Raw genomic sequence first — 113677 nt, 5'->3', positions numbered from 1 at the left:
ACGGCGTCGATGGCGGGCCTGCTCAACGCGCCGGCCATGGGCGTCTACAACGTGTCCAAGCACGCGGTGGTGTCGCTGTCCGAAACCCTGTACCAGGACTTGCAACTGGTGCAGGCGCCGATCGGCGCATCCGTGCTGTGCCCGTACTTCGTGCCGACCGGCATCAGCCAGTCGCACCGCAACCGCCCGGCCGACGTGCGCATGACGCAGGGGCCGACGGCCAGCCAGCTGGTGTCGCAGGCCATGACGGACAAGGCCGTCACGTCCGGCAAGGTGTCGGCGGTCGAGGTGGCCGAGGTGACGTTCAAGGCCATCGCGGCCGGCCAGTTCTACATCTATTCGCATCCGGCCGCGCTGGCGGGCGTGCGCGAGCGTATGGAGGATGTGCTGGAGACGCGCAATCCTGGCGATCCGTACAAGGCCACGCCGCAGGTGCGTGACCTGCTGCGCGCGAAAATGGCTGCAGGTGCTGGCTCGCACTAAAGCAGCATGCGACAATCGTGGCTGGTTCAACTATGATATGCAACATGAATAACGACACTGGCCACGTTATCCGCCTCGGCGACTGGGACGCGCTGGGCACCGACGCCAAGACGATCCGCTTTGAAGTCTTCGTGGCGGAACAGAACGTGCCCGCCGAGATCGAGCTCGACGACATGGACGCCGTCTGCCTGCACGCGGTCGCTTACGATGGGGCCGGCACGCCGATCGGCACCGGCCGTCTGCTGCCGGACGGTCATATCGGCCGCATGGCGGTGCGCAAGAGTGCACGCGGCAGCGGCGTCGGCGGCGCCTTGCTGCAGGCGCTGATGGCGCAGTCCCGCGCGCGCGGCGACCGGCGCGTCGTCCTGAGCGCCCAGACCCACGCGGCGCCGTTTTATCAACGCCACGGCTTCACCATCGCCGGCGACGAGTTTTACGAAGCGGGCATCGCCCACATCGACATGCAGTTGACCTTTGCCTGACCTTTCCGAAGGGAGCGCATCATGACGCACATTGCGGACGACTACGATTCGGACATCGACCTCGTGTTCGAACGGACGGTGGAGCTTACCCCCGCGCAGATCTGGGCGGCCTGGACCCAGCCAACCCACGTGGTGCACTGGTTCACGCCGGCGCCATGGAAGACGCTGTCGTGCGACATCGACCTGCGGCCCGGCGGTGTCTTCCGCACGGTGATGTGCTCACCCGAAGGGCACGAGCACCCCCATGTGGGCTGCTTCCTGGAGATTGTGGAAAACCGGCGCCTGGTGTGGACCGACGCGCTCGGGCCCGGTTACGGGCCGTCGGCCAACCCGTTCATCACCGCCTACATCACGCTGGAACCGGACGGTGGCGGCACCCGCTACCATGCCCGCGCCCGCCACAAGAACAGCGAAGAGATGCTGCGCCACGTCGACATGGGCTTCGAGCGCGGCTGGGGGCTGGCGCTGGACCAGATGGTGGCCTACATGAAGTCGCTGTGACGGCGTCTACTGGATCAGCATCTCGTGCAGCACGGCCGGCGCGTCGGCATACAGCTTGACGACGGTGGACGTGCGCGTGCCATAGCTCGGCGATTCGATGCGCACGGCCGACAGCACCCGTTCCAGATCGAGCGGCACGCCCGTCTCGGGCAGGCGCATGTCCGGGGCCGGCGTCGTATCGGCCAGCATTTCAAAGAACGCTTCGTCGGGCGCGCCCAGGCACAGCAGGCTGGCGAACTGCGCTTTCGTTTTCAGCACCTTGGGCCACGGCGCGTCCAGCAGCGCGTTCGACAGGCCGTAGATGCCCGGCGCCAGCGGCTGGCCGTTGCGCGGGTCGTCCTGGCCCTTGTTCGAGAACCAGATCAGGGTGTCGCGGTCGCCCAGCACCAGATTGAAACCGTTGTAGGCGTGGCAATCGCCGCGGATGGCGTCCACATACGCTTGCGGCGACATGCTGCCGGCCAGGTAATCGGACACCAGATGGCCGCGCGACGGCGCATCGTCGCGGTGCTCGGCCGGGCAGCGGATGTTGGTGATGGCGGCGAAACGCGGCGCCTGACCCGGCTCGCAGGACTGGGCGATGCCCATCCAACTGCCGCCGGCCTTCAGGTCGCGGCCGGCGTAGACTTGCGGATGTTCGGGCCACGCGCCGGCCGGCGCCGAGGCCCGCGCATAGAATTCATCGCGGTTGGCGGCCGCGATCAGCGGCACGGCCGGCACCACCTTCCAGGCGAAGACGATCAGGCACATGGAACCATCTCCATAAATACTTCGACGTGGCGGGCGCCGGCGATCAGCGCCGACATGCCCGCCTGTTCCACGGCCGCTTCCAGGGCGGCGCCAAACCCTTCGCCCGTGGACGGATAGACCTCCATCCACGTCTGCATGCCTTGCTGTGTTTCCGGCCGGCGCTTGATCTGGCCGGTCACGCCGTGCTGCCGGCCCAGCGCCGCCTGCATGGCGGCGACCCGGGGCAGCAGGGCCGGCGCGTCCGCTTCCCGCACCTGGTAGTAAATGTACAAATCGCGCATAGGGGAATCTTAGAGGTCGAGCGCGTCCAGAGCGTAGGGCATGGGCAGGAATTGCAGCGCGATCCCTTCGGCCGAGCCGACCCGCACCGAGGCCCGCTCGATGGCGTCCAGCTTCATCTCCACCAGCGCGTCCACGCCGCCCAGGCCGTTGGGGGCGGCGTTGACGATCATGCCGCACGGTTGCTCGGGATCGGCCGTGGCGAACACCTCCATACCGGCGGCGGCCTGCATGTCGGGGATGGCGACCAGCGTGGTGCGGCGTTTGAGTTTGCCCAGGTACTGGCTGCGGGCCACGATTTCCTGGCCCGGATAGCAACCCTTCTTGAAGTTGACGCCACCGAGCAATTCAAAATTGATCATCTGCGGCACGAATTGCTCCTGGGTGGCGGCCGTCACCAGCGGCACGCCGGCGTGGATGGACGACAGCTGCCAGGCGTCGTTGCCGCCCACGGCCAGCCTGGCCGACAGCACGGGCCACACGGCGGCGGCCGTCTCGGCGCTGGTCAGCCATTGATAGCGCGGCTCGCCGAACGCGTCGCCCACGCGGATCAGGGTGCCCATGGCGTTGTCAAGCTTGCCATACGGTTGCGCCGGCAGGGCGTCGAACCAGGTGGACAGCACGGCGTCGGCCTGCTTGCCGCCCACGCCCAGCACCACGGCGTTGGCCGGCAGTTCGGTCGCGTCGCTCAGCTTGGTCTTGGCCCGCAGCACGAACATCTGCAGCCGCTTTTGCAGGGCCGGTTGCATGGCGCGCGGCAATTGCAGGAAGATGGTGTCGGCATTGCGCCAGACCAGGAAGCTGGCCAGCAGGCGGCCCTTGGGCGTGCAATAGCCGGCCAGACGGGCCGTGTCCGCACCCAGGTGTTCCACGTCGTTGGTCAACTGGTTATGCAGGAAAGAGGCGGAATCTTCGCCGTTCAGGGCGATCAAACCGAGGTCCGTCAGCGGCGCGGCGAAGCCGTCCGCCAGCTCGCCGGCCGTGAGGGTGCGGCCGAAATCTCGGAATTGTTGCGGGGCCTGTTCCGTGGCGCGCGCTCCTTGCTGGGTTAAGAGTTGATTCCAGGTATTCATAATTTCCAGAAGTTTGACGATGAAAGCATTATCATTACGGGCTCATTATAGTGATCCCGCGAATTTCGCGCCGGAGGTGGCGCAATTTCGGCCTGCCATGAGGCTGGCAAGCCGGGCGATTCTGGTCCACTATGCAGATATAACCTAAGACTTGTACATGATGTCCCTCATTAAAAAAATCATTAGCCTCGGTTTTATTGCCGCGCTCGCGGGCGGCGGCTATTTCGCGTGGTGGGCCCAGAACCCCATCACGCCCGATGACGCGGCGCCGGTCGAATTCACCATCGCGCCCGGCAGCGGCGCCCACGCGGCCGGCCTGCAGATGGTCGACGCCGGCGTGCCGATGGAACCATTGCTGTTCAATTTGCTGGCGCGCGCCACCTCGTCGAGCGCGCGGCTGAAGGCGGGCCCGTATGAACTGAAACCGGGCACCACGCCGCTGCGTCTGATGGAACAGCTGGTCAAGGGCGAATTCGCGCAGGAGGCGCTGACCATCATCGAAGGCTGGACCTTCCGCCAGATGCGTCAGGCCATGGCCGCCAGCAAAGGCTTGAAGCACGACACGGCCGACCTGTCCGACCAGGCGCTGATGGCCCAGATCGACGCCGACTTCAAGCGGCCCGAAGGCTTGTTCTTCCCCGACACCTATCTGTTCCCCAGGGGCTCCAGCGATATGCTGGTGTTCAAGCAGGCCCACACGGCCATGCTGGCGCGTCTGGGCGACGCGTGGAGCAAGCGCGATCCCGCCTTGCCGTACAAGACGCCGTATGAGGCGCTGACCATGGCGTCCATCGTGGAGAAGGAGACGGGGCAGAAATCCGAGCGCAACATGATCGCAGCCGTGTTCGTCAACCGCCTCAAGCTGGGCATGCTGCTGCAGACCGACCCCACCGTGATCTATGGCATGGGCGACAAGTACGACGGCAAGATCCGCAAGAAGGACCTGGAGACCGACACCCCCTACAACACCTATCTGCGCGCCGGCCTGCCGCCCACGCCGATCGCCCTGCCCGGTGTGCAGTCGCTGACGGCGGCGCTGGCGCCGGCCAAGAGCCCGGCCCTGTATTTCGTTTCGCGCGGCAACGGCACCAGCCAGTTTTCGGACAACCTGACCGACCACAACCGTGCGGTCAACCAATATCAACGATAGGCAGTAGCGCTACATGACTCAACAACGCGGCAAATTCATCAGTTTCGAAGGCATCGACGGCGCCGGCAAATCCACCCACATCGGTTTCACGGGCGACTACCTGCGCGGGCGGGGCCTGGAGCTGGTCAGCACGCGCGAACCGGGCGGCACGCCGCTGGGCGAGCAGCTGCGCGAACTGGTGCTGCATGAGAAGATGCATCTGGAAACCGAAGCCCTGCTGATGTTCGCCAGCCGCCGCGAACACATCGCGCAGGTGATCGCGCCGGCCCTGGCGCGCGGCGCCTGGGTCATCTCCGACCGCTTCACGGACGCCAGCTTCGCCTACCAGGGCGGCGGCCGCGGCCTCGCGCGCGACAAGCTCGACGCGCTCGAACAATGGGTGCACCCGCATCTGCAGCCGGACCTGACGCTGCTGTTCGACGTGCCGCTGGAGGTGGCGCGCGCCCGGCTCGACGCCACCCGCGCGCTCGACAAGTTCGAACAGGAGAAGGCCGACTTCTTCAGCGCCGCGCGCAATGAATACCTGCGCCGGGCCGCCCAGTTCCCCGAACGCTTCCGCGTGATCGACTCGACCCAGACCATCGCCGACATCCAGGTGCAACTGGCGACCCTGCTCGATGCACTGTTGTAACTTTAAAAGCATTGCATAAGCAGTTGTTTTAAAACAAAATACCACCAATGAGTTCATCCATCTATCCATGGCAGGAAGACGCCTGGCGCCAGCTTCAGCTGCTGCGCGCGCGCCTGCCGCACGCGATCCTGTTCCACGGCGCGGCCGGCATCGGCAAGTCCGACTTCATCGAGCGCTTCGCCCAGGGCTTGCTGTGCGAGGCCGTGCTGCCGGACGGCCACGCCTGCGGCCAGTGCGTGTCCTGCGGCTGGTTCTCGCAGCAAAACCACCCCGACTACCGCCGCGTGCGTCCCGAGGCGCTGGAGGATGAACCGGCGGCCGAAGGCGAGGAGGGCGGCGACGCCGAGGCCAAGAAGGGCAGCAAGTCGTCCAAGGCGCCGTCCAGGGAAATCAAGATCGAGCAGATCCGCAATCTGGCCGACTTCATGAACATCTCCACCCACCGCCAGGGCCTGCGGGTGGTGGTGCTGTACCCGGCCGAGGCGCTCAACATGCCGGCCTCGAACGCATTGCTGAAAACGTTGGAGGAACCGCCGCCGGGCACCGTGTTCCTGCTGGCTTCGAACAGCCTGGACCGGCTGCTGCCGACCATCCTGTCGCGCTGCCGCAAGTTCGCGCTGCCGATGCCGTCCCACGCGCAGGCGCTGGCCTGGCTGCAGGCGCAGGGCGTGGACGACGCCGACAGCTGGCTGCGCGAGCAGGGCGGCTCGCCGCTGGCCGCGCTGGCCCAGGCCGAGACGGGCAACCGCGACGACATGGACACCCTGTTGCAGTTGCTGGCACGCCCCAGCGTGGAAGGTGCGCTGAAAACGGCCGAGAAATTGCAGAAAGTTGCGCTGTCGGCCCAGGTTTCTTGGATGCAGCGCTGGCTTTATGACATGTTTTCCTACAAACTGGCGGGGAATATCCGTTACTATCCGCGCTACCGCAAGGAGCTGGCGGGCCTGGCCGACAAGATCCACGTCAGCCGACTGCTGGCCGCGTTGAAGGCGGCCAACGAGCGCAAGGCGACGGCCGACCACCCGCTGTCGCCCAAGCTGTTCATCGAAGATATGCTGCTCGATTACGCAGCATGCTGTGCCTGAAAGGAAACGCATGAGCGCTAACCCTGTCGACCCGAGCGCCGCGCAAGTCGCACGGCCCACGGTATTGTCGCTCGCGATCAAGGAAAAGGCGGCCTTGTACGCCGCCTACATGCCGTTCCTGAAAAATGGCGGCATGTTCGTGCCGACCCAGAAGCCGTACAAGCTCGGCGACGAGATCTACCTGATCCTGGCCCTGATGGACGACCCCAACAAGTACCCGATCGCCGGCAAGGTGGCCTGGATCACGCCGCCTGGCGCCCACAACAACAAGGCGCAGGGCATCGGCGTGCATTTCCCCGATGACGAGAGCGGCCACCGGGCCCGCCTGCGCATCGAGGAAATCCTCGGCGCCGCCCTGCGTTCGTCGCGCGCCACCCACACGCTTTAACCGATACGCTTTCATTCTCCGCCGTCTTCATGTCCGCTTTCCGTCACCGCCTGGCCACGCTGGCCGACCTGCCCACCATCGTGGCCATCTACAACAGCACCGTCGCCTCGCGCGAAGTGACGGCCGACACCGAGCCCGTCTCGGTCGAATCGCGCCTGCACTGGTTCAATGAGCATGCGCCGGAGCGGCGGCCGTTGTGGGTGATCGAAGCGGCCGGCGACGACAGCGCCAGTCCGGCCGTGCTCGGCTGGATCTCGTATTCGAACTTCTACGGCCGTCCCGCGTATGCCGGCACGGCGGAAGTGTCGATCTACATCGACGCGGCGTGGCGCGGCAAGGGCGTGGGTCGCTACTGCCTGGAACAGGCGATCGCCTACGCGCCGCGGATCAAGGTGCATACGCTGCTCGGTTTCATCTTCGGTCACAACGCGCCCAGCCTGGGCTTGTTCCGCAAATACGGCTTCGACACCTGGGCCAACCTGCCGCGCGTGGCCAATCTGGACGGCGTCGAGCGCGATCTGATCATCCTCGGCAAGCGGGTGGACTGAGCGCGCTGGTCGGCTGAGCGGCGTGTGCTGACCCGCGCGGGCGTGACAGGTTACAATCACGCCATGTATATCGATTCTCATTGCCACATCAATTTCCCCGAGCTGGCCGCTCGCATGCCCGAGATCCTCGCCCGGATGGAGGAAAACAAAGTCAGCCACGCGCTGTGCGTGTCGGTCGACTTGCCGGACTTTCCGCAAGTGCTGGCCCTGGCCGAACAATATCCGCATATTTACGCGTCGGTCGGCGTGCATCCCGATTACGAGGACACGCCGGAACCGACCGTGGACGACCTGGTCCGGCTGGCCGACCATCCGAAGATCATCGCTATCGGTGAGACCGGCCTCGATTATTTCCGCCTGACGGGTGATCTGGAATGGCAGCGCGAGCGCTTCCGCACCCACATCAAAGCGTCAAGAATCACGCGTAAGCCCTTGATTATCCACACGCGCTCGGCCAGCGAGGACACCATCCGCCTGATGCGCGAGGAGGGCGCGGGGACGGACGCGGGCGGCGTCGCCGGTGTCATGCACTGTTTCACGGAGTCGCTGGAGGTCGCGCGGGCCGCCATCGCGATGGGTTTCTACATCTCCTTCTCCGGCATCGTGACCTTCAAGAGCGCCAAGGAGTTGCAGGCGGTGGCGCTGGAAGTGCCGCTGGAGCGTATTCTGATCGAGACCGATTCGCCCTATCTGGCGCCGGTGCCGCACCGTGGCAAGATGAACGAGCCCGGTTTCGTGGCCCACGTGGGCGAGTTCATCGCCAAGCTCAAAGGCGTGCCCGTCGAGCAGGTGGCGCAGCAGACAACGGACAATTTCTTCAATCTTTTCAACATCGTACGCTGAGTTCTTTATGGGAATTCGTTACTCCAAACGGCGCCTGCTGATGGCCGCCGCCGTGTCGCTGGTCATACCGGCCGCCTTCGCCGCAACGGATGAACGCGCGGTCGATTTCTTCCGCGCCATTCAACTCGACAACGTTGGTCCCATCAAACGCGCGCTGTCGCAGGGGCTGGACCCCAACGTGCGCGAGCCGGAACGCGGCGAAACCGGGCTGATCGTCGCCATGCGCTACGATGCGATGAATACGCTGGACCTGCTATTGGCCCAGCCCGGCATCCAGCTCGAGGCGCGCGCACCGAACGGCAATACGGCGCTGATGATGGCCGCCTTCCGCCAGAACAAGCCGGCCGTGCTGGCCTTGCTGGGCAAGGGCGCGGCCGTCAATCAGCCGGGCTGGACGGCGCTGCATTACGCCGCCGCGTCCAACAGCACCGACATCATCAACCTGCTGCTCGACCGCCATGCGGTGGTCGACGCGCCATCGCCGAGCGGCCTGACGCCGTTGATGCTGGCCGCCCGCGAAGGCCAGGAGGCGGCCGTCAAACTATTGCTGGAGCGGGGCGCCGACGCCACGCTGAAGGATGGCGCCTATCACCAGACGGCGGCCGAGTTCGCCACCAAGGCCGACAAGCCCTGGATCGCCGCCGCCATCAAGACCTTCCAGGCCGGCAAGCGCTGAGTCAGGCGGCCCGACGCTTGGCGTAGGCGACCATCCCTGCCAGGCCCAGTACCAGCATGCTCCACGTGGAAGGTTCCGGCACCGGCGCGGTTTGGCTGACGTTCAGGTTGTCGAGGGCAATGCCGGACCAACCGTTGCCGCCTTGCTGATCGATTTCGAAGCCGGTGATGTTGTTGAACGCCGAAAAATCAAAGTGGTTGTATGCCGCGCTGGTGCCATACGTGTCATGGTTGGGCAGGTTGTCGAGCGTGACTGTCTGGATGAGCGAGCCGCCGCTGGCCAGCGTTGCCTTGATGCGGAACGAGGTCTGGGCGGGCGACGTGATGCCGTCATCGTGGGCGTTATCGAGATCGAGTCCGTTCAAATTGAAGGCCTGGCCGTCGGTACGCTGGATGGACAGATGGGAGCCGGTAATCAGGCCATCCGTGCCGTTGTAGGCGCAGTTGTTGGCGTAACCGCCACAAAACATGACGGTATTCCAATAGCCCGAGTACCAGTGGCCGTAACGCTCGTCGGCGATGCGGTAGTTGCTAACGGTGGAAGGGCTGGAAAAATACGTGTACAGGCTCGGCACGACGAAATCCGCGCCGGGCATGTTGGTGCCGGCCAGGCCGTTGAAGTCGATGATTTCAGCGTGCGCGCTCAGGGCCGACAGGGCGGCTGCACAGGCAAACAGCATTTTTGGAAGTTGTTTGAACATTACTGTTATTCCTAAATAATATTGGCAAAGAAACACAATTCTAATTTGTATTAGCTAAATTTACTAGCCAATTTGGCAACTTTATGAATTGGCAGGTGTTTACGCATCAGTTCCAGCCATGGCCGCGTTCCGATCTTGACCATAATTGCGCCAGTGCATTGCCTCCAGACACAATGCGCAACAACCAAGGACAAACATGCTGAACGAACGCGAGATCGAAAGCTGCTATCTGGGGCAATTCATCCCAGTCCATTACCATCACAATATGCTGATGGATCAAAACCGCATGCATGGGTTCAAATCGGCCATCGACTATGCGGTCAAGCCCGGCGCCAAGGTGCTGGAACTGGGCGGCGGCACCGGCGTGCTGTCCTGGTTCGCGGCAGCCAAGGCCGACAAGGTGTATTGCGTCGAATTCAATCCGGACATGGTCAAGGAAGCGCGCAAGATGCTGGCGCTGAACGCCAACGGCCACAAGGTCGAGGTGATTCACGCCGATGCGTTCGAATACCTGCCGCCGGAGCCGGTCGATGTGGTGATCTGCGAGATGATCCACGTCGGCATGCTGCGTGAGAAACAGGTGGAAGTGATCGAGTCGTTCAAGCGCCGCTACGCAGAGCGCTTCGGCGGCCCGCTGCCCGTGTTCCTGCCCGAAGCGGTGATCATGGCCGTGCAGCCCCTGCAGCAAGAGTATGATTTTGAAGGGTTTTACGCACCCATCGTCCAGTTCCAGGAAACCACGGCCATCTATTCCGGCACGGTGGAAATGGCGCAGCCGGCCGTCTACAGCATCATCGACTTCAGCCAGCCCAATGAGCTGATCTATCAGTGGCAGGGCAAATTCGTCGTCGAACGCGCCGGGCAGATCAATGCCATGCGCTTCGTCACCAAGAACATCCTGGCCGTCGTCCCCGAGCGTTCCACGACCATCGACTGGCTCAATCACTACATGACGCTGCCGCTGGCCGTCCCCGTGCGCGCGGGCGAGGGCGATGTGCTGCAAGTCAGTTTCCAGTACCGCGCCGGCGGTTCCATTCCCTCGCTGCAGGCCTCGCTGCAAGCGGAAGTCATGTACGAGGCGGCGCTCCAGCCCGCTCAGTTCATTCCAGCCTACGCCTGATCCGTACCAAGGCGGGCCGCGCGCCGACGCCGGCGCCGGGCCCGCCACCGTCCTGTTCATCCTCCCGTTCCAACCGCTCGTCGCCGCCGGCCGCAGCCGGTCGCATGGCCGTTGCGTGCGCGCCGCCGTGCGCCTACAGTGGCGCCATCAATTCGTTTGGTCCGGGGAGTCTCATCATGCTGGGTTTCATGCTGTGGTTGCTGTTGCTGATCCTGTGCTGGCCGCTGGCGTTGCTGGCGCTGTTCCTGTATCCCATCGTGTGGCTGCTGTTGCTGCCGTTCCGGCTGGTGGGCATCGGGGTGGAGGCCGTGTTCGAATTGTTGCGGGCCATCGTCATGCTGCCGGCCCGCATGCTGCGCGGGGCGGCGGGGCGGTGAGCGGCCGCCTGCGCGACGGGGCTTGAAATAGCGCCGCCGCACCATACTTCAGTTCTCCATTGCTGTTAGAATTTAAGCACGACCTCGCCGTCGTCGGCAGTCGTCGTTCAAGGAGAATGTGATGACCCGCAAGACACCCATCGAGCGTTACCGCAATATCGGCATCAGCGCCCACATCGACGCGGGCAAAACCACGACCACCGAGCGCATCCTGTTCTACACCGGCGTCAACCACAAGATCGGCGAGGTGCACAACGGCGCCGCGACCATGGACTGGATGGAGCAGGAGCAGGAGCGCGGCATCACCATCACCTCGGCCGCCACCACCGCCTTCTGGAAGGGCATGGCCGGCAATTTCGCCGAGCACCGCATCAACATCATCGACACCCCCGGCCACGTCGATTTCACCATCGAGGTCGAGCGCTCCATGCGCGTGCTCGACGGCGCGGTGATGGTGTACGACGCCGTGGGCGGCGTGCAGCCGCAGTCGGAAACCGTGTGGCGACAGGCGAACAAATATGCCGTGCCGCGCATCGCCTTCATCAACAAGATGGACCGTGTGGGGGCCGACTTCTTCCGCGTGCGCCAGCAGATCGCCGACCGGCTGAAGGGCGTGGCCGTGCCGATCCAGATCCCGCTGGGCGCCGAGGACAATTTCCACGGCGTGGTGGACCTGGTCAAGATGCGCGCGATTAACTGGGACGATGCCAGCCTGGGCGTCAAATTCACCTACGAGGACATTCCGGCCCATCTGCAAGCCCTGGCCGCCGAATGGCACGACAAGATGGTGGAGGCGGCCGCCGAGGCCACGCCCGAGCTGATCGAGAAATACCTGAACGGCGAGACGCTGACCGAGGACGAGATCAAACTCGGCCTGCGCCAGCGCACCATCCGCAACGAGATCGTGCCCATGCTGGCCGGCAGCGCGTTCAAGAACCGGGGCGTGCAAGCGATGCTGGACGCGGTGGTCGAGTACCTGCCGTCGCCGCTTGACGTGCCCGCCATTTCCGGCCACGACGAGCATGACAACGTGATCGAGCGCCACCCCGACGACGCCGATCCGTTCTCGGCGCTCGCGTTCAAGATCATGACCGACCCGTTCGTCGGCCAGTTGACGTTCTTCCGCGTCTATTCCGGCGTGGTCAATTCGGGCGACACCGTGTACAACCCCACCAAGGGCCAGCGCGAGCGGCTGGGGCGCATCCTGCAGATGCACGCCAACGAGCGCAAGGAGATCAAGGAGGTCTACGCGGGCGACATCGCGGCCGCCGTCGGCCTCAAGGCCGTGACCACCGGCGACACGCTGTGCTCGCCCGAGCACGTCATCGTGCTGGAGAAGATGTCCTTCCCCGAGCCCGTGATTTCGCAGGCGGTGGAGCCGAAGACCAAGGCCGACCAGGAGAAGATGGGCATCGCCCTGAGCCGGCTGGCGCAGGAGGATCCATCGTTCCGCGTGCGCACGGACGAGGAATCGGGCCAGACCATCATGTCCGGCATGGGCGAGCTGCACCTGGAAATCCTGGTCGACCGCATGCGCCGCGAGTTCGGCGTGGAGGCGACCGTGGGCAAACCCCAGGTGGCCTACCGCGAGACGATACGCAAGGCGGTGAAGGAGATCGAGGGCAAATTCATCAAGCAATCGGGCGGCCGCGGCCAGTACGGCCACGTGGTGCTGTCGCTGGAGCCGCTCGCGCCGGGCAAGGGTTATGAGTTCGTGGACGCGATCAAGGGCGGCGTGGTGCCGCGCGAGTTCATCCCGGCCGTCGACAAGGGCGTGCAGGAGACGCTGCAGAACGGCGTGCTGGCCGGCTACCCGGTGGTGGACGTGAAGGTGACGCTGACCTTCGGTTCCTACCACGACGTGGACTCGAACGAGAACGCGTTCCGCATGGCCGGTTCGATCGCCTTCAAGGACGGTATGAAGCGGGCCGACCCCGTCTTGCTGGAGCCGATGATGCACGTGGAGGTGGAAACGCCGGAGGAGTTCATGGGCAACGCCATGGGCGACCTGACGGCGCGGCGCGGCATGGTGCAGGGCATGGACGAGATCCCCGGCGGGGGCGGCAAGATCATCCGCGCGCTGGTGCCGCTGGCCGAGATGTTCGGCTACTCGACCACGCTGCGCTCGCTCACGCAGGGCCGGGCCACGTACACGATGGAGTTCCAGCACTACGCGGCCGTGCCGCCGCACATCCTGGACCAGGTGGCGGTGTCGTCGCGCACCCGGCACTGAGCGCCGGGCATGGCCGGCACGGGGCGTTGCGCGCCGTGCCGGCGGCCCGTCGTTACTCGAACACCTTCAATTTGAGCTGGACCGAGATCGCGCCGTACAGCCGGTCCTTGTAGGTCGGCACGATCGCCACGTTCACGCCCACGCTTTTGTATTCGGCGCTCAGGGTGGGGATGGCGGCCAGGAACCAGCCGCCGTCACGCATCTTGGGGTAGCCATTGAAGCCGCCGGCCACCACGCCCAGCCGCACCGGGCCGAGCGCGAACGGTTGGTAGTACACGCCCGCGTAATTCGAGTAGAAGCGGTCGCTGTTGTAGAAGCGGCCCGCCGTCACCGAGGCGACGGTGGAGAAACGGTACTCCGCGCCCAGGCCGGGATTGCTGTCGTTCAGGTGCTTGTCGCGCTGGAAGTGGTAGGAGTAGAAACCGGGATTGAGCCATACTTCCTTGAGCGGCTTGTTTTCGATGGTCGTGAACAGGTCGTCCGCGTGGACGGGCAGGGCGCCTGCCAGCAGCAGGGCGGCACAGGCAAGGCGGCTGGCGCGAAGGCCGGGGGTAGGCATCATAGTCAAACTTTCGTGCTAGTGGCGGGATGCGGCTGATTATAGCCAATTGGGGAAAGATCAGACATTGGCGCGGTTGTGCCGCGCCGGCGTTGAAATCGCCGTCATCATGGGCCACGAGATCGCCCGCGCGCGGCCGCCATCCCGGGCGCGCGCCATCCGTCGCACGGGGCCCGCTAGACCGTGATCCGCCAGCCGCGCCGCTCGAATCCGTGCATGGCCAGCCAGAACAAGCCCGTGAATACGACCGCGAACAGCAGCGACGGCAGGAATGGCCCCATCAAAGGGACGAGCGGCGCGCGGAACAGGCCGTCGTACAGCGGGGCCATGGCGCCACTGCCCTCCAGAATACAGGTCGCCAGCCACGCGCCCGCGTAGGCGGCGATGGCATTGATGCCCAGGCAGCGGCCCAGATCCGGCCAGCCCTGGCGGTCGATCAGCCAGTGCCCGAGTCCCACCACCAGCATACCGAACCCGCCCGTCCACAACACGAACGAGGATGTCCACAACTGCTTGTTGAATGGCAGCGCGAGCGACCACAGGCCACCCACCGCCACCGCCGCCACGCCCGCCCACAGCAGGGCGCGCAGATTCCGCGCCCGCAGCCATGCGCCGGCGCGCATGCCGAGGATGACCGTGGCCAGCGAAGGCAGGGTGCTCAGCACACCTTCGGGATCGTGCGCCAGGCCAGTCGCCGGATTGAACTGGTAGGCCAGCCGGCCCAACAAGGCCGTGTCGATGCGGTCGGCCAGGTTCAGATCCGGCGCCAGCGAACCCCCGGCCGTCAGCAATGCCCAATAGCCAAGCAGGATAGCGGCCAGCACGGTCCACTGGGCGCGCGCTTTGGGCACGTAGATGGCGAGCAGGCCCGCCAGCGCGAAGCAGATACCTATCCTTTGCAGCACGCCGAGCAGGCGGAAGTCGCGGCCATGCAGCAGCAAGGCCGCTGCGCCGTGCAGGGCGAGTCCGAGCAGGAAGATGCGCGCCCCCCGCACCAGCACCGCGCGCGCCATCGGTGCGGCGGGGGCCTGGGCCTCGATCTTCGCGCCCAGCGCCAGCTGGAGCGAGACGCCGACGATCAGCAGGAAGAACGGAAAGATGAAATCGGCCGGCGTGGCGCCATGCCATTCGGCGTGCTCCAGCCAGGGATAGACGTGGGACCAGTCGCCGGCGTCGTTCACCAGCAGCATGGCGGCGACGGTCAGGCCGCGCAGGGCGTCGACGGAGGAGATGCGGGAAGCAGGGAGCATGGAAGCGGTGAAAGTATTCGCCCGATGTGGCGTGGTTGATCCGACCAGTTATTATCCCTGCTGTTTCTTAACGCCTGCGCAACGCAACCTTAAGTTCTCCTATAGATTTGGCGCGCCTCCCCGTTGACAGGCAACGATGAAGATGCGTACATAGCCGCCTTCACGCCGCACTGGAACGCACTGGAAAATAGACATGAAAATATGCCTGGTCGAGGACGACCTGGAACTTGGCAAGGCCCTGCAATCGTCGCTGCAAGACGAGGGCCTGGACGTACTGTGGCTGCGGCGCGCGGCCGACGCCCGGCAGCGGATCGCGACCGAGCCATTCGAGGCGGTCCTGCTCGACCTCGGCCTGCCCGACGGGAACGGGATCGAGCTGCTGCGCCAGTTGCGGGCCGACGGCAAGACCCTGCCCATCCTCATCATCACGGCGCGCGACAGCCTGGAGGATAGATTGCAGGGCCTGGACCGGGGCGCCGACGACTATCTGGTCAAGCCGTTCGCCGTCTCCGAGCTGCTGGCCCGCCTGCGCGCGGTGGTGCGGCGCGCCACCGGCTGGAACGAGGCTGGCGAACTGATATGGAAGATCAAGGATCTCGCGCTGGACGAACGGCGCCGCGTGCTCACCCGGGGCGGCAACGCGGTGGACCTGTCGAAGACGGAGTTCGCATTGCTGCTGGCACTGATGCGCTATCCGGAGCGCGTGCTGACCCGGCGCGAGCTGGAGTCGCGCGCCCTGCCGCAGGGCGAGGGGCAGACGCTGGACGTGCACATCTCGCACCTGCGCCAGAAGATCGGCGATGGCTACATCCGCACCGTGCGTGGCGTCGGCTACGTGATCGACAAATGACCGGCCTGCCCGAACGCTCGCTGTTCCGGCGCCTGCTGCTCGGTTTCTGCGGCGTGGTGATGGCCATCTGGCTGGCCAACCTGGCGTGGGACATCCACGAAACGCGCACCACCAAGCAGCGCGACATGCAGCGCGAACTGCGCGCCAGTGCCTTGCGCATCCTGGTGCTGATGCAAACGGTGGACGGCCGCCCGGCCGACGAAATCCGCCCGCTGGTGCGCCGGATGGAAGCGCTGCACTACGCGCTGTACCGTGAAATGAACTGGTACGTGCCCGCGCTGCAGACACAAGTATGGCGGCGCGGCCAGTTGTTGTACGCGTCCGACGGCGCCAGCCCGCCAACGGCGGCGCCGGCGCGCCTGCCGCTGCCCGATGGCTGGGTGGCGGCCGTGGAATCGGACCCCGCCACCGGCGTCACCGTGCGCATGGCCACGCAGGTGATCGGCGAATGGCTGCTGCAGACGTCCAGCATCGGCTACTATCTCGCGCCCTTGCTATTCAGCCTGCCGTTCCTGTTGCTGCCGGCGTGGTACATCATCCGCGTCGGCCTGCGCCCGCTGCGCAGCATCGTGGCCGGGATCGAGGAACGCTCCGCCAGCGATCTGACGCCGCTGGCGCCGTCGCCGTACCGGGAATTGTCGCCGCTGGTGGCAGCCGTCAATCGCCTCATGGCGCGGCTGGTGGAGCGGCTGGAACGGGAACAGGAGTTCCTGGCCGACGCGGCCCACGAGCTGAAAACACCGCTGTCCATCATCCAGATCAACGCCGAATCGCTGGCCCATGCCCACACGCCGCAACGCGTGCAGGAGGCGGGCGAAGGCTTGCGGCAGGGCGTGCGGCGGGCCACCCACACCGTGCACCAGCTTCTGGCACTGGCCAGGTCCGGGCCGGACAGCGACGCGGCGCCCTTGCAAGCGCTCGATCTGGTGCAACTGGTATGCGACCGCCTGGCGCTGGCCGGCCCGCTCGCGGCCGCGCGCCAGATCGACCTGGAACTGGAGGCGCCCGACCTGTGCGCCATGTGCCTGCACCGCGAAAGCATGGCGGCGCTGATCGACAACGTGGTCGGCAACGCCATCAAATATTCGCCCGCCGGCAGCCGCGTGGCCGTGAGCATCACTGCCGACGCGGGCCTGATCACGCTGGCCGTGCGCGATGAAGGCCCCGGTATCGCGCCTGTCCTGCAGCGCAAGGTATTCGAGCGCTTCTACCGCCTGCCGGACCAGGACCAGCCGGGCAGCGGCCTCGGACTGGCCATCGCGGAGCGCGCCGCCATCCGCAACCGGGGCTGCATCACGCTGGACAACCGCGACGAGGGACCGGGCCTGTGCGTTCAGGTCACATTCGACGTGACCATGGCCGCCCGGTGATGTTTTGTACAACTGAATTCCACTATAATCAGCCGGCCATCAACCACACGCCGACACCATGAATCGTCTACCCCGCTGGAGCACGCCGCTGATCCTCGCCTTGCCGCTGCTGCTGGGCGGCTGCCAGGCCACGATGGAGCGCATCGCCGACTGCAAGACCGGCGATTGGAACGCCATCGGCCACAAGGATGGCGCGGCTGGCGAGGTGCAGAACTTCGCCGAGCGTAAGGATTTCTGCGACAGCCATGACGGCGGCAAAGGGCAGGGCGACGCGGCTGCCGGCTACCTGGCCGGTTGGGCGCAAGGCAATTGGGACTTCTGGTCCGCACGCGGCGTGAGCGATGGCCGCCAGGCGCTGCCCCAGTCCTCGTATGAACGGCACGTGGCCGGCGAGGACGTGCAAGAACACCATACGCCGCTCAACCGCCCGGCCTACGACGCGGGCTGGATGATCGGCAATGCCGACTACTGGAACGGCCAGGGCAAGCGTGACGGCACCGATGGCAAGCCCGCATCGGCCAAAGAGGCGGCCCGCAACCGCGCCGCGCAGCAAGGCTTGCGTTTCGACGATGCGGGCTATGCCAGCGGCTGGCAGACGGGCAACCGCACCTTCTGGCAAGACGCCGGCTTCACCGACGCGCGCAACGGCGTGCCGGACACGCAGATCAAATCGCGCGCCGCCGCCGCCCGCGCGGCCGGCGTGCAAGTGCAGGAGGACGCCTACCGCGCCGCATGGAACGCTGAAATCGTCAACTACTGGAAGAATCTGGGCACGCAGGATGCCGTCTCCGGCAAGGACTTCAATATGCGCCGCGCCGAGGCGCGCGCCAAGGGACTGAAGATCCACGAGGCCGAGTACCGCCAGAGCTGGGAGAGCCGGCTCGCGGACTACTGGCGCAAGGCGGGCCAGGACGATGGCTATGGCCGCCCGTTCCAGTTAGAGGACCGCATGGCCAACGCCGCGCGCGACGGCGTGTTCGTTATCCCGCGCACGCGCGAGCTGTACACGGCAGCCTGGGACGAGCAGAACGCCCGCTACTGCAACCCCGACAACGCCTTCGATCTGGGGAGACGCGGCGCCGGCATGGCGGTCGAGGTGTGCCGCGACCCCGTGCGCAACCAGATGAAGCGCGCCTATCTGAGCGGCCAGGATTACGAAGTGGCGGCCGCCAAATACAACCGCGCCGTGAGCGACGTGGACGCGTTGTACGGTCGCGTGCGCGAGGCGCGCGCGCGCCTGGGCCGCATCGAGCGCGACATCCGGGCCAATCTGGACAACAAGGACCGCCCCGTCAACGACGAAACCAAGAAGCAGGACAGCCGGCGCGAACAGGAACGGCGCGACGTGGCCGATTACCTGCAGCGCACCGAGCGCCAGCTGGACGACGCCCGGCGCTGGGCCGAGCGCCACCAGCAGCAGATGGAGCGGCTGCGGCGCGACATCTATCTGAACTGAGCTACCTGCACTACGCGGCCCGGACTGAACTGCCTGAACCGCACTGCGCCGCGCGTGCCGCGTCAGCGTGTCAGGCGATCGGCCAGATCCTGCGCCAGCCCGCACATGGTGAGCGTCGGATTCCACGAGCCGCCGGTCGGGAACAGCGCGCCGCCCGTCACGTACACATTGCGCACGCCGTGGGGCCGGTAATCGAGACCGACCACGGACGTGGCGGGATCCGCGCCCATCCACAAGGGCGACGCCTCGTGCACGATGATGTTAAGCCGTATTTGCTCGCGGCCGGGGCGCGCCCGCTGCCAGCTGCCGCCGCCGTTGCTTTCGTCGATCCAGTATTCGATTTCGGGCGGCGCGTCCACGCGGGCGCTGACGAGGGCGCTGATGGTCTGGTACGTGGCTTCATCGAGCACGTCCCACAGTTTTTCGTCCGCCGCGCCGGTCTGCAATTGCAGCGTGATGTTGGTGGTCGGGTCGCCCTGGTCGTTCAGCCGGATCCAGTTGTCCGCGTTCCGCTCGCTCACTTCTCCCAGCGTGGCGCACACCAGCACCACGTAATCCTCGGAGCCGCGCAGCTGCGCCGGGGAGGCGACGGCCGCCGCATCGGGCGCCTCATGCGCGATGGTCTGCGCATCGTGTTCGGGCCGCGTGGAGGCGAAGGCGCTGGCCTGCACATGGTATTGCAAGCCTTGCTGGTCCACGCCGTCCAGATAAACGGCGCCGATCTCCAGCGGCGACAGGCCATGGAACGCCGTCCGCTTCACGCGGGCCGTCACGTGCGACATGAAGTGCCCCGTGTAGCGCTTGCCCGCGTTGGGCAGCGCCTCGCCGAAGGAATTCATCAGCAGCGTGGCCGGCGGGATGGTGCCCATCGCCAGCACGATGCTGGCCGTGCCCACGCTGAGCGGCCCGTGGTTGGTGGCGATCGCCGTCACCGTGCCTTGGCCGTCGTGCAGCAGACGTTCGACCAGGCAGCGGTCCACGATGGTGAGCGGATGGCCGTGGCCCTGCGCAGCCTGCGCCAGCTGGCGTTGCTGCAGGCCGAACAAGGTGCCGACGGTCGCGTATTTGTAGAACTTCACGCTCTGCCAGTCGGGATTGCCGACCGCGATCGGAGCGGGGTAAGCGCTGAGCGCCGTGGGCACGCAGCGCTTGAAGTTCTCCTTGATGTTGCTATCCAATTGCGTCTGGAGTTTGCCGTACACGCCATCATTGATGCGGTCCATCGAGGTCACATGCAGGAAGGCGCGCGCGCGGTCCCAGAATCCCGGCGCCAGCGTCACGTCGATCAGCTCGCGCGGCCAGTCGCGCATCTGCCCGGGCGTGGGCGCCGGACACCACGCGCTCCAGTAGGTGGATCGGCCGCCGACGATGGGCATGTAGCCGGCCTGGAAGAATTGCAGGCCGGTGGTGGCCATGCGCGTGCTGCGGGTCCACGGATAGGTGGTGGGCGGCGAGCCGGTGGCGGCCTGGAAGGCCATGGGCAGCATCTGGTAATGCGCCGGCAGCCAGTAGCCGCCGCGTTCGAGCACGAGGATGTTCGCATCGGGCTTGTTGCGCAGCGCTTGCTCGATGAAGGCGACGCCGGTGGGCCCGGTGCCGATCACGATGAAGTCGTAGGACGTGGCCTGGATGGTGCGCCAGTCCGCGTCGCCGGCGAAGAAGGCCTTGCCGGCGATCTGGTCGGCGCTGGCCGACTGGCGGCCCGGCACGGGGTAGCCGAGCGCGATGCCGCTGGGGATGTGGGCGGCGTCGGCGAAGAATCGCTTGTAGGTATAGGACATGCTGCCTCCTTGGGAAAGTGAGGACTGCGGGTGCGGGACGAGGGGAGGCCAGGCACCCCGCCTGGCCTGAGCATTCATTTGCGGGTGGGATCGGCCACGTGCTTGCCGGTGCGGTCTATCGCGTTCAGCAACTGGGGCGTCTTGCTGGTGGCGGTGTACCACAAGGGCAGCGATTTGAAGGTCAGCACCATGTCGAAGTCGCCGGCCACGCTGCCGGCGTCCATCGGCACGTCGCCTTTGCGGTTCTGGAACCAGCGCTGCCAGTCGGGCGAACCGGGCGCCGGCGAATTGAGGTAGGGGCTGCCGGTCGGGCTGTCGCTGGGCAGGTGGGTATTCAGCGGCAGCAGGAAGGACTGCATGCCGATCTTGGGATTCTTCACGTCCCATTGCGCCGTGCTGTGGCAGCTCATGCACGACGAATCCTTGGCGTTCTTGACGTACTGGCGATTGCCATCGACCTCGAATGAGATGTCGTTCATGGCGCCGTCATTGGGGCCGGACAGCCGTTCGCCCCAGCCGAACGTGGCGCCGCCATACGCGGGCGCGGCCGGATTGTTCCAGTTCTGCGTCAGCTGCTTTTGCGGCTCTTTGGTGCTGTTAACCAGCGGGTCGTTGCCCCACTGGGCGCCCAGCACCACCATCTGGTCCCACACGCCGTTGGCGCCCGGTTTGATGTTACGGTCGTACACGAGCGTCGAGAACACCCAGCCCGTATCGGGTGCCGACGCGCTGTCCTTGACGATGATATCGAACTGCATCAGGTAGGTGCTGTACACCCGGGGTTTGGCGAATTCGCCGGTGGTGGCGTTGGTGGTGATGTAGGCCGGCCACACCAGACTGCCCGTCATGACCGGCCAGACGGTGGGATCGGCCGTGATGAAGGCGGCCTTGATGATCAGCGACCCTTCCGGGAACTGGGTGGTTTTCGGCGTGACGGCGGGCTTCATGGCAGTCTTGCCCCACACGTTCTTCAGCGTCTGCGCGGCCGTCTTGTCGTAGTAGGTCAGCACGTAGGTGGTGATCGGCTTGGTCAGACCGCTGGCGGCGAACAGGGAAGTGTCGAGCGAGCTGCCGCCCACGTACATGCCGTGGATGGCTTCGCGCTTGGCGCCCAGCCACGGCTCGTTGTACCAGCCGCGTTGCGCCGCGTCCCAGTGCGCGTAGTCCTGCAGCAGCACCATCATGTCCTTGCCCACCGCATCCTTGAGCGCTTGCGCGTAGGCGCCGGCGTTCTGGGTCGTGATGTGGCCGTTGTTGATGGCGGCCCGCCAGGGCATGGCCGGCGTCGGGACGTTGGCCGGGTACTGGTGGCTCAGCTTGAACAGCGGACCTTTGTATTCGGATGCGGGCGGGATCGCGCCGTTGTTGTCGGCGAAGGGGGTGATCGTTGCTGCGGCGGCGTTCAGCGCGAAGGTGGAACCGGCGATCAGTGCGAACCAGGTGGACGTCATCTTCTTCTCCAGTGAATTTCCAGCACCAAGGGAGGAACTGCGGCAAAGGCATGTCTCGGGCCGATAGTAGCACTGGGGAAATTTTGAAATCTCACCGAAGATCACTGTCGAATAATCAATATTTCGCTTGCTTTTTTGATAGGCGGCGGTAGCCCAACAGGGACGGGCGCAGTTGGGCAAGCACTTGCATTCGCATACGGAAACAGCGGCGTGGACGCGACAGTTTCTGTCCGCTGCCCCTGCCGCTGCGCTGGCGCCCGGTGACTCAGGCGCGAGGCGCGTGCGCGCCGACCATCCAGCAGGCCGCCGGGAACCGCGCCTCGTCCCCATGGATGAAGGGCTGGAATGCCTCGCGCATCGCCGCCACCACGGCGTCGCGCCGGTCTTCGCTTTCCTTCTGCAGCAGTTGGCCAACAGGGCCGAGCATGGTCGCATAACGCAGCAGTTCGTGCGCAGGCAGCGTGCACTGGGCGTCGGCGGGTGCGATGACGATATCTTCCCAGCCGGCCTGTTCGAGGATGCGCGAGATCAGCGCGCTGTCGGCCAGGCCGAACTGGCCCGGCTCGCCGGGACGGCGCGGGGGCAGGGCGGGTAGCAGGGGCGCCGCCGCGCGTTCGGCCGTGGTCATGAACGGGTTCTCGTCCGCCGAACGCCATGCGACAAAGCGCAAGGCACCGCCCGCCGTGGCGGCCCGGCGCAAGTTGGCGAAGGCACGGACGGGGTCGTCGAAGAACATCACGCCCATGCGCGAGACGATCATGTCGAAGCTGGCGGCGGCAAAAGGCCAGGTTTGCGCGTCGGCCTCAATGAAGTCCACGTCCAGCGCTTGTTGTGCGGCCCGGGTGCGGGCCAGCGCGACCATCGGCTGAGAAATATCGACCCCGGTGCACGCCGCGCCGGCGCCGAGCCGGCGCGCGATGGCCAGCGTGGTTGCGCCCGTTCCGCAGCCGATATCGAGCACGGATCGGGGCCGCTGTTCGCACGCAGCATCGACCAGCAAACGCTCGAATGGCGCGAGCATGTCGTCCAGCTGGACCTGGAGTTCGACCCAGGCCCGCCCGGCGGGGCCGTTCCAGCGCTGGTCCTGATCGCGGTTCGCTTTTTCACCTTGCATGACGCACTCCCTTGGAATTGTCTGCCTGATATTTTGCCTTATTTGCCACGATCACGTTGGAACGCTCCGATCGCCGGGGCGGGCAATAGTATTAAAATGGCATGATCGATTTTGCTTGAAAATTCATAACCTTCCGGCTATAGTTCAATCCATAACCTTATGGCTATGGATTGAAATGACGAATCAGGATGCATTGTTCCGGGCACTTGGCGATCCCACGCGGCGCGCCATCTTCGAACAACTGTGCGCCGGCGGCGAACAGACGGTTGGCGTGTTGACGGGCCATGCCAGGGTGTCGCAACCGGCTGTTTCCAAGCATCTGGCCATCCTGAAGGAAGCCGGGCTCGTGCTGGACCGCCATGCCGGCCGCCAGACCCACTACCGCGCGCTGCCCGGCGCGCTGGCGCCGCTGCGCGATTGGACGAACCAGATGACCCGCTACTGGGAAAGCCGGTTCGATGACCTCGAAAATCTGCTGAAAGGAATGGACCAATGAACGTGACCGCACAGGAACTGCGTACCGTTGTTGTTGAACGGGAATTCCCCCATCCGCCGGAAAAGCTCTGGCGCGCCTTGACCCAGCCCCATCTGATCGAGGCCTGGCTGATGAAGAGCGATTTTCTGCCCGTGGCCGGGCACCATTTCAATTTCCGCGCCGACTGGGGCGCCGTCGATTGCGTTGTGACGGAAGTTGAACCGCGGCGCACGCTGGCCTACACCTGGTCCGCTTATGGACTCGAAAGCGTCGTCACCTGGACCCTCGAACCATCGGCCGGCGGCACCCATCTGCGCATGGAACAGTCCGGATTCCGGCAAGACCAGGAACAGGCCTACCAGGGCGCCAAATTTGGCTGGCAGAAATTCTTCGGGTCGCTTGAACAGGTGCTGGCGCGGGAGGACGCATGACGGCGGCACCCATGGAAGGGCAGGCCGCGTCCGCCTTCATCGACCAGAAGATCGCCAGATTGGACGACTGGCGTGGCGCCACCCTCAGCCGCATGCGCGCGCTGATCCACGAAGCCGTGCCCGACGTGGTGGAGGAGGTGAAGTGGATGGGGACGCCGGTCTGGTCCAGTGGCGGCATCATCTGCACGGGCGAAACCTACAAATCGGTGGTCAAGTTGACGTTTCTGAAGGGCGCCTCGGTGGACGACCCGGCCGGTCTGTTCAATTCCAGTCTGGAGGGCAACGCACGGCGCGCCATCGACATTCCCGAGGGCGGCGCAGTCGACCCCGAAGCGTTCAAGGCACTGGTGCGGGCGGCGGCGGCGTTGAACGCGCAGCGCGCCTCGCCAAAACGGCGCCAGAAAGCGGCCGGCTGAACGATAGAACCGGCCTGCGCCTATGCTGCACGGCAAAAAGCGCCGATAATAGTGCCCACATCAATTTGAGCACTGTTTGGAATCCCCATGGAAATTAAGGTCAACTTTCTCGATAAGCTACGCCTGGAAGCGAAATTCGATGATTTCACGGTCGTGGCCGACCAGCCGATCCGCTACAAGGGCGATGGCTCGGCGCCGGGACCGTTCGATTACTTCTTGGCATCGTCGGCGCTGTGCGCGGCTTATTTCGTGAAGTTGTATTGCACCACTCGCAATATTCCAACCGAAAATATCCGCCTGTCGCAGAACAATATTGTCGATCCGGAGAACCGCTACAAGCAGATCTTCAAGATCCAGGTCGAGTTGCCCGAAGACATATCGGCCAAGGACCGCGAAGGCATCCTGCGCTCGATCGAGCGCTGCACGGTGAAGAAAGTGGTGCAGACCGGCCCCGAGTTCGTGATCGAGGAAGTGGAAAGCCTGGACGCCGACGCCCAGGCATTGCTGACGCTCAATCCATCGTCCGAAACCAGTACCTACATCACGGGCAAGGATTTGCCGCTGGAGCAAACGATCGCCAATATGTCGGGACTGTTGGCGAACCTGGGGATTAAGATCGAAATCGCGTCGTGGCGCAACATCGTGCCTAACGTGTGGTCGCTGCATACGCGCGACGCCCACTCGCCGATGTGCTTCACCAATGGCAAGGGTTCGACCAAGGAAAGCGCGCTGGCGTCTGCGTTGGGTGAATACATCGAGCGTATCAGCTGCAATCACTTCTACGCCGGCGAATTCTGGGGCGAAGACATCGCCAACGCGGCGTTCGTGCACTATCCGGATGAGCGTTGGTTCAAGCCCGGCCGCAAAGATGCGCTGCCGCCAGAAATCCTCGATGAGTATTGCCTGGAAATCTACAATCCAGACGGTGAATTGTGCGGCTCGCACTTGTTCGATACAAACTCCGGCAACGTCGAGCGCGGCATCTGCTCGCTGCCGTTCGTACGCCAATCGGATGGCGAGGTCGTGTATTTCCCGACCAATCTCGTGGAAAACCTGTTCGTCAGCAACGGCATGAGTGCCGGCAACACGCTGGTCGAAGCGCAGGTGCAATGTCTGTCGGAAATATTCGAAAGGGCGGTCAAACGCGAAATTCTGGAGGGCGAACTGGCCTTGCCGGACGTGCCGGACGAGGTGCTCGCGAAATACCCGGGCATTGTGGCCGGCATCAAGGGACTGGAGGAGCAGGGCTTCCCAGTGCTGGTCAAGGATGCATCGCTTGGCGGCAAGTATCCGGTGATGTGCGTCACGCTGATGAATCCACGCACCGGCGGCGTGTTCGCCTCGTTCGGCGCCCACCCGAGCTTTGAGGTGGCGCTGGAACGCAGCCTGACCGAATTGCTCCAGGGCCGTAGTTTCGAGGGCTTGAACGACCTGCCACGGCCTACTTTTGTCAGCAATGCCGTTACCGAGCCGAACAACTTCGTCGAACACTTCATCGATTCCAGCGGCATCGTGTCGTGGCGTTTCTTCAGCGCCAAATCGGATCACGAATTTGTCGAATGGGATTTCTCTGGCCAAGGCGAAAACTCCAATGCCGAGGAAGCCGCGACCTTGTTCGGCATTTTGGAAAGCATGGGCAAAGAAGCCTACATGGCCGTGTACGACCAGTTGGGCGCGACCGCGTGCCGGATCCTCGTGCCCGGTTACTCGGAAATCTATCCGGTCGAGGATTTGATCTGGGATAACACCAACAAGGCACTGGCGTTCCGTTCCGACATCCTGAATCTGCACCGGTTGGACGACGACGCGCTGGCGGCGCTGCTGGATCGCTTGGAGAACAGCGAGCTCGACGAATATAGCGATGTCGCCACGTTGATCGGCATCGAATTTGACGAGAACACGGAATGGGGTCAGTTGAATGTGCTGGAGCTGAAACTGCTGATCAATCTGGCCTTGCAAGAATTTGAGGCGGCGAAAGATATGGTCGAAGCCTTCCTGCAATACAACGACAACACGGTCGAGCGCGGCTTGTTCTATCAGGCCATGCACGCGGTGCTCGAAGTGATGCTCGACGACGAGATGGAACTGGACGATTACGTCGTCAATTTCCGCCGCATGTTCGGCGACGCGCGCATGGACGCGGTGCTGGGCTCGGTGGACGGCAGCATCCGTTTCCACGGCTTGACGCCAACGAGCATGAAGCTGGAAGGACTCGACCGCCACCAGCGCAAGATCGACAGCTACCGCAAGCTGCACGCGGCGCGGGCGAGGGCGGTCAAAGCGGCGTAAGAATCGGCAAACGAGCGGATGGTTGCGGCACCCATTCAAGGGGCCGCAACCTGTCAGCATATGGCGCAATCTTGGCAGTTCCGGGCAAGTGTTGCATCGGCTGCCGGCATTCAATACTACCCGTTCAGATTCGCGGCTCGCGTTTAAAACCCGCGACGATACGCGCAACATGCTTCGCGGGGGGTAAGCCGAACATCCTGGCATACTCACGGCTGAACTGATTCGGACTCTCATAGCCAACCTCATGCGCAGCCATCGTGACGCTGTCGCCAGCGGCAATCAGCCGCGTGCGTGCCTGAAGCAGGCGGATGTGTTTTTGGTATTGCAACGGACTCAGTGCTGTCACCGCTTTGAAGTGCCGGTGAAACGCCGATACGCTCATCGCGGCATCTTCGGCGAGTGCCTCTATCCGTAAAGGCAATGCATAGTCCTGGCGGATTCGCCGGATCGCCCGATTCATTCTCGCCAACGCGGTGTCGGGGGTCGCGATGTTATGCAACATCCAGCCCATCGGTCCCTGTAACACGCGATACAGAATCTCGCGCTCATATGCCGGCGCCAGCGCAGGAATGTCTGATGGTTGCTTCATCAGACGCAGCATGCGAATCCAGGCATCCAAAAGCTGCGGCGTCACTGCGGCGACCGAAAAACCGGCGTTTTGGCGACGTGCCTCGGCTCGAAACGGTATATCCGACAGCAAGTCAGTGAGCAACGCCGGATCGAGGCTAAGGCTTACCGCCAGATAAGGGGCCCCCGAATCGCTACCGCGCACGACACCGGCGGCCGGGAGATCGACGGACATGACAAAATAAGTGCCCGGATCGTAGTGCAAAGTCCGCCCGCCGACGGTCATAGCTTTGCCGCCCTGCAGGATTAGGTTGACCATCGGCTCGTAGACTGCGGAGAGCTCGTGTTCCGGAACGACTCCCTGGACCATCGCCACGCGCGGAATGCCTGTTTCGGTTCGCCGGTTCTGCGCGTGGGCGACCAGGCCCCGCAATTCAATTAATTGTTCTTCCATTTTGTAATTGAACTTTGAGCCAAGCCTTCTGGCAAGCAAAAAAGCAGAAATAGGCAGGTTTGCGCCAGAATCAGGTGGGCTCAGGCGGAGACATGCATCTATCGTGTTGCCTTTGAGTTTAGAGGAGGTTGGAATGGAAGATATATTGATGACCCAGCACAAAGATGACCTGCGTAGGGTTGTTGATGCCCTGATCGCCGCAACCAATGCTTTCGACCTGGATGCCGCACTGGCAATGTTCACGCCAGATGCGTTGATTGACGACCCGTCCACCGGCCATCGTTTTGAAGGACATGGAGGCATTCAGAACTATATCGAGCAGTATTTTGTTGGCTATCACACGGTAACTCGGGTTTTGGCAATCGAGATCCTCGGGGATTGTCGGGCACTCGTGCGGGTGGACTTTACCGGCGATTTCGGCCATGAAATTGGTCGACTTGATATTTCGGTTAACCGCCATGGACTCATTACGCTGCTTAACGCTGATCTCGAATAATCGACTTTTCCTTTGATTCATGCGGAATTGATGCAGCGGAAAAGTTGGATGATCCTTGTCAACAGTCATTCCCGACAAACTCGCAGCTCCCCGCGTCGCTGTTGCTTTATCCTGCGGCATAGCGGCACCGACCGGGACTACTCGGGGTAAAGCGCGCTTGCGCCTACGGCTGGGGAAAGAAGACGTGACCAGCTACCAGTGTCTCCCAGCGGTGATGGGCAAGATGGGCGCAACATCAAGGTCCATCTGCACACTTTCAGTTTAAATGCTGCCAACGCAGTTTTTCTGCACCTTTCTCTTTAGTGATTTACCTTTGTAATCAGTCACTTATTTCATGTTCCATGGTGATGTCCACGTGCGGTTCGGATGGCGCATTGCCTTGCCTTTGTATGTGGCATGATGAATTCCTGCAGTATCAATGATTGACGCTTGGGTTGTCATTGAACGATAGAGGAGATCTGAATGGCAAAAACTGATAAGCAAATCATCATGGCCGTTACCGAGAGGATGTCGAAGCGTAGAAGCCGTGAGTATGGTCAGGTGCAGTCAGGCTTCACCTTAGCCTACGCGGTTTCCGTCACTACTGGCAGTTGTTATGTTGGATATAACATGGGCAGCCTGGGAAAAAGCGATACCTCAGGCGGATTATGTGCAGAAGACCGGGCGTTGAAAGTGGCAGAGAGCTACGATGAGAAATTGGAGGATCTGGTGTTTTTCGCACTAAATGTGAAGTCTGAATTCTTCAATGCTTGCAGCACCTGTCAGGGATGGTTGTATAAAGCACGGGGTTTCATGAAGAATCAGAGCGGAAGCTGGATCATTAGTACCAATCGTCCCGACGCTTTTCAAGGCGGATGGGTAGCCAAGCCGCTGACAGAGGCTGAGCAGGAAACGCTTTACGGCGCGGGAGCAGGAACGATTTCCAGCGAATCGCAAGCGTACTTCGATACTATGTCCTTTTGATTGATATCACCGCTGAACTGAACCCCTCGGACTGTACCATGGTGGCGAGATGAAGTGATGAATCGCCACGACGCTTGTCGAGCCTTCACGAGAGGAGCGACACCATGTCAGTCAGAGGACCATACCGGCGGTATAGCCTGCAATTTAAAATTCAGGTCTGCACCGATGTTCGTAGTGGCAAAGTCGGACGCCGGGAAGCGTTGAAGACGCACAATCTGTCAGCCAATCTCATGCAGATGTGGCTAATCGCCGCAGCGTCGCCATCGAAGTCCGTTATCAATGGAAACCAACAATGTTCGCGGCATGAGCATCCGTTTAAGCCATGCAAGTACTGCCTTAAGGCGTCGTCGCGATTTCGCATAATTTATATTATGTAAAATTGAATCCGTGAGTTGTTCCACTTCTTACAGAACCATGCCCGTCCGGCGAAGTAAAAGTGCCCGATTAACGGAAGTAAAAGCGACAATCCCCGAAGGTTTTGAAGTAGATATGCCAACGTCTGTCTCAACGCTGCGCCTCCCAAGCGCCCGGACACAGGCTGTTCGTTGTCTTCGCCACATTGGAAATATTCGCCAAAATGGCCGCTATGGGCCGGCTGGCCTGCAGCACCGCCTGCTCTGCGGCCATGATCAGTATTTGCGCCGGCGCCTCGTCCAGCAAATGGTCTACGCGCGCGGTAAAGGCTGACGAAATCTCGGCCGAGGCCAAAATCGCGATAAGCGCCTCTTCAGGCATTTTTGTCCGACAACTGACGCTACTGGTCTGGGCCGCCATAAGAATCCAGTTTCTGGGCCACAAAGGTTGCATGGTCACGGGATCGAGTCCGATAGCCCAGCACACTGCCGAGGTGTCGCTGTACCCGGACTCTTTCCCGATCATCCGGGCCGTCTCGTGCGAAATTCCCAGCTCGTTGCACCGATCTATGATGATCTGACTTGTATCGATCCCCATGCCCGCCTTGGCGCACACGTAGGCCGTGCCATCGCATGGCGGGCGCCCCGGCGCCTGTTGTACATGCAGGGAGTGTCCGTCAATGCCGGTGCACATGTCCACCGCCGCCGTCACCAACTAGATCGTATCGGCCGACAGTTCCATCACAGGGCCCGCATCAATTCAGCCAGCCAGTTCGTTGGCACATCATTGGGCAAGCTCAACGTCCAGCCACGCTCGTTGATCAGGCTGATCGCGACCGGCACTAGGGGCGCTGGTGCAACTAGCACCGGCAGCAGCCCGGGCGCGGCCGGCGACCCGCGCGGTCGGCGAAACCAGTAACCCATCTGCCGTATTGGATAGCCTTCTTGCCGGGCGAAGGCGCGCTGTGACAGCCCGCTTGACCTTGAGCGAATTCGCTCGCGGGGTTGTACGGCATTGTCATTTTCCTCGCACTACACGAATAGTCGCGTCGACCAGCATTTCATAAATCCGGATTCGGCGCAGTAAGGGCCACCAATCGTAGAGAAAAATCTGCAAGGGACGCCACATTGCCACCCAACCGACGATCGTCAGACTTTCCCGCGCAATGGCAATGGATGTGCCCTTGCCGAGTTGCGCAATCGCGTCCGCGACTAGCAAACAGAGCGTGACAAAAGCCACACCGATCAGCAAACTTGCCCGCCCCTGCCTGAAGAGATAACTCAGGCTATGACGTACCTGCCTAGCCTTGTAGTCGAAGTGATTGTGAATCGCTTCGTTCAGGAGTGCGCCTGGGTCGCCCTCAGTGGGGAAGTTCTCAAGATGGATAGTGAGCGACAGCGCACTGTGGGAGTCGAATCCCTGCGCCCAGGTTTCGATGAATGCCTCGGCATCGCAGTCCAGGTCTTTGTTGTGGAACGGAGTGGGATCCATCGAGTTGAACAGCTGCGCCATGTCGCGCACGCGCAACTCCAGGTGGTGGGCTTCGGATGGCTTACGCTTCATGGCTTGGCCCGTTGGTCGAACGCGCGCCTCCATGCTTTTTCAATTTCCACAACGATATACACCACTAAGGCTGTCCCCACGCAAATACCCAATTCCAGGACATTCAAAGCACCGGTCTTGAAGATCGGTTGCAGTGCGGGCACGTAAATGATCGCCATTTGCAAGGATATAGTCAACAGCACGGCCCCAAGCAATGGTCGATTGCTGGCCAATCCCAATCGCCACAACGGTTCCCGTTCAGAGCGGATTGCCATCAGATGCGCCATCTGGCCCAGGGTTAGCACGGTAAAGACCATGGTTTGCCACTGCGGGTGGCCGTGCGCAATCGCCCAGGCTTGCACCCCCAGGCACAGCGCGCCGAGCAGCAAGCCAACGCCCAGTATATGTTGCCACATGCCGTGCGCAAACAGGTTCTCGCGCGGGGGGCGCGGCGGGCGTTGCATGATGCCGCGCTCGGCGGGCTCGGCAGCCAGGGCCAAGCCAGGCAAGCCATCGGTCACCAGATTGACCCACAGAATGTGAATGGGCAAAAGTGGGATCGGCAACAACAGCAGCGGCGCCAGGAAGATGGTCCACACTTCGCCCGAATTGCCTGTCATGGCATAGCGAACGAATTTCCGGATATTGTCATAGATACGGCGGCCCTCGCGCACCGCGACGACAATGGTGGCGAAGTTGTCGTCGAGCAGAACCAAACTGGCAGCCTCGCGTGCCACATCGGTCCCGTTCCTGCCCATGGCGATGCCGATGTCGGCGCGTTTGAGGGCCGGCGCGTCGTTCACACCGTCACCGGTCATCGCGACAAACTCCCCATGGGCTTGCAGCGCTTCGACGATACGGATCTTCTGCGCCGGATCGACCCGGGCATAGACCCGCACCTGCCGCGCTTGTGCCATCAAGGCGCCCTGGTCCAGCATTGCCAGCTCGGCGCCAGTGAGCACGATTGCCTGGGCGTCGTCCACGATTCCGATCCGGAGTGCGATCGCACGCGCCGTGGATGGGTGGTCGCCGGTGATCATCACTGGCGTGATGCCCCCTTCCCCGCAGTCGCGCACGGCCTGCGCCGCCTCCTCACGGGGCGGGTCCATCAGCCCGACCAAGCCAAGCAGGAGCAAGCCGCTTTCCAGGGTCGCGCTGTCAGTTCCGGTCTCGGGCAACTGCGCATGACTCCGCCGCGCCACCGCCAGCACGCGCAAGCCCTGCGCGGCCAAAGCATCGGCGCGGGCCAGCCAGGCTTGACGATCGAGACCGGCCTCTCCGCTCGCGACAGTGGGGTTCCATTCGGCGCGGCAGACCTCGATCAGCGATTCGGGCGCGCCCTTCGTGTAACTAATGAGACCCTGCGCGCTGCGGTGGAACGTAGTCATGCGCTTGCGTAGCGAATCGAAGGGCAGCTCCCATACCCGGGGGCAAGTGGCCTCGAGCGCCGACTTGTCCAGTCCTGCGGCACTGGCGGCATCGCTCAGTGCCGTCTCGGTCGGATCGCCCTTCCAGTGGCCTTCCGCAGTGCGGCTGGCATCGTTGCAAAGTGCTGCCGCCCGCAATAGTTCATCGATGGCCAGGTTCACCACTGCCCCACCAGGCGCCCAGGCAGGCGCGTTGGCATTGCCGGCGATGAGCGCTTCGGCACGCATATGATTTTGCGTCAGCGTGCCGGTCTTGTCGGAACAGATATAACTGACCGAGCCCAAGGTTTCGACCGAAGGCAAGCGGCGGATCAAGGCATGCATGGCCGCCATCTTACGCGCGCCCAAGGCCAGCAATACGGTCACCACGGCAGGCAGGGCTTCGGGAATGGCGGCCACTGCCAGACTGACCGCCGTGAGCACCATCAGCATGGGCGGCTCGCCGCGCATGACGCCAACGCCAAAAATGACCAAGCAAATACACAGGACTAGGAGCGCGACGCGCCTGCCAAACGCGGCCAGGCGCAGTTGCAGCGGCGTGCTGCGATCGCTGTCCTGGTTGAGCATGCCGGCGATCTTGCCCAATTCAGTGGCCATGCCGGTTGCCACGACCAGCCCGCGGCCGCGCCCATGGGTGGCGGTCGTGCCCTTGAAAGCCATGTTGTGCCGGTCGCCAAGCGCATGCGACGGACCGGCAAGTGTGCGCGCATGCTTATCGACCGTGACGGACTCCCCGGTCAAGGCCGATTCGTCCACCCTGAGCGTCGCGCTATCGAACAAGCGCAAGTCGGCAGGCACCTTGTTGCCAGCCTCGAGCAGCACAATGTCGCCCGGCACGAGGGCCTCGGCCGCGACCTGCCCAATGTTGCCGCAACGCAGCACCGTGGCTTGGGATGGCGCCATTTTCTGCAAGGCCGCCAGGGCCTGATCGGCGCGCCAGGCTTGCAGCACGCCGATGCCGGCGTTGAGCGCGACAATCGTGAGGATCACGAGTGTGTCGACCAGGTCGCCAATCACACCAGAGATGACGGCGGCGACCAATAGCAACAGGACCATGAAGTCGCCAAATTGGCTCAGCAGAAGTGTCAGCAGGCTGCGCCGCGTCCCCGAGACGAGCGCGTTGGCGCCATAAGCGAGCGCGCGCGCATCGATTTGATGCGCGCGCAAACCATGTGCCAAGTCAACATCATGCGCTTGGGCCAGTTCGCGCGCTTCGCGCAAATGCCAGTCGCCTGGCACGTCCGGCACAGTCGGGGGCGCGCTATTCGCCATGGAGATAGAGCACATAGGTATTGAGCAAATACATGGCGACCAGCCCAAGGCTGACCCAGCCAACCGCGCGTACCACCCGCGAGGCGGGCTTGAAGAACAGGCCGATCATGGCCAGGCCCGTCATCGTGATGGCCGACCCTGCGGTAATGGCGTGAACTGGCGATGCATCGGCCAGCAGTGCGCCCGGGCGGTAGAACAGGTCATCAACGGCAATAATTGCGACGTTGAAGAGGTTGCTGCCCAACAAATTGCCAATTGCCATGTCCAATGCGCCAATGCGCAGCGCTGCCAGGGTCACTGCAAGTTCGGGCAGCGACGTGGCCATGGCGACAAACAGACTGCCGACAAAGCTGCGGTTCCAGGCCATGGCGTTGGCCAGGTCGGTCGCGATGAAGGGCAGCCACAAACCGGCGCCCGCCACGACAGCGCCCGCCAGCGCAAAGCGGGACACTGCCTGGCGCAAGGGGGGAATGGCGTCGCCCAATATGGTGACGACAGGTAACACATGGGCCCGTTCATAGGCGAACACGGTGCGCATCGCCAACAGGTACAGCATCAACAGGACCGGGGTGACCACGCCAAAGCCGAGAAGCGTCGTCGCCGCCTGCGCCCCGGCCACCCCTGGCATGCCGGTGTGGCTGATCAGTAATCCAATCAGTGCGAATCCCAGCATGACCACGCCAAATGCGGCGGCCAGCACATGTCCGTGGCTGGCCTGCTGCCACAGGGGGGACTCTCTGAAGATGGCATCGATGAGCACCAGAAAAACCAGATTGACGACGCAACTACCAAACGCGTCGCCTACCGCTAAATTCGGGGCATGGGCGATAGTGACACTGGTAATGCCGGTAGCCAATTCGGGCAGCGAGGTAACGGTGGCGAGCAGGGCAAGGCCGATCCAATTGCCCGACAGGCCAGTGCGCTGCGCTATAGCATCCGCATAGCGGCACAACTGATAGCCGGCCAAGCCGATCAGGGAGGCGCAGGCGAGAAACTGAAGCCAGACGATGCTGCTGGAAGTCATTTTGCAGAAGCCGCGTAGGACAATAGTAATTCCATGGACAATTCCCGTTGGTCCGGGCCATCAAGCGTTGCAACGGTTCCTAATCAGCCATGGCTGCGACTGCATGGACGCGCACCGGGCCTGTTGCGAGGTTCAACGGCAGCGCTTGTCGATGAGTGCCTGCGAGGCTACACACATAGTGCGCAAATTAACTTGCGGCAGATCAATCTCGCATAACTATAGCCTAGACGACGCCAGTCGCCGGATCGCCAGGGCATCGGGCCGCTACGATTTTGCTTGCCATCGGGCGCCGCCTGTCGCGGCCAGCGTCCCCCTGCCCTGGCTTTCAAACCGCCAGCACGTAGCGCTCGCTCTTCATCCGGTGCGCCGCAAACGCCATGACGGCGGTGGCCAGCAACAAGGGTAGCACAGCGGTGAGTGCATACGGTAGCAGCCCCAGCGCCTGCCCCGTCGCCAGCCCCTGGAACATGGTCTGATATGGAGGATAGTTGTCACGAGCCCAATCCTAATAGCAAAATACTTCGATTGACATAGTGCCGGACAGTCCCCACCGGGTGACGCGGCCGTCGGCGGCATCTTCGGCGGCAGCCCCCATAAAACTGCCTTGGAAAAGGCCGGATGCGCGCTATAATGTTAAATATACTTAACATTAAGTGAGCTAGATCATGAACCTGGCCCAAATCGGCGGCGAAATCCAAAGCAAGCGTATCCAGGCTGGCTTGCTGCAGGAGCACGTCGCCAAATTCGCAGGCCTGTCGCGCGTGACGATCAACCAACTGGAGAACGGCACGCTGAAGGACCTTGGCTACACCAAGCTGAAAGCGGTGATGGACATTCTAGGCCTGGACATGGAGACCGTGCAGCCTTCGGGCCTGAAAAGCGCGCTGACGGTTGCCGCCCGCAGCATCAGCACCAGCTACCGGGACGTGATGACGCCGGACATGCTGTCGATGGTGCTGCGTTCCGGCCAGGCGCCGGACCAGTTCCAGCCCCATTTGATGGCGTTGCTCGATGAGACACCGTTGCCGGTGGTGGTGAAAGTCGTCGCCGAGGCGGCCACACCCGACGTGCCGGCCAAGAAAATCATGAAAAACCTCAGTCAGTGGGCAAAACAATGGAAAGTATGCAGAACGGTCTGGTGATGGCGGGGACGCCGGGCATTCCCGGGGCCTGGGAGACGCTGTTCTCATGCTGCGCTACGGCCACCGCTTCAGCAAGGACATCGACATCTTTGTTCCGGATCCGCAGTCGCTCGGCTTCGTCACGCCCAGGCTGAGCGACGTCGCCGAATCCATCACCACCGACTACGTGGAGGCGGCCGGCTACGTTAAGCTATACCTGCCCGAGGGCGAGATCGACTTCGTGGCCGCGCCCAACCTGACCACGCCGGGATTTGAAACAGAGACGATCCTAGGGCATGAAGTACGGGTCGAAACGTCGGTCGAAAATCTGTGGCTCACGCCGGGGAACTCGTATTTTTGTGCACGCCGCCTGTGGGATCAGAAGGCCGAAGCCGTCTTCATGAAAACCATCGGGGACCGGTATCAGGATGTGGCCAAGAGCGTTGTGTCCGACGCCATTACCACGCTCGACGGCGCGATGACCGTGGCCGTCACGGACATGTATTTGCTCTGGACTCTACGGCATGAGCGTTACCTCAACTACGCCGAACAAAAGACCTGGCTCATAGAGTGAAAGGCAAGAATATCTGCAGTCGCACTTTTGTTTCAATGGACGTTTATGCTGAATCTATTCAGATTCCGCCTCGGCTATATGGCGATCTGCTGAAATTCCCCGCTGCGGCGACGCTGCTGCAGCGGAGAACTCTCATCGTACCTGTGCTGGCGGTTGAGCTGCGGGTAGACGCGGTATGGATGAATTCGATAAAGTTCGGTTCAGATAGACTGCCCGCCCGACACTTCGATGCGCTGACCATTGACCCAGCGGTTGTCCGCGCCCAGCAAGCTGGCGATCATGGGGCCGATGTCGTCCGGCACGCCGACGCGGCCTAGCGCAGTCATCCCGGCGAAGGCTTTGTTGTAGTCGGGGATATCGCGCACCGCCCCGCCCAGGAAATCGGTCTCGATGGCGCCCGGGGCGACAGTGTTGACCGTAATCCCCCGGCTGCCCAGCTCCCTTGCCATGTAGACACTGAGGATTTCGACCGCACCCTTGGCGGCCGAGTAGGCCGAGAAGCCCGGGAAAGAGACGCGAGTAAGTCCGGACGAGAAGTTGATGATGCGGCCACCATCGGCCAGCAACGGCAACAGCGCCTGGGTCAGGAAGAACACGCCTTTGACGTGCACATTAAACAGGGCGTCAAACTGTGCTTCCGTGGTGGCAGCAAAGTCCGCCATTTCGCCATGACCGGCGTTGTTGACCAGGTGATCCAGCCTGTCTCGCTGCCAGATCTGGCTCAGCGCGCCGCGCACGGCCTCCACGAAAGCCGGGAAGCTTGCCGCTTCGGCGGTGTCCAGTTGCAAGGCCACGGCCTTGCGGCCCATGTCCTGGATTTCGGCCACGACGGCCTCTGCCGCTTCTTTCCCGCTGCGGTAAGTCACGATGACGTCGCCGCCGTGACATGCGATGCTCAACGCCGTGTTGCGGCCCAGACCACGGCTCGCTCCTGTGACTAATGAGATGGTATTCATGGCAAAACTCCGATTAGGTTGAAGGAGCCATGATGATAGGTACGCAGTCCGGCACCAGGTTGCGCGATCGTCCTGATTTCTTGCCCGATTCTGCAAGCGGGCCTTGGAGGGCTTCTTTTTCAGGAGTATTGATGCTGTAATGGCTCCGGCTAATTCGAGGAAATGACTTGCCCGATTATTTTAAGCCTTTGCGTTCTATCCTTTTGCACCATGCACCCGTAGCGACCATGACCGCTTCCGACATCTTGCTTGACCACGCCCGCCATTATGCCGATCTTCGCGTCGACGCCCACGGCGTGGCCTCCACCGCCGTGCCCGGATTGGTGATCCTGCGCGAGACGGCCGCCACTTTGCTCCAATACGCCATCTCCAAACCTATGGTGGCGCTGGTTCTGCAAGGCCAGAAACGTGTGAGCGTAGGCGAGCGCAGCTTTGAATTTGGCGCTGGCGAGTCGATGGTGATCAGCGCCGATGTGCCGACCATCAGCCAAATCACCCGGGCCAGCCTCAGCGCGCCGTATTACTCGCTGGTGCTTGAACTGGCGCCGGCGGTGATCGCGGATCTGGTCCGCGAAATCGGCGCCCTGCCCCCCGCCGTGCGGGAGCCGATTCAGGTGGTGCCCACCGAGCGTGAGTTAGCCGATACCGCCTTGCGCTTGCTGCGTTTGCTGGAGCACCCCCGCAACCTCGCTGTGCTGGGGCCGGCGCTGGTGAGGGAAATGCATTTCTGGCTGCTGACGGGCCGTCACGGTAGTGCCGTCCGCGCCCTTGGCGCCACCGACAGTCACGCCCGACGCATCGCCCGTGCCGTGCTCGTTTTGCGCGAGCAGTACGCGCAGCCAGTGCGGGTGGAAGCGCTGGCCAGCGCGGCCGGCATGAGCTTATCGGCGTTTCACGCCCATTTTCGGAAGACCACGTCACTCACGCCGCTGCAATTTCAAAAGCAACTGCGTTTGATCGAAGCGCGCCGCCGTATGCTTGCCGAAGGCGTGTCGGTCAGCCAGGCGGCGAATGCCGTGGGCTATGAAAGCGTGCCGCAATTTACCCGCGAGTACGGACGCCTGTTTGGTCATCCGCCGGCTCGCAGCATCCGCGAGACGCGTGAGCAGACTGTGCAGGGAATCGCGAGCGTCCCACATAACCAGATTCAACAGTATTAACAGGCAGAAGCGGGAGGCGCCCCGGAAGGCGCGGGCGCGGCATGTCCGCCACGCGCCAGTGGCCTACCCCGCGCGGTCAACGAAAGCCCTCGAACGACACTTTCAGCATGTGGCGCACGATGTCTTCCGCCGACATCTTGCTGTACTTCTGCAAAAATTCGACCGCCGGATCGCAGGTACGCGCGTAGTAGCTGAACAGAATCACGTCGGTTGGTAGCTCGGTGTTCAGCTGCCCCTGCTGCTGTCCTTGCTTGACCAGCGCCTCCAGCTGGCGGTTCAGCTTCATCACACGAAGCATGTATTTCACGTTGCGCATCAACATCTCGCGCACGTGCGGGCTGGTCGATGGCAGGAACGGCAGGCCGCCGTCCAGGCGTACGCGCAGCGCCCACTCCAGCAGCGACGATAGCTTTTGCAGCGGACTGAGCGCCGCGTCCAGCCCCGCCACATAGTCGAGCGCCCCATCGAGCAGCCGTATCAGCGCCTCGCCCACCAGCTCCTCCTTCGACTTGAAGTGCTTATAGAGGCTGGGTTTGGAGATGCCGACCGCACCGGCGACGTCATCCATCGTCATCAGGTCATAGCCTTTTTGGCTGAGCACCGCCGTCGCGGCATCGAGTATCGCGTGCTCGCGCAGCTTAAATGCCTGATTCTTAAAGCTTAATCGTGGAAGGATACTCATTGGTAAATTTACGCTACTAAGCAGTAGCTTTTGTGATTAGACGGTAGTAATATTAGCACGCCAGTACAACCGACGGTCAAATTAACCAACAAGACGACATGAATCCGCCACGCAAACGCATCGCCGTCATCGGCTCCGGCATCTCCGGTTTGGCCAGCGCCTATTTCCTCCACCGTCAGCACGACGTCGTGCTGTTCGAGGCGGCCGGCTATCTGGGCGGCCACACCAACACCGTCGACGTCACGCTGGAAGGACGCACGCACGGCGTCGACACGGGATTCCTCGTCTATAACGAACGCACCTACCCCAACCTCATCGCCCTGTTCGCCGAGTTGGGCGTGGACAGCATCGGCAGCGACATGTCGTTCGCCGTGTCCATGGATGGCGGCGCGCTGGAGTGGGCGGGTACCAGTCTCGACACGGTGTTCGCGCAGCGCGCCAACGCTGTGTCGCCCGCATTCCTGCGCATGGTGTGGGACATCCTCCATTTCAACCGCAATGCGCAGCGCTTCCTGCAACGCTCGAACCAGACCGCGCTGACGCTGGGGCAATTGCTGGAGCAGGAAGGCTATGGCGCGCGCTTCCGCGATGCCTACCTGTTGCCGATGGCGGCGGCGATCTGGTCCAGCTCACCGCGCGACATCCTGCGATTCCCCGCCGCGACGTTCCTGCGTTTCTGCCTCAACCACGCGCTGTTGCAGGTCAACGATCGCCCGCAATGGCGCACGGTCGCTGGCGGCGCGCGCAACTACGTCCGCAAGATCGCCGCCACGCTGCCGGACGTGCGCCTGAACACGCCGGTGTCTTCCGTGCGGCGCAACGGCGGTCGCGTGCAAGTGTGGAGCGACAGCGCCGGCCCCGATGATTTCGACGACGTGGTGTTCGCCACGCACGCGCCGACCACGCTGGCCATGCTGCACGACGCCAGCGAGACGGAACGCGCCATTCTGGCCGGCGTGCGCTATCAGCCCAACACGGCCTACCTGCACACGGACGCGAACCTGATGCCGAGCCGGCGCAAGGTCTGGTCGGCCTGGAACTACCTGGCTGGCGCGCAGGCGGACGGCGAACGTCCCGTGTGCGTGAGCTACTGGCTCAACCAGCTGCAGGCGCTGCCGTTCAAGACGCCGGTGATCGTGACGCTCAATCCGCACACGCCGCCTGCCGAAGACAAGCAGTTGGCCAGGTTCGAGTACGCCCATCCGGTCATGGACCAGGCCACCGTGCGCGCGCAGCAGCAGCTGTCGCAGATACAGGGCAACGGCGGCGCGTGGTTCGCTGGCGCCTGGACCGGCTACGGCTTCCACGAGGATGGCCTGAAATCCGCGCTGCGCATCGCGGATGCATTCGGCGCGGCACCCGGCTGGATGGTGCTGCCATGATGCAGCCCGCCGCCCAGTTGGTGCATGGCCAGGTGATGCACGCGCGTCTGCGTCCCGTGCCACACCGCTTTGTCTATCCGCTGTTTTACGTTCGCCTGAACCTGGCGCGGCTGGACGAATGCGCGTCGGGCTGGTTTGGCGTGGACCGCTGGCGGCCGCTGTCGATACGGCGCCGCGACTACGGCCCGCGCGACGGCTCCAGTCTGGAGCAATGGATGCGCGCCCTGCTGCGCGAGCACCACATCGACGCCGATGGCGAGATCTGGCTGCAGACCTTTCCCCGCGTGGCGGGCTACGCGTTCAATCCCGTCAGCTTCTGGCATTGCCACGACGCGGACGGCCGCTTGTGCGCCGTGCTGGCGGAGGTCAACAACACGTTCGGCGAGCGCCACCGCTACCTGCTGCGCGTGGCGCGGACAGCGGACGGCGCGGGCACCTGCGCTGCGATCAAGCAAATGCACGTGTCGCCGTTCTGCCCGGTGGAGGGGCACTACCGTTTCCGCTTCCGACTTGGCGGTGCGAGCCACTGCACGGCCATCGATTATTACGACAACGACGGCGTGCTGCTGCGCACCGCGCTCAGCGGCCAACCCGTGCCCATGACCGGCCGCGCGCTGGCCGGCGCCCTGTTGCGTTATCCGCTGCTGGGACTCGGCGTCGTGTTCCGCATTCACTGGCAGGCATTCAGGCTGTGGCGCAAGCGCGTCCCGTTCTTCGGCAAGCCGCCCTGCCCCGCTCACCACACCACCGTGCACCAGGAGACCGTCCGATGACCCGCACCTTATCCACCGTCACGCCGTCCGCCCCCGCAGGCGCGCGGCTGTTCCTGACCTTGCTCAACAATATCCGGCACGGACACCTGGAGCTGGTCACGCCCTGCGACACCCGCATGGTGTTCGGCGACGCGCGCTCGCCCACCGGCGCGACGCTCAGGGTGTTCGACTGGCGTGCCTGCCAGCGCATCCTGCGCGCGGGCGATATCGGCTTCGCCGAGGCCTACGCGGCCGGCTGGGTCGACACGCCGGACCTGACCGCGTTGCTGCGCCTCGCGCTGCGCAACGAATCGTCACTGGACCAGCTGGTGTTCGGCGGCGCGCTGGCGCGGTGCTGGTATCGCCTGCGGCACTGGTTGCGGCCCAATACGCGCAAGGGCAGTCAGCGCAACATCCATGCGCACTACGACATCGGCAACGATTTCTACCGGCTCTGGCTCGATCCCAGCTGGACGTATTCGAGCGCGTTGTTCGATGGCGACTACAGCATGTCGCTGCAGGACGCGCAGCGGCGCAAATACCAGCGCATCATCGACACGCTGCGGCTGCAGCCGGGCCAGCGCGTGCTGGAGATTGGCTGCGGCTGGGGCGGATTTGCCGAGCAGGCGGCGCAGCAGGGCATCCATGTGCATGGCGTGACGATCTCGCCATCGCAGCTGGAGGTGGCGCAGCGCCGCGTGCGGGAGCAAGGGTTGGGCGACCTCGTGCAACTCGAACTGTGCGACTACCGCGACCTGCGGGGTGAATACGACGCGGTCGTGTCGATCGAGATGTTCGAAGCGGTGGGCGAGCAGTATTGGCAGCAGTACTTCCGCACGGTCGCTGCGCGCCTGAGACCGGGCGGGCAGGCGCTGGTGCAGTCGATCACCATCGGGGAGGAGCATTTTCCGCGCTACCGCAGCAGCACCGATTTCATCCAGCAGTACATCTTCCCCGGCGGGATGCTGCCCAGTGTCGAACGCTTCGAACGGCAGGCGGGCCGCTGCGGCCTGCGCCCGGTGGAGCGCCACGCCTTTGGACGCGACTACGCCGAGACGCTGCGGCGCTGGTACGCGCGCTGCCGCCAGCAACATCCGCAGATCGCGGGCCAAGGCTTCGATGAACACTTCATGCGGATCTGGCATATGTACTTCGCCTATTGCGAAGCGGCTTTCGACGAGGGGCGCACCGATGTTGTCCAATTCCTGCTCCAGAAGGTCTGAGCGCGCCGGGGTGCGCCCCGGCAGGCGGGCGACCATGCCGGTCTGGCTGGCGGGCTGCATGCTTGGCGTGACGCTGGCGCTCAGCCCGTGCCACGCCGCCAGCTGGCGCGACGAGCTGCCGCGTGCCGAAGTACTGGGCGACGGCGAACTGCGCTGGCTCGGCTTCCGCATCTACCACGCCACGCTGTGGTCGGAGCAGCGCCCGTTCCAGCCCGAGCGTCCGTTCGCGCTGCAATTGCGCTACTACCGCACCATCAGCCGCCAGCGTCTGGTACAGACCAGCCTGGACGAGATCCAGCGCCTGAGCGGGGACGCCATCGACGCCAACGCGCTCGCCCAATGGGACCAGTCCCTGAACCGCGCATTCACCGATGTGGCGGAAGGCGATGAGCTGATCGGCGTGTACGCGCCCGGCCACGGCATGCGCTTCTACAACCGCCAACGCCTGCTGGCGGATATCGCCGACGTGCGGCTGGCGCGCGCCTTCTTCGGTATCTGGCTCGACGAGCGTACCCGTGACCAGAACCTGCGCCGCAAGCTGATCGGCATCGCGCCATGACTTCCGCAGCCGCCCACGTCATGGCGCGCGCCGACGCGCCACCGCCCTGGTGGCGACTGGCAGCATACGGCCTTCTCGGCCTGCCGCTGGCGATGGCCGCGCTACCTGTGTACGTGCAGGTGGCCGCCTACTACAACGCAATGCACGGCGTGGCGCTGGCGCAGTTGGGCTGGGTGCTGTTCGGGGCACGCCTGCTGGACACGTTGCAGGATCCGCTGCAAGGCCACGTGATCGACCGCCTGCGCGATGGCATCGTGCGCTGGATGGTGGCTGGCGGCGTGATCCTGGCCCTGGCCTTCGCGGGCCTGTGGCAGCCGCCGTCTCCCGGTGCGCTGGCCGCCGTGTGGTTGGGCGCCATGCTGGTGCTGGCCTACTGCGCCCACAGCATGCTCAACATCGCCTACCTGACCTGGGGCGCCCGCCTGACTGGCGGCGGCGCGCGGCGCGGCGACGTCCGACTGTCGGCGGCGGCGTGGCGTGAAGGCGCCGGGCTGGCGGGCTTAATCGTCGCCAGCATCATCCCCGCCACCATCATGGCCGGCGAACCGGCGCGCATCGCCGCCGACATGGTGCTTTATAGCTTGGCCTTCGCGGTGCTGCTGGTGGCCGCCCTGGGACTGCTGCTGAAGTGCGCGCCCGCGTGGCCGCAAGCGAATCCGTACGCCGACGAATGGCGCGGCGCGCTGCGGCGCATGGCGTCCAACCGGGCCTTCGTGCGTCTGCTGCTGCCCTACTTGCTGAATGCCTGCTCGGTGTCGCTGCCGGCCACGCTGGCGCTGTTCTTCATCCGCGACCGGCTACAGGCGGCGGAATTGGCCGGCGCCTTCCTCGGCTGCTACTTCATCGCCGCCGCCTGCGGACTGCCGCTGTGGACCGCGCTGGCGCGCCGCATCGGCGTACTGGCGTGCTGGCGCATCGGCATGGCGCTGGCCATCGCCAGCTTTGCCTGCGCCGGACTGCTTGGCGCCGGCGACGTGCTGCCCTACTTCGCAATCTGCATCGCCGCCGGTGCGGCGCTGGGCGCCGATCTTGCCATGCCGCCCGTGCTGCTGGCCGAACTGCTCGGCGCCGACGAACCGGCTGGCGCCTACTACGGCGTGTTCACACTGCTGGGCAAGCTCGCGCTGGCGTTGTCCGGGCTCGCGCTGCCGGCGCTGGCCGCGCTGGGCTACCGTCCCGGAACAGCGGGCGGCGCCGCACTGGCGCTGGTGTATGCCGCCGTCCCTTGTTTGCTCAAACTGCTGGCCATGGCGTCGTTGCGTGCCCCTGCGCCAGCGCCATCGCCCGCCATACCCTACCGGAGTTCGCCATGAAGACCTTGTTATGCAGCCTGCTACTGGCCCTGCTCGCCGGCTGCGCCGGTCCCGACGTCCAGCAGTACAAGGCGCAGCAGCCGGCGCTGGACCTGGCTACCTTCTTCAACGGCACCACCGACGCGTGGGGCATGTTCCAGCGGCGCGGCGGCGCGGTGGCGAAGCGCTTCCACGTCGTCATCACCGGCACCCGCGGCGACGGCACGCTGACGCTGGATGAACAGTTCCAATACGACGACGGCAGCACCCAGCGCCGCGTATGGCACCTGACACGCGCGGCCGACGGCCGCTGGCTGGGCCGCGCCGCCGACGTCAAGGGCGAGGCGTTTGGCGAGCTGGCGGGCAATGCGCTGCGATGGCAATACACGCTGCTGCTGCCCGTCGACGGCAGCACTTACGAGATGGCCTTCGACGACTGGATGTTCCTGATCGACGGCTGCACGATGATCAACCGCGCCAGCATGTCCAAGTTCGGAATCGAGCTGGGTCAGGTCACGCTGATGTTCAGGAGGCGCGCATGCGCTCCCTGAACCGGCCCATCACGGCATGGGCGGGCCGGCGCGTGTGGCTGGTCGGCGCCTCCAGCGGCATCGGCGCGGCGTTGGCCGAGGAGCTGCTGCAGGCAGGTGCACGGGTGGCGCTGTCCGCGCGCCGGACCGGGCTGCTGCAAGGCGTGGCTGCCGGACACGCACAGGCCGTCGTGGCGCCGTTCGACATCCTGGACCAGGGCGCATGGGCGGAACAATACCAAGCCATCTGCGAACAGATGGGCGGCGTGGACCTGATCGTCTTCTGCGCCGCGGCCTATCACCCGGAGCGCAGCTGGGACGTGACATCCGAAGGCGCCGCCCACACGCTGGCCGTGAACGTGCGCAGCGTCTACACGGGCCTGGCCACGGTGCTGCCTGCGATGCTGGCGCGCGGCAGCGGCGGCATCGCCATCGTCGCCAGTGTGGCGGGCTATATCGGCCTGCCCAACGCCAGCGTGTACGGCCCAAGCAAGGCGGCGCTGATCAACCTGGCGGAGCTGCTGTACACTGACCTGCAGCCACGCGGGCTCGACGTCTACCTGATCAATCCCGGCTTCGTGCAGACGGCGCTGACGGCGCAGAACACTTTCGCCATGCCCGCGCTGCAGACCCCGCAGGCCGCGGCCCGGGCGATCCGGCGCGGGCTGGCGGCCGGGCAGTTCGAGATTCATTTTCCGAAGCGCTTCACGCTGGTGCTCAAGTTGCTGCGCCGGATGCCATACCGTTGGCGCTTCGCCCTTATCACTCACTTCCTGCTACCACAATGAGCGATCCTGAACCACTCCTGGCATGGTATGCCACGTTGAGCCCCGACACCGTTGGACGGGCCGGCGAATTCTATGCGGCGGACGCCCTGTTCCGCGATCCGTTCAACAACGTGTGCGGCGTCCGCGCGATCGAGGCGATCTTCCACCACATGTTCGACCACACCGAGCAGCCCCGGTTCATCATCGGCGAGCGCATCGCGCAGGACGACCGGTTGTTCGTCACCTGGCTGTTCGTGTTCCGGCTGCGCGGTGTGCCGTATCAGATCTCCGGCGGCAGCCATCTGCGCTTCAACGCGCAAGGCCTGGTCGTCATGCACCGCGACTACTGGGACGCGGCCGAGGAGCTGCTGCAACAGCTGCCGCTGATCGGCGCGCCGATCCGCTGGCTGCGCGGCCGCTTCCGCGCGCCGCTGCCGGCTGGCCTGACGAATGGAGCGCAACCATGAGCGCCGCCACGTCCACCAGGTCGGGCGCATACCTGCAGCTGGCAGGCTGGGTCGCGCTGACCGCCGTTGTGGCCGCGCTGGGCGCGTCCGCCTCGGTCCATGCAGCCGCCTTCTACGCCCAGCTGGACCGCCCCGGCTGGGCGCCACCGGGCTGGCTGTTCGGGCCCGTGTGGAGCGCGCTGTATCTGATGATGGCCATCGCGGCGTGGCGGGTCGGCCGCACCGGCGTAGCGGGCGCCGCGCCGGCGTTGTTGCTGTATCTGGCGCAGCTGGCTGTCAACGCGTTGTGGAGCTGGCTGTTCTTCGGCTGGCACCTGGGCGCGGCCGCGTTTGTGTGCATCGTCGTGCTGTGGCTGATGATCGTCGCGACCATCGCGCTGTTCGGTCGCCGCGAACGCCTTGCCGCCGTGCTTCTCCTGCCCTACCTGGCATGGGTGAGTTTTGCCGGGGTGCTGTGCTTCAGCGTCTGGCAGCGCAATCCCGCCCTACTTTGAAGGATCACATGATGATGAACGAAAATCTGCTCAACTACCGCGTCGCCTCCATGCCCGTCTCCGCGCGCATCCGTGCCCGCCTGACGAGGGATGGCGCGCGCTTCCACGCCAACGACAACATCGCGGAGTACATCGAGGCCGGGGAACTCGATGAACTGCTGGACGAGGTCGGCCAGCGCATGGAGGGCGTGCTCGAGAGCCTGGTGATCGACACCGTCAACGACCACAACTCGCGCGACACCGCCCGCCGCGTGGCCAAGATGTATTTGCAGGAAGTGTTCGGCGGGCGCTACGTGGCCGCGCCGCCGGTGACGGAGTTTCCGAACGCCGCGCAGCTGAACGAACTGATGATCATCGGCCCGATCAGCGTGCGCAGCGCATGCTCGCACCACCTGTGCCCCGTCATGGGCAAGGTGTGGATAGGTGTGATGCCCAACCGGGACTCCAACCTGATCGGCCTGTCCAAGTTCGCACGGCTGGCGGGGTGGGTCATGAGCCGGCCGCAGATCCAGGAGGAGGCCGTGGTCCAGTTGGCCGAACTACTGGAGGAAAAGGTCAAGCCCGACGGCTTGGCCGTGATCATGGAGGCCGACCACTTCTGCATGCAATGGCGGGGCGTCAAGGACAATGACGCGCGCATGATCAACAGCGTGATGCGCGGCTCCTTCCTCGAGGACACCGCGCTGCGGCGCGAGTTCCTTGCGCTGATCAAGCGTTGACGCGGCGGGCGCGGACGTGGGCACAACGCTCAAACTGATCCTCGGCGACCAGCTCAACTGCCGCCACAGCTGGTTTGCCCGGCCCAGCGCGGACGTGGTGTTCGCGCTGATGGAAGTGCGGCAGGAGACCGACTACGTGCTGCATCACGCGCAGAAGATCATCGCCATCTTCGCCGCCATGCGCGACCTGGCGCGCCGGCTGCGGGCGGCCGGCCACCGCGTCCACTACCTGGCCATCGACGACCCGGACAACCGCCAGTCCCTGCCCGCCAACCTGGACTGGCTGCTGGCCCATTACGAAGCGGACGCCTTCGCCTGGCAGGCGCCCGATGAATGGCGGCTGGACCGGCAGCTGGCCGACTACGCCGCCGGTCTGAACATCGCCACGCGCATGGACGACAGCGAGCATTTCTACACCAGCCGGGCCGAGGCGGCCGACTTCTTCGATGGCCGCGCGGCGTGGGTCATGGAGCCGTTCTACCGCCACATGCGCAGACGGCACGGCGTGCTGATCTCCGGCGACGGTAAGCCGTCGGGCGGGCAATGGAACTTCGATCACGACAACCGCGAGCGCTGGCCCGGCGTGCCGTGGGAGCCAGCCGATCCCCGGCCCCGCCACGACCACAGCGCGCTGTGGCAGACCATCGAGGCGGCGGGCGTGCGCAGCTTCGGCACGCCGCACGCCGGCGATTTCGCGTGGCCGATCAACCGCGGCGAGGCGCTGCGGCAGCTGGACAGTTTTGTCCGCGACGCCCTGCGCCATTTCGGCCGCTACCAGGACGCGATGAGCGTGCGCGCGTGGCGGTTGTTTCATTCGCTGCTGTCGTTCGCGATGAACACCAAGATGCTGTCTCCGCGCACGGTGGTCGCGCGCGTCGAGCAAGCCTGGCGCGACGGCGCCGTGCCACTGGCTTCGGCCGAAGGCTACATCCGGCAGATACTTGGCTGGCGCGAATACGTGCGCGGCATCTACTGGCACCGCATGCCCGGCTACGACCTGCTCAACACCTTCGGCCATACGGAACCGCTGCCGCCTTGGTTCTGGAACGGCGACACGCGCATGCGCTGCGTGGCGGCGGCCATCGGGCAATCGCTGGAGCACGCGCACAGCCACCATATCAACCGCCTCATGGTGATCGGTAACTTCGCCTTGCTGGCGGGATTGTCGCCGCAGCAGCTGCACCAGTGGTACCTGGGCGTCTACATCGACGCCTTCGAGTGGGTGGAACTGCCCAACACACTGGGCATGAGCCAATATGCCGATGGCGGTCTGCTGGCGACCAAACCGTACATCTCCGGCGCGGCCTACATCGACCGCATGAGCGACTACTGCAAGGGTTGCCACTACCAGAAGAAGCAACGCACCGGCGAGCGGGCGTGCCCCTACAATGCGCTGTACTGGGAGTTCTTGCTACGGAACGAGAAGCGGTTGGGCGGCAACCACCGCCTGGCGATGGCCTATCGACAGTTGCAGCGGATGGACGACGCCGACAAGCAGGACATTCAATGCCAGGCCGCCGCAACCCGCGCAAATCTGGCGGCACTGTAGGCGCGGCCCGCGGAAGTGGAGTGGCGGCGCAGTGCGTGTGTATATTTTTGCAATGAATGTGTATTATTCCCGTTCTGGCTCGGCAAAATGCGACGTTTGGTGTTCCGGATGACTTAAGCGCTTGATTTTGTTAAAATTTCGGCCTTCGTCTGTGAGAATACCCGCCATGTCCCTGCTCGACCACCAAATTGAACTGCTGTCCCCCGCCAAAACCGCCGAGATTGGCCGCGAGGCCATCTTGCACGGGGCCGACGCGGTGTATATCGGCGGGCCGGCGTTCGGCGCCCGTCACAACGCCAGCAACCCGATCGAGGACATTTCGGCGCTGGTCGAATTCGCCCACAAGTTCCGCTCGCGTATTTTCGTCACCATCAACACCATCCTGCACGACGCGGAACTGGAAGCGGCGCGCAAGCAGATCTGGCAACTGTACGATGCCGGCGTCGATGCGCTGATCATCCAGGACATGGGCCTGCTGGAAATGGACCTGCCCCCGATCCAGCTGCACGCCAGCACCCAGTGCGACATCCGCACCGTGGAGAAAGCGAAGTTCCTCGGCGCCTCCGGTTTCTCGCAGTTGGTGCTGGCACGCGAGTTGACGATCGAGCAAATCCGCGCCATCCGCGCGGAAGTCGACACGCCGCTCGAATACTTCATCCACGGCGCACTGTGCGTGGCCTTCTCCGGCCAGTGCTACATTTCCCATGCTGACACGGGCCGCAGCGCCAACCGCGGCGATTGTTCGCAAGCCTGCCGCCTGCCCTACACGCTGAGCGACAGCAAGGGCCGCGTGGTCGCCTATGAGAAGCACCTGCTGTCGATGAAGGACAACGACCAGAGCGCGAACCTGGAAGCGCTGGTCGATGCCGGCATCCGCTCGTTCAAGATCGAGGGCCGCTACAAGGACATGGGTTATGTGAAGAACATCACGGCCCACTACCGGCTGCTGTTGGACGAAATCCTGGAGCGCCGCCCGGAACTGAGCCGCGCTTCCAGCGGCCATACCCGCGTGCTGTTCACGCCGGACGTGGACAAGACCTTCCATCGCGGCCACACCGATTACTTCGCCAATGGCCGCCAGGACGAGATCGGCGCCTTCGATTCGCCCAAGTACGTGGGCGTTGAACTGGGCATCGTCAGCCGCCTCGGCACCGACCATTTCGATCTGGTGACGAACGCGCCCATGGCCAACGGCGATGGTTTGAACTACATGAACAAGCGTGACGTGGTCGGCGTCCAGGCGAACGTGGTCAAGAAGCTTGGCGACAGCGCGGAAGGCGAAGTGTGGCGCGTGTTCCCCAACGAGCAGATGCGCGAGCTGACGGGCCTGAAGGCCGGCGCGTCCGTCATGCGCAACCGTGACCACCATTGGGAAGCGTCGTTGCAGAAGAAATCCTCCGAGCGCAAAGTCGCGCTGCAATTGGCGCTGAGCGAGGATGCGGACGGCCTGCGGCTGACCCTGCGCGACGAGGACGGCATCACCAGCAGCGCCTATGCGGCCATGGCACTGCAGCCCGCCCAGCAGGCGGAGCAGGCCGAGGCCGCGCTGCACGCCAGCCTGGGCAAGCTCGGTAACACCATGTTTGAAGTGGACGGCATCGTGTTGTCGCTGTCGCAGCCGTGGTTTGTGCCGTCGTCGGCCATCAACGCCCTGCGCCGCGACGCCATCGCGGCCCACGAGGCGGCGCGGCTGGCGGCCTGGCAGCGCCCGGAACGCAAGGCGCCGGACGAACCGCCGGCCGTCTATCCGGATACGCAGCTCAGCTATCTGGCCAATGTCTACAACGAGAAGGCGCGCGCGTTCTACACCAAGCACGGCGTGCAGATGATCGCCGCCGCCTACGAGTCGCACGAGGAACCCGGCGAAGTGCCGCTGATGATCACCAAGCACTGCCTGCGCTTCTCGTTCAACCTTTGCCCCAAGCAGGCCAAGGGTGTGCAGGGTGTGCAGGGCCAGGTCCGCGCCGAGCCGATGACGCTGGTCAGCGGCGACGAGCGCTACACGCTGCGCTTCGACTGCAAGCCGTGCGAGATGCACGTCGTGGGCGCGATGAAGCCCGGCATCCTTTCCTCGCCGCCGCCGTCGAACGTGCCATACAGCCCGCTGACCTTCCACCGCCAGCGCCCGCGCGCCTGACAGGGGCGTCTGGCCGGCTGGACCAGCCGGCCGGGTGGCGCGTGCCGTCGCCGGCGGCTATTCGATCAAGGCGGGGTGATTTTGACACGGGCGCCTTCGGACAACGAGTCGGGCGGGTACAGGACCACCCGTTCACCCGCCTTCAGACCTTGCTGCACCACCGCCTCGCGCTGATTGCGACGGCCAAGCCGCAGCTGGCGCACATGCGCCCTGCCCCCTTCGACGACATACGCCGCCCAGTCCTCGCCCTGGCGGAACACGGCGCCCACGGGGACGCGCAGAACGTCCGGGTCGCGGTGCACCACCACCCGCACTTCCACGCGGAAGCCGTCGCGCAGTCCGCTCGTCTCGGCCGCCGGTGAGACGATGTCGATCACGAGGTTCACGCGCTGTTCCTCGACGCCGAGCGCGGATATCTTCGTGAATGCCGATGGCTCGATGCGCCGCACCTGCCCGCGCAAGGCCTGCGGACCGCCCCAGCGCTCGATGCGCACGGCGCTGCCAGGCTGGATCTGAACCGCGTCGGCCGACAGCACATCGGCCACGATTTCCAGCTCGGCCGGATTCCCCAGCTCCATCAGCGGCGCGCCCAGCAGCACGCTGCCTTCGCTCTCCTGCGCCACCTTGAGCACCGTGCCCGCGATCGGCGCGCGCACCGTCCACGTTTCGCCCGGCGTTCCGGTGCGCGACAGTTGCAGCGCGGCGCGGGCCGTGGCCAGATCGTGCTCGGCGACGTGGACGGCCTGACGCGTCGCGTCCAGTTCCCGCCGCGCCAGTTGCAGGTCGAGCTCGGCCTGGTCCAGTTGGGCGGGCGAGAGGAATCCCTCCTGCGACAGTTTCCGCACCCGTGCCAGGTCCGATTCGCTCTTGCGCAGCGCGGCCTGCGCGCGCAGCATGCCGGCCTGCGCGCGCGCCCGCGCCGCCTCCGCCGCGCCGGCCCGTTCGACCAGTTGCTGTTCCATGCGGGCGTCGATCAGGGCGGGCGCCAGTGGCGTCAGCACGGCCAGCGGCTGCCCTGCCGCGACCGCGTCGCCCGCCTTGAAGCCGGAACGCGCGATCCGCCCCGCCAGCGGCGCCGACACCACGTAACGCTCGCGCACGCGCGTCTTGCCGTCTTCATCGACGGTCTGCTCGAACGGCCCGCGCGCGACGCTGGCCACCTGCACGGCCACGGGGCGCGGCGCCAACGACCATGCCAGCACGCCAGCCAGGCCCGCAACCGCGATCAATATGTACAGCGTACGTCGCATCCTCATTCCCTCGTCTTCAGAACGGCGATCAGGTCGAGCCGGTCCACCCGTAACCGCACGATCAGGGCGCTGCCGGCGGCGGCCAGCGCGGTCACGCCGGCCGCGTAGGCATAGGTGCGCGCGTGGATCACGAGCGGCAGCGCGAACGTCTCCGTCTCCATCAGATACACGAGCGCCGCCGACAACAGGTAGCCCAGCCACAGCCCCAGCGGGATCGCGATCAGCATCTGCACCGCCATCTCACCCAGCAGCAGGCCCGAAACTTCGGCGCGCGTGAACCCCAGCACGCGCAGACTGGCCAACTCCCATGCGCGTTCGGCCAGCGACACGCGCGCGCTGTTGTACACCACGCCCACCGTCAGCGCCACGGCGAAGCCGGTGATGATGGACGTGAACACCAGCATGTTGCGGGCCGACGTGCGCTCGAACGTGACCAGCGCCGCCCGCTTGTCGGACACCGTCGCCACCCGTGGCATGGCCTTCAGCGCCGCCATCAGCGCGGGCGCCATCCCGCCCCGGTTGTTCAACACCACGGCCGATACGCTGTCCTGCTCATTCAGCATGCGCCGCATGGCCGACAGATCCATGTACGCGGTCAGCCCGAACATATCGTTGACGATGCCCGTCACCGGCACGCTGCGCCGGATGCGCTGGCCCTCCAGCACTTCGATGTCCAGCGAGTCGCCCGCGACCAGGTGCAGGCGCTCGGCCAGCCGGTCGCCCAGCACCACGCCTTCGGGCGGCAGCGGCACCGGCCGCTGGCGGGCGTCCAGCAACCGGCGCAGGCGCGCGTCCGGCGGCATGCCAAGCACGCTGCCCAGGTATTGGCGCGGGCCGGCCCGCATCCGCACCGGCAGCGCCCGCAGCGGCTCCGTCTCCAGCACGCCGGGCAGGCGCGCCACCTCCGCCAGCACGTCCCCGGGCGCGGGTTCGGCGAAGGTGAGCGTCACGTCGCCGCGTTCGGCCTGATGGAATTGTACGTCGATCAGATGGTCGAGCGAATCGCGCCAGAACGTGCCGGAGACGATGACGGCGACGCTGCAACCGACGCCGATGCACGTCATGCCGGTGCGCAGCAGATTGCGCTGCAGCGTGCGCGCGACCATGCGCGCCTGCGGCGGCAGCCGCTGCGCGAGGCCGGCCCGCTCGAACAGGCCATGGCCGAAGCGCGGCGGTACGGGCGGGCGCAGCGCTTCGGCGGGCGGCAGCCGCAACACGGCGCCCACGGCCGCCAGGGTGCCGCCGACACCGGCGGCCAGGCTCACCGCGGCCGCCGCGACGGGTATCCAGGGCGCCACCTGGAAAGCCAGCGCGGGAAAGTGGAAGAACTCGGTGTACATGCCGGTCATCTGATGGCCGAGCCACGCGCCCAGGGCCAGGCCGGCGGCGATGCCCCCCACCACGATCACGCACGCGAGCTTGAGGAAATGCAGCGCGATCGCGCGGTCGGGATAGCCGACCGCCTTCAACGCGGCGATCTCGGGCCGCTGGGCGGCCACCTGGCGCGACAGCACCACGTGCAGCAGAAAAGCCGCCACCGCCAGGAAAATGGTGGGGAACACGTTGGCCATGGTGCGCTGCTGGTTGATCTCCTGGCTCAGCATCCGGTGCGACATCTGGTCGGCCCGTTCAATCGCGCCGTAACCGCCATAAGGCGTCAGCAGGCGATCGAGCGCGTCGATCGTGGCCGGGGCGCTGGCGCCGGGGGCGAGCTTGAGGTTCAGATGGTTGAACGCGCCCTCCATGCCGAACGCCGATGCCAGGTGCTGACGCTCCATCCAGAACACGCCGAAGCCCCGGTCGTCGGGCAAGGCGCCGCCCAGGCTGGCGAACACGTATTCGGGCGACAGCACCACGCCCACCACCTGCAACGGCTGGCGGCGCCCGTTCAGCACGGCCGTCAGCGTGCTGCCGGGATGCAGCCGGCGCGCCAGCGCGAAGCCTTCCGACACCAGCACGGCGCCGGCCTCGTTGGGCTGGGGCCAGCGTCCGGTGCGCAAGGTGAGGCGGTTCAGCTCCGGCTGGCGGGCGCCATCGAGCCCGATCATGCGGCCGACCAGCGGCTCGGGCGCGTCGGGCAAGTCGAGCGAGACGTCGAATTTCACGGTCGCGTCGGCCTGGGCCACGCCTGGCAAGCCGCCCACCCGCGCCAGCAGCGCATTGGGCGCCCGCTTGAGGTCGGCGAACACGTCGGCGAAGCGCGCTTGCTGGTAGTAACCGGCCCGGGTGGCCACCAGCGAATGGTAGGTCGACAATTGGGCGACGAAGGCCCCGACCCCGGCCGCCACCACCAGCGCGATGGTGCAGGCCTGGCCGGGCATGGCGGCCAGATCGCGCAGCAGTTTGCGGTCGAGCGCCCTCACCACGACAGCTCCGCCGCCGAGCAACGGCAGGCGTTCGATTCGATCGCGGCGATGCCGCCGCTGGTCATGTGCAGCACGCGGTCGGCCATCCGGGCGATCACGGCGTTGTGCGTGATGACCACCACGGTCGTGCCCAGTTCGCGGTTGACGCGCGCGATCAGGTCGAGCACCAGACGGCCGGTGTCGGCATCGAGCGCGCCGGTCGGTTCATCGCACAGCAGCACGTCGGGCCGCTTGGCGATGGCGCGCGCGACCGCCACCCGCTGCTGCTCGCCGCCGGAGATTTCGGACGGAAAATTGTCGCCCCGGTCGCCCAGTCCGACCAGGGCCAGCGCCTCGTCCGGCGGCATCGGATGCTCGGCGATGTCGGTCACCAGCGCCACGTTCTCGCGCAAGGTCAGGCTGGAGATCAGGTTATAGAACTGGAACACGAAGCCCACGTGCTCACGGCGGTAGCGGGTCAGCTCGGCTTCGCTGGCGCCGGTCAGCGCATGGTCGCGCCAGCGCGCCTCGCCGCTGGTGGGCGTGTCGAGCCCGCCGAGGATGTTGAGCAGCGTGGACTTGCCGCTGCCGGAAGGCCCCAGCAGCACGATGAACTCCCCTTCGGTGATGTCGAGCGATAGCGCGCGCAACGCATGGACTTCGAGGTCGCCGGTGCGGTAGGTCTTGCAAAGGTTGCGCGCCATGAAGACGCGTGGTCGCTGGCCAGACATGGAGGCTTGGGGGCTGTTCCTCGGGTTCAGGCCATTCTAGGAGCTGCATTTTGCAATTTGTATGAGCCAGATCAAATTGTCCGGAAACAAGTGCATCATGTGCAATGTCGCTCATCTTCCTCGTGACGGATGGTTACACTGCCGCCGGTCTGCTGCATGCGCCGGACCGGGCGGCCATTCCCTGTCCAAAAGGCTTACACCAAGGGAAAATGCAATGCGGAAATGTGGCGCGGCGGCATCGTCCATTTGTTGTTTCAATACGACGTCCGCGCAAGATCGTTGTGAATTCCAGTCACTGATAGTACTGGCAATAATACAATGTGAACGTAATAGCACCGCCCCACCTTCCCTGCGGATGCTTGTGTTTCAACGCCCCAACTCCTGGCGCGGATGCCTCGTCCTGGCGACGGCCGCATCCGTCGGCTCCTGCCGACCGGCATTTCGATTTCCCTTTGATTGTTGACTATCGCCAAAGGCGCCGTACCGTCCGGCGTTGCTGCGCAAAATTTTGAGGTTGGCCCCATGAATACACAGATTTCACCCGCAGCGCGGACCGGAGCGGAAAAGTACGATATTTGCGTCTCGTGCAAGAACCGGGCAGCTTGCCGCCCCACGAGCGTTGATGCGCCCGTCCCCTCCCGCCAGTTGATGAGGCAACGCCGGCGCGTGTTGCGTGGCGAATCCCTATTCATGGCCGGCGACCAGACCGACAACAGCTATTTCGTCGTGCGCTGCGGCAGTCTGATGTCGATCCGGGTCGATTCCATGGGACGCAGGAACATCAACCGCTTTCTGATGAGCGGCGATTTCGCGGGATTGGAGAGCCTGGGATTCAAACGCCACGGCTGCACCGTCGTCGCGCTGGAGGATACGGAAGTGTGCGAGATCGCCTGCCATCCCGACCCGGGCCAGATGGCGCTGCTGTTTGAGCGTTTCGGCAGCCTGTTGTCGGAGGAACAGGTGAACGCCCAGTCCTTGTACCACACGCTCGCGATCCAGCGGGTGGCCGCCTTCCTCATCAACCTGTCGGCCCGCTACAAGGAGCGCGGCTACTCGCCCTCTTGTTTCCGGCTGACCATGGAGCGGCGCCACATCGCCGAGTTTCTCGGCTTGACGGCCGAGAGCGTGAGCCGGCAGTTTTCCCAGCTCAGAAGCGCCGGCCTGATCGCCGTGGACGGGCGCGTCGTCACGCTGTGCGACGTGGCCGGCATGGGGCAGCTGGCCAGGGGGACCCCGGCGCGCGAACTCGCCGCGCTGGCCCACTGACCGCGGCAACGCGGCCGGCGGGCGTCGACTGCCCACCGGTCCGCGTCGCCGGCGTATGATGCTGGGGTGGTTGGAGCCGTATTCTCAACGCTGTCCGCCAGCAGGAGGTCTGATGCATGGTCTGCCACGCGTCCACATGGTCTGCCTGACCCGCGCGATCCGCATCATCGCGCCGGCGCCGGGTCCGCCGCGCCATGGTTGAGGCCGAGTCGCAGGACGCCGATCCGGGCCCGCGCCTGCTGGCGCTGATCGCCCGGTTCGCGGCCGAAGTCCACCCCCGGCATGTTCCGCCGGTCACGCTGACCAGTTCCTTCGAGCGTGACCTCGGCTTCGACAGCCTGGCCCGCGTCGAACTGATGCAGCGGGTGGGCGAGGCGTTTCACGTCGCGCTGTCCGCCGACGCGCTGTCCGAGACCGACAACGCCGCCCACCTGCTGCGCCTGTTGGCCCAGGCCACCGGCGCGCCAGCGGCGCCGGCCGCCGCCATCGACCTCGGCGAAGGCCGTGCGGCGGCGCTGCCCGAGCAGGCGCAGACCCTGGCCGACGTGCTCGAATGGCAGGCGGCGCGCCAACCGCAACGCATCCACATCCTGCTGCATGATGACCACCATGGCGAGCACCCGCTCAGCTACCAGGACTTGCTGAACGCGGCGCGCGAGATCGCCGCCGGCCTGGCCGAGCGCGGCTTGCTGCCGCGCCAGACCGTCGCCCTGATGCTGCCCACCGGTCTGGACTACCTGGCCAGCTTCTTCGGTGTGATGCTGGCCGGCGGCATCCCGGTGCCGATCTACCCGCCCGCGCGCCAGGCCCAGCTGGAGGACCACCTCGCGCGCCACGCCCGCATCCTGGCCAACGCCCAGGCCACGTTCATCGTCACCATCGGGCAAGCCAGGCCGCTGGCGCGCATCCTGCAGGCCAGCGTGCCGGGATTGCAGGCGATCTTGCTGCCCGGGGAGTTGCGACGGCCGGGCGCGCCGCCGCCGGCCTTCCGCGCCACGGCCGGCGACATCGCGTTCCTGCAATACACGTCCGGCAGCACCGGCGATCCCAAGGGCGTGATGCTGACCCATGCCAACCTGCTGGCCAATGTCCGCGCGCTGGGCCAGGCCTGCCGCGTGACGCCTACGGATGTGTTCGTCTCATGGCTGCCGCTCTATCACGACATGGGCCTGATCGGCGCGTGGTTCGGCTCGCTGTACCACGGCATGCCGCTGGTGCTGATGTCGCCGCAAGCGTTCCTGGCCCGCCCCGCCCTGTGGCTGCGGACGATCAGCCGCCATCGCGGCACCATCTCGGCCGCGCCCAACTTCGCCTACGAACTGTGCGTGCGCCACGTGGGGGCCGAGGCCATGCGCGCGCTGGACCTGTCGTCGTGGCGGCTGGCGCTCAACGGCGCCGAGCCCGTCAGCGTGACGACGGTGGCCGGTTTCACGCGGCAGTTCGCCGCCTGCGGCCTGGCGCCGCAAGCCATGACGCCGGTGTACGGGCTGGCCGAATCGTCGGTCGGCCTGGCCTTCCCGCCGCTCGGGCGCGGCCCGCGCATGGAAGTGGTCGACCGCGCCGCCTTCGTGGATGGCGGCCGTTGCCTGCCGGCGCGGCAGCAGCCCGATGCGCCCGCCGGCACGCTGACCCTCGTGTCGTGCGGCAAGCCCTTGCCGGGGCACCAGTTCCGGGTGGTGGACGACACGGGCCGCGAGCTGCCCGAGCGCCAGGTGGGCCGGGTGGAGTTCCGCGGCCCGTCCGCCACGGCCGGCTACTACCGCAATCCGCAGGCCACGGCCAGGCTGGTCCATGACGGCTGGCGCGACACGGGCGACTTCGGCTGCACCATGGAGGGCGAGCTGTTCATCACGGGCCGCAGCAAGGACCTGATCAAGCGCGGCGGCCGCAACATCTATCCCTACGACCTCGAACAGGCGATCGGCGAGGTGCCCGGCATCCGCCGCGGCTGCGTGGCCGTGTTCGCCAGCGCCGACCCGGCCGGCGGCAGCGAGCGGCTGATCGTCATGGCCGAGACGGGCGGCCAGGATGGGGCCGCGCGCGCCGCCCTGCGGGACAAACTCAACAAGGTGGCGCTGGACGTGATCGGCGTGCCGCCCGACGACATCGTGCTGGTCAGCCCGCACACGGTGTTGAAGACATCGAGCGGCAAGATCCGCCGCCTCGCCTGCCGCCAACTGTATGAATCCGGCCAAGGCATCGATGGCGCGGCCCGCAACGCGCATCCGATGGCGAGGATGCGGCTCGCCGCGGCCCGCGCGCGCGTCACGCTGGCGCTGCGCGTGGCCGGCGCCTGGGTCTTCGGCGCCTACGCATGGCTGGTGCTGGCCGTGCTCGCCGCTTCGGCCGGCGTGCTCATCGCCGCGCTGCAGCGGCCGGCGCTGGGGCGCCGCATCGCGCACGCGGCCGCGCGCTGCCTGATGCGCCTGACGGGCACGCCGGCGCACGTCGATGGGCTGGAGCGGCTGCCCGCCCGGCCCCACGTGTTGTTGGTCAACCACGCGAGCTACCTCGACACCATCGTGCTGACGGCCCTGCTGCCACCCGCGCCCGGCTATGTCTTTGCCGCCAAGCAAGAGCTACGGGGCCACGGCCCCGTGCGGGCCTTGCTGACCGGGCTGGGGGCCATCTTCGTGGAGCGCGCGGACGTGCGCCGCTCGGCGGCCGACGTGGAGGCGATGGCGGCCGTGCTGGCGCGCGGCGACAATCTGCTGGTGTTCCCGGAAGGCACGTTCGGCCGGGCGGCCGGCCTGCGGGCCTTCCATCTCGGCGCCTGCATGGCCGCCGCGCGGGCCGCCGCGCCGCTGGTGGTGGCCGGCCTGCGCGGCACGCGCGCCGCGCTGCGCGACGGCGACTGGTTGCCGCGCCGGGGCGCCATCGCGCTGGAGGTGGGCGACACGCTGCAGCCGGCGGGCGCGGCCTGGGGCGATGCGGCCCGGACCAGCGCGGCGGCGCGCACGGCCAGAGGGTCAGCCGGGATAAGGCCAGTAATAGCACATAAGCGTAAAAGTTATAAGCAATCGACTTTTTATACGCTCCGTGGTAACTTCAGAAGCTCCGTTGGCCAAGTCGCATTACTACACGTCACTTGGCCCGTGGACGCAGCAAACTGCCGGCAGCATTTTCCTCAAACCGGCCAGCCTCCTCGATGTAACCCTGGACGGTGCCGTCGTGGCGCCAGCCACCTTGCCGCTTGATGTCGCGGAAGTTTGCCCCGGCTCGGTACGCGCTGGTGGCCATACCGCGCCGCAGGCTATGACTAGACAGCTGCGGCACATAGCCCAGCCCCGCGTCTCGCGCGCGACGCTCCAGGATTGCGTTGACGCTCGCCGAGTTGAGCGCATCGGAGCCCACCTCATCCCATCGTGTCACGGACCTGAATAGCGGCCCCGCCTCGATATTTGCAACATCAAGCCAAGTGCGCAGCGCCGTCGCGGGGCAGCAAAGGCCATCGCCGTAAGGTATCGCCTTGACGATTCCTTGGCCATCCTGATCCGTTTTAGAGCGTGCCAGCGTCGCGACCACACCCTCCGGCTCCCACGCCAGGTCGTCGACGTCCAATCCGACCAGCTCACTGCGCCGGAAGCCACCGAAGTAGCCGACCTGAAGCAGCGCGTTGTCACGCCTGGCGGCCAGCGTATCCAGTCCGGCCAAGTGGGCGACGATCACCGTCAGGTCCTCCACCGGCAACGCCTTGGCTTTCCTTCTCGGTGTGCCGTGTGTGCGCTCGATGCCCACCAGCGTCTTGCGCACGTTGGGCGTCGACGCCGGATCAGGGAATCCCTGGTGCAAGTGCCATTGAGACAGCGCGGTCAGGCGCAGCGCCAACGTGCGCGGATTGAGCGTCGGCGCGTAGGTCAGCAGGTAGCGGACGATGGCGTCCTGGTCGCACGGCAGCAAGCCGCCCCATGCCAGGAAATGCCGGATGGCGGAGCGGTAAGTGCGGCGCGTGTTGTCGGAGGTGGCGGCGGCGAGAAAAGCACGGTGCCGGGCCGACAGCTCGAGGTCGGTCACGGCGACGGTGGCCACGCGTTCGATCGGACCGACGACCGACGCCAGGGGTGTACTGGGAAATTCGCTGGGATCGGGCATGGCGCTGTCGCTCAATGTCGAGGTTTGTACCGGTGATATCGCAGGATACCATGGTGGTTGGCTGGTTCACATGCGATAAGTTACTTTATCGTATGCTTATATCGATAAATTTTTCAAAATTCAGTATCGTAATTTGGAGTAATATAACGTATCACGTATTACATTATCTTATTTAAGGAGCACTTATGGCCCGCGCCGGCATCCTTTATTCACACGTCGCTGCCGCCGCGTCGCGGCTGGCTGGCGAAGGAAAAAATCCGACCGTCGACACGGTCCGGGCGGCGCTGGGCGCCACGGGCAGCAAAAGCACGATTGCACCCATGCTCAAGCGTTGGAAGGAGGAGCACGCCGGGAGCGTCGCCGAGGCGGCCAGCGGCCTTCCGGCCGCGCTCGTGCAGGCCGTCAGGCAGGTCTACGACGGCCTGCGGGCGGATGCGACTGCGCAACTGGAACAGGCGGCCCTGGCCCATGCTGACGCGCTCAAAGCGCTCCAGGTTGAGATGGCGCAGCTGCGCGCACAGGCCAAGACGCTGGGCGTAGAAAGGTCTGCCCTGGCGGCCGATTTGGCCCACGCTCAAGATGAGATGGTGCGGCTGCGGGCGGAACTGCAGACGCAAAGCGTGCTGCTGGCAGGCACCCAGAGCGAGAACACAGGGTTGGCCCAGCGCCTCGCCGACCGGGCCGCCGAGGTGGCCGCCGTCAACCAGCAGCTGACGCACGCGCGCACCCAGTTCGAGCACTACCAGGAGTCGAACGCGGCGCAGCGCACGGAGGAGCGCCAGTCGTTTGAGCGGCGCATCGTGCAGCAGGATCACGAGCTGGGCCAGCTCCGGCAGCAGCTGGAGCTCAAGCAGGTCGCGGCGGCCCAGCACGCCGGCCAGATGTCGCGCGTGATCGAGGAGAACGAGCGCCTGGAACGCGACGCCCAAAGTGCGCAACTGGAACTTGGGCAACTACGTGCCGATCGCGACCGCACCGCGGCCGAAGCGGCGCAATCAGCCGCCGGGCAGATCCTATTGACGACGAAACAAGAGGCCCTGCAGCGTGAATTGAGCGATGCGCACACCACGCTGGCGGTCCGCGAACGAGAAACGGCGCTCGCCGGAGAGCGATTGGCGGACATGGAGCGTCGAGCCGACGCGCTGGCGCAGGAAAGACTTGATCTGCTGCGGCAACAAGCGGCGCTGGAGGCCGAATTGCGCCTTTGCCGCGCCGGAATGGAGCGCCCCGCAGGTTGAGCACTGCCCGGTCCAATCGCCACAACTTTTCTGCGCTCAACCGGGTACCGTTAGTTGCCTAGCCGTCTACTACATGCGCGTGATCGTCGGGATTTGTTTCGTCGCGCATTGTCGGTAGCTCGATCGTAAAGCGGGTCCAATCCCTATCGGATACGACGCTGATCTTACCGCCATGCAGTTCCACGATGGACCGGGTGATCGCCAAGCCCAAGCCCACATTCTCGCTGTTCGCATCCTGACGTGAAGCATCGGCGCGGTAGAGCCGATCGAATATCTTTGACAGGTGTTCTGCCGGTATAACCGTGCCTGGATTGGCGACAGAGATCGTGGCCTGGTGCTCAAGCCCCACGCCGAGTGTGATTTCGACCGCCATCCCTTCCGGTGTGAAACGGATCGCGTTCGATAATAAATTGGACAGGGAGCGTTGAATCATCAAGCGGTCCACGTGGGCTGTCGCCGCGCCTTGTTGAATCAAACGGATGTTGCGCTCACTGGCGAGCGCCTCATAGAAATCGAACAATCGTTCCACCTCCGAACGCAGATCGATCGCCTCGCGGCGCAGAACAAGTAGGCGATTGTCGGCCTTGGCCAGAAACAGCATGTCCGAAATCATGCGCGACAGACGCGCAAATTCCTCCAGGTTCGATTGCAGGTTCGTGCGGTATTCGATGACATCGTTTTCATGGTTTAAGGTCACCTCCGTCTGGACCATCAGATTCTGGATTGGTGTGCGCAATTCGTGGGCGATGTCCGATGAAAATTCCGAGAGTCGCCGAAACGACTCGTCGAGCCGCGCAAGCATCGTGTTAAATGACGATACGAGCACGGTCAACTCCTGCGGTACTCCGGACGTTGGAATGGGTACGTCCAACCGCTGCGCGGATATATTTGCCATCATCGCCGACACCTCATTCAGTGGCGAAAGCCCTTTGCGCACGGCAACCCAGGCAAGCCAGCCCATCGCCAGCGCGGCGAGTATCATGCCAAACCAAAGGAACTCCGTGAACTCGTCCATGAACTCTTGGTCCCTGCTGATGTCGAGCGCGATCGCGACCTTGGCTGCCTGGCGCGTTGGCATGGTGAGTACGATGCGATTGGCAACGATTCGGTAGCTGTGCTTGCCAATTGTCCAGATGGCCGGCTGTGGCTTGCCGATTTCCAAGCCTTGAAGCAAGTGGTTTACGACTACGCTCGGCCCGACGGAAAACAAGACCCTGGCGACTGGCGGTCGACGACAATCGAACAGTTCGTGGAGGTGCTCGATAAATACATTCGCTGGTACAACGAAAAGCGCATCAAGAGCTCTCTTGGCTATCTGAGCCCGATCGAGTATCGTGAAAGCTTGGGGTTAACGATGTAAACCAGTCCAAGAAAAGGTCCGCATCCCCGGTGGGTCAATATTGGGTCGGCGCCAACACGCCTGTATCTCATCGGGATCGAAAAACAGGCCGGCGTCAAGGTCCGGGCAAGTACGGCCCATGCGCATCAAGTAGGCGATCCGCCATGCCACTACCAAGTACAGCGCGAGCGCGCGTTCGATACGCTCAATTGCCCCCAGTTGCAGTTGCTCGATCTTACAGCCAGCCTTGAACACGTTGAACAGCATCTCGATTTCCCAGCGGGCGCGGTACCAGTCAATCAGTTCGGCCACGTCGGCTGCCGTGGTGGCCATTCTGTTCGTCAACAAGCGCCATTCGATGGCTTTCGTGCCAGCCGGCGCGCCGTACTCGCGCGCCACAACGCAGGTCGCGGCCACCGTTTTACCCTTGCCCGCCTTCAGTTCGACACGGCGCGCCCACAGGTGTTGGCGCACGATGCGCGCCTTGCTGCCCGGCCTGGCGGCAAGCGTGAACTCGATCTCGCCCAGCGCCGCCCCTTCCGTGGTGTGAGGCCACAGCTTCTCGCTGTTGGGCAGGCAGCGGTTGTGCGTCGCGCGCACCAGCCAGTCGACCGGAGTGCCCAGTTGCTGGGCACACGCCATCAACGGCATCATGTCCGCTTCGCGGTCAGCCACATACACCAGACGCGTCGATGCCAGGCGTGGCGCCAGGTCCGCCAGCCGCTCGTAGCCTTCGATCCAGCGCAAGCTCTCTTTCGGGCCGCCGCGCTTGCCATGTTCGTCCTTTGGTTCGCGCGCCCACATCCAGACGTCCAATATCCCCAGCGGCTCGCGCGTCGTCGTTACCGCGTAGGTCGGGTGCAGGTACATGCCGCGCTGCGCCTCGTAGCTCAGTGGGCCAAGGCCTTTTGCCTGCTGGCCGTTGAAGTCCAATTCTGATGCTGGGCGTATTGTTATGCGGAGCACCCACCGTCCCGGCCCCGCACTTGGTTCAATTCGGCCGCCGTTTTCTCCGCATAGAGGGTCGGCCGGGATTCGTGTAAAAAAACTCAAATCCCGTCGTAACCATTTGATTTACTGAAGAATTCTCGTTTTGTAATTCATTGGTGGCACCTTTCTTTCTAGGTCCAAGGTATAGTCACCATACCTGTTGATGTGCTCCGTCCGATACGGCGCCAAGCCAGCCAAAATTTCCTCATCGATCGGGAACCCTTCCCTCTGCATTTCCTTCAGCGTACCCGTCATGGCCTCAACGTTGTGAAGGATGGCCAGATTGGCCACCAGCTGGTTATACTTCACGACTTTGCGCTGCTCGTGGCGTACATTCTCAGCGATGATGCCCTGGTTCCCGAAGAACAACCACTTGATGAACTGGTTGAACTCTTCGCTCTTGTTGGTGGCCGCCTGGATCGTTTTTCGTAGTTCAACGTCGCCGATGTATTTGAGCAGAAACTCGGTGCGCACAACCCGCCCCAGCTCGCGGAACGCAAAATACAGCTTGTTCTTGCGGCTTGCGGTGCCCAGGCGTCGCAGGATTGTCGACGGTGTAATCTTACCGGCCTTGATCGACAGCGCGATGCGCAGCATGTCCGGCAAGTGCGTTTCAATGAGTTCCCAGTTAATAGACTCACTGAAAAGGCCATTGATGTTTTCGTAACGCGTTCCCTTGTCAGCCTTATAAAACACCAAACTCTTCAGGTTCCGGATGCGCGGCATCAGGTTGATCCCCAGCAGATAGGCCAGCCCAAATACAGGAGCGCTTTGCGCGTGCGTGTCGCCATGCAGCGTGTCGGGCTGAATCTCCGACTCGTTCTTGATCAGGCCATCAAGGATGTAGATGGCCTCGTAAACGCCGCATGGAATGAAATGGCTGAACAGCGCAATGTACATGTCGGACACGTGGTAATAGCCGATACCGCCGTAACCGCCATACCGGATGTGATATTCGGACAGCAGGTTCTGCTCGTACATGTTCCACTTGGTGCCGTCGGCCGACGCGCTCTTGCCCGTTCCCCAGTATTTCGGCAGTAAGAACTTATTGTAAGCGTTGATGACCTGCACGATGGCCTTTTCCAGTCGCTCTTCGGTGATGTGGTGCAAATTCAGCCAGGCCACCTGCTTACGGCTCAAGTCCTTGACCGAGCGCGCGGTTTGTGTGGCGCCTAAGTTGCAGCCATAGCAGAACAGCGTGGTGATGAACCGTCGCCGTGGATCATCCACTTTGGAGTCGAAGCCAGACAAGGGGCCAAACAGCTTGTGCAGATCCAGCCAGCCTTCTGACTCCACCAAGATGTCGAGGATATTTTTTTCGGGCAGGCGCTCGGTGAGAATCTTGTCGATTTTTTCCAGTGCCTCCGGCTTGGCATCTTTGGCGTGCTTGCGCAGAATCAGTTCGTTACCGATGATATCAACGTGCTCGTTTTCTGGCATCCCCGCATCGACGGCAGCAGCCATCTTCGCAAGGGAGGTCTTGAGAGCCGCAGAAAATTCCTTCGGGTCGGTCCGCAAGCCAAGCATCGCACCATATTCCTCCACCTGTGCCTGGTACTCGTCCCACTCAACGAGCTGCGTTCTGTAGTCGCTGAACTGGTCACTGTTTGCGACGTACAAATCGCCAGACTGCAGTTCCCGCATTGTTTCGGTAAGCACGCAGAGCTCAAAATATTTTCGGCTCACCTCGGAAACCTGGTCAACGGTGCGCTGACCGGTAACCAGCTTGCGCCATTTTTCCGGTATCCACTTCAGATTGATATTCGTTCCGGCGATGGACAACGATTCGCGATGGCTCTGGCGATGGGCCAAGACGAAGCGAATCGCATCGATGAGCGACTGGTCGGCGGATGTCGATTCCAGATTGAGCAAACTGAGACAGTTCAGTAGCAAGGGCCGCTGCACCTGGTACGGCGCCAGCATAAACGGTAGGTAGTTGTTTCCCGCATAGGCTATGTGCTCATCGCATTCGACGAGCAGATTGCCTGGTTCGTCATGGAAGGCAGCGGCGATGCGCGCTCCCTTCTCCTCATCGGTTTCGCCCTCGAAAAAGGCTTCGAGGACATCCCGCAGCTGGATGATCAGCTTTTCCGCGCGCTTCTGGTGCTCCAGATAGTATCGCCGCAGTTGCTCTTCCGCGCCGGAATGGATTTTTCGTAGCTTACGAATAAACATCTCCACCGCGTCATCCAGCGACTTGCTCAACTGAGCATGGAACAGCAGCACCATCAGCGCGTAGCGCTTATTGTGCTTGAGCGCCTTCATGTCGGCCACATCAAGCGCACGTGCCTCATGGACGAACTGGCTGCGTTTCACTACCGGGATATGAGAGATGGCTGGCAGCTGCGTCGCCCAGCTCTTGAGCCATTGGAGGTGCTCCAGATACTGCCGCACTTCCGTGTTGGTCGGTTTCTTGGGGTCTTGCTTGAGCTGCTGCCAGCCGCTGACGCCTGGCGGCGCGGCCGGAACCAGCATCGCGTCAAAACGGGCGATGACAGGTGGTGCGAGAGGTTCGACGAGGCCCTGGAAAAAGTGGTCGTTGACTTCGCTGCGTGCCTTCAATGCCCTTCGATGGAGCGTGCTAAATGCGGGAAGTTCGAAGCGCTGGCGAACCAATTCCTCAATGACCACATTAATGATATCAGCCAGTTCGTGCTTGGTTTGGGCCGCCTCAGTAGCCGCGTTCTGAATGGCGGAATATGTGTGGTCGTCGATTGGCCTGATTTTCAAATATGGCCGGATGGCCTCCATCCAACGCTGGCGCGAATTAGGTCGATTTTCCTCGGCTTGAAGATCCTTTGCCGCGACCGATCGCGCGCCGATCGCCTTTCCGAGAAACGACACAATTGGGGCCGGAACTTCGTTCAACAAGGGAAAGTAGCCCAGCTTCGGCAATGTCTTCAATAACAGTACGAGATACAGCCGAGCCGGATCCGTGCGGGCATTGCGACGAACAAATTTGTGGTCCTCGTCACTAGGGCTGTATACGTCTTCCAGTTCGCGCTGCGTCAGCTCCGGTTTGAAACGCGGATACGCAGTTTCATGAATGCTGCTCAAGGCTCAGGCTCCTATGCGGTTGAGCCACGTACTTCATGTAGGCCCGGCAGCATGGGGCAACATTCAATGCGCGGCTGGACAAACAACACAATGCAGAACTTAAAACGTCGACAATTCTATATGCAGAATCAGGCCGTGAAGCAACTGCCGAACAATTATTTATGTGCCAGTGCCTCAGTCGATGCGAACGCCAGAACAGATGACCCCAATACAGGTCAAATTTGACCCATCGAAGGTCACGCATGACCCTCGGTAGGTCAAAAAATGATGATGACGTTCAAGGCGATGCAAATTAGCTGACGTCAAAAGTTGACGCCAGCTGCCAATGGTGGCGATCTATCTTGGCAAATCACACGTCCTGTTGTTCGCTTTTCGGCACTAGCGGAGTGCCGAACCGACGGTAGAGTGCGGGTAGCACCAGAAGCGTGAGCAGCGTTGTCGATATCAAGCCGCCGATCACCACGGTCGCCAGTGGCCGCTGCACCTCCGCCCCAGCGCCGTTGGCCAGAGCCATCGGCACGAACCCGAGCGAGGCCACCAGCGCCGTCATTAACACCGGTCGCAATCGGCGAAGCGCTCCGGTGCGCACCGCGCTTTCCCACGGCTGCGACTTCGACAGTTCATCGATCGCCCCCACCATCACCAGCCCGTTCAAGACAGCGACACCGGAGAGCGCGATAAAGCCCACCGCAGCGGAGATTGAAAATGGCAGGCCGCGCAGCCAGAGCGCCAGCACCCCACCGATCAGGGCCAACGGCACGCCGGTGAAGACGACCGCCGCCGCACGCCAGGAACCGACCGCCGAGTAAAGCACACCCACGATCAGCACGAAGCACGCCGGTACGACCACGGCCAGGCGCAGGCGTGCGCGTTCCAAATTTTCGAACTGCCCGCCCCAGGTCAGCCAGACACCGGGCGGACGCGTCACCTTGGCATCGATGGCGTTCTGGGCGTCCTTGACGACGCCGGCGATATCGCGACCACGTACGTTTGCCTGTACGACCACGCGCCGCTTGCCGTTTTCACGGCTGATCTGGCTCGGCCCCTTCCCGAGCTCCAGCCGCGCCACTGAACCCAACGGCACAAATTTGCCGCCCGGCGTGAGCACGGGCAGCTGGCGCAACGCCTCCACATCGTTGCGGGCGCTCTCGCCCATGCGGACCACAACGTCGAACCGGCGGTCGCCCTCGAATATATGGCCCGCCTCGCGACCCGCCACGGCCGCTGCCAGCGTATCGAAGACGTCCTTCGCGGTGAGGCCGACACGGGCCATTGCATCACGGTCGAGCTGGGCATCGAGTAGAGGCATTCCTTGCACCTGCTCGACCCGCACATCGACCGCGCCCTCGATGAAACGTAACTGATCGGCGACTTTGTCGGCAGTCTTGAGCATGGTGGCGAAATCGTCGCCGTAGACCTTGACAGCAATGTCGCCGCGCACGCCAGCCAGCAGCTCGTTGAAACGCATCTGGATAGGCTGCGTCAGTTCGTAGTTCTGGCCCGGTATGTCCGCAACGGCGTGCTCGATCTTTTCCACCAGATCAGCCTTGCTCATCGATGGATTTGGCCACTGCGAACGATCCTTTACGATCACAAAGGTGTCGGTCAGGTTGGGCGGCATCGGGTCGGACGCCAATTCGGCGGTGCCCGTGCGCGAGAACACGAGCTTCACCTCCGGCACCTTGCCCACGGCCTTTTCCACGTCAAATTGCATTGCTTGGCTCTGATCCACGGATGTCCCCGGTATCCGCGACACCTGCAGCAGCACGTCTTGCTCGTCCAGCGTTGGGAGGAACTCCTGCCCTAGAGTTTGGAACAACACAAGGGAGCCGACAAAGGCCGCTGTCGCCAGGCCGCCGATGAAGGCCGGTCGTGGCAAGACGCGATCAAGCCACGGTGCATAGAATTTGCCCAGCGCCATCATCAGCTTGTTCTCCGCGTGGTCCACCGGCCGGGACAGCCACAGCGTGATAGCCGCAGGAACCACCGTCAGGGACAGAAGGAACGCAAAGACCAGCGCCAGGATGACAGTGACGGCCATCGGCGCGAACATGCGACCTTCGACGCCCTGGAACGTCAAGAGGGGCACGTAGACCAGGATGATGATGGCCTGGCCGTAGACGCTGGGCCGGATCATTTCGCGCGCGGCCGCGGCGACCGTTTCCCGGCGCTCGGCCTTGCTGAGTGCTTGGCCGGCCGCATGTTGGCGCTCTGCGATGCGGCGCAAGACATTTTCAACGATGATCACCGCACCATCGACGATCAGGCCGAAATCCAGCGCGCCCAGACTCATGAGGTTGGCCGACAAGCCGATTTTCAACATCCCGGCCGACGTGAGCAACATCGTCAACGGAATGACGGCAGCGGCGATCAGCGCGGCGCGCAAATTGCCCAGCAGCGCAAACAGCACGGCGATGACTAGCAAGGCGCCTTCCGTCAGATTTTTGGCCACCGTCTGGATGGTCGAGTCGACCAGCCGCGTACGGTTCAGTACCGGCTTGATGATCAGGCCGGGCGGCAGCGAACGTGCAATTTCCTTCAGGCGAACGTCGACGGCTTCCGCCACCGTGCGGCTGTTTTCGCCGATACGCATGACGGCCGTGCCAACGACCACCTCGACACCGCCTTCGGATGCCGAGCCGAAGCGCAGCTCCTGCCCAACGCTCACCTGTGCCACCTGCGACAACAGGACCGGTGTGCCGCCGCGCGTGGCGATGACGGTCTTGGCCAGCTCGCCGCTGTTTGTCATACGGGCGTCAGCTTGGATGGTCAGCGCTTCCCCGTTTTGTACCAGCACGCCGGCGCCGGCGCTCGTATTATTGCGCTCCAACGCTTCAGCGAGCTCAGACAGGCCAATCCCGAGTACCGCCAGTCGCTGCGGATCGGGTGTCACCACATACTGCTTGACGTAACCGCCGATCACGTCCACGCCAGCCAGGCCGGGGGTGTTCTTCAGCTGTGGCGCCACGATCCAATCCTGCACGGTACGCAAGTAAGTGGCTTTCTCCTTTGCCGTGTGCAGCACTTCGCCTGCAGGCGTCACGTAGCTGCCATCGGACTCCATGCCCGCGCTGGCGCCCCCGGTATGCGTATTGGCAAATTCGACCGTCCACATGTAGACGTCGCCCAAGCCTGTGGCGATCGGGCCCATGGTTGCCGTCGCGCCCGGCGGCAAGGTACGCTCCACCGAGCGCAGTCGTTCGGCGATCTGCTGGCGTGCAAAATAAACGTCGGTGCCGTCCTTGAAGACCGTCGTCACTTGGGCAAAGCCATGCCGGGTCAGCGAGCGGGTCGATTCCAGTCCGGGTGTGCCTGCGAAAGCCGTTTCAATCGGATAAGTGACTTGGCGCTCGACGTCGGCCGGCGCCAGGGCGGGAACGACCACGTTGATCTGAACCTGGGTATTGGTGATATCGGGCACCGCATCGATCGGCAACCGCGACAATGCAAACGCACCGACCAATGCAGCGAAAAGCGCTGTCAACAGCACCTGCCACGGGTGCCGTACCGAGAAATTGACAAAGCGCGCGATCATGCGGCAACCTCCCGCGCACAACGGATCTCAAGCTGGTCAGTCATTGTCGCCTCCCGCTTCACCCTTGCCATGCTCGGCCTTCAGTACATAGGTGTTGCTCGTCGCGATGCGCTCGGAGCCGTCCAGGCCGGATAACACAGTGACAAAGCCAGCCGATGGCTTACCGAGGGCCACGTGCCGAATCGCAAAACCGTCCTTCTCGCGGACAAAAACGCTGGGCTTGTCTTCGACGGTTTGTACGGCGGCGCGAGGCACGGCCAGCTGCTCGCCAGTCGACTGCGCGGCGAGCACGACCGAGGCGGATACAGTCTCGCCGATCCGCCAAATGCCGTTCTGGTTGGACAGCGATGCGATCGCCCGGATTTGACGCGTGGCCGGGTCCAGGACGCGCGAGATGAACGCAATGCGCCCGGCCCCGGATCTTGCCTCGGCCGAGATCTCAACCGGCGCGCCGATGGCAATACGCGAAGCATCCGTGGGAGTGAGCGACAGCTCGACGGACAAGGTGTTGGGGTTGGCCAGTTCAAACAGCTTGGCATTGGCTTCAACGACGTCGCCCAGCGTGATCTGGCGCGCGGTGACGATCCCAGCGATGGGAGCACGTAGCCCCAGTTGGGCGCTGTGTTCGGCGCCGCCGGTGGCCGACAGCTGCTGCTGTGCCAGGCGCAGCCGGGTGCGGGCCTCATCGAGCGCCGACTGCGCCAGCTCGAATTCTTGACGGGATGATACTTTTTCGGCGTACAGCCGGTCTTCGCGTTTAAAACCGGCTTCGGCAAGTTCCATCTGGCGGCGTGCCAGCGCGACATCGGCGCTGAACTGCGCAACCTCGCGGCTTTCCACGATGGCCAGCACCTCGCCCTGGGCAACGTTCTCTCCCAGGTTCTTGCGCACGCTGATCACCCGGCCACTCACCGAACTGCTTACCACGGCGGCATGCTGCGGATCAGCGAGGATGACGGCCGGCGCTTCGACCGCACCGGCAAACCCGGCACGCACTGCAGCCACTTCGATGTGCGCGGCCTGAATCTGCTTGTCGGACAGCTTGATAAAATCGGCATGTTTACCGTCCTTGTCCTCCTTGCCCGCGTGCTCGCCTGGCTTGTCTTCGCCATCCTTGTCTTTTTCCTGCTGCTTTTGTGGCGTAGTCGGCGCCGGGGCCGCCGCATTGTGTGCCTCAGGCTTGCCACCTTCTGGCTGGGGTGAGCGAGAGCATGCCGCCAGAATCAGCAACACGCCGCAAACGCTCAAACGATATGGCACTTGCATGATTTAGTCCTTGTAAATGGGTTGTGTGCTGCCTTGCAGTCGCGCCATGCGGGCTTGGGCAAGGTGATACTCGGTCAACGCGTCGAGCGTGGCTTCGCGCGTCTCTGCCAGTGAACGTTCCGCCTCAATCATCTCCAGCTGCGCGAACTTGCCTTCCGCGTAGCCGATACGGGCAATTCTGGCCGCCTCCTGCGCGGCCTTGAGCGCTGGGCCGGCGGCTGTTTGGGCGACCGCTCGCGCATCGGCGACGTCGGCCGCCGCGTGCGCCGATGCCTGCTGAGCATCAAGGGCAACCGTCTCGCCCTCGGCGATCGCCTTTTCTTCCTCCGCCTTGGCACGTGCCAGGGCGTGGGTGCCTGAATTGAACAGAGGCAGAGGTATTGACAAACCCAGCACGGCTGCCTTGTCGGGAGAGTCGCCATAGCGGCGCGTGCCGGCAGTGATCGTTACGTCGGGGATGCGCTCACGCCTGGCCGCGTCCACACGCGCGCTGGCGATCGCCAACTGTGCCTGTGCTGCGGCAACTGACAGCGAGGGTTGATGTGGTGCCGCCGGTCCTGCCGTGGAAAGAACATCAAACCAAGCGGCAACGATGGACGCGCTGGGGGCATCCCCGGTCAGGCGGGCGAGATCAGCGTGGGCCAGCGCAAGCGCGCGTTCGGCCTTGCCAACCCGCGACTCGGCGCCAATCTGCAGGACCTGAGCACGTTGCTCCTCGATCGGCGAAGCTTTTCCAGCCCGTACACGTTCCTGGGCCGCGTGCGCAGCGCGCTCGGCCCACCCCAGACTGCTGCGAGCAATCTCCAAGCGGCGCTCAGCGGCAGCCAGCAGCACAAAAGCTTCGGTCACGCGCTGAGTAACGTCGGCGCGGGCAGCAGTCAAGCCCACCCCGACGGCTGAACGCTCGGCCTGGGCCACCTTGATACGGGACTGCCGCTTGCCACCCAACTCCAGCGGCACGGACAAGGAAACCGTGCGTTCGGCGCCGCCGAAGCCAGCATAGCGGCCGGAGCCAAACACATTTTCGGCGTCAATGGACAACGTGGGGTTCGGACGCATTCCGGCGACGGCTACGCCGGCGTCGGCCGCGCGTGCCGAGGCGTCGGCGCCGCGTAACGCTGGCGCGCGCTCCTGAGCGTGTGCGATCGCCTGGCCGAGTGTAAGGGGTAAATCTTGTGCGAGCCCTGCGAGGGAGAGGCTCGCCAAAAGCCCCCCTACAAGGAGGGTGCGGGGTATTCGAAGGTGCATGATCGGACGCTTGACGGGTTGACTTGCAAGGTTTATAAACCTTGTAGTCACTTTAAGGTCAAGCATCATGACGATATCTTTTTCGATTGGCCAACTGGCCAGCGCCGCGCAGACGCCCTCGGCGACCATCCGGTATTACGAGAAAATTGGACTGCTTTCTACGCCGTCGCGCACCGGTAGCAACTACCGGCAATACGACAAGGAGGATCTGGACCGGCTCGCCTTCGTGCGGCGGGCCCGGGAAATCGGATTTACGATCGATCAGGTGCGCAGCCTGCTGACGTTCTCCGACCAGCGCGATGCCGACTGCTGTGAGGTGATGGTAATGACGGCCGAGCATTTACACGCGGTTGAGCAAAAGATTGCCGATCTGGTGGTTCTTAAGGAGCAACTGGCGAACATGCTGGCGTCGTGCCAAGGCGGAACGGTGGCCAACTGCCGCATCATCGACACCTTGCAGCCGAGGCAATGAGACTAAGGATGCGTTGGGCTTGACGTTAGAGCGGCTTCAAGGTTTACCCTTGATGGATGAATACAGATACCGGCTTTGCCCAGACACCGTTCCCAGCGGCCACACTCCGCTGCGAGAGCGTCTTGCTCTTGCCCAAGATGGATTGCCCTTCAGAGGAAAACCTCATCCGCATGGCACTGGGGGGCGTGGCTGGGATCGGCTCGCTCAATTTTGACCTTGCCGCCCATACGCTGAGCGTGACACACCAAGGCGACGCCCAAGTCGTCCTTTCCCGCCTCGCGCCGCTTGGCCTGGGCGCCCAGTTGATCAAATCCGAACCCATCGCCGACGGCGCACGGCCGGAAATTGAGCCGGTCGATGACGCTGGCGAGGCGCGGACGATGCGCAGGCTGCTGGCAATCAACGGCCTGATGTTCGTAGTCGAGATGGTCTGGGGTCTTCTGGCCGAATCAACGGGCCTGATCGCCGACTCGCTCGACATGTTTGCCGATGCTGCGGTCTACGTCCTAGCCCTATATGCAGTGGGCCGCTCCGTGGAATTGAAGCGCCGCGCTGCTCACGTGGCTGGGTGGCTTCAGGTGGTCCTCGCGCTGGGAGCACTCGGTGAGGTGCTGCGCCGTGGCGTGACCGGCAGCGAGCCCGAGTCGGTCGCCATGATGGGAATTGGCGCGGTTGCACTGATCGCTAACGTGACTTGCCTGGTGCTCATTGCAAAGAAACGGCATCACGGCGCCCACATGAGGGCGAGCTATATCTTTTCTGCGAACGACGTGATTGCCAATCTGGGCGTGGTCATCGCCGGCGCACTGGTGACCTGGACGGGCTCGCGATATCCAGACTTGGTCGTGGGCTTTGTCATCAGCGTGATCGTCCTCATCGGCGCCCGCCGCATTCTACGTTTGCAGTAATGGAAAGGCCAGCCCCTCTATGTCAACACCCCAAGGTATCTCGAATCGCCGCGAGCAAAGCAGGCGCTGTCTGAAGGCAGTCTGTGCGATGGCTGCGGTCTTGTTTGTTCTCGCGGGCTGTGCGACTGATCCGACATTGGGAACGGTCGACTGGGAGCATGGGGCGAGACGCGGCCATGTACTCAGTACCTATGCGGCAGACCTTCCACCAGCGCAGCTGCCGAAGTGCCTGGCCGACCTGCCTCGTGACCAATATACGGCCAATCGGTATGTGAACGTCCGGTACCGCCATGTTCGTCTGATGCACTCGGCGGTAGCGCGGGTGCCGCCAACGCTGGATATTAAAGACGGCGACGTCGTTGAACTATGGCCGGCCGACTGCTCGGCTGGGAGTATGGCGCGTATTACCCGCATACTCAGTACCAAAGGCCAGTGATGTGCGGCAGAGACGCCGGCACCGGGCGGATCGCGTTGACAAATGGGTTATTTTTCCCTGCTTCAGCGGCGGCCAGCGCGTTGTGCTAACATTCGCAAACCATGAAACTGTCACAACCTACGCGCGCGGTCGCGGCGATCATTATGCTGTTCAGCTTGCTGTTTGCTCAGCTGGCTGTTTCGGCATATGCTTGCCCGGCGCCGAATAAGGTGCAGACGGTAGAGCCAGTTAGCATGGCGGGTATGCCCGGCTGCACCGATATGAGCATGGACAAGAGCAGTCCGGCGCTATGTGCCGCGCACTGCGACACGGGCCACCAGTCGGCAGACACTTCTAGCACGCCCGCCGTCCACCCATTCGTGGCCTGCAGCTTGGAAGTCGTGCTTCCCCGCATCGAGCGTGCCTATCTCTCGCTTGCTGCCTCACTCGAATCTGTCCCGCTGACGCGCGCCACTGCTCCGCCCTTGGCCATTCAGCACTGCTGTTTCCGTATTTAATCCTCCAGACTGCTTAGTTCGTCACCGCTTCGCCGGACAGGCGCGCGCGGTGTTGTCCATCGCATTCTGGAGATATCATGTCATCCCCGTTTTCCGTGCATTTCAATGCGCGAGTTTTCCGTCTTCGGTGCGTACCGAAGGCCGCGCTCGCGCTCTCGTTCCTCGCCGCCATTCACGGTGCGCTGGCGGCACCGCAGCCGCTGACACTAGGAGAGGCCCAGATGCGAGCCGTTGCCCGCTCGCGCCAGCTTGGCGCCCAAGATCAGGCCATCACTGCCGCCAATGAGATGGCAGTCGCCGCCGGCCAGCGCCCCGATCCAGTGCTGAAAGTGGGCATCGACAATCTTCCCGTCAGCGGTGCCGATCGCCTTAGCCTGGGCAACGACTTCATGACCATGCGCCGGATCGGCCTGTCGCAGGAGCTGACCCGCGCTGACAAGCTGCATTGGCGTTCCGCGCGCTACCAGATCGAAGGCGATAAGGCCCTGGCGCAGAAGGACGTGGCACTGGCCGCCATCCAGCGCGACACCGCCATCGCTTGGCTGGAGGTTTTCTATACGGAGCAAATGGTCAGCGCGGTCTCCGCCCAGTTGGCCGTCTCACGCCAGGAAATTGAAGCTGCCGAGGGGGCTTACCGTGGTGGGCGTGGCAGCTCGGCCGATATCCTCGCAGCTCGCTCCGCATTGCTCGCGCTCGATGACCGCGCCAGCGAAATCGGCCGCCGCCAGCGCACCGCCTACACTATGCTGGCCCGGTGGACAGGTGAAGACACCTCGGTAGCCGGTGCGCCGGATATCAACCGTATTCGCCTCGATCCAGCCTCGCTCGACACCGATCTCGCCCACCACCCGGAGATTTCGGTCTTGAACAAACAGGAAGACATCGCGCAAGCCGACGCCAACTTGGCGCGGGCGAATCAGCATACCGACTGGAGCGTCGAAGTCGCGTTCCAGCAGCGCGGGCCCGCCTACGCGAACATGGTGTCGGTTGGCATTTCGGTCCCGCTGCAATGGGATCGGAAGAACCGGCAGGACCGTGAACTGGCCGCAAAGCTGGCCCTGGTCGAACAAACGAAAGCCGAGCGCGATGAGATGCTGCGCGGGCATGTCGCCGAGACCCGCAGCACGATCATTGCCTGGCAGAGCGGCCGAGAGCGGACTGCCCGCTACACCCGTGAATCGTTGCCGCTGGCCTCCGAGCGCAGCCAGGCAGTGTTGGCCGCCTATCGCGGGGGAAAAGCGCCCCTGGCCGACGTGCTGGTCGCACGGCGCGGCGAAGTCGAGCTCCGCCTGCAAGCGCTGGAAGTCGAGCTGGAGACCGCACGCCTGTGGGCGCAGCTGAACTTCCTATTCCCCGAGGGCGGAACCGCCCAGCATTCCGCTGCCAACAGCCACCAGGAATCCAAATGAAGAACAAGAATATTCTCGCGGCGATCGCTGCCATTGTCATTGCGGCCGGCGGATACGGCGCCTACCGGCTTGGTGTGCACCAGGCCATGCAGGCCTCGCCAGACCACGACGACGCCGTCACGGTCGCCGGCGGCACCGGCAAGAAGCCGCTCTACTGGCACGACCCGATGGTGCCTGGCCAGAAGTTCGACAAGCCCGGGAAGTCGCCGTTCATGGACATGCAGCTTGTGCCGGTCTACGCCGGCGCCGACGGCGACGACGGCTCCGTCACCATCAGCCCGCGCGTCCAGCAGAACCTGGGCGTGCGCACTGCTATTGTCACCGCCGGCAGGCTGCCATCCGGTGTCGTCACGGTCGGCAGCGTCGCGTACAACGAACGCGACGTGGTGCTGGTGCAGGCCCGCAGCAACGGGTTTATCGAACGCCTGTATGTCCGCGCCGCGCTCGATCCCGTGAAGCAGGGACAGGCGCTGGCCGAATTGTATGTGCCAGACTGGATCGCGGCGCAGGAGGAATACCTCGCGGCCCGCCGTATGCAAGGTGGCGACACCGCATCGCTGGTTGACGGAGCCCGCCAGCGTATGCGCTTGGCTGGGATGACGGACGGGCAGATCCGGCTGGTCGAATCGAGCGGTAAGGTGCATCCGCGTATCACTATCTCGGCCCCCGTCAGCGGCGTGGTCGCGGAGCTTGGCGCTCGCGAAGGCATGACGGTGGCGTCGGGAGCGCAGCTGTTTCGCATCAACGGCCTGTCCACCGTTTGGGTGAACGCGGACGTTCCGGAGAACGTGGCAGCCAAAGTGCGGCCTGGCGACGCCGTCGAGGCGCGCTCGCCAGCGCTGCCGGGAAGCGTCTTCAAGGGCAAGGTCGGCGCGGTGTTACCGGAGGTGAGCGCCGCTACGCGCACGCTGAAAGCCCGGGTTGAACTGGCGAACCCTGGCGGACAGCTGGTCCCCGGCATGTTCGCCACAATCACCTTCGCGTCCAGTCGCAACGCCGACGTGCTGCTGGTACCGTCGGAGGCGGTGATCCAGACCGGCACGCGTAGCGTTGTCATACTGGCGCAGGACGGTGGAAAGTTCCAGCCGGTCGATGTCGAGGTCGGTGGTGAAGGCAATGGCCAGACCGAGATCCGCAAGGGCTTGAGCGCCGGGCAAAAGATTGTCCTGTCGGGCCAGTTCTTGCTCGATTCCGAAGCCAGTCTGAGGGGAACGACCAGCCGCATGGACGACACCCAGTCATCCGGATCGGCCCCACAGGCGCCACTCCATCATGGCCAGGGCAAAGTGGAACGTATCGACAAGGATGAGGTCACCATTTCTCATGGTCCGATTGCCACCTTGAAGTGGGGCGCCATGACCATGGGGTTCAAAGCGCCACCGGCGGGCCTGCCGCGCAATGTCAGCGTGGGCGACCGCGTGTCGTTCGACATCAAACCGCGCCAGGACGGCACCTTCGAGATCGTCGCAATTTCGCCAGTCGCGGAAGCGCCCGTTGCAAGCGACAAGGCCATGGGCGGCATGAAGATGCCCCCGGCGTCGACGGGAGCGACGAAATGATCGCGAAACTGATCCGCTGGTCGATCACCAACCGCTTCCTGGTCCTGCTAGCGACTGTGTTCATCGCCGGGTGGGGAGTATGGTCGCTGGCGCGCACGCCGCTCGACGCGATCCCCGACTTGTCCGACGTGCAGGTCATCATCCGCACGACCTATCCGGGCCAGGCCCCGCAAATCGTCGAGAACCAGGTAACCTATCCATTGACCACCACCATGCTGTCGGTACCCGGTGCCAAGACAGTGCGCGGCTATTCCTTCTTTGGCGACTCCTTTGTCTATATTTTGTTCGAGGACGGCACCGATCCCTACTGGGCCAGGTCGCGCGTGCTGGAATACCTGAACCAGGTGCAATCGCGCCTGCCGGCGCAGGCGAAGACAGCGCTCGGTCCTGACGCCACCGGCGTGGGCTGGATTTACGAATACGCGCTGGTCGACCGCAGCGGCAAGCTCGATCTCTCCCAATTACGCGCCTTTCAGGACTGGTTCCTGAAGTTCGAACTGAAGGCGGTGCCGAACGTCTCCGAGGTGGCCAGCGTGGGTGGCATGGTACGCCAATACCAGATCGTGCTCGATCCCGAAAAGCTGCGCGCCTACTCCATCCCGCACGGGAAGGTAATCGAGGCCGTGCAGCGCGCCAATCAGGAAACTGGCGGTTCGGTGATGGAGCTGGGCGAAGCCGAGTACATGGTGCGCGCGTCTGGATATTTGAAGTCGCTCGACGACTTCCGGAAAATTCCGTTGATGACCACGGATGCCGGAGTGTCGGTGCGTCTGGGCGATGTGGCGCGGGTAGAACTGGGGCCGGAGATGCGGCGCGGCATCGCCGACCTCGATGGCGAAGGTGAAGTCGCCGGCGGCGTAATCGTCATGCGCTCCGGGAAGAACGCGCTGGAGACCATCGAAGCCGTCAAGGCCAAACTTGCCAAACTGAAATCGAGCCTGCCGGCCGGCGTTGAAATCGTCCCGGTGTACGACCGCTCCAACCTGATCAAACGCGCGGTTGACAATCTGGAACACAAGCTGATTGAAGAATTCATCGTCGTCGCGTTGGTCTGCGCGATCTTCCTGTTCCATATTCGCTCGGCGCTGGTGGCAATCGTATCGCTACCGCTGGGAATACTGATCGCCTACATCGTCATGTCCTACCAAGGGGTGAACGCCAACATCATGTCATTGGGCGGCATCGCGATCGCCATCGGCGCCATGGTCGATGCGGCTGTGGTGATGATCGAGAACGCGCACAAGCATATCGAGGCTTGGAATCACGCCAACCCCGGCCAGAAGCTGGCCGGCGAGACCCAATGGACGGTGATCGGCGATGCGGCGGCCGAAGTCGGCCCGGCGCTGTTCTTCTCGTTGCTGATCATCGTGCTGTCGTTCATCCCGGTGTTCACGTTGGAGGCGCAGGAGGGGCGTCTGTTCGCACCGCTGGCATTTACCAAGACCTACGCGATGGCGGCGGCGGCCGGTCTGGCGGTGACGCTGATCCCGGTGTTGATGGGCTACTTGATCCGAGGGCGCATCCCGGACGAACAAAAAAACCCGCTGAACCGATGGCTGATCGCGCTTTATCGACCCCTACTTGAAATCGTGCTTCGCCGTCCTAAGGCCACGCTGGTGGCGGCCGGCGCGATCGCGCTCCTGACGATCTGGCCGATGTCGCGCCTGGGCGGTGAATTCATGCCGCCGTTGGATGAGGGGGACCTGCTGTACATGCCGTCGGCGCTGCCTGGCATCGGCGCCGGTAAGGTCGCGCAGCTGCTGCAGCAGACCGACCGCCTGATCAAGACCGTGCCAGAAGTGCAAACCGTGTTCGGCAAGGCCGGCCGGGCAGAATCCGCTACCGATCCGGCGCCGCTGGAGATGTTTGAGACGACGATCCAGTTCAAGCCGCGCGACCAGTGGCGGCCCGGTATGACCACCGATAAGCTGGTCGATGAACTGGACCGCATCGTCAAGGTGCCGGGTCTGTCGAATATCTGGGTGCCGCCGATCCGCAACCGCATTGATATGCTGGCCACGGGTATCAAGAGCCCGGTCGGGGTCAAGGTGGCCGGCGCGAGCCTGCAGGAGATCGACCGCATCACCGGCGAAATTGAGCGGGTCGTCAAGCGTGTACCCGGCGTGTCGTCGGCCCTCGCTGAACGGCTCAACGGCGGGCGCTACGTCGATATCCATATCGACCGCGACGCGGCGGCGCGCTACGGCCTGAATATCGCCGACGTGCAAAGCATTGTGTCGAGCGCCATCGGCGGCGACAACGTCGGCGAAACGGTTGAAGGTCTGCAGCGCTTTCCGATCAATGTGCGTTATCCGCGCGAGATGCGCGACTCGGTCGAGAAATTGCGTGAACTGCCGGTGCTGACCGAACGCGGCGCGCAGATTCGGCTAGGCGACGTGGCTACGATCCGGATTGACGACGGCCCACCCATGCTCAAGAGCGAAAATGCACGCCTGTCGGGTTGGGTGTACGTCGATATCCGGGGCCGGGATCTCAGCTCCGCGGTGCATGAAATGCAGCAGCTTGTCGCCAAGGAGGTAGCTCTTCCGGCCGGCTACTCGGTGTCCTGGTCTGGGCAATTCGAATACCTGGAGCGCGCGACCGCCAAGCTCAAGGTCGTCGTACCCATGACTTTGCTCATTATCTTCGTGCTGCTGTATCTGACATTCAAGCGCATCGACGAGGTGGCGCTGATTATGGCGACGCTGCCGTTCGCACTGGCCGGGGGCATCTGGCTACTTTGGGCGCTGGGGCACAATCTGTCTGTCGCGAGCGGCGTCGGCTTCATTGCCTTGGCCGGCGTTTCGGCCGAATTCGGTGTGATCATGCTGCTGTACTTGAAGCACGCATGGGAAGCCCTGTTGGCAAAAGGAACTCCAAACGAAGCCGAGCTTCTTGACGCGATACGTGAGGGGGCCGTGCTGCGTGTGCGACCTAAGGCGATGACAGTCGCTGTGATTATCGCCGGCCTCGTTCCGGTCATGATAGGCTCCGGTACCGGCTCCGAGGTTATGCAGCGCATCGCGGCACCGATGGTGGGCGGCATGATCACTGCGCCGCTATTGTCGATGTTCGTCGTGCCAGCGGTGTATCTGCTTATACGGCGGAGGTCTATTCGGGTGTCGTCGGCGTAGGCATAGAGGAGCGATCGGCTAACAAGGTCCCTGATCCGTTGCTTGGGGCATGCCCTTGCAGATGGTGGTCACCATAACCATGTGACCAATGCGCTGCCACTGTTGCTCAAGAACAGGAGCCAGTACAACATCCTGCGGGCGGATTTGAATCCGACGATATGGATTGCATCATTTCCGATGTGTTTGCATCATCAAGACGGTAAACCGGAGCGAAGCCGCCGCCCGGCGTGCGGAAATTAGTCGTCTGGCCCTGATACACGCGAGCGGCCGTCCACTGTACGTGGCGTTCATAGACATAGCATCGCAGGTCGAATTTAAGCTGTTCGGGGTTTTCCTTAGTTCCATTGACGCGCTCGCCCGGAGGGACAAGCGCTTGGGCTATGTAATCTCCAGCAAGGATATCCTCCCACACGCGTTTCGTGACTTTTTCTCCTCGATACGCGGCCTTACCACCGTAACCTGCCAGCGGTTTGAAAAACAATTTCCGGCGATTCGCCCAGAGACGGTCCGCATTCGCGATGTCGACCAGTTCCGTATGCGGAATGTTCTCTAACAGGACTCGCCGCACTGCGCTCGGCACACCCAAGCTTTCCAGTTGCCGGTCATCGGAAAGGAGTACCAAGTTGCGTTTGTTTGCATATAGGGCATGGGCTTGCGGGTGAGGCGTGAGCACAACAGCGCTTTCAAGATATGCTGAGCGCAGCGAGCTGCAAACAGGCGATGTCAGCATAAAATCGGTGAGCCGGTTATAGACCAGATCGATTGCCAGGTCATCGTACCGCAGCACGCCTGCGCTGAAGGTCAGGTCCGATGGCGACGCTATGACAGCACGCACCCCGAATTTCTCGAACAGGCGTTGAAACAAAATAAACTCGGGATAGAGATATTGCTGTTCTGGAGCCTCGTCTACAATGGCCACTGTTCGGAGCGGGCGTTGATGCATAGAAGAGGCCCACTCCTTTTCAAACATTTTGAAGATGCTGTCCTCGAGTATGGCGCCTGAAGCGATTGCCGCAGCCAACGCGGGTGCGCTCAAGCAGCAAGAACGATGAGCCTTTGCCATGGCAGCGTTTAACATCGCGCCACCCGCATTGGTGTTGATCTCAATTAGCGCTAGAGTTTCACCCCGTAGATGGAAGTCATATCCAAAGAAAACACCTTTCGCGCCGTCAGCGCCGTACTGCGCTATTTCAGGTGCATCGGCCAGTACCTTCGCGCGATAGGACGGGAGCGCAATTACGGACTCAATCGCGTCAATAACGCCTGCAATGCGTTCACTTTGACTCTCCGAAACAAATATAGGTCGGGACGAAAACAAAAACGGGCACCTTGACTCGACCAAGTCATAGAGCGCTGGCGAATCAAAGTCGTCAGAAAACGCCTGTCGCAGCACGTCCTTGTCCAAGCTACTGCAAAAGCAGCCGCTATTAAGTACCTCGGCTGGCAGTAATGGTCCAGTGTTGATGGGCATCGCAGCCGCTAACTGAGGATTAGGAGTATCCGTCATTTTCAGCTTTCTGGTCCGTTGTGTTCGTGCCTCGTCACCGCATTTCCTACCTTACTTTGGTGTCCACGCAATCGAAGTGCGTTAGTGATCACCGATACTGAGCTTAAGCTCATGGCCAAGGCAGCGATCATAGGTGACAGCAGCTGACCGGTGAACGGGTACAACGCACCGGCCGCCAGGGGGATGCCCAGTGCGTTATATAAAAACGCAAAACCCAGGTTTTGCCACATGTTGCGCACGGTATCAACCGAAATCAAGCGCGCTTGCGCTATCCCTCGGAGGTCGCCCTTAACCAAGGTAAGATGCGCGCTATTAATCGCAACGTCCGTGCCAGTACCCATAGCTATGCCCACGTCGGCCTTTGCCAAAGCAGGGGCGTCGTTGATACCATCCCCGGCCATTGCGACAACTTTTCCCTGTTTCTGCAGCTTCTCGACCAACGCCAGCTTGTCCTGAGGCTTGACCTCCCCATAATACTCGTCGATACCTAACCGGCTGGCAATGGCCTTCGCAGTCGTCACGCCATCACCCGTGGCCATGATAACGTTCAGACCGTCAGCGCGGAGTCCTTGCAAGGCTTCCTGACTGCTTGACTTGATGGGGTCTGACACCGCTACAATGCCGACCAAGCGGCCTTGAGCTGCCAGATACATAACACTCGCGCCCTCGACTCGCAGGCTCTCGGCCGCATCAGCAAGCGGCTTCCAGTCAACACCCTCAATGTCCATTAGAGCGGTATTTCCCAGAGCGATTTTATCCCCGCTCAGAATTCCACGAACACCGATTCCGCTAGCTGACTCAAAGGCATCGGGTTTCGTCAGTCCCAGTTTCCTCTTATTCGCTTCGTTGACAATGGCGTGCGCCAACGGATGCTCACTTCCCTGGTCAATGCTAGCGGCAATCCGCAGGACGTCTTCTTCCTTGAAACCGGCTGCGGCCACGACGCTGTTAAAAGATGGCTTACCTTCGGTGAGCGTTCCCGTCTTATCCACTATCAACGTATCAACTTTCTTCAGGTCCTCGATAGCGGCGGCATCCCGAAACAAGACACCCATGGTCGCGGCGCGTCCTGTTGCGGCCATAATTGACATAGGAGTGGCCAACCCTAGCGCGCAGGGGCAGGCGATAATAAGCACAGCAACAGCGTTCACGAAGCCAAACACCCAGCTCGGCTCAGGGCCGTACACTCCCCATACAGCGAAGGTCAGCACTGCTATAGCCACGACGACAACGACAAAATAGCCAGCCACGCTATCAGCGAGACGCTGCATCGGAGCTCGCGAACGCTGTGCTTGGGAAACCATCTGCACGATTTGAGACAGCGTCGTGTCGCTGCCAACTTTCTCTGTGCGCATGATAAGGCTGCCGCTCGTATTGATGGTCGCACCAATCAGTCGGTCGCCGGCGCGCTTGGTAACAGGAAGAGGCTCACCCGTCAGCATCGATTCGTCCACTGAGCTCTCGCCCTCGGACACGACGCCGTCAACAGGTACCTTTTCACCTGGACGAACACGCAGAGCATCGCCAACATGCACGTGCGTGAGCGGAATATCTTCCTCAGTACCATCCGCGCGAATCCTGCGCGCAGTTTTTGGCGCCAGGCCGAGCAGCGACTTGATGGCCGCGGATGTCTGGGAACGCGCGCGCAACTCCAGGATCTGTCCCAAAAGTGTGAGCGAAACAATTACTGCTGCGGCCTCAAAGTAGACAGCGATACTGCCGTGTGCAGCGAATGTCGGCGGGAACGTTTGCGGAGCAAGCGTTGCGACAACGCTGTATCCGTATGCGGCGATAACCCCAGTGCCGATTAGCGTCCACATGTTGGGGCTCATGCGGACCAACGATTGTGCCCATCTCTCGTAGAAGGGCCAGCCCGCCCAAACCACGACCGGCGTGCTCAATGCGAACTCAACCCAATTCTGGCCAGGCAGGCCGCCCTGAAAAATCATATGACCGAACATAGCTAGGGCGAATACGAGGACGGTGAGCGGGAGCGTCCACCAAAACCGATGGCGAAAATCAACGAGTTCAGGATTCTCCTCATCGTCCAGGCTAGGCATAACCGGTTCAAGCGCCATACCGCAAATCGGACAACTGCCGGGGGTGGTTTGCCGAATCTCAGGATGCATCGGACACGTGTATACGGCTCCACTTAGCGCTGGCGCAGCAGTCGGCAATTCGGCCTTTTCACTGGTAAGAAAGGCCTCCGGAGTGGTATTGAACCTGGCCATACACTTCGCACTGCAGAAGTGATAGACCACCGCTTTGTACGAAATCTCTCGTTCCCTATTCGGACCTACTTTCATCCCACACACAGGGTCGGTGAAAGGCTTTTCGATAGTCGGTGTAGCATCAATTTCGCCTGCAGCACCAACGGCGTCAGGATTTCGGGCGTGTTCGACTTGGTGCTTGTGCTGCCTGATGTCATTGCCGCTCATGAAGCCTCCTCTAGTTTGTGAACCCAACCGTATCTGCATCTTAGCCACTACCTACCTACAGCAGCGCACCACTTGCTCAGCGAGGGACTACTTGGCGACCACGGTAACTAGGCCCTTCATGCCGACCTCAAAATGTCCCGGCTGTAGGCATGCGAAGTCAACTTTTCCCGCCTTACCGAATTCCCACACAATAGTTCCGGTCTTCCCGGGCATCAATGTCACTTGGTTTGGATCCGCATGCTCCATCTCGGGAAACTTCGTCATCAGCTGGGCATGTTCTTTGAGTTTCCCCGGCGAACCTATCACCATCTCATGCTTAAGCTTGCCGGAGTTTCTGACGGCGAAGCGAATAACTTCCCCTTCCTTTACCGATATCGAGCCGGGGGTAAAACGCATGGTGTCGTTCATATCGACTGTCACGGTACGCATTACTTTGGTGGGGTCGCCCGCTTTGCCAATCAGCGCATTTTCGCCCTCATGGTCACCGTGCTGATGTTCCTTGCCGTCTTGCGTTGCAGCTGTCGCCAGCGACTGTACGGCCGCGACTAAAAATGCTGCCAATACGGCTGTCTTAAAGTTCTTCATCTGGAACTCCCTTATCTGTAACTTAAATTTTTCTACATTGCGGTCGGTGGTTGTTGTGAGGTGAGAATCGCCGCCGCAAGAACGGCACCAATCAAGAGAAAGCTCTCAATCTGAAGCGCCGCACGAACCAGCCTCACGCCGCTCTGTGACCGACTTGCGGCAGGCAAACCGATGAATTTGTTATACCCGCCCAGCGCGATAGCAACTAACACCAGGGCTATTTTTACCAGCAAGGTCGCGCCATAGAAGGTATGAAATAGATGGTCCGAATTGCCTAACCTATGCCATGCGCTGAAGATGCCAGTGACGACAATTCCAATCACCGCCAGCATCGCGGTTTGCGACATCAGGTCCAGGTATCGGTCTGCGGCACCTATTTCAAGGCCGGCTATTCGCATCTCATGGAGCGCGAACCAGGCTGAAACCAGAACCGCGCCAGTCCAGAGTCCAATGGCAGAAAAATGTATGGCCTCTGCCGCGAGCGCTAGTGTCCAAAACCCTTCTTCGCCGGCATGTCCCATAGATGCGCGCGTCACCACGAATGTGGTTAAGGTCATTGCCACCACAGTGTCGCCCACGCGACTAGCACTACCAATCGACCGAACGCTAAACACGACAATCATTGCCAAGGTCGCGATGGAGCCCGCGTGGCCATAAGCGGTGCTCGATACCATCATCCAGAACATTGGGCAGGCTTCTCGTAAGCCAACACCGCCCATCACCGCCGTTGCGGCCAGCAGCGCTACTGCGCTACTAACCGCGCCTAGTCCCGAAGCTAATAAGTCGAGCTTGCGCAATACCGGCTCAAACTCGTCACGGCTGGTGCCATTAGACTGTATCCAATAGCGCGCGAACCATGAACCAACAAGCCAGGCAAAGCCAACGTTAAGAAAAAATGCCGAACCTATTTGTAGCAACGAGACTGCATCCATTTATTTCACCGTAAATTTGAAATCACCCTTGCGGCGGTGACCATCATGGCCGGCGACGGCCCATGTGACGGTGTAGGAGCCAGCCGAAAGCACTGGAGCTGTCAACCGCAAGACTGTGGGATTAGCAGCGTCAACTTTCGCCTTCTCTGCGGCGACTTCCTTGCCCTGACTATCCGCCACGGTAATGGTGCTGAAGGCCTCTTCAATCTTCTCGTTAAAGGTCAGCGCTATTTCCTTCGGCGCCGCAGCCAGCGTCGCACCGGCTTCTGGGTTCGAACTCTTCAGGGTTGCGTGTGCCGAAGCAAACGGGCTGGCTAACGTTGCCGCCGCCATGGCGGTAGCGAGAATCACGGTGTGCAGTGCTTTCATTTTTCAGTTCTCCTTGTTGAAATTACTTTGCTGCTTCGATTGCGGTGACGGTGAGCGCACCACCAACTTTGTCCGCGACGAAGCGGACTTTATCGCCCGACTTTACCTTATCAAGCATTGCAGGGTCTTGGACCTTGAACACCATCGTCATCCCGGGCATAACCAGATTTTTCAATTCACCGTGCTTGATGGTGAGTTTGCCGGCATCCTTATCGACCTTCTTGATTTCGCCGTCACTCATTGCCGCTTGATTGGTAGAGGAAGAAGGCTGCTGTGCGTAGGCCACAGTGCCTACAGACGCGAGCGAGCAACCGATGGAGACGGCGAGGATGATTTTATGCAGTTGTTTCATGATGCTTCCTTTCAGATGAAATAGAAAAATTAGTGCTCGCCATGTCCCGACGGCTTTCGGACCGTCATCTCGACATTTGGCTTATTCATTGCCGGCATCGATTGACCACCAGCGTTGGTGCTGCGCTCAGGCTCGGGCAGTGCGCCGGTCCATTCGTACGCTACAGTCCCCGCTGGATGCTTGTACCAGCCAGGGTCCGAGTAGTCGCCGCGCTTTTGGTCCTTGCGGACCTTCAATACGGTAAACATGCCCCCCATCTCAACGCCGCCAAACGGGCCTTCCCCCATCATCATGGGCAACGTGTTCTCAGGAATCGGCATTTCCATACCACCCATCGAACCGCCTTTGTCCCCCATGACCATGTAGTCGGGCACAATCTTATTAATCTTCTCGGCCACCCCCCGGTGATCCACACCTATCATCGTTGGAACGTCGTGCCCCATCGCATTCATGGTATGGTGGGATTTGTGACAGTGGAAAGCCCAATCGCCCAAATCAGTGGCGACGAATTCGATGGCCCGCATCTGGCCCACCGCGATGTCTGTAGTGACTTCAGGCCAGCGAGATGCGGGTGGTGTCCATCCGCCGTCGGTGCCGGTGACGACGAACTCGTGCCCATGCAAGTGGATTGGGTGATTTGTCATCGTCAGGTTGCCAACACGGATGCGCACCTTATCGCCTTGCCGTACGGGCATGGAATCGATGCCGGGGAAGACCCGACTGTTGAAGGTCCACAAATTAAAATCCAGCATCGTGTTGATTTTTGGCGTGTAGCTTCCAGGCTCCACGTCATACGCATTCAGAAGAAAAACGAAGTCGCGGTCTACCGCATGCAGCGACGGGTCTTTAGGGTGGGTAACCCAAAAACCCATCATCCCCATTGCCATCTGTGCCATCTCGTCAGCGTGCGGGTGATACATGAACGTGCCTGGACGCTTTGCGACGAATTCGTAAACGAAGGTTTTTCCAGGCGCGATGCCGGGCTGGGTGAGACCCGTGACCCCGTCCATGCCGTTCGGTAGCCGCTGACCGTGCCAATGCACGCTCGTGTGCTCAGGAAGTTTATTGGTCACGAATATGCGGACGCGGTCCCCCTCAACGACCTCAATGGTGGGCCCAGGAGACTGGCCGTTATAGCCCCAGAGATTAGCCTTCATGCCCGGCGCAAGCTCGCGTACTACCGGTTCGGCGACCAGATGAAACTCTTTTACCCCGCTGTTCATCCGCCATGGAAGCGACCAGCCGTTTAATGTCACAACCGGATTGAATGGACGGCCATTCGGCGGTGGCGGCGGAACTTGCGTATTCGCGTTGTTCATTAACATCGCTTCAGGCAGCGTTGCCGCGCCTGCCTTGCTCACCGCTGCGGCGCTGACTGCAACCGCGCCCGCACCTTTGAAAAAGTCTCTACGTGAAATCATGGCATGGTCCTTGTGTCGGTATTGCTCCCGCCATTGATGGCGGTTTGCAGCTTGGTTTCAGCTATCCAAAAATCGCGCTGCGTTTCGATAGCGGTGTTCACGCTCATGAGCTGCTCACGCGAATCGGCCAAGAGTTCAAATACGCTGGCCAGCATGCCGTTGTAGCGAAGGAGTACTTCGTCGGAAATTTTCTTACGAAGCGGGACGACGTCGTCACGATAGTGGCGCGCGATGTCGTAGGTGGTGCGGTAAGACGAGTAGGCTTCCCGAACCTCCGAACGAGCACGCACTGCGGTGTCGGTTGTCCGGTGCACTGACTGCATGTACAACGCCTCTGCGCGGGCCACCTTGGCGCCGCCCCAGTCGAAGACGGGGAGCTCCAGAGAAACCTGGTATCCGTTCTCCCGCGGCAGACCAGTGGTGCTCTTGTTTGCATAGCCAGCGTCGAAGACATTGATAAACGCCGTCGTCTTAGTCAATCCGAGCGCCGATGCCGTCGCCTCGGTGTCTCGACGAGCCGCCAGAACGTCCAGACGCTGCGACATCGCCTGAGCTTCAGCATTGTTCATCTGTTGCGGCTGAGACGGCAGGTCCGGCAGCCTGTCCGGAAGGGTAAATTCTTGTTGCGCCCCCCAAAGCCCCAGCAAGCGAATAAGCTGTTCGCGGCTTGCGATCGCCTCGTGCCTGGTCCGGGCTAGTTGAGTCATCGCATCCTGATAAAAGGCACGCTCACGGGCCTGGTCAAGCTTGCTCCAGTTACCCACCTTGGCCATGCTTTCAGCCAGTTCCGACGATGCCTCAGCTGCACCACGTACCTGTTCCGCGAACGCCGCAGATTGGGCCGCGGCGACTGCGGTGAAGTAGGCACGACGCGTGTCGGCAGCCAACTGCACGGCCTGCGCGGCAGCTTGCAGCTTGGCTTGCTCAAAACGCCCATGCTCAATGCGTGTACGGGCCGGAAGAGTCAACAGGCCCGCGATGTCGAACACGACACTACGGTCGATTTCTGCGTCGCCTCCGCCACTTACGCGGCCAAAACTAAAGCTCGGATTACGCATACGGCTAGCCTGGACAAAGTCGGCTTCCGCCACACCCAGCTCAGCGAAGGAAACCTTCAAAGCAGCATTATTGAGCAATGCAATTTGAACCGATGACTCGGCTGTCAGAGGCTTAGCCAGCAATGCCTGAATTTCGGCATCACTATTGCTACTATCTTTTTTGAAGTGTGCCGCTTGGCCAATTCGACTTTGCGTAAGGGAGGATACGTCATTTAAGCCGCCATCGGACGACACGCTCGCACATCCTGCGAGGAGGATGGCCGACAGTCCGACAGCGGTGCGACCAAGCATTGGCGTATAAAGTCGTCGCATATTATTGCCCTTTCTTATTCATGCTGTGTCCTTTATGCGGGTCAGCAACAGGGGGCACAGCTGGCTTAGCCGAGTCTGCTGGCGCGGGCGCCATCTGCATTGAAGAATCCTCATGCGAGCCATGCGCAGACTGACCTGAGACCTCTTGGTTAGCCGCAATCCAGACCTTGTCTGGTGTGATTTGTGGCTCTACGGCCGGCTTGTAGTCAGCGTAGGCGGATTGATACTTTGGTGGTGGCACCGCAGCACTGGCATCCGACACAGCCGTCGAAATTCGAACGGGTTCTGCGTGAATGACCAACGGCGCGGCGCCAGCCACTGCTAAAAGCAGTAGATGTAGGCGTTTCATGATTGTCCTCAAAAATGTACTGGCACCTGGGCGCATCGACCCGAGGTAGTGCGAACGTTAGCCCGCGACTTCAGCTGTATTTTCAGGAGTAAAGGCGAGGCGGACGCTCGAGGGTGGCGGGGATGTACGCTGTCATCGCAGGCTCAACTGCGGCACTAACGAAGGTAGAAAAAGTCGCCCGCAAAATTTCAGACGGGAAGGCTGGCGGCACAGCAGCACCTACGCAGCAGCTCGCGCAATGACTGCATTTTCCGTGAAGGCTTCCTCCGTGGTCCGAGTCGCCCCCGTCGCAATGCTCATGATGCGACTCGGCATGCGACTCGCCGCCACTCACGTCAGCGTGATGGGAAGTTGAGCTGATGTGTCCGGCTCCGATATCGCACGACATGAAAGCAACGGCTCCCCCTTGCAACGGGAGGGTTGCTATCAAAAGCCAGAGCAGGTAACGGACAAATATGCGCATAAGTTTAGAAATGGTACCTCAGACATCCGACAAATGCCACGTTTGCTTACACTACACCTTCCCACTGGAGGAAGGTCAAGCGAATTTGACCTGACAGCAAAGCTGTTACATCAGCCTTGCAACAACCCATACATACTGATTTAATTGCAGGGTTTCAACATTTCATAATTATTTCTGGAGACCATATGCGCCATCTCATTACGCTGCTCGTTTTTTCCGCCATCAGTGCTCCTCTCTTCGCCGCGACTCCAACGGAGACCGTGGCAGAATTCCACGAGGCACTCAGCGCCGGAAAACCCGAGCAAGTCAGCGCGCTACTCAGCCCGGAGGTTCAAATCTTCGAGTCCGGCTATGTCGAGCGCTCCCGTGAAGAATATACCGGCCACCATCTCAAGGGAGATATCGAGTTCGCAAAAACGACGAAAAATAAAGTGCTCAAACACAGTGAACGCGTCGAAGGCAATTTGGCGGTCGTGATGCAAGAAACGGAAACGACCGGAAAATACAAAGGTAATAGTGTCCATCACTTCGGCACGGAGACCGCCGTCCTTGAGAAACAAGGCGACAAATGGGTTATTGTTCACATCCATTGGTCATCGCGCAAATCGAAATAAATCCATAGGTCGGCGTGTGTCACCGACCTCCGCTTAGTTTCGGTAGAGAGGGTTTGGTGCCACGTACACCCGCACGCCATCTACATTCACATCTGCGGGTGCAATGTCGGCGAGGTTGAAACTACCGCTCGGGCGGAGGGTATCGAACTGCCAGGTGAACGACTTGCCGCCCACCTCGAAAGTAACGACATCGCCCTGGTCCACGTTAACGCTCTGGATCCCTGTAGTGATAGCCACGGTACGCGTTGCGGCGGCGGCCTGAGCGGCGCTGCCGAGCGCTGCATTCGAGTGGGCCTGATCTTGGTGTGCCAACGCGGCCAGTGGGGCCAAGGCGACTACGACGAGAACGGCTGCGAATTTGCTTTTGATGGATTGCATGATTAATTCCTTCTCTTGGGTTAAAGGTGCTGCATTTGTGAAGCCGATGAAGCTATTCTAAGGATGCTACCCGCACACCCGAATGACCCGAGCATTACATTTACATTACAGCCGGCATAGTGAAATACTGGTTGACCGCCGTCGCTAATTTCATCTCGCGCGGTACCGCATGCTAATTGCGCGTACCTCTTTCACTTTAGATTTATCGGAGTCCCTTTGAATTTCGACGTTTCAGCACCTACGCTTAAGGAGCAGCAGCTTCTTATCGAACAATGGAAAGCCGACCCAGCAGCCACCTATCGCAGCTGGTTCCTTTGGGAAGAGCGTCTGAAGAATTTTCGCTCTATACGACGGGGCCTCCATGCCGTCGTAAAGGAGATTCGCGACGACACCTTCGGCAGTGCTTATCGAGGCTCGTCATTGGAGACAGTGGTTCACTCCATCGCAGAGCAGCGCCAAATCTTCAAGGGTGCGGACCATGCGTTCCTTTGGAAGCCTAAACTTCGCATTCCCGACATCTACGAGGACCGCGGCAATCAGATGGCCTTTGCCCAATTTCTCGATACCTGCCTTTGCTGCAATACCGATGCGGAGGTCGTGGAGGCAGTTCGCAAGCTTGATTCACATCAAATAAAGGGTTTAGGTCCGGCCTGCGCTAATCTGCTTTATTTTTTGCACCCTACAGTTGTTCCACCAAACAATACCGCTATCGTCAAGGGCTTTAACGCCTTCTTCGGGGCCAACGTAAAACTCGGCCGATGGAACGAATATCTGGCAATGCGAGAGCGCGTCATCGGTTTCAATACGACACACCGCAAATGGCTGTCCAACGACTTGGGCGCGGTCGCCGGTTTCCTGTTCGATATCGGCTCAGGCCGTTACTCGCTCGGCGCCCCCAGCGCGATCGCGTTCGACTGGGAAGCGGACCTCGCGAGAGTGCACGAGGAAACCGCAGCCGCGCACAAGGCGCGCCTGGCGGCGAGCGAAAACGATCATACTCACACGCAGGTGCAGGGCTGGCTCCGGGATCTGGGATTGGCCCTGGGCTTCAAGGTCTGGATTGCCAACAACGACAAGGGCCGCGCCTATGGCGACGGACGTCTGGGCGATGGATGCGTGACCGAACTGCCGGCGCCTGTCCGCGCCAGCGGCGCCCTCGACATGGTGGCGCTCATCGACGTGCTCTGGCTCGATGCGGCGTCCGGCAATATCAGCATGGCGTTCGAAGTCGAACACAGCACGAGCATCTACTCCGGTATCGTCCGGATGCTCGACCTGGCATTGGGCGTGCCTGAACATGAAGGCGCAACCTTCTTTCTGGTGGCGCCCGACGCCCGCGAAGCCGATGTGCGGTCTCAGTTCGCCAGGCCGGCGTTCTCACGCGTAAAAGAACTCAACGTCCGCTATATCGGCTATGGCGAACTGGCCCGGCACCGCGAGGCGATTGGCAGGTTCGGAGATGGTGAGAAGGCGATCCTCGCGATTTCCAAGCCACTGGCATGCTAGGGACGCCGGGACGGGAACCATAGCGAAAAGCGCGTGAGACCATGCCGCTCGCTGGTCACGCTTGCTGCGCCGCCGTGCAGCGCCATGATGGATTTAACGATCGCCAGTCCAAGGCCTGCGGAACTGGATTTCGCCGAGCGAGAAGGATCTGACCGGTAGAAGCGGTCAAACAATCGTGGCAAATGCGCTGGTTCGATGCCGGCTCCCGGGTTGGTCACCGATATGGTCACGCCATCGGCAACTTGGGCTGCGGTCAGCGAGATGACTCCGCCCGAAGGCGTATAGCGCACCGCGTTTGCGACCAGGTTGTTGACGGCCCTGCGCAACAAATGGGCGTCGGCCCATACCTCGCCAACGGCATTGATCTCCAGCGCGATATTCGCGTCGGACATGACACCGTCAAAATACTCCGCGACCATCTCCAGCTCTCTTTTTACGTCGAGCAGTTCGGTGCCGACGGTGATCTGGTCATGGTCGGCCCGCGCCAGAAACAGCATGCTTTCTACCATTCTGGCCAGCCGACCGAATTCCTCGTAGTTCGACGACAACAGGTTCTGGTACTCCTCACTATCACGCGGTTGGGAGAACACCACCTCGGTCTGCACCATCAAATTATTCAAGGGTGTGCGCAAGTCGTGTGCAAGGTCATCGGCAAATTGGGACAGGTTGCTAAAACTGCTCTGCAAGCGGTCCAGCACTGCATTAAAGGAATCAGCCAGCAGGCGTAGCTCGGCCGGCGCCGTTTGCGCGTGCAGTCGTATGGTCAGGTTGTGCGCCGTCACCTGTTGCGCTTGCGCGGCCAGCGCGCGCACCTTCGACAGGCCCCGGTAGACAAGCAAATAGCCCAGCGCGGCCGTCAATACGGCGCCGGCGATCGCGGCCGCCCAGACCTTCAGGCGGTATTCCCCCAGCACGGCGAGTCGCTCATGGGCAGTCCGTGCCAGAGCGACATGCACCACTTCGTCACTGGCGCCAATCCGGCCCGCGGCATTCAGCACGCGCAGCCTGGCGCCGTTAGCCAATGCTTGTGCGCGTGTATCGGCGGGCGAAGGCGTTGACCCGGCCGCTATCTCGGCGGTGGATCGCGCGAACGAGCGCTCGGTGGTGTTTTGCGCCAGCACCTGTCCGTCCTTGGCCTGGATGACCAGCAGCAAGCCACGGCTGACATCAACCGCATCGAGAAAGCGGTGCGGCTCAAGACGGATCGACCCTGCGCTCGCGGTTTCTTCCAGCAGATGCCTGATCTGCAACATGCGCTCGACCAGATCTGCGTCATCCCTGTCCAGCAGCTGTATGGCCAGTGCTTGGTAAAGATAAAATCCAACCGCCGAGAAAACCATGACCGCCACCACGGCAAACAGTGCGCCGAGCTGGGCGGTGAGGGAATAACTGCGCTTAGTCATCCGCGATCTTCCAGAACGTATCCCATGCTGCGAATCGTATGTATCAGCTTGACATCGTAGGGATCGTCGATTTTGGCGCGCAACCGGCGTACGGCCACGTCGACGACATTGGTGTCACTGTCAAAATTCATGTCCCAGACCTGGGACGCGATTAGCGGCCGGGATAGCACCTGCCCGACCCGCTTGGACATCAGGTGCAGAAGCGCGAACTCTTTTGCCGTCAGATCAATTCGTTGCCCTGAACGGGTGACACGGCGTTTTGGCACGTCGATCTCGAGATCGGCAATCTGGAACACGTCTGGCTCCCTGATGGGGCCTCGCCGCAGCAGCGTGCGTATCCGGACCAGCAATTCCGCGAAAGCAAAAGGCTTCACCAGATAATCATCGGCGCCCAGCTCCAGCCCTTTGATACGCTCATTGAGCGCGTCGCGGGCGGTCAGGAACAGCACCGGTGTTTCCACCGTCTTGCGAAGCTCCGTCACGATTTGCCAGCCATCCATGCCAGGCAGCATCACATCGAGTACGATCAGATCATAATGGGCGTTGGTCGCTGCATGCAGCCCTTCCGGCCCGGTCTTGGCCCAATCCACGACGAAACCGGATTCCGTCAGACCTTTCTGTATGTACTCGCCGGCCTTCTGTTCATCCTCCACCACGAGCAAGCGCATATCACCCCTTTGCAGTAAAAACATCGGGGAATCCCCCCGTTGGGGGAGTGTACCGCAGCAAAGTGACGCCAACGTGGCGGCGGGATTACAACTTTTTCAGAAACCGCCCGTCATTGCATGGCCAGCTTTGCGCGGAAAAAAACTATGTAGGAGGATGGGCTGGAACCGTAAACCGCATCGAGTGTCGAGGGCGCCCAATGTTTGCTCACGAGCGCACCCGCCCCAAACTTCACCGTTCCCGCACTAAACAGGTCCTGTACAAAACCCACGCTCAGCTTTCTGACATTGAACACTTGTTACCACCAACGACGCTGCGACTACGGTCTATCTAATTCTTGCACAAGATGGACCATGCTGTACTCCATCCGGTCCTTCGCGAACGAGACTGATGCATCGAGATAGCGTAGAGCCGACTTGATGTCCCGCCACCCCACATATTCCATGAGGCTCTTTACATCCCAGCCATCGGACGCCGCCCAATTCGCGAAGCCGCGGCGCAGCGAATGGCCGCTGTATGCGCCAGCCGCAGCCAGGCCGCCATTTTTCAGCATCGCCCGCAACAGCGGAGCGATGCTGTCAATATGCAGTCCATTTTCACGTACATGGCCCCAGCGGTCGATGGCGCGATAGACTGGACCGGCGGTCAACTGCGCGACGCCGATCCAGTCCAGGTAGGCCTCGACCGGGCAAAGCCGCGACAACGCGGGCGCGCAGAACGTACTGCCGAGATTTTGCCGATCGCCCTTGGTCCGACCTAGGAAGCAGCTGATGCCTTCGCCGGCGTTGGCCGCCACATGCTCGACGCGAAGCCGGCTCAGTTCGTCGCTACGAAATCCTCGCCAGAACCCGAGCAGGATCAGTGACTTGTCCCGCAGACTACGCAGCTCGGCGGCGCGATCGTTCCCGCGTCGAGCGGCGTTGACAGCGCGATCAAGCGCGCCAACGACGCGTTCCAGTTCATCGAGTTGCAGGGGCTTTGCCTGCTTCTCCTGCGCTGGATGCAGCGCGCGGATGCCGCGCATGGCTTGACGGACGATGGGCGCCTTGGTCGGGTCAGGAAACCCCTGTGCGGTGTGCCACTGGGCGAGTGCCGCCAGGCGCTGCCTTAGCGTGCTGACGGCCAGCGTATCGGCGTACTCCGCTAGGTAGCGGGCCACGCCGTCGGCGGTGGCGGGCAGCATGCCTTTCCATTGCACTTCGAAGTGCTCGATGGCGGCGCGATAGCTCTGACGGGTGTTGTCCCGCGTCGCCGCTTCGATGTATTGATCGAGTTTTGACATGGCGTCAGTGTCTTACCTTCGCCCGGATATAGTTGAATATCGTTCGGGTTGCATTGGCCGCCAAATGGGCTTCAGGTTCGCCCAGCAGGTCATCGGAGGGGTGCGCGATGCTGCCGTTGTTGCGCAGGGAGTTGATGGCGTCGATCGCGTTCGCAAATCCATGCAGAACGCGCACCAGGTCGTTGTCATACGAGCCCAGGTCCTTGAGTATTGGGTGTGCCGTGCGCAAGACCTTGAACAGCGCGGTCAACGAGGCATCGTCGGCCACCGTGATGCCGCTTTCAATGCACAGGCTTCGAAAATAGCCGTGCAGCGCCGTGTGCAGGCGGTCGACCGCGCTGACTGGGCCGCTAATACGCATCAGATGCTCGGCATCATTGAGTGCAAGCAGTACCACGTCGCCGCTCGAGAGGCTGGAGGGCGTCTCGGTATGTACACTTTGAATATTCGTGTGCACAAAAATCGACAGGTTCGGGATCTCCGCCAGCAGCTGGCTGGTCAGCTTGGGATGGTTGATGAGCTGGTCAACAACGTCCCAGCCTTCGCGGGAAAATCTCTCAAGCGCCTGCAGGACGCAGTCACCGTAATCAGGGTCCCGCCAATGCAAACTGCGCAGTAGGCGGTCATGACGCTGGATGAAGTCGGATTCCCCGGACAAATACCCGAACTCACGCCAGTCTTCCGTCGTGAATTCGCTGACGATCGCCTTCCTGAGCGCGAGGATCAGCGCACCGCGTTTCTGATGCGAAGACAGCCGAGCATGTGGCATCGCTGCAAGCTATCCAAGATGAGAATGCGCAGCTGAGAGGCCGTGCGCTCGAACTGGAGGCGGTCCTGCAGGAACAGATGGCGGCGCTCGTTGCCAGTCGCGCCGATCATCAAAGGGAGTCGACCATGCGCCAGGTCGCCGACCAGCAGGTGTTGGACCTCCAGCAGCGTCTTGGAGAGAATGAGGCGCACCGCCAATCGCTAGAGGAAAAACACCAGCACGCGCGTCAGGCGCTGGAGCACTATCGCCAGTCGGTAAAGGAGCAGCGGGAAGCCGATATCCGGCGCCATGAACAGCAGGTTCAGCAAGTGCAGGCCGAATTGAGGCAGGCACAGCAGACAATCGCTGTAAAACAGGATGAAACGACCCGTCTGAATCAGGAAGGGGCGAAGCTGGTAGCGGAGCTGTCCCACGCGAAACAGAGCCTGTATGAGCAACTGACGCAGAACCGCAAGCTGGAGCAGAAAATCGATACACTGCAATCGCTGCACCTACACGCCGCAGATACAGAGCGCCAACTTGCCGGAAAAATTGCCGAGGCGGAGTTGCTGGCCGAACAGTTGGGGGCCGCCAACAACCAGATGGCGCCGCTGAAGGCCCAGGTCCGCGAACTGGAGCTCATGCTCGCGCAAGCCAGCGCCAAGGTTCAGGCGCAAGAGCAAATCGGCGAGCAGCTGCGGATCTACCTAGACAAGATCGCAACCACTCCAGCGACCTCGGGGGCGGACCGCTGAATCATTTTTACGTGCCTACCTACGATTGCAGTTCCAGTGCTATTCGACTGGAACACGATCAACCCCTTCGAGTCTGGCTTCGCAGGTTATAGCGGATACTGACGGCGATGACAGCGAGGATTAGCACCTGTGCTGCCAGCGTTTGCGCGGTCGGGTAGATACCCAGCACCTCGACGCGGGGAATGGCGACTGGCGTCATATCCAGGAATCCCACTTTTTGCAAGGCGGCCACCCCCTTGCCAGCGAGGACCACCGCCAGTACGGCCACCAGTGCGGAGCTGTAGGCAAAGAACTGACTGATAGGCAATCTGGCGCTGGAGCGCAACAACAAGACGGCGATCACGGCCAGAATGACGATGCCCGTGCCAAGACCAGCGAGCAGATATACGCCATTATGCTCGGTCCACAGCGCGACATAGAACAGCACCGTTTCAAACACTTCGCGGTAGACGGTAACGAACGACAGTAAGAACAACATCGCGGCCGAGCGCTTGTTGAGCGCCGATGAGAGCTTGTCCTTCACATATGCCTGCCAGCGCCCTGCGAGACTCTTCTGGTGCATCCAGATGCCCACGGCCAGCAGCACCACTGCGGCAAAAATCGCGGAAAACCCCTCGGTCATCTCACGGCTCGCGCCGCTCAGATCGACGAGATACGTGGCGACCGCCCACGTCAGGGCGCCGCCCGCCAGTGCAGCGATCCACCCGGCGTGCACGTAGGGCAGCACATCCTGACGGCCGGCTTTTTTCAGGAACGCCAGCATGGCGACGACCACCAGCAGCGCCTCTACGCCTTCTCGCAGCAAAATGGTCAAGGCGCCGATGAACGTCGACAGCGGATCATTGGAGGAATCGAGCGCCCCTTGCGCATCGGATAGCAATCCTTGCAAACGCGTCGCGGTGGCACGGGCCAGCGCCAGATTGTTGGTGGAGACGGCATGGCGATAGTCCCCCATCGTTTTTTCGATCTCCGAAAAGAGCGCATTGTTCTTGGCCGCCAGCGCTGGCTCCACCGGTTCGAAGCCGTCCAGATAAGCCGACAAGCCTAGACGCGCAGCGGTCGCCATGTCGCCGGCCTCCAGTGCGGCCACACTGGCTTTGAGCTTGGACATGGCGATAGGCAAGGTGTCCGCGTTCGACTGCGCCAGCGTCGCTGGCGCGCTGCGCAGATAAGCGGTCAAGCCGCGCGCGGCGTCCGCGTCGACGGCCTTGGCCAAGGCGCTCTCGGACGTTTCGCTCAGCTTGGCCAGCGTCGGCAAGGCCGCATGCAACTCCGGGCGTTCGGACCAAAGCTTAGCGCCTGCCTGACGGTCCGCGTCGGAATACGACAGCGTCGAAGCGAAGTAGGCCACGGCCCAACGCTCGTCCTCGGTCAACTTTGCAAAACTCGCCATCGAGGTGCCTTCCACGCCGCGCGTGACGATCTGCTGTAGGGCGAAGACACTTCGCTCACGCGCACGCGCGTGATCAGCCAGCGCGATAGGTGGTGGATTGAGCGACGCGGCCAGAGGACCGTCCGCATGACCTGACGTCCCGTGACAGGCAGCGCAATTACTTTGGTACAGTGCGGCGCCCTGACGCAGATCCGGGGTCTTCAATGGCGATATTGGTACCGGGTAGGCCACCAGCAGTGCCGCAGCCAGGCGGTGCGCCTGATCGCCTACCTGGTCCGCCGGCGCCTTCTGCGCGATCGACTGACGCAAGGCGTCAGCATCGGACAGCAGCGCGACCTGCTGCGGTGTGGTAGGTAGCACGGCCAGCTGTTGGCGCGCGGCGTGCGCGAATTCCTGCATTTCTGCATATTCGCTCTGGCTGGCGACGGTGCCTTCTTTCACCGATTTCGCGTAGTCCACAGCGAGATAATCCAGCAGCTGCCAGATCTGTTTGGTCTTTTCGACGGTCGATAACTGCTCCGCGTGGAGCGTCGTCGCCGACGACACCAGACAAAACCATACTAAAAGCACTCGGATCACTTGCATAATTGTTCCAGAAGTAGAGGTGTCAAAGGCCACCAAGGAAGTAAAAGACAAAAAACCGCCTACCGGGATATCTCAGTTTCGAGTCCCGCGTAGCAGGCGCAGCCCGTTCATGACGACCAACAGACTGGCGCCCATGTCAGCGAACACGGCCATCCACAATGTCGCTTCGCCGCGCAGGGCCATAACCAGGAAGATGGCCTTGATCGCCAAGGCCAGAACGATGTTCTGCATCAGGATCGCGTGAGCCTTACCGCTCAGACGGATGAATTCCGGTATTTTCCGCAAGTCGTCGTCCATCAGTGCAACGTCCGCTGTCTCGAGCGCGGTGTCGGTGCCCATGGCGCCCATCGCGAAGCCGATGTCGGCCTTGGCCAGCGCCGGGGCGTCGTTGACGCCGTCTCCCACCATGCCGACGTGGCCGAACTTGGCTACCAGGTCGGCCACGGCACCCAATTTGTCTTCAGGAAGCAATCCGCCGCGCGAGTCGGCGATGCCCACCTGGAGGCCAATCGCGCGTGCCGTGTGGGCGTTGTCTCCGCTCAGCATGACGACTTCGACGCCCAGCGCCGCGAGATCTGCGATGGCTTGCGCGGTTGTCGGCCTGACTATATCGGCCACCGCCAGCATCAGCAGCGGTGTGCTCCCGTCGACCAGCAACACCACGCTTTTACCATCACGTTCCAGCGGTTCGACCAGCGCCTCGATCGCTTGGTCGGAGCAGCCGAGCTCCTTGACCAGACGCAAGCTACCCATATGCAGCTCGCGGCCATCGACGACACCGCGCACCCCAAGGCCGTTAAGTGCGCGGAAGGCGCCCACTTCGGCAAGCGTCTCGCCTGGCATCTGCGATTCCCAGTAGGCGCTGATCGCCCCCGATACAGGGTGATCGGAACGCGCGGCCAGGCTGGCGGCATGAAGCAGCGTAGTGTGCAGTTCAGCCCCGGCGAATGGGACCGCGTCGGTGACAGCGGGCTTGCCTAACGTAACCGTACCGGTTTTGTCCAGCGCGATCGCACGCAGCAACCGGCCTTGCTCCAAGTAGACACCTCCCTTGATGAGAATGCCTCTCCGAGCGGCGGCAGCCAAGCCGCTCACCACCGTAACCGGCGTGGAGATGACCAGTGCACACGGACATGCGATCACCAGGAGCACCAGCGCTTTGTACAGCCACGGACCTTCGGCCGCTTGCGTCAGCAACGGCGGAAGCACCGCAACGAGCACGGCCAACAACACCACGGCGGGGATGTAATACTGCGCGAACTGGTCGACGAAGCGTTGCGTTGGCGCGCGTTCACCTTGCGCCTGCTGCACGCTATCGACAATCCGCGACAGGGTCGAGCCTTTTTGTGTGGCGGTGACGCGGAACTCAATCTCGCCGCGCTCATTGATGGTGCCGGCATAGACGGCGTCACCCGTCGCCTTAGTCACTGGCAGACTTTCACCAGTGATGGGTGCCTGATTGATCGTACTCTGTCCAGTCGTGACGATACCGTCCAGCGGCACCCGCGCACCTGGTGCAACACGGACGATAGTTCCAACCTGAACCTCACTTGCCGGCGTCTCGCGCCATCCGTCGGCGCCTGCATTCACCAGTGCCGTATCAGGCGACATCGCCATCAGCGCGCCAACGGCGTTGCGGGCGTGATCGAGGGACTTTGCCTCGATCAGCTCTGCCACCGTGAAGAGAAATATCACCATCGCGGCCTCGGGCCATTGGCCGATCACCGCCGCACCAACCACCGCCAGCGACATTAGGAAGTTCATGTTGAGCGATAGGTGCCGCAACGCGATCCATCCCTTTTTCAGCGTGCCCAAGCCGCCGGAGAGGATAGCGATAACGGCTAGCGCCACCACCGCCCATGATTGCTCATGGCCGGTATACCACGCAAGCATCTCGGCCCCAACAGCAGCAGCTCCCGAGACACAGAGCATTGCCCATGCGCTGCCGGATAGTCCCGTGTCCTGCGCCAACTCGGAGACCTGCCCGGGCGCGGCGGAGCTCAACGTGTCGGCTTTGACCACAGCTTCCATGCCCAGCGACGTAAGTGCTTCGGCAATCGGTGCCACAGCTGGGAGACGATGGCGTACTGTTAGTTCGCGCAGCATCAAATTAAATTGCAGCTCCGTAACTCCAGGCATTTTCTCCAAATGGTCTCGGATCAGCTTTTCCTCGGTTGGGCAGTCCATATTCTTAATCAGGAACAGAGCTTGCTCAATCCCATCGCCAACTGCGGGAGGGCCGACAGATGGCGTAGCGGTTGTACCGGAACATCCGTTGTTATTGCAGCATTCCATAAGTCAGTCCTTGATTCGTATTATCATTCGCATTAAACACCCTATAGTCACTATAGAGTCAAGCATTCAATTGAGTTCAGGAGCAACTTATGCAGCAAACATTGAAGATAGGACAACTTTCGAAGGCGACAGGCTGTCAGGTGGAGACTATCCGTTTCTATGAACAGGAAGGGCTCTTGCCGGCGCCGGCGCGCAATGCAGGGAACTACCGGCTATATGAAACGGCCCACGTCGAACGGCTGCAGTTTATCCGCCATTGTCGATCTCTGGATATGCCGCTCAACGATGTGAGGCTATTGCTGAATCTGCGTGATGCCCCGGGCGAAAGCTGCCAGGAAGTCAATCAGTTGCTTGATCAGCGCATTGTGCAAGTGGCGCATCGCATTGCTGAACTCAATGCTTTGCAAGGCCAATTGAGTGTACTGCGAGGCCGTTGCCGAACAGGTAGTGCGGCGCGCGACTGCGGCATTTTGCAGGAGCTATCGACGGGAATGTGCCAAGCGGAAGGGTGTGTGGAATAGCAACTTCAAACCATGAATTGAAACGACACGGTGCGTTGCTGGCTTGCGATCATTGAAGGTGACTGCGGAGCGGGAAAGCGCGACATCATACGGCAAGCTTATTTATTTAAAATCAATTACTTATAGCAGGATTTGAGTTTTTTTACACGAATCCCGGCCGACCCTCAAATAGGATGGCTTTATTTTGTGGATGGGGTCGCTCCGACGTGGAACGATTATCTCGGCGTCGGTCTGGCGCTCGCCGGAGCGGGCGTAATTGCAATGGGCCACCGGTCAGCATGACTGGCCGCTTGGAAATCGATGGCTCTACCGCTCTACGCGGCTAAATTGCTCAGTTGCCTTTCCGCCGATTTTGACCGCGCTCAAATAAAATACCAGGGAGATCAATGACATGCATAGCAGGATAAGCAGCAAAACAGCCGGACTTGGATAGGCGCGCAGAATAGCAGCCGCCACCAAAGGGCCGGCCGCCTTCGCGAGAAGTGAAGGCCCAGCCATCGCACCTGAGATGGCCCCGTAGTTTTTGCGTCCGAACATCGCTTGGGGAATGGTGCCGCGCACGATGGTCAGGATGCCGTTGCTGAGTCCGTACAGGATGCAGAATGCCGCCACAGACCAGGCCTGGCCGCCGAACAGCAGCAGCACCAGGATGGCGGCAGGCAGCGCGGCAAAGGTAAATTTCCCTACCGTCTGCGGCGCCGCGTTCCTGGCAAAGGTTCTTTCGCAGATGCGTCCAGCCACCTGCATGGGACCGATTAGCGTCGACATCAGCACCGCAAGCGCAGCGGTGTGACCAAAATCCTTCAACAGCGGAATCAAATGCACGGACAACGCTGAAAAGATGAACATGTTCGCGGAAAACGCCATGGCCAGTTTCCAGAACGCGGGATGGCGTAGTGCCTCGGCCAATGTATGGCTGTGCTCAGGCGCCGCATGCGGCCCATGTGCGACCACCGCGTCACGGCCCAGCATCAGGTGCAGAGGCAGGCACAGCAGCAGCTGTACGATCCCGAACCAGAGATAGGTGTCGCGCCAGCCGATGACCGTGCTCAATTTCAGCGTCAGGGGCCAGAACACCGTGCTGGCAAATCCGGCAAACAAAGTCAGCGTCGATATCGCCTGACGGCTGTTCTGATCAAATTTCCGGTTGATCGTGGCGAACGCCGCTTCGTAGAGAGTGAGCGACATGGCCACGCCGAGCATGGTCCAGGCTCCGAAATAAGATAGCGTCCCGGTGGCGTGGCCTAGGCAAATAAGCCCGGCGCCACAAACCACAGAGCCTGTCGCCATGACCCATTGCCCGCCAAAGCGGTCCAGCAGCATTCCGGTGGGCGTCGCGACCAGTCCGCCCACCAACAGGCTCCAAGAGAAAGCGCCGTACACCAACTCCGGTCGCAACATTAGATCGGACGCGATGCTTGGCGCCAAGATGCTGAACGCATAGTAGAGCGATCCCCAAGTGGCGATTTGGGTGAAGGCGAGGATGCCGACGGTTTGCCAAGGGCGATGCATGCGGTGTTCCTTCCAATGTCATCAAGCTGTCAAGATACTTCGATATTCTTTGAATTGTCGTAGCTTATGCGATATTATAGTTCAACGCTTATTGAATTGTGAAAGTATGACCATGGACACCAAGGAAGTTTTAGCCGCGCTGGCGGCCATCGCGCAGGAAAGCCGTCTGGCAATTTTCCGGCTGCTGGTGCAAATCGGCCCCGACGGTATGGCCGCCACCAAGATCGCCGAGCAGCTCGATATCGCGCCGTCCTCGCTGTCGTTCCACTTAAAGGAGCTGACGCACGCTAGGCTGATCACTTCGCGCAGCGAGGGCCGGTTCGTGATCTATGCGGCCGACGTCGTGGTCATGAACGGCCTTATCGGCTACCTGACTGAAAACTGCTGCGGCGGAATTCCTTGCGGTCCTGCTGGCTGCGACACCAAACCCACCTCTACCTGAACTGGAGAATTCCCATGCAAGAAAAAGTCTACAACGTACTGTTCCTCTGCACCGGCAACTCGGCGCGCAGCATCATGGCTGAGGCCCTGGTGACGACGATGGGTAAGGGCCGCTTCAAGGGGTTCTCGGCCGGTAGCCACCCTGGCGGAACTGTCAATCCGTTTGCCATCGAGCAGGTGGCCAATACCGGGTATCCGGTCACTGACCTGCGCAGTAAGAGCTGGGACGAGTTCGGTACATCGGACGCACCGCATATGGACTTCATCTTTACAGTTTGCGACAACGCGGCAGGTGAAACTTGCCCGTATTGGCCTGGTCACCCGATGTCGGCGCACTGGGGGTTCGAAGATCCGGCCGCAGTTGTCGGAACCGACGAAGAAAAGCGCGCCGCTTTCCACCGCATCTTCCGTCAAATCATGACGCGCATGAATATTTTCGTCAGTCTGCCGCTGCACATGCTGGAGAAAAACGCCATCCAGCGCGAAATCCAGGCGATCGGCGAAACCTCCGTTTAATTTTTACCTGACACTCACTATGAATATCCTGTTTCTCTGCACCGGCAACTCCTGCCGCTCCGTTCTCTCCGAGGCCACCTTCAACCACCTGGCGCCGGCCGGCCTGAAAGCGATTAGCGCCGGCAGTCAGCCGGCCGGCAAGCTACATCCACGCGCCGTGGCGCTGTTGCACAGCAAGGCGATTTCCACCGAAGGCTACTACAGCAAATCGTGGGATGACCTGCCGGTGACACCGGACATCGTGGTAACGGTCTGTAGCAGCGCGGCCGGCGAAACCTGCCCGGCCTATCTGGGCCCAGTGCTGCGTACCCACTGGGGCGTCGACGATCCGGGCCACGTGGTGGGTACGGAGGAGGAGATCAATACCGCGTTTGAGCAGACCTACCAGATTATTCGCGCGCGCATCGAAGCGTTCTTGGCGCTCCCACTGGCCGAGCTGACCAACGACAAAGCCAAACTGAAGGTCGAACTCGACAAGATCGGCACCATCCTGGCCTGAGCCGGGTATCTAGCTCTCGACCGGCTCCAAAGGCCGGAATTTTCCCTTTTCTGTTGACATCACCTACAAGGACTAGCCGTGCTTATCGCATTTCTGATCTTCCTCGCCACCTTGATCCTCGTCATCTGGCAGCCGCGCGGCCTAGGCATAGGCTGGAGCGCTTCCGCTGGCGCCATCGTTGCGCTGCTGGCCGGCGTGATCCACACCGCAGACATCCCGGTGGTCTGGCATATCGTCTGGAACGCGACCGGCACCTTTGTGGCGGTCATCATCATCAGCCTGCTACTGGACAAGGCCGGCTTCTTCGAGTGGGCGGCATTGCACGTGGCGCGCTGGGGTAGAGGAAGCGGCAGGCGCCTGTTCGTGCTGCTGGTCCTGCTGGGTGCGGCGGTGGCCGCGCTGTTCGCCAACGACGGCGCGGCGCTGATCCTGACACCTATCGTCATAGCCATGCTGCGAGCGCTGCGCTTCTCGGCCAAGGCGACTCTAGCCTTCGTGATGGCCGCAGGCTTCATCGCCGACACGTCCAGCCTGCCGTTGGTGGTGTCGAACCTGGTCAACATCGTGTCGGCCGACTATTTCAACATTGGCTTTGCACGCTACGCCGCCGTCATGGTGCCGGTCGACCTGGTCGCCGTGGCGGCGACGTTGGCCGCTTTGATGTGGTTCTTCCGCAAGGACATCCCAGCCAATTACGACCTGGCGCAATTGAAAGCGCCGGCAGAAGCGATCCATGACCGCGCCACGTTCATCACCGGCTGGTGGGTGTTGGGCCTGCTGCTGGTAGGTTTCTTCTGGCTGGAGCATTTGGGCGTGCCCATCAGCGCCGTCGCGGCGGTGGGCGCTTTGTTGCTGTTGGTGGTGGCCGCGCGCGGCCACAAGATATCGACGCGCGAGGTGCTGGGCAACGCGCCCTGGCAGGTCGTGGTCTTCTCGCTGGGCATGTACCTGGTCGTCTACGGATTGCGCAATGCGGGCCTCACGGACTACTTGACAGGCGTGCTCAACGAGTGCGCGAGCTATGGCGTATGGGGCGCCGCACTCGGCACCGGCTTCATCACCGCGATCCTTTCCTCCATCATGAATAACATGCCAACCGTATTGATCGGGGCGCTGTCGATCGATGCCACGACGTCGCAAGGGGTGGTGCGCGAGGCGATGATTTACGCCAACGTCATCGGCAGCGATCTCGGCCCGAAAATCACACCGATCGGCAGCCTGGCCACGCTGCTCTGGCTGCACGTCCTGTCGAGCAAGGACATTCAAATCTCGTGGGGCTACTATTTCCGCGTCGGCATTGTGTTGACTTTGCCGGTGCTGTTGATCACCCTGGCTGCGCTCGCCGTGCGGCTTGCTTAATGGAGAGATTTTTATGACCGTTACCATCTACCACAACCCCGACTGCGCCACGTCACGCAATACGCTGGGCCTGATCCGCAACGCCGGGATCGAGCCGGTCATTATCGAATACCTGAAACACCCGCCTGACGGGGCTACGCTGATCGACCTGATTGTGAAAGCTGAACTGACCATCTATTCAGTCGTTCGCCAAAAAGGCACGCCGTTTGTCGAACTGGGTTTAGATTCCCCTTCCGTCACCAACCAGGCATTGCTCAATGCGATGGTCGCCCATCCTATCCTGATCAACCGGCCATTCGTCGTAACGCCATTGGGCGTGCGGCTGTGCCGGCCGTCGGAGCTGGTGCTCGATATTCTGCCGCAGCCGCAACGCGGCGCTTTCGCCAAAGAGGACGGCGAGCGTGTGATTGACGAAAATGGGGAGCGCGTCAAGCGTGGATAAGATTGTGGACCTGCCCAATATCAATCCCGAGCAGCTTGACCTGCCGAGCATGGACAAGCTCGCCCAAGTCGGCGAAATGGACCATCCGCCACGCATTCTGATGCTCTACGGGTCGCTGCGTGAGCATTCGTTCAGCCGCTTCCTGACCGAGGAGGCGGCACGCATCCTGGAACACTTCGGCGCAGAGGTGAAGATATTCGACCCGATGGAGCTTCCAATGGCCGGCAGCGTGCCAGAGGATCATCCAAAAGTTATTGAACTGCGCGAGCTGTGCTTGTGGTCCGAGGGCCAAGTGTGGTGCAGCCCTGAACGCCATGGCGCCATCACAGCCGTGATGAAAAACCAGATCGACTGGATCCCGCTAGAAATGGGCGCAATCCGCCCAAGTCAGGGCCGCACGCTGGCCGTGATGCAGGTCTGCGGCGGGTCGCAGTCCTTCAACGTGGTCAATACCTTACGCCTGCTGGGGCGGTGGATGAGGATGTTCACGATCCCAAACCAGTCGTCAGTGCCGATGGCTTACAAGGAATTTGACGATGCCGGTCGTATGCGCCAGTCAGGTTACTACGACCGCGTGGTGGACGTCATGGAGGAGTTATTCAAGATGACATTGCTGCTACGCGGCCGCACGGACTATCTCACTGACCGCTATAGCGAGCGCAATGAGCGGCAGATGAAGGCGATCAATCAAGCGATCAAAAAGATATAACCGGACGGTCCGATGACAGCGTCGTAAAGGCAATCAGAGCCTGCTACATGTAATGACCTGCATTTGAAACGGGGCCGACCAGCATTCCAGCCGATTTTCGGCCAGGAATAACTGCAACTGACGCCCCCCTCAAACCAGCATTTGCTGCAAATGAACCTGCATTTATCCGCGCAGACCTGCATTCCATAACGGCGAACCAGGATTATCTGCAACTGACCAGGATGTTCAACACCGCCTTGGTATCGGCCTCGATTTCGGCCAGCACACCCAGCCAGTGGCCGATGACACGCTTAACGCTCGCCGCCGGCTGGGTGTCGCGCCAGACCGTCAGGATGCGCTGGTAGGCGACCAGATCGGCCCGCTGCACGCAATACGCTGTTGTCATCTGGGTTGCCTCGATGTCGGTGAATGCTCCGGGAGTGCGGCTGGCCTGCTCCAGCAGGCCGAACTGGGCGGCCGTGTCGCTCTGAATGTTCCGCAGGTGCTCGATGATGAGCGGCAATCCGGTCGGATTTGGCCAGGCAAGGATTTCGATTTCCTCGGCCGTGCCGGTGCCAGTGGCGATCCTCAATACATCGTGGTGGACTCCCGCTCCGATCAAATCCGCCTTTGGGATATTCGTATGCGTCCACGGGAACAGCTCCTGTTTCTGTGCGACCAGCATGCGCAGGTCCAGCTTGAATCCCTGTTCCAGACCGGGAGGCGGTGCCTCCTGGTTGTCGGCCTCGACCATTTGCCAAATCCGTTCGATGTGGTCCTCCTGCTCGGCGCTAGGGAACAGACTGATGTTCCACGCCAGGCAGCAGCTCAGGACCGCCTTCTTCCGCGCTTCGAGTTCTTCCACGAACAGGACGTGCGGCAGCATGAAGGACGAAAAGCAGGACGCGACGGTGAATTGTTTAAATTTCATGGGCAGAATCAGATAGGAAGGCCAGCGGCAAGCATGCGATCGCGCAGCTCCGCAGTGCGCGCCGGTTCGAGTTTGTTGTTGAACAACGCGCGAATTTCCGCAGGCTTGGCGTCGAACTGTTCGACCATGTCCTTCAGCCTGTACCCGTTGCGGGTCAGGGTCGGCTCCAGATCGTCAAGTTGGCGTGACAGCACGGTTTCGACCAGCGCGGCCGTGACGGGCTTCTCGCCGGTCTGGTAGCCCGCTTCCAGCGCAAGGGTCAAGTGCAGCTGGACTTGCAGCGGCGTGCGCAGTTTGGTGGACAGGATATCGATTGCCTCGTTGTTCAGGATCGACTCGGGGTCGGTGTTCGGGGCCGAGCTGGCACCAAGCAGCCAGAGGATGTACTCGCGCTGACTGCCGGCGATGCCATCGAGCGTGAAGATGTCGGTGCGGTAGCCGATTTCTTCCATGGTCGGGCGGCGCAGGTCGTTGCGCAGCTTCGGATGGCCGGCCAGGATCACCGACAGCCGCCCGCCCGCGTCCTCGACCACTTCCATCAGGCGCTTGAGGCCGATGAGGGTGTGGCCGTTCAGGTCATGCGCTTCATCGACGAACAACGCAACCGGGCGTTTTCCCTTTTTGACGATTTCCTGCAATTCGCGTTCGCGCTTCTCGCTCTGCTTGGGAATTTGCACCTGCTTGTCCTGCGACAGGTCGTAGTAGAGTGTGGAGATCAAGGTAGCCAGCTTGATGCTGTGCTTTTCCACGGACAGCGACTTGGCGACGGCCACGCGGTTCTCGTCTTTCAAAATCTGCTGAAGCCGGCGCAGCGTGACCGTCTTGCCGCTGCCGACAACTCCGCAGAGCGCGATCAGCCGCCCCTCAAGGATCGCGCCCTTGATGTCCTTGATTAGCTGCTTGTGGTGGTCGGTCTCGTAGTAGCCGGCCTGGCTGAGCGGCTGTGTCAACCCGTAGTACTGCATCACTTCAACTCGCATGGTCCTCTCCAGTCTTCTTGTTTCGGAAATAATCTCGTATGCGCGCGAGCACAACGCTGCGTGTCAGCGTCTCGCTCAGCAGCTGGTCGATGACGGCGCGATCCTCCTGCGACAGCTTAGCCAGCGGCGTGGCCAGCTCGTCCGCAATCGCGAGCTTGGCGGCGATGACGTTCGCAAAATGGAATTCGTGCGCCTCGGCGTCGAAGGGCTGGATTGGTAATTCGCCTGGTAGATTCAGTGGAGCCAGGTGCAGCTCCTTGCCGGCCAGCGCCTCGATGGGCAGCTTGAGCTGGTCAGCCAGAGTACGGATACGGTCGGCGCGCGCGTCGGCCGCGCCGCGCTTGAAGGCGCGGTAGCGGTTCAATGGGATCGGCCCGGCCACCGGATAGTATGGTCCGGTGCGCACGCCTTCGTACTCGACGTAAAGTTCGTTGTCGAACAGCCCCCACAGCAGCAGCACGTATTCGCCAGCCATGTCCGGCTCGACTTCGTAGCTGGTGCCCTCGACTGACACGCGTGCGTCCACACCCACCCGGCGCCGTTCCGGCTCGCGGGCGAAGCGGCAGTACTGCTCCCACGCGCACATCTGCCGGATGCCACCGCTCGGGAAGTTGGCGAGCCAGTCCTCGATGCGCGAATGCTGCTCGCAGCGGTGATCTTGGCGAATGTAGCGCATCAGGTAGCGCAACAGCCATTCGTTGGCCTGCTGCTCGGTTTCTGGTTTGTGGAAGTGGTACAGCGTCTCGTGGGCTTCCTTCACTGTGCGGAACGGCCGCTCGACCTTGCCCTTGGAGCGTGCTGTGACCCGCTCGCCGTCCTTGCCAGCAGGGATGTGCGTCATCCATTCGATGCCCAGCGCGTGCATCACATTCTGGAATACCCGGCTCTTGGCGACAGGGCCGTTGTCCAGGTAGATCATCAGCGGGCGACCCTGGAACGGATATTCGGGGTCGGCCTTCGCTGCCATCGCGTTGAACAGGAAGCGCAGCGCCGATTCTGCATCCTCACCATAGACGCAGCGGTACTCCTGGTATGGCACGCCGCTGCGGTCGTCCACGACGCTGTACAGCATCAGCGTCGGTTCGCCCTTGCCAGGTTCGATCCAGTCCGGCTTGTCGATCCGTTTGAGGTCGGACGGCGACATGTCGAATTGCCAGCAGTCGTTGCTGTGCTCGGCCTGGAAGCGCACGGCTGGCGGCTGCCGGCGCAGGCGCGGCTGGTCGAGGTGCCAAAGTGTGAGGTACTGGTTGACCGTGCTGCGCGTCAGTACGGCTTTCGGCGCACGCACGAGTCCCTGCACCGTCTCGACGCCATATTCCTCCAGCAGCTCGATGGCGCGCTTGGTAGACAGGTGCCGGCCCTGCTTGTTGGTGGTGCGCAGCTTAAGGGCAGCGATCAGCTCGCAGTACCGTTCCAGCTCCGATTTCGGCAGGACGCGCGGCTTGCCGTGATCGGTGCGGTGGACCACGCGAGGCTTCAGAAAGTCCTTCAGCGCACGATATACCGACGTGGTGGAGATGCCGTACAGCTCAGACATGGCGCGCACCTGGGCGGCACGTTCTGGACTTTTGTGCGGCAGACGGTCGAGCCGCTGCCGCAATTGCAGCAGCGATTCGGCCGGGATCTGCTTACGCCACCCGGCCGCCATCGCTTTCAGCCTTGTCGAGATAGTTGTAGAGCGTGGATTTGGAAATTCCCATCATCTTGCAGATTTCTTCAACGGTATGGTTTCGCTCCCGGTGCAGTTTCAGGGCAAGTTCGAGCTTGGCCGGATCGAGGCGCTTTGGCCGCCCGCCCATGCGACCGCGCGCGCGCGCCGCGACCAGCCCGGCCTGGGTGCGCTCGCGGATCAGGTTGCGCTCGAACTCGGCTAGTGCGCCGAACAGGTGAAAGACCAGCTTGCCGCCGCTTGATGTGGTGTCGATGTTTTCTTGCAGGCTGCGCAGCCCGACCTTGGCGGCTTCGAGTCGCTCGACCAGCTCGATCAGGTTCTTGAGCGACCGGCCCAGCCGATCCAGCCGCCAGATGACCACTGTGTCGCCGGCGCGCAGCATGCTCATGAGGGTGCCCAGCCCGGTACGGTCCGCCCTTGCACCGCTCACCATGTCCTCGAAGACGCGCTCGCAGCCGGCCGCCTGCAACGCATCACGCTGCAAGTCCAGGTTCTGGTCGTCGGTCGATACACGGGCGTAGCCGATCAGCATGGCGACTTGTCCAATAAATCACGAAAACTCAGTATAGCTGGACTTTGAATATTGGAAAGGGATTGTGGATTGTCGTTGTGCTTGAGATGCCCGCCGCCCGTGTCATTTTCAGAAGACGACTGCACCAATTATCAGGAGTCGATAACACTACATCGGCGAGAGCGAAAACTTCCCGGC

General features: G+C 62.4%; 104 protein-coding genes and 2 pseudogenes (1 of these 106 cut by a window edge). 57 read left to right on the top strand and 49 right to left on the bottom strand.

Translation table 11 applies throughout. The features are described from left to right. The 3 genes in view from AC1RQG_RS18235 to AC1RQG_RS18225 are tightly spaced (at most 44 nt apart) and all read left to right on the top strand, a layout consistent with a single transcriptional unit that may run on beyond the window. On the top strand, positions 1–483 hold the 3' portion of the coding sequence (locus tag AC1RQG_RS18235) for an SDR family oxidoreductase (protein WP_493133410.1). It extends 435 nt beyond the left edge of the window; the window shows 483 of its 918 coding nt (coding positions 436–918); its start codon lies off the left edge, out of view; it ends in the stop codon at positions 481–483. A 44-nt stretch (positions 484–527) separates the two neighbouring features. Further along, complete coding sequence (locus AC1RQG_RS18230) at positions 528–965, top strand: GNAT family N-acetyltransferase (protein WP_493133409.1); 438 nt, start codon at positions 528–530, stop codon at positions 963–965. Between the two features lie 21 nt (positions 966–986). Continuing rightward, the gene (locus tag AC1RQG_RS18225) at positions 987–1466 is read left to right on the top strand and encodes an SRPBCC family protein (protein ID WP_493133408.1); all 480 of its coding nucleotides are present in this window, start codon (positions 987–989) and stop codon (positions 1464–1466) included. Between the two features lie 6 nt (positions 1467–1472). On the opposite strand, the gene AC1RQG_RS18220 is transcribed toward AC1RQG_RS18225, so the two are convergent. The 3 genes from AC1RQG_RS18220 to ygfZ are packed head-to-tail and all read right to left on the bottom strand — an operon-like array spanning position 1473 to position 3568. Then, positions 1473–2216, bottom strand: a complete 744-nt coding sequence (locus tag AC1RQG_RS18220; protein WP_493133407.1) for an NRDE family protein — start codon at positions 2214–2216, stop codon at positions 1473–1475. After that, complete coding sequence (locus tag AC1RQG_RS18215; RefSeq protein WP_493133406.1) at positions 2207–2497, bottom strand: DUF4936 family protein; 291 nt, start codon at positions 2495–2497, stop codon at positions 2207–2209. Before AC1RQG_RS18215 ends, AC1RQG_RS18220 begins: the two co-directional genes overlap by 10 nt. 9 nt (positions 2498–2506) lie before the next feature. Continuing rightward, a complete protein-coding gene (ygfZ, locus tag AC1RQG_RS18210; RefSeq protein WP_493133405.1) occupies positions 2507–3568 on the bottom strand; it encodes a CAF17-like 4Fe-4S cluster assembly/insertion protein YgfZ in 1062 nt (353 codons plus the stop codon). Positions 3569–3728: 160 nt separating this feature from the next. On the opposite strand from ygfZ, the gene mltG reads away from it, so the two are divergent. The 7 genes from mltG (at position 3729) to AC1RQG_RS18175 (ending at position 8889) form a co-directional block, all read left to right on the top strand. Beyond that, on the top strand, positions 3729–4718 hold the full coding sequence (gene mltG / locus AC1RQG_RS18205) for an endolytic transglycosylase MltG (RefSeq protein ID WP_493133465.1): 990 nt from the start codon (positions 3729–3731) through the stop codon (positions 4716–4718). A gap of 13 nt (positions 4719–4731) precedes the next feature. Next, positions 4732–5349: a dTMP kinase gene (tmk, locus tag AC1RQG_RS18200; protein WP_493133404.1), complete on the top strand. Its 618-nt coding sequence runs from the start codon at positions 4732–4734 to the stop codon at positions 5347–5349. 47 nt (positions 5350–5396) lie between these two features. Beyond that, positions 5397–6434 carry a DNA polymerase III subunit delta' gene (locus AC1RQG_RS18195; protein ID WP_493133403.1) on the top strand — a complete coding sequence of 346 codons (1038 nt, stop codon included), beginning with the start codon at positions 5397–5399 and terminating at the stop codon, positions 6432–6434. Positions 6435–6444: 10 nt separating this feature from the next. Continuing rightward, positions 6445–6822 (top strand): PilZ domain-containing protein, encoded by a 378-nt coding sequence (locus AC1RQG_RS18190; protein ID WP_493133402.1) that lies wholly within the window; start codon positions 6445–6447, stop codon positions 6820–6822. A 29-nt stretch (positions 6823–6851) separates the two neighbouring features. Further along, positions 6852–7370: a GNAT family N-acetyltransferase gene (locus AC1RQG_RS18185; RefSeq protein ID WP_493133401.1), complete on the top strand. Its 519-nt coding sequence runs from the start codon at positions 6852–6854 to the stop codon at positions 7368–7370. A gap of 63 nt (positions 7371–7433) precedes the next feature. After that, positions 7434–8213, top strand: a complete 780-nt coding sequence (locus tag AC1RQG_RS18180; protein ID WP_493133400.1) for a TatD family hydrolase — start codon at positions 7434–7436, stop codon at positions 8211–8213. Between the two features lie 7 nt (positions 8214–8220). Next, a complete protein-coding gene (locus AC1RQG_RS18175; protein ID WP_493133399.1) occupies positions 8221–8889 on the top strand; it encodes an ankyrin repeat domain-containing protein in 669 nt (222 codons plus the stop codon). 1 nt (position 8890) lies between these two features. Here the strand turns inward: AC1RQG_RS18175 and AC1RQG_RS18170 are convergent, their stop codons facing one another. Beyond that, entirely contained in the window at positions 8891–9589 is a 699-nt protein-coding gene (locus AC1RQG_RS18170; RefSeq protein WP_493133398.1) for a PEP-CTERM sorting domain-containing protein, read from the bottom strand. Between the two features lie 196 nt (positions 9590–9785). Here AC1RQG_RS18170 and AC1RQG_RS18165 point away from each other — a divergent pair, with 196 nt between their 5' ends. The 3 genes from AC1RQG_RS18165 to fusA all read left to right on the top strand — a co-directional run bounded on the left by AC1RQG_RS18165 (position 9786) and on the right by fusA (position 13319). Next, the gene (locus tag AC1RQG_RS18165; protein ID WP_493133397.1) at positions 9786–10709 is read left to right on the top strand and encodes a class I SAM-dependent methyltransferase; all 924 of its coding nucleotides are present in this window, start codon (positions 9786–9788) and stop codon (positions 10707–10709) included. A 176-nt stretch (positions 10710–10885) separates the two neighbouring features. After that, on the top strand, positions 10886–11086 hold the full coding sequence (locus AC1RQG_RS18160) for a hypothetical protein (protein ID WP_493133396.1): 201 nt from the start codon (positions 10886–10888) through the stop codon (positions 11084–11086). 121 nt (positions 11087–11207) lie between these two features. Next, entirely contained in the window at positions 11208–13319 is a 2112-nt protein-coding gene (gene fusA / locus AC1RQG_RS18155; protein WP_493133395.1) for an elongation factor G, read from the top strand. A gap of 52 nt (positions 13320–13371) precedes the next feature. Here fusA and AC1RQG_RS18150 read toward each other — a convergent pair whose 3' ends face one another. Further along, positions 13372–13881: a hypothetical protein gene (locus AC1RQG_RS18150; RefSeq protein ID WP_493133394.1), complete on the bottom strand. Its 510-nt coding sequence runs from the start codon at positions 13879–13881 to the stop codon at positions 13372–13374. A gap of 173 nt (positions 13882–14054) precedes the next feature. After that, a complete protein-coding gene (locus AC1RQG_RS18145; protein WP_493133393.1) occupies positions 14055–15128 on the bottom strand; it encodes an acyltransferase family protein in 1074 nt (357 codons plus the stop codon). A 193-nt stretch (positions 15129–15321) separates the two neighbouring features. Between AC1RQG_RS18145 and AC1RQG_RS18140 the strand changes: the two genes are divergently transcribed. Genes AC1RQG_RS18140 through AC1RQG_RS18130 form a run of 3 tightly spaced genes read left to right on the top strand, consistent with a single transcriptional unit; the run spans position 15322 to position 18804 of the window. After that, positions 15322–15978 (top strand): response regulator transcription factor, encoded by a 657-nt coding sequence (locus AC1RQG_RS18140; RefSeq protein WP_493133392.1) that lies wholly within the window; start codon positions 15322–15324, stop codon positions 15976–15978. Then, positions 15975–17348 carry a sensor histidine kinase gene (locus AC1RQG_RS18135; protein WP_493133391.1) on the top strand — a complete coding sequence of 458 codons (1374 nt, stop codon included), beginning with the start codon at positions 15975–15977 and terminating at the stop codon, positions 17346–17348. Before AC1RQG_RS18140 ends, AC1RQG_RS18135 begins: the two co-directional genes overlap by 4 nt. Before the next feature lie 58 nt (positions 17349–17406). Beyond that, positions 17407–18804: a DUF2799 domain-containing protein gene (locus AC1RQG_RS18130; RefSeq protein ID WP_493133390.1), complete on the top strand. Its 1398-nt coding sequence runs from the start codon at positions 17407–17409 to the stop codon at positions 18802–18804. Positions 18805–18866: 62 nt separating this feature from the next. Here AC1RQG_RS18130 and AC1RQG_RS18125 read toward each other — a convergent pair whose 3' ends face one another. From AC1RQG_RS18125 to AC1RQG_RS18115, 3 genes are all read right to left on the bottom strand, one after another. Next, positions 18867–20585: a GMC oxidoreductase gene (locus AC1RQG_RS18125; RefSeq protein ID WP_493133389.1), complete on the bottom strand. Its 1719-nt coding sequence runs from the start codon at positions 20583–20585 to the stop codon at positions 18867–18869. A gap of 74 nt (positions 20586–20659) precedes the next feature. Beyond that, entirely contained in the window at positions 20660–22036 is a 1377-nt protein-coding gene (locus tag AC1RQG_RS18120; protein ID WP_493133388.1) for a hypothetical protein, read from the bottom strand. Between the two features lie 265 nt (positions 22037–22301). Next, entirely contained in the window at positions 22302–23150 is an 849-nt protein-coding gene (locus tag AC1RQG_RS18115) for a class I SAM-dependent methyltransferase (RefSeq protein WP_493133387.1), read from the bottom strand. Between the two features lie 175 nt (positions 23151–23325). On the opposite strand from AC1RQG_RS18115, the gene AC1RQG_RS18110 reads away from it, so the two are divergent. The 4 genes from AC1RQG_RS18110 (at position 23326) to AC1RQG_RS18095 (ending at position 26761) form a co-directional block, all read left to right on the top strand. Then, positions 23326–23646, top strand: coding sequence for an ArsR/SmtB family transcription factor (locus AC1RQG_RS18110; protein WP_493133386.1), 321 nt, complete (start codon positions 23326–23328; stop codon positions 23644–23646). After that, positions 23643–24056, top strand: coding sequence for an SRPBCC family protein (locus AC1RQG_RS18105; protein ID WP_493133385.1), 414 nt, complete (start codon positions 23643–23645; stop codon positions 24054–24056). The genes AC1RQG_RS18110 and AC1RQG_RS18105 overlap by 4 nt, the downstream gene beginning before the upstream one ends. Then, the gene (locus AC1RQG_RS18100; RefSeq protein ID WP_493133384.1) at positions 24053–24472 is read left to right on the top strand and encodes a DUF1801 domain-containing protein; all 420 of its coding nucleotides are present in this window, start codon (positions 24053–24055) and stop codon (positions 24470–24472) included. The genes AC1RQG_RS18105 and AC1RQG_RS18100 overlap by 4 nt, the downstream gene beginning before the upstream one ends. An 87-nt stretch (positions 24473–24559) precedes the next feature. Then, a complete protein-coding gene (locus AC1RQG_RS18095; protein ID WP_493133383.1) occupies positions 24560–26761 on the top strand; it encodes an OsmC domain/YcaO domain-containing protein in 2202 nt (733 codons plus the stop codon). Positions 26762–26885: 124 nt separating this feature from the next. Here AC1RQG_RS18095 and AC1RQG_RS18090 read toward each other — a convergent pair whose 3' ends face one another. Further along, positions 26886–27782, bottom strand: a complete 897-nt coding sequence (locus AC1RQG_RS18090) for an AraC family transcriptional regulator (RefSeq protein ID WP_493133382.1) — start codon at positions 27780–27782, stop codon at positions 26886–26888. A gap of 133 nt (positions 27783–27915) precedes the next feature. Here AC1RQG_RS18090 and AC1RQG_RS18085 point away from each other — a divergent pair, with 133 nt between their 5' ends. Continuing rightward, entirely contained in the window at positions 27916–28278 is a 363-nt protein-coding gene (locus tag AC1RQG_RS18085) for a YybH family protein (protein ID WP_493133381.1), read from the top strand. 462 nt (positions 28279–28740) lie between these two features. Continuing rightward, positions 28741–29241 carry a hypothetical protein gene (locus tag AC1RQG_RS18080; RefSeq protein ID WP_493133380.1) on the top strand — a complete coding sequence of 167 codons (501 nt, stop codon included), beginning with the start codon at positions 28741–28743 and terminating at the stop codon, positions 29239–29241. 504 nt (positions 29242–29745) lie between these two features. On the opposite strand, the gene AC1RQG_RS18075 is transcribed toward AC1RQG_RS18080, so the two are convergent. The 6 genes from AC1RQG_RS18075 to AC1RQG_RS18050 form a co-directional block, all read right to left on the bottom strand. Next, on the bottom strand, positions 29746–30288 hold the full coding sequence (locus AC1RQG_RS18075) for a hypothetical protein (RefSeq protein WP_493133379.1): 543 nt from the start codon (positions 30286–30288) through the stop codon (positions 29746–29748). A gap of 47 nt (positions 30289–30335) precedes the next feature. Next, on the bottom strand, positions 30336–30566 hold the full coding sequence (gene tnpA, locus AC1RQG_RS18070) for an IS66 family insertion sequence element accessory protein TnpA (RefSeq protein WP_493133464.1): 231 nt from the start codon (positions 30564–30566) through the stop codon (positions 30336–30338). A gap of 46 nt (positions 30567–30612) precedes the next feature. After that, a complete protein-coding gene (locus AC1RQG_RS18065) occupies positions 30613–31158 on the bottom strand; it encodes a hypothetical protein (RefSeq protein ID WP_493133378.1) in 546 nt (181 codons plus the stop codon). Continuing rightward, positions 31155–33785 (bottom strand): cation-translocating P-type ATPase, encoded by a 2631-nt coding sequence (locus AC1RQG_RS18060; protein WP_493133377.1) that lies wholly within the window; start codon positions 33783–33785, stop codon positions 31155–31157. The genes AC1RQG_RS18065 and AC1RQG_RS18060 overlap by 4 nt, the downstream gene beginning before the upstream one ends. Before the next feature lie 40 nt (positions 33786–33825). After that, complete coding sequence (locus AC1RQG_RS18055; RefSeq protein WP_493133376.1) at positions 33826–34860, bottom strand: sodium:calcium antiporter; 1035 nt, start codon at positions 34858–34860, stop codon at positions 33826–33828. 325 nt (positions 34861–35185) lie between these two features. Further along, a complete protein-coding gene (locus AC1RQG_RS18050; protein ID WP_493133375.1) occupies positions 35186–35329 on the bottom strand; it encodes a hypothetical protein in 144 nt (47 codons plus the stop codon). 196 nt (positions 35330–35525) lie between these two features. Here AC1RQG_RS18050 and AC1RQG_RS18045 point away from each other — a divergent pair, with 196 nt between their 5' ends. Together AC1RQG_RS18045 and AC1RQG_RS18040 are read left to right on the top strand one after the other, a co-directional pair. Beyond that, positions 35526–36002, top strand: coding sequence for a helix-turn-helix domain-containing protein (locus tag AC1RQG_RS18045; RefSeq protein WP_493133374.1), 477 nt, complete (start codon positions 35526–35528; stop codon positions 36000–36002). A 46-nt stretch (positions 36003–36048) separates the two neighbouring features. After that, positions 36049–36555: a hypothetical protein gene (locus tag AC1RQG_RS18040; RefSeq protein WP_493133373.1), complete on the top strand. Its 507-nt coding sequence runs from the start codon at positions 36049–36051 to the stop codon at positions 36553–36555. 200 nt (positions 36556–36755) lie between these two features. Here the strand turns inward: AC1RQG_RS18040 and AC1RQG_RS18035 are convergent, their stop codons facing one another. After that, on the bottom strand, positions 36756–37511 hold the full coding sequence (locus AC1RQG_RS18035; RefSeq protein ID WP_493133372.1) for an SDR family NAD(P)-dependent oxidoreductase: 756 nt from the start codon (positions 37509–37511) through the stop codon (positions 36756–36758). Positions 37512–37738: 227 nt separating this feature from the next. On the opposite strand from AC1RQG_RS18035, the gene AC1RQG_RS18030 reads away from it, so the two are divergent. Next, positions 37739–38671: an AraC family transcriptional regulator gene (locus tag AC1RQG_RS18030; RefSeq protein WP_493133371.1), complete on the top strand. Its 933-nt coding sequence runs from the start codon at positions 37739–37741 to the stop codon at positions 38669–38671. Between the two features lie 76 nt (positions 38672–38747). Here AC1RQG_RS18030 and AC1RQG_RS18025 read toward each other — a convergent pair whose 3' ends face one another. After that, positions 38748–39353, bottom strand: a complete 606-nt coding sequence (locus tag AC1RQG_RS18025; RefSeq protein WP_493133370.1) for a TetR/AcrR family transcriptional regulator — start codon at positions 39351–39353, stop codon at positions 38748–38750. Between the two features lie 98 nt (positions 39354–39451). Here AC1RQG_RS18025 and AC1RQG_RS18020 point away from each other — a divergent pair, with 98 nt between their 5' ends. The 12 genes from AC1RQG_RS18020 (at position 39452) to AC1RQG_RS17965 (ending at position 51224) form a co-directional block, all read left to right on the top strand. Then, positions 39452–40735, top strand: coding sequence for an NAD(P)/FAD-dependent oxidoreductase (locus tag AC1RQG_RS18020; protein WP_493133369.1), 1284 nt, complete (start codon positions 39452–39454; stop codon positions 40733–40735). After that, positions 40732–41508 (top strand): DUF1365 domain-containing protein, encoded by a 777-nt coding sequence (locus AC1RQG_RS18015; protein ID WP_493133368.1) that lies wholly within the window; start codon positions 40732–40734, stop codon positions 41506–41508. The genes AC1RQG_RS18020 and AC1RQG_RS18015 overlap by 4 nt, the downstream gene beginning before the upstream one ends. After that, complete coding sequence (locus AC1RQG_RS18010) at positions 41505–42710, top strand: class I SAM-dependent methyltransferase (protein WP_493133367.1); 1206 nt, start codon at positions 41505–41507, stop codon at positions 42708–42710. Before AC1RQG_RS18015 ends, AC1RQG_RS18010 begins: the two co-directional genes overlap by 4 nt. A gap of 34 nt (positions 42711–42744) precedes the next feature. After that, positions 42745–43269 carry a chalcone isomerase family protein gene (locus AC1RQG_RS18005; protein WP_493133366.1) on the top strand — a complete coding sequence of 175 codons (525 nt, stop codon included), beginning with the start codon at positions 42745–42747 and terminating at the stop codon, positions 43267–43269. Continuing rightward, positions 43266–44582, top strand: a complete 1317-nt coding sequence (locus tag AC1RQG_RS18000; RefSeq protein ID WP_493133365.1) for an MFS transporter — start codon at positions 43266–43268, stop codon at positions 44580–44582. The genes AC1RQG_RS18005 and AC1RQG_RS18000 overlap by 4 nt, the downstream gene beginning before the upstream one ends. Further along, positions 44579–45112 (top strand): DUF3833 domain-containing protein, encoded by a 534-nt coding sequence (locus AC1RQG_RS17995; RefSeq protein ID WP_493133364.1) that lies wholly within the window; start codon positions 44579–44581, stop codon positions 45110–45112. Before AC1RQG_RS18000 ends, AC1RQG_RS17995 begins: the two co-directional genes overlap by 4 nt. Then, a complete protein-coding gene (locus tag AC1RQG_RS17990) occupies positions 45100–45879 on the top strand; it encodes an SDR family NAD(P)-dependent oxidoreductase (RefSeq protein WP_493133363.1) in 780 nt (259 codons plus the stop codon). The genes AC1RQG_RS17995 and AC1RQG_RS17990 overlap by 13 nt, the downstream gene beginning before the upstream one ends. Beyond that, the gene (locus AC1RQG_RS17985; protein WP_493133362.1) at positions 45876–46325 is read left to right on the top strand and encodes a nuclear transport factor 2 family protein; all 450 of its coding nucleotides are present in this window, start codon (positions 45876–45878) and stop codon (positions 46323–46325) included. Before AC1RQG_RS17990 ends, AC1RQG_RS17985 begins: the two co-directional genes overlap by 4 nt. After that, a complete protein-coding gene (locus AC1RQG_RS17980; RefSeq protein WP_493133361.1) occupies positions 46322–46819 on the top strand; it encodes a TspO/MBR family protein in 498 nt (165 codons plus the stop codon). The genes AC1RQG_RS17985 and AC1RQG_RS17980 overlap by 4 nt, the downstream gene beginning before the upstream one ends. A gap of 8 nt (positions 46820–46827) precedes the next feature. Continuing rightward, the gene (gene folE, locus AC1RQG_RS17975) at positions 46828–47538 is read left to right on the top strand and encodes a GTP cyclohydrolase I (protein WP_493133360.1); all 711 of its coding nucleotides are present in this window, start codon (positions 46828–46830) and stop codon (positions 47536–47538) included. A gap of 16 nt (positions 47539–47554) precedes the next feature. After that, positions 47555–49087 carry a cryptochrome/photolyase family protein gene (locus AC1RQG_RS17970; protein WP_493133359.1) on the top strand — a complete coding sequence of 511 codons (1533 nt, stop codon included), beginning with the start codon at positions 47555–47557 and terminating at the stop codon, positions 49085–49087. Between the two features lie 166 nt (positions 49088–49253). After that, positions 49254–51224, top strand: a complete 1971-nt coding sequence (locus AC1RQG_RS17965) for a peptidase U32 family protein (protein WP_493133358.1) — start codon at positions 49254–49256, stop codon at positions 51222–51224. A gap of 65 nt (positions 51225–51289) precedes the next feature. On the opposite strand, the gene AC1RQG_RS17960 is transcribed toward AC1RQG_RS17965, so the two are convergent. The 3 genes from AC1RQG_RS17960 to AC1RQG_RS17950 are packed head-to-tail and all read right to left on the bottom strand — an operon-like array spanning position 51290 to position 55523. Then, positions 51290–52474 carry an efflux RND transporter periplasmic adaptor subunit gene (locus AC1RQG_RS17960; protein ID WP_493133357.1) on the bottom strand — a complete coding sequence of 395 codons (1185 nt, stop codon included), beginning with the start codon at positions 52472–52474 and terminating at the stop codon, positions 51290–51292. 2 nt (positions 52475–52476) lie between these two features. Then, on the bottom strand, positions 52477–54837 hold the full coding sequence (locus tag AC1RQG_RS17955) for an ABC transporter permease (RefSeq protein ID WP_493133356.1): 2361 nt from the start codon (positions 54835–54837) through the stop codon (positions 52477–52479). Next, entirely contained in the window at positions 54834–55523 is a 690-nt protein-coding gene (locus AC1RQG_RS17950) for an ABC transporter ATP-binding protein (RefSeq protein WP_493133355.1), read from the bottom strand. Before AC1RQG_RS17950 ends, AC1RQG_RS17955 begins: the two co-directional genes overlap by 4 nt. A 693-nt stretch (positions 55524–56216) precedes the next feature. Here AC1RQG_RS17950 and AC1RQG_RS17945 point away from each other — a divergent pair. Beyond that, a complete protein-coding gene (locus AC1RQG_RS17945) occupies positions 56217–56816 on the top strand; it encodes a helix-turn-helix domain-containing protein (RefSeq protein ID WP_493133354.1) in 600 nt (199 codons plus the stop codon). 194 nt (positions 56817–57010) lie between these two features. Further along, positions 57011–60013, top strand: a complete 3003-nt coding sequence (locus AC1RQG_RS17940) for an AMP-binding protein (protein ID WP_493133353.1) — start codon at positions 57011–57013, stop codon at positions 60011–60013. Here the strand turns inward: AC1RQG_RS17940 and AC1RQG_RS17935 are convergent. Next, positions 59901–60908, bottom strand: a complete 1008-nt coding sequence (locus AC1RQG_RS17935) for a tyrosine-type recombinase/integrase (RefSeq protein WP_182164491.1) — start codon at positions 60906–60908, stop codon at positions 59901–59903. The two genes, AC1RQG_RS17940 and AC1RQG_RS17935, sit on opposite strands and share 113 nt — an antisense overlap. Positions 60909–61093: 185 nt before the next feature. Here AC1RQG_RS17935 and AC1RQG_RS17930 point away from each other — a divergent pair, with 185 nt between their 5' ends. Then, a complete protein-coding gene (locus AC1RQG_RS17930) occupies positions 61094–62146 on the top strand; it encodes a DNA-binding protein (protein ID WP_182164489.1) in 1053 nt (350 codons plus the stop codon). A gap of 58 nt (positions 62147–62204) precedes the next feature. Here the strand turns inward: AC1RQG_RS17930 and AC1RQG_RS17925 are convergent, their stop codons facing one another. Continuing rightward, on the bottom strand, positions 62205–63224 hold the full coding sequence (locus tag AC1RQG_RS17925; protein ID WP_493133463.1) for a heavy metal sensor histidine kinase: 1020 nt from the start codon (positions 63222–63224) through the stop codon (positions 62205–62207). Positions 63225–63359: 135 nt separating this feature from the next. Between AC1RQG_RS17925 and AC1RQG_RS17920 the strand changes: the two are divergent. Beyond that, positions 63360–63506: pseudogene (locus AC1RQG_RS17920) on the top strand (IS3 family transposase); the annotation flags it as partial. A gap of 27 nt (positions 63507–63533) precedes the next feature. On the opposite strand, the pseudogene AC1RQG_RS17915 reads toward AC1RQG_RS17920, so the two are convergent. The 5 genes and pseudogenes from AC1RQG_RS17915 to AC1RQG_RS17895 form a co-directional block, all read right to left on the bottom strand. After that, positions 63534–64442, bottom strand: a pseudogene (locus AC1RQG_RS17915) (IS4 family transposase); the annotation flags it as partial. Positions 64443–64559: 117 nt separating this feature from the next. Beyond that, the gene (locus tag AC1RQG_RS17910; RefSeq protein ID WP_161081533.1) at positions 64560–67532 is read right to left on the bottom strand and encodes a Tn3 family transposase; all 2973 of its coding nucleotides are present in this window, start codon (positions 67530–67532) and stop codon (positions 64560–64562) included. Positions 67533–67881: 349 nt separating this feature from the next. Further along, positions 67882–71067: an efflux RND transporter permease subunit gene (locus tag AC1RQG_RS17905; RefSeq protein ID WP_161081534.1), complete on the bottom strand. Its 3186-nt coding sequence runs from the start codon at positions 71065–71067 to the stop codon at positions 67882–67884. A gap of 36 nt (positions 71068–71103) precedes the next feature. Continuing rightward, positions 71104–72333, bottom strand: a complete 1230-nt coding sequence (locus tag AC1RQG_RS17900; RefSeq protein WP_161081535.1) for an efflux RND transporter periplasmic adaptor subunit — start codon at positions 72331–72333, stop codon at positions 71104–71106. A gap of 3 nt (positions 72334–72336) precedes the next feature. Next, positions 72337–73650: a TolC family protein gene (locus tag AC1RQG_RS17895; protein ID WP_217431916.1), complete on the bottom strand. Its 1314-nt coding sequence runs from the start codon at positions 73648–73650 to the stop codon at positions 72337–72339. Here AC1RQG_RS17895 and AC1RQG_RS17890 point away from each other — a divergent pair. The 6 genes from AC1RQG_RS17890 to AC1RQG_RS17865 all read left to right on the top strand — a co-directional run bounded on the left by AC1RQG_RS17890 (position 73649) and on the right by AC1RQG_RS17865 (position 81996). Further along, entirely contained in the window at positions 73649–74053 is a 405-nt protein-coding gene (locus tag AC1RQG_RS17890) for a MerR family transcriptional regulator (RefSeq protein WP_161081536.1), read from the top strand. The genes AC1RQG_RS17895 and AC1RQG_RS17890 overlap by 2 nt on opposite strands. A 122-nt stretch (positions 74054–74175) precedes the next feature. Next, the gene (locus tag AC1RQG_RS17885; protein ID WP_443093304.1) at positions 74176–74961 is read left to right on the top strand and encodes a cation efflux transmembrane domain-containing protein; all 786 of its coding nucleotides are present in this window, start codon (positions 74176–74178) and stop codon (positions 74959–74961) included. 537 nt (positions 74962–75498) lie between these two features. Then, complete coding sequence (locus AC1RQG_RS17880; protein WP_161081538.1) at positions 75499–75894, top strand: hypothetical protein; 396 nt, start codon at positions 75499–75501, stop codon at positions 75892–75894. Between the two features lie 77 nt (positions 75895–75971). Continuing rightward, positions 75972–77303: a TolC family protein gene (locus AC1RQG_RS17875; RefSeq protein WP_254451673.1), complete on the top strand. Its 1332-nt coding sequence runs from the start codon at positions 75972–75974 to the stop codon at positions 77301–77303. After that, on the top strand, positions 77300–78862 hold the full coding sequence (locus AC1RQG_RS17870) for an efflux RND transporter periplasmic adaptor subunit (protein ID WP_161081539.1): 1563 nt from the start codon (positions 77300–77302) through the stop codon (positions 78860–78862). The genes AC1RQG_RS17875 and AC1RQG_RS17870 overlap by 4 nt, the downstream gene beginning before the upstream one ends. Further along, positions 78859–81996, top strand: a complete 3138-nt coding sequence (locus AC1RQG_RS17865; RefSeq protein ID WP_493133352.1) for an efflux RND transporter permease subunit — start codon at positions 78859–78861, stop codon at positions 81994–81996. Before AC1RQG_RS17870 ends, AC1RQG_RS17865 begins: the two co-directional genes overlap by 4 nt. Before the next feature lie 106 nt (positions 81997–82102). Here AC1RQG_RS17865 and AC1RQG_RS17860 read toward each other — a convergent pair whose 3' ends face one another. From AC1RQG_RS17860 to AC1RQG_RS17820, 9 genes are all read right to left on the bottom strand, one after another. After that, complete coding sequence (locus tag AC1RQG_RS17860) at positions 82103–83503, bottom strand: hypothetical protein (protein ID WP_493133351.1); 1401 nt, start codon at positions 83501–83503, stop codon at positions 82103–82105. Positions 83504–83505: 2 nt separating this feature from the next. After that, positions 83506–85941 carry a heavy metal translocating P-type ATPase gene (locus tag AC1RQG_RS17855; RefSeq protein ID WP_256369083.1) on the bottom strand — a complete coding sequence of 812 codons (2436 nt, stop codon included), beginning with the start codon at positions 85939–85941 and terminating at the stop codon, positions 83506–83508. Positions 85942–86028: 87 nt separating this feature from the next. Continuing rightward, the gene (locus AC1RQG_RS17850) at positions 86029–86526 is read right to left on the bottom strand and encodes a cupredoxin domain-containing protein (RefSeq protein WP_493133350.1); all 498 of its coding nucleotides are present in this window, start codon (positions 86524–86526) and stop codon (positions 86029–86031) included. Between the two features lie 32 nt (positions 86527–86558). Continuing rightward, entirely contained in the window at positions 86559–87458 is a 900-nt protein-coding gene (locus AC1RQG_RS17845) for a copper resistance D family protein (protein ID WP_161081542.1), read from the bottom strand. Further along, a complete protein-coding gene (gene copC / locus AC1RQG_RS17840) occupies positions 87459–87827 on the bottom strand; it encodes a copper homeostasis periplasmic binding protein CopC (protein WP_161081543.1) in 369 nt (122 codons plus the stop codon). A gap of 22 nt (positions 87828–87849) precedes the next feature. Beyond that, positions 87850–88179: a copper-binding protein gene (locus tag AC1RQG_RS17835; RefSeq protein WP_161081544.1), complete on the bottom strand. Its 330-nt coding sequence runs from the start codon at positions 88177–88179 to the stop codon at positions 87850–87852. Between the two features lie 29 nt (positions 88180–88208). Then, complete coding sequence (locus tag AC1RQG_RS17830; protein WP_161081545.1) at positions 88209–89600, bottom strand: multicopper oxidase family protein; 1392 nt, start codon at positions 89598–89600, stop codon at positions 88209–88211. Beyond that, complete coding sequence (locus tag AC1RQG_RS17825) at positions 89597–90970, bottom strand: TolC family protein (RefSeq protein ID WP_161081546.1); 1374 nt, start codon at positions 90968–90970, stop codon at positions 89597–89599. Before AC1RQG_RS17825 ends, AC1RQG_RS17830 begins: the two co-directional genes overlap by 4 nt. A gap of 1 nt (position 90971) precedes the next feature. Continuing rightward, positions 90972–91319, bottom strand: a complete 348-nt coding sequence (locus AC1RQG_RS17820; RefSeq protein ID WP_161081547.1) for a hypothetical protein — start codon at positions 91317–91319, stop codon at positions 90972–90974. Between the two features lie 648 nt (positions 91320–91967). Between AC1RQG_RS17820 and AC1RQG_RS17815 the strand changes: the two genes are divergently transcribed. Then, on the top strand, positions 91968–92396 hold the full coding sequence (locus tag AC1RQG_RS17815; RefSeq protein WP_493133349.1) for a YybH family protein: 429 nt from the start codon (positions 91968–91970) through the stop codon (positions 92394–92396). Positions 92397–92429: 33 nt separating this feature from the next. On the opposite strand, the gene AC1RQG_RS17810 is transcribed toward AC1RQG_RS17815, so the two are convergent. Next, positions 92430–92774 carry a CzcE family metal-binding protein gene (locus AC1RQG_RS17810; RefSeq protein WP_161081549.1) on the bottom strand — a complete coding sequence of 115 codons (345 nt, stop codon included), beginning with the start codon at positions 92772–92774 and terminating at the stop codon, positions 92430–92432. 216 nt (positions 92775–92990) lie between these two features. Here AC1RQG_RS17810 and AC1RQG_RS17805 point away from each other — a divergent pair, with 216 nt between their 5' ends. Next, positions 92991–94280 (top strand): type II restriction enzyme NmeDI-related protein, encoded by a 1290-nt coding sequence (locus AC1RQG_RS17805; protein ID WP_161081550.1) that lies wholly within the window; start codon positions 92991–92993, stop codon positions 94278–94280. Here the strand turns inward: AC1RQG_RS17805 and AC1RQG_RS17800 are convergent. From AC1RQG_RS17800 to AC1RQG_RS17785, 4 genes are all read right to left on the bottom strand, one after another. Continuing rightward, a complete protein-coding gene (locus AC1RQG_RS17800) occupies positions 94277–95683 on the bottom strand; it encodes a heavy metal sensor histidine kinase (RefSeq protein ID WP_493133348.1) in 1407 nt (468 codons plus the stop codon). The two genes, AC1RQG_RS17805 and AC1RQG_RS17800, sit on opposite strands and share 4 nt — an antisense overlap. After that, positions 95680–96351, bottom strand: coding sequence for a heavy metal response regulator transcription factor (locus tag AC1RQG_RS17795; RefSeq protein ID WP_161082085.1), 672 nt, complete (start codon positions 96349–96351; stop codon positions 95680–95682). Before AC1RQG_RS17795 ends, AC1RQG_RS17800 begins: the two co-directional genes overlap by 4 nt. 317 nt (positions 96352–96668) lie before the next feature. Continuing rightward, positions 96669–97631, bottom strand: coding sequence for a tyrosine-type recombinase/integrase (locus AC1RQG_RS17790; protein ID WP_161081552.1), 963 nt, complete (start codon positions 97629–97631; stop codon positions 96669–96671). Positions 97632–97635: 4 nt separating this feature from the next. Then, positions 97636–98400, bottom strand: coding sequence for an abortive infection family protein (locus AC1RQG_RS17785; RefSeq protein WP_493133347.1), 765 nt, complete (start codon positions 98398–98400; stop codon positions 97636–97638). Here AC1RQG_RS17785 and AC1RQG_RS17780 point away from each other — a divergent pair. Next, positions 98394–99134, top strand: coding sequence for a hypothetical protein (locus tag AC1RQG_RS17780; protein ID WP_493133346.1), 741 nt, complete (start codon positions 98394–98396; stop codon positions 99132–99134). The genes AC1RQG_RS17785 and AC1RQG_RS17780 overlap by 7 nt on opposite strands. 58 nt (positions 99135–99192) lie before the next feature. On the opposite strand, the gene AC1RQG_RS17775 is transcribed toward AC1RQG_RS17780, so the two are convergent. After that, a complete protein-coding gene (locus tag AC1RQG_RS17775; protein WP_493133345.1) occupies positions 99193–101112 on the bottom strand; it encodes an FTR1 family protein in 1920 nt (639 codons plus the stop codon). A gap of 72 nt (positions 101113–101184) precedes the next feature. Further along, the gene (locus AC1RQG_RS17770; RefSeq protein WP_493133344.1) at positions 101185–103407 is read right to left on the bottom strand and encodes a heavy metal translocating P-type ATPase; all 2223 of its coding nucleotides are present in this window, start codon (positions 103405–103407) and stop codon (positions 101185–101187) included. 89 nt (positions 103408–103496) lie between these two features. Here AC1RQG_RS17770 and cadR point away from each other — a divergent pair, with 89 nt between their 5' ends. Then, the gene (gene cadR, locus AC1RQG_RS17765; protein WP_493133343.1) at positions 103497–103928 is read left to right on the top strand and encodes a Cd(II)/Pb(II)-responsive transcriptional regulator; all 432 of its coding nucleotides are present in this window, start codon (positions 103497–103499) and stop codon (positions 103926–103928) included. 306 nt (positions 103929–104234) lie between these two features. Here cadR and AC1RQG_RS17760 read toward each other — a convergent pair whose 3' ends face one another. Then, on the bottom strand, positions 104235–105440 hold the full coding sequence (locus AC1RQG_RS17760; RefSeq protein ID WP_493133342.1) for an MFS transporter: 1206 nt from the start codon (positions 105438–105440) through the stop codon (positions 104235–104237). Positions 105441–105552: 112 nt separating this feature from the next. On the opposite strand from AC1RQG_RS17760, the gene AC1RQG_RS17755 reads away from it, so the two are divergent. The 6 genes from AC1RQG_RS17755 (at position 105553) to arsH (ending at position 109406) form a co-directional block, all read left to right on the top strand. After that, a complete protein-coding gene (locus AC1RQG_RS17755; protein WP_493133341.1) occupies positions 105553–105882 on the top strand; it encodes an ArsR/SmtB family transcription factor in 330 nt (109 codons plus the stop codon). A 14-nt stretch (positions 105883–105896) separates the two neighbouring features. Then, positions 105897–106397 (top strand): arsenate reductase ArsC, encoded by a 501-nt coding sequence (locus tag AC1RQG_RS17750; protein WP_493133340.1) that lies wholly within the window; start codon positions 105897–105899, stop codon positions 106395–106397. A gap of 19 nt (positions 106398–106416) precedes the next feature. Beyond that, complete coding sequence (locus AC1RQG_RS17745; protein WP_493133339.1) at positions 106417–106896, top strand: arsenate reductase ArsC; 480 nt, start codon at positions 106417–106419, stop codon at positions 106894–106896. A 78-nt stretch (positions 106897–106974) separates the two neighbouring features. Beyond that, positions 106975–108255, top strand: coding sequence for an arsenic transporter (locus AC1RQG_RS17740; protein WP_493133338.1), 1281 nt, complete (start codon positions 106975–106977; stop codon positions 108253–108255). Positions 108256–108268: 13 nt separating this feature from the next. After that, positions 108269–108697 carry an arsenate reductase (glutaredoxin) gene (gene arsC / locus AC1RQG_RS17735; RefSeq protein WP_493133337.1) on the top strand — a complete coding sequence of 143 codons (429 nt, stop codon included), beginning with the start codon at positions 108269–108271 and terminating at the stop codon, positions 108695–108697. After that, on the top strand, positions 108672–109406 hold the full coding sequence (arsH, locus tag AC1RQG_RS17730) for an arsenical resistance protein ArsH (RefSeq protein WP_493133462.1): 735 nt from the start codon (positions 108672–108674) through the stop codon (positions 109404–109406). Before arsC ends, arsH begins: the two co-directional genes overlap by 26 nt. Before the next feature lie 202 nt (positions 109407–109608). Here arsH and AC1RQG_RS17725 read toward each other — a convergent pair whose 3' ends face one another. Genes AC1RQG_RS17725 through AC1RQG_RS17710 form a run of 4 tightly spaced genes read right to left on the bottom strand, consistent with a single transcriptional unit; the run spans position 109609 to position 113500 of the window. Further along, positions 109609–110316 carry a hypothetical protein gene (locus AC1RQG_RS17725; protein WP_493133336.1) on the bottom strand — a complete coding sequence of 236 codons (708 nt, stop codon included), beginning with the start codon at positions 110314–110316 and terminating at the stop codon, positions 109609–109611. An 8-nt stretch (positions 110317–110324) separates the two neighbouring features. Further along, positions 110325–111296: an ExeA family protein gene (locus AC1RQG_RS17720; protein WP_493133335.1), complete on the bottom strand. Its 972-nt coding sequence runs from the start codon at positions 111294–111296 to the stop codon at positions 110325–110327. Beyond that, positions 111286–112920 carry a transposase family protein gene (locus AC1RQG_RS17715; protein ID WP_493133461.1) on the bottom strand — a complete coding sequence of 545 codons (1635 nt, stop codon included), beginning with the start codon at positions 112918–112920 and terminating at the stop codon, positions 111286–111288. The genes AC1RQG_RS17720 and AC1RQG_RS17715 overlap by 11 nt, the downstream gene beginning before the upstream one ends. A gap of 4 nt (positions 112921–112924) precedes the next feature. Then, on the bottom strand, positions 112925–113500 hold the full coding sequence (locus AC1RQG_RS17710) for a recombinase family protein (RefSeq protein WP_493133334.1): 576 nt from the start codon (positions 113498–113500) through the stop codon (positions 112925–112927). Positions 113501–113677: the final 177 nt, after the last annotated feature.

This window comes from Rugamonas sp. GW822-FHT03B10 (assembly GCF_058801745.1).
Note: the sequence above shows the minus strand (reverse complement) of the source record. Positions and strands in the feature narration are given on the sequence as shown.

What these genes read in the sequence shown, in the direction of transcription:
- AC1RQG_RS18230 (WP_493133409.1), top strand. Translation starts at nt 528, where the DNA reads ATGAATAACGACACTGGCCACGTTATCCGCCTCGGCGACTGGGACGCG.
- AC1RQG_RS18225 (WP_493133408.1), top strand. Translation starts at nt 987, where the DNA reads ATGACGCACATTGCGGACGACTACGATTCGGACATCGACCTCGTGTTC.
- AC1RQG_RS18220 (WP_493133407.1), bottom strand. Translation starts at nt 2,216, where the DNA reads ATGTGCCTGATCGTCTTCGCCTGGAAGGTGGTGCCGGCCGTGCCGCTG.
- AC1RQG_RS18215 (WP_493133406.1), bottom strand. Translation starts at nt 2,497, where the DNA reads ATGCGCGATTTGTACATTTACTACCAGGTGCGGGAAGCGGACGCGCCG.
- ygfZ (WP_493133405.1), bottom strand. Translation starts at nt 3,568, where the DNA reads ATGAATACCTGGAATCAACTCTTAACCCAGCAAGGAGCGCGCGCCACG.
- mltG (WP_493133465.1), top strand. Translation starts at nt 3,729, where the DNA reads ATGTCCCTCATTAAAAAAATCATTAGCCTCGGTTTTATTGCCGCGCTC.
- tmk (WP_493133404.1), top strand. Translation starts at nt 4,732, where the DNA reads ATGACTCAACAACGCGGCAAATTCATCAGTTTCGAAGGCATCGACGGC.
- AC1RQG_RS18195 (WP_493133403.1), top strand. Translation starts at nt 5,397, where the DNA reads ATGAGTTCATCCATCTATCCATGGCAGGAAGACGCCTGGCGCCAGCTT.
- AC1RQG_RS18190 (WP_493133402.1), top strand. Translation starts at nt 6,445, where the DNA reads ATGAGCGCTAACCCTGTCGACCCGAGCGCCGCGCAAGTCGCACGGCCC.
- AC1RQG_RS18185 (WP_493133401.1), top strand. Translation starts at nt 6,852, where the DNA reads ATGTCCGCTTTCCGTCACCGCCTGGCCACGCTGGCCGACCTGCCCACC.
- AC1RQG_RS18180 (WP_493133400.1), top strand. Translation starts at nt 7,434, where the DNA reads ATGTATATCGATTCTCATTGCCACATCAATTTCCCCGAGCTGGCCGCT.
- AC1RQG_RS18175 (WP_493133399.1), top strand. Translation starts at nt 8,221, where the DNA reads ATGGGAATTCGTTACTCCAAACGGCGCCTGCTGATGGCCGCCGCCGTG.
- AC1RQG_RS18170 (WP_493133398.1), bottom strand. Translation starts at nt 9,589, where the DNA reads ATGTTCAAACAACTTCCAAAAATGCTGTTTGCCTGTGCAGCCGCCCTG.
- AC1RQG_RS18165 (WP_493133397.1), top strand. Translation starts at nt 9,786, where the DNA reads ATGCTGAACGAACGCGAGATCGAAAGCTGCTATCTGGGGCAATTCATC.
- AC1RQG_RS18160 (WP_493133396.1), top strand. Translation starts at nt 10,886, where the DNA reads ATGCTGGGTTTCATGCTGTGGTTGCTGTTGCTGATCCTGTGCTGGCCG.
- fusA (WP_493133395.1), top strand. Translation starts at nt 11,208, where the DNA reads ATGACCCGCAAGACACCCATCGAGCGTTACCGCAATATCGGCATCAGC.
- AC1RQG_RS18150 (WP_493133394.1), bottom strand. Translation starts at nt 13,881, where the DNA reads ATGATGCCTACCCCCGGCCTTCGCGCCAGCCGCCTTGCCTGTGCCGCC.
- AC1RQG_RS18145 (WP_493133393.1), bottom strand. Translation starts at nt 15,128, where the DNA reads ATGCTCCCTGCTTCCCGCATCTCCTCCGTCGACGCCCTGCGCGGCCTG.
- AC1RQG_RS18140 (WP_493133392.1), top strand. Translation starts at nt 15,322, where the DNA reads ATGAAAATATGCCTGGTCGAGGACGACCTGGAACTTGGCAAGGCCCTG.
- AC1RQG_RS18135 (WP_493133391.1), top strand. Translation starts at nt 15,975, where the DNA reads ATGACCGGCCTGCCCGAACGCTCGCTGTTCCGGCGCCTGCTGCTCGGT.
- AC1RQG_RS18130 (WP_493133390.1), top strand. Translation starts at nt 17,407, where the DNA reads ATGAATCGTCTACCCCGCTGGAGCACGCCGCTGATCCTCGCCTTGCCG.
- AC1RQG_RS18125 (WP_493133389.1), bottom strand. Translation starts at nt 20,585, where the DNA reads ATGTCCTATACCTACAAGCGATTCTTCGCCGACGCCGCCCACATCCCC.
- AC1RQG_RS18120 (WP_493133388.1), bottom strand. Translation starts at nt 22,036, where the DNA reads ATGACGTCCACCTGGTTCGCACTGATCGCCGGTTCCACCTTCGCGCTG.
- AC1RQG_RS18115 (WP_493133387.1), bottom strand. Translation starts at nt 23,150, where the DNA reads ATGCAAGGTGAAAAAGCGAACCGCGATCAGGACCAGCGCTGGAACGGC.
- AC1RQG_RS18110 (WP_493133386.1), top strand. Translation starts at nt 23,326, where the DNA reads ATGACGAATCAGGATGCATTGTTCCGGGCACTTGGCGATCCCACGCGG.
- AC1RQG_RS18105 (WP_493133385.1), top strand. Translation starts at nt 23,643, where the DNA reads ATGAACGTGACCGCACAGGAACTGCGTACCGTTGTTGTTGAACGGGAA.
- AC1RQG_RS18100 (WP_493133384.1), top strand. Translation starts at nt 24,053, where the DNA reads ATGACGGCGGCACCCATGGAAGGGCAGGCCGCGTCCGCCTTCATCGAC.
- AC1RQG_RS18095 (WP_493133383.1), top strand. Translation starts at nt 24,560, where the DNA reads ATGGAAATTAAGGTCAACTTTCTCGATAAGCTACGCCTGGAAGCGAAA.
- AC1RQG_RS18090 (WP_493133382.1), bottom strand. Translation starts at nt 27,782, where the DNA reads ATGGAAGAACAATTAATTGAATTGCGGGGCCTGGTCGCCCACGCGCAG.
- AC1RQG_RS18085 (WP_493133381.1), top strand. Translation starts at nt 27,916, where the DNA reads ATGGAAGATATATTGATGACCCAGCACAAAGATGACCTGCGTAGGGTT.
- AC1RQG_RS18080 (WP_493133380.1), top strand. Translation starts at nt 28,741, where the DNA reads ATGGCAAAAACTGATAAGCAAATCATCATGGCCGTTACCGAGAGGATG.
- AC1RQG_RS18075 (WP_493133379.1), bottom strand. Translation starts at nt 30,288, where the DNA reads ATGTGCACCGGCATTGACGGACACTCCCTGCATGTACAACAGGCGCCG.
- AC1RQG_RS18065 (WP_493133378.1), bottom strand. Translation starts at nt 31,158, where the DNA reads ATGAAGCGTAAGCCATCCGAAGCCCACCACCTGGAGTTGCGCGTGCGC.
- AC1RQG_RS18055 (WP_493133376.1), bottom strand. Translation starts at nt 34,860, where the DNA reads ATGACTTCCAGCAGCATCGTCTGGCTTCAGTTTCTCGCCTGCGCCTCC.
- AC1RQG_RS18050 (WP_493133375.1), bottom strand. Translation starts at nt 35,329, where the DNA reads ATGTTCCAGGGGCTGGCGACGGGGCAGGCGCTGGGGCTGCTACCGTAT.
- AC1RQG_RS18045 (WP_493133374.1), top strand. Translation starts at nt 35,526, where the DNA reads ATGAACCTGGCCCAAATCGGCGGCGAAATCCAAAGCAAGCGTATCCAG.
- AC1RQG_RS18040 (WP_493133373.1), top strand. Translation starts at nt 36,049, where the DNA reads ATGCTGCGCTACGGCCACCGCTTCAGCAAGGACATCGACATCTTTGTT.
- AC1RQG_RS18035 (WP_493133372.1), bottom strand. Translation starts at nt 37,511, where the DNA reads ATGAATACCATCTCATTAGTCACAGGAGCGAGCCGTGGTCTGGGCCGC.
- AC1RQG_RS18030 (WP_493133371.1), top strand. Translation starts at nt 37,739, where the DNA reads ATGACCGCTTCCGACATCTTGCTTGACCACGCCCGCCATTATGCCGAT.
- AC1RQG_RS18025 (WP_493133370.1), bottom strand. Translation starts at nt 39,353, where the DNA reads ATGAGTATCCTTCCACGATTAAGCTTTAAGAATCAGGCATTTAAGCTG.
- AC1RQG_RS18020 (WP_493133369.1), top strand. Translation starts at nt 39,452, where the DNA reads ATGAATCCGCCACGCAAACGCATCGCCGTCATCGGCTCCGGCATCTCC.
- AC1RQG_RS18015 (WP_493133368.1), top strand. Translation starts at nt 40,732, where the DNA reads ATGATGCAGCCCGCCGCCCAGTTGGTGCATGGCCAGGTGATGCACGCG.
- AC1RQG_RS18010 (WP_493133367.1), top strand. Translation starts at nt 41,505, where the DNA reads ATGACCCGCACCTTATCCACCGTCACGCCGTCCGCCCCCGCAGGCGCG.
- AC1RQG_RS18005 (WP_493133366.1), top strand. Translation starts at nt 42,745, where the DNA reads ATGCCGGTCTGGCTGGCGGGCTGCATGCTTGGCGTGACGCTGGCGCTC.
- AC1RQG_RS18000 (WP_493133365.1), top strand. Translation starts at nt 43,266, where the DNA reads ATGACTTCCGCAGCCGCCCACGTCATGGCGCGCGCCGACGCGCCACCG.
- AC1RQG_RS17995 (WP_493133364.1), top strand. Translation starts at nt 44,579, where the DNA reads ATGAAGACCTTGTTATGCAGCCTGCTACTGGCCCTGCTCGCCGGCTGC.
- AC1RQG_RS17990 (WP_493133363.1), top strand. Translation starts at nt 45,100, where the DNA reads ATGCGCTCCCTGAACCGGCCCATCACGGCATGGGCGGGCCGGCGCGTG.
- AC1RQG_RS17985 (WP_493133362.1), top strand. Translation starts at nt 45,876, where the DNA reads ATGAGCGATCCTGAACCACTCCTGGCATGGTATGCCACGTTGAGCCCC.
- AC1RQG_RS17980 (WP_493133361.1), top strand. Translation starts at nt 46,322, where the DNA reads ATGAGCGCCGCCACGTCCACCAGGTCGGGCGCATACCTGCAGCTGGCA.
- folE (WP_493133360.1), top strand. Translation starts at nt 46,828, where the DNA reads ATGATGATGAACGAAAATCTGCTCAACTACCGCGTCGCCTCCATGCCC.
- AC1RQG_RS17965 (WP_493133358.1), top strand. Translation starts at nt 49,254, where the DNA reads ATGTCCCTGCTCGACCACCAAATTGAACTGCTGTCCCCCGCCAAAACC.
- AC1RQG_RS17960 (WP_493133357.1), bottom strand. Translation starts at nt 52,474, where the DNA reads ATGCGACGTACGCTGTACATATTGATCGCGGTTGCGGGCCTGGCTGGC.
- AC1RQG_RS17950 (WP_493133355.1), bottom strand. Translation starts at nt 55,523, where the DNA reads ATGGCGCGCAACCTTTGCAAGACCTACCGCACCGGCGACCTCGAAGTC.
- AC1RQG_RS17940 (WP_493133353.1), top strand. Translation starts at nt 57,011, where the DNA reads ATGGTTGAGGCCGAGTCGCAGGACGCCGATCCGGGCCCGCGCCTGCTG.
- AC1RQG_RS17935 (WP_182164491.1), bottom strand. Translation starts at nt 60,908, where the DNA reads ATGCCCGATCCCAGCGAATTTCCCAGTACACCCCTGGCGTCGGTCGTC.
- AC1RQG_RS17930 (WP_182164489.1), top strand. Translation starts at nt 61,094, where the DNA reads ATGGCCCGCGCCGGCATCCTTTATTCACACGTCGCTGCCGCCGCGTCG.
- AC1RQG_RS17925 (WP_493133463.1), bottom strand. Translation starts at nt 63,224, where the DNA reads ATGCCAACGCGCCAGGCAGCCAAGGTCGCGATCGCGCTCGACATCAGC.
- AC1RQG_RS17905 (WP_161081534.1), bottom strand. Translation starts at nt 71,067, where the DNA reads ATGATCGCGCGCTTTGTCAATTTCTCGGTACGGCACCCGTGGCAGGTG.
- AC1RQG_RS17900 (WP_161081535.1), bottom strand. Translation starts at nt 72,333, where the DNA reads ATGCAAGTGCCATATCGTTTGAGCGTTTGCGGCGTGTTGCTGATTCTG.
- AC1RQG_RS17890 (WP_161081536.1), top strand. Translation starts at nt 73,649, where the DNA reads ATGACGATATCTTTTTCGATTGGCCAACTGGCCAGCGCCGCGCAGACG.
- AC1RQG_RS17895 (WP_217431916.1), bottom strand. Translation starts at nt 73,650, where the DNA reads ATGATGCTTGACCTTAAAGTGACTACAAGGTTTATAAACCTTGCAAGT.
- AC1RQG_RS17880 (WP_161081538.1), top strand. Translation starts at nt 75,499, where the DNA reads ATGAAACTGTCACAACCTACGCGCGCGGTCGCGGCGATCATTATGCTG.
- AC1RQG_RS17875 (WP_254451673.1), top strand. Translation starts at nt 75,972, where the DNA reads ATGTCATCCCCGTTTTCCGTGCATTTCAATGCGCGAGTTTTCCGTCTT.
- AC1RQG_RS17870 (WP_161081539.1), top strand. Translation starts at nt 77,300, where the DNA reads ATGAAGAACAAGAATATTCTCGCGGCGATCGCTGCCATTGTCATTGCG.
- AC1RQG_RS17865 (WP_493133352.1), top strand. Translation starts at nt 78,859, where the DNA reads ATGATCGCGAAACTGATCCGCTGGTCGATCACCAACCGCTTCCTGGTC.
- AC1RQG_RS17860 (WP_493133351.1), bottom strand. Translation starts at nt 83,503, where the DNA reads ATGACGGATACTCCTAATCCTCAGTTAGCGGCTGCGATGCCCATCAAC.
- AC1RQG_RS17855 (WP_256369083.1), bottom strand. Translation starts at nt 85,941, where the DNA reads ATGAGCGGCAATGACATCAGGCAGCACAAGCACCAAGTCGAACACGCC.
- AC1RQG_RS17850 (WP_493133350.1), bottom strand. Translation starts at nt 86,526, where the DNA reads ATGAAGAACTTTAAGACAGCCGTATTGGCAGCATTTTTAGTCGCGGCC.
- AC1RQG_RS17845 (WP_161081542.1), bottom strand. Translation starts at nt 87,458, where the DNA reads ATGGATGCAGTCTCGTTGCTACAAATAGGTTCGGCATTTTTTCTTAAC.
- copC (WP_161081543.1), bottom strand. Translation starts at nt 87,827, where the DNA reads ATGAAAGCACTGCACACCGTGATTCTCGCTACCGCCATGGCGGCGGCA.
- AC1RQG_RS17835 (WP_161081544.1), bottom strand. Translation starts at nt 88,179, where the DNA reads ATGAAACAACTGCATAAAATCATCCTCGCCGTCTCCATCGGTTGCTCG.
- AC1RQG_RS17830 (WP_161081545.1), bottom strand. Translation starts at nt 89,600, where the DNA reads ATGATTTCACGTAGAGACTTTTTCAAAGGTGCGGGCGCGGTTGCAGTC.
- AC1RQG_RS17825 (WP_161081546.1), bottom strand. Translation starts at nt 90,970, where the DNA reads ATGCGACGACTTTATACGCCAATGCTTGGTCGCACCGCTGTCGGACTG.
- AC1RQG_RS17820 (WP_161081547.1), bottom strand. Translation starts at nt 91,319, where the DNA reads ATGAAACGCCTACATCTACTGCTTTTAGCAGTGGCTGGCGCCGCGCCG.
- AC1RQG_RS17815 (WP_493133349.1), top strand. Translation starts at nt 91,968, where the DNA reads ATGCGCCATCTCATTACGCTGCTCGTTTTTTCCGCCATCAGTGCTCCT.
- AC1RQG_RS17810 (WP_161081549.1), bottom strand. Translation starts at nt 92,774, where the DNA reads ATGCAATCCATCAAAAGCAAATTCGCAGCCGTTCTCGTCGTAGTCGCC.
- AC1RQG_RS17800 (WP_493133348.1), bottom strand. Translation starts at nt 95,683, where the DNA reads ATGACTAAGCGCAGTTATTCCCTCACCGCCCAGCTCGGCGCACTGTTT.
- AC1RQG_RS17795 (WP_161082085.1), bottom strand. Translation starts at nt 96,351, where the DNA reads ATGCGCTTGCTCGTGGTGGAGGATGAACAGAAGGCCGGCGAGTACATA.
- AC1RQG_RS17790 (WP_161081552.1), bottom strand. Translation starts at nt 97,631, where the DNA reads ATGTCAAAACTCGATCAATACATCGAAGCGGCGACGCGGGACAACACC.
- AC1RQG_RS17785 (WP_493133347.1), bottom strand. Translation starts at nt 98,400, where the DNA reads ATGCCACATGCTCGGCTGTCTTCGCATCAGAAACGCGGTGCGCTGATC.
- AC1RQG_RS17775 (WP_493133345.1), bottom strand. Translation starts at nt 101,112, where the DNA reads ATGCAAGTGATCCGAGTGCTTTTAGTATGGTTTTGTCTGGTGTCGTCG.
- AC1RQG_RS17770 (WP_493133344.1), bottom strand. Translation starts at nt 103,407, where the DNA reads ATGGAATGCTGCAATAACAACGGATGTTCCGGTACAACCGCTACGCCA.
- cadR (WP_493133343.1), top strand. Translation starts at nt 103,497, where the DNA reads ATGCAGCAAACATTGAAGATAGGACAACTTTCGAAGGCGACAGGCTGT.
- AC1RQG_RS17760 (WP_493133342.1), bottom strand. Translation starts at nt 105,440, where the DNA reads ATGCATCGCCCTTGGCAAACCGTCGGCATCCTCGCCTTCACCCAAATC.
- AC1RQG_RS17755 (WP_493133341.1), top strand. Translation starts at nt 105,553, where the DNA reads ATGGACACCAAGGAAGTTTTAGCCGCGCTGGCGGCCATCGCGCAGGAA.
- AC1RQG_RS17750 (WP_493133340.1), top strand. Translation starts at nt 105,897, where the DNA reads ATGCAAGAAAAAGTCTACAACGTACTGTTCCTCTGCACCGGCAACTCG.
- AC1RQG_RS17745 (WP_493133339.1), top strand. Translation starts at nt 106,417, where the DNA reads ATGAATATCCTGTTTCTCTGCACCGGCAACTCCTGCCGCTCCGTTCTC.
- arsC (WP_493133337.1), top strand. Translation starts at nt 108,269, where the DNA reads ATGACCGTTACCATCTACCACAACCCCGACTGCGCCACGTCACGCAAT.
- arsH (WP_493133462.1), top strand. Translation starts at nt 108,672, where the DNA reads ATGGGGAGCGCGTCAAGCGTGGATAAGATTGTGGACCTGCCCAATATC.
- AC1RQG_RS17725 (WP_493133336.1), bottom strand. Translation starts at nt 110,316, where the DNA reads ATGAAATTTAAACAATTCACCGTCGCGTCCTGCTTTTCGTCCTTCATG.
- AC1RQG_RS17720 (WP_493133335.1), bottom strand. Translation starts at nt 111,296, where the DNA reads ATGCGAGTTGAAGTGATGCAGTACTACGGGTTGACACAGCCGCTCAGC.
- AC1RQG_RS17710 (WP_493133334.1), bottom strand. Translation starts at nt 113,500, where the DNA reads ATGCTGATCGGCTACGCCCGTGTATCGACCGACGACCAGAACCTGGAC.